The organism is Plantactinospora sonchi (assembly GCF_036422035.1).
Classification (GTDB): domain Bacteria; phylum Actinomycetota; class Actinomycetes; order Mycobacteriales; family Micromonosporaceae; genus Plantactinospora; species Plantactinospora sonchi.
This window is the reverse complement of record NZ_JAZGQK010000016.1, coordinates 115343-229720: the sequence shown is the minus strand read 5'-3', so window position 1 is coordinate 229720 and position 114378 is coordinate 115343. Positions and strand designations below refer to the sequence as shown.

Here is a 114378-nt window from a genome sequence, read left to right as displayed (position 1 = left end):
CCATCAGCCGGGGCTGGTCGTCGCGCCGGTCGACCCGGCCCTTGACCACCACGATCGCGTCCTCGGCGATGTACTGGCCGACCAGTTCGTAGGTGTTCGGGAAGAAGAGCACCTCGACCGCGCCGCCGAGGTCCTCCAGGGTGGCCGAGGCCCAGGCCCGGCCCTGCTTGGTGATCCGGCGCTGCACCCCGGAGAGGATGCCGGCCAGGTTGACCACCTGGCCGTCGGCGACGTTGCCCTCCTCGGCGAGCGCGGCGAGCGGCATGTCGGCGGCGTTGGCCAGCACGTGCTCGACCCCGAACAGCGGATGGTCGGAGACGTACAGGCCGAGCATCTCCCGTTCGAAGGTGAGCAGGTCGGTCTTGTCCCACTCGCCGTCCGGGATCGGCGGCGTCACCACCATGCCGCCGCCGGCCGTCTCTCCCCCACCGGCGCCGAAGGCGTCACCGAAGAGGTCGTACTGGCCGACCGCCTCGTTGCGCTTGAGCGCGATGAACGAGTCGATCGCGTCGGTGTGTACGGCCAGCAGCCCCTTGCGGGTGTGCCCGAGGGAGTCGAACGCCCCCGCCTTGATCAGCGATTCGATCGTCTTCTTGTTGCAGGCCACCGCGTCGACCTTGCGCAGGTAGTCGTAGAAGTCGGTGAACGCGCCCTTCTCCTTGCGGGACCGGCGGATCGACTCGACCACGTTGGCGCCGACGTTGCGGACCGCGGCCAGGCCGAACCGGATGTCCTTGCCGACGGCGGCGAACCGGGCGTTGGACTCGTTCACGTCCGGCGGCAGCACCTTGATGCCCATCCGCCGGCACTCGGCGAGGTAGACCGCCGACTTGTCCTTGTCGTCACCGACCGAGGTCAGCAGCGCGCTCATGTACTCGGCCGGATAGTTGGCCTTCAGGTACGCCGTCCAGTACGAGACCACCCCGTACGCGGCGCTGTGCGCCTTGTTGAACGCGTAGTCGGAGAACGGGACAAGGATGTCCCAGAGCGTCTTGATCGCCTCGTCGGAGAAGCCCTTCTCCCGCATGCCGGCGGAGAACGGCTTGAACTCCTTGTCGAGGATCTCCTTCTTCTTCTTGCCCATCGCCCGGCGGAGCAGGTCCGCGGCGCCGAGCGAGTAACCGGCCACCTTCTGCGCGATCGCCATGACCTGCTCCTGGTAGACGATCAGCCCGTAGGTGTCGCCCAGGATCTCCTTCAACGGGTCGGCGAGCTCCGGGTGGATCGGTACCACCGGCTTGCGGTTGTTCTTCCGGTCGGCGTACTCGTTGTGCGCGTTGGCGCCCATCGGACCGGGCCGGTAGAGCGCGCCGACCGCGGAGATGTCCTCGAAGTTGTCCGGCGCCATCGACCGCAGCAGCGCCCGCATCGGCCCGCCGTCGAACTGGAACACGCCGAGGGTGTCACCCCGCCCGAGCAGGGCGTACGTCGCCTTGTCGTCGAGTGGCAGGTCCTCCAGGACAAGTTCCTCGCCCCGGTTGTCCCGGATCGCCTCCAGCGCGTCGTCCATGATGGTCAGGTTGCGCAGGCCGAGGAAGTCCATCTTCAGCAGGCCGATGGTCTCGCAGGCACCCATGTCCCACTGGGTGATGATCGCGCCGTCCTGCTCCCGCTTGTGGATCGGCAGCACGTCGACCAGCGGATCCCGGGACAGGATGACGCCGGCCGCGTGCACGCCCCACTGCCGCTTGAGCCCCTCCAGCCCCTTGGCGGTGTCGACGACCTTGCGGACCTCGCCGTCGCTCTCGTAGAGCTGGCGGAACTCCGCCGCCTCCTGGTAGCGCGGGTGGGCCGGGTCGAAGATGCCGCCGAGCGGGATGTCCTTGCCCATCACCGCCGGCGGCATCGCCTTGGTGATCCGGTCACCCATCGCGAACGGGTAGCCGAGCACCCGGGCCGCGTCCTTGATCGCCGCCTTCGCCTTGATCGTGCCGTACGTGATGATCTGCGCGACCCGTTCCTCGCCGTACTTCTCGGTGGCGTAGCGGATCATCTCGCCGCGCCGACGCTCGTCGAAGTCCATGTCGATGTCGGGCATCGAGACGCGGTCGGGGTTGAGGAACCGTTCGAACAGCAGGCCGTGCTGCATCGGGTCGAGTTCGGTGATGCCGAGCGCGTACGCGATCAGCGCACCTGCCGCCGAGCCACGGCCCGGCCCGACCCGGATCCCCTCCCGCTTGGCGTAGGCGATGAGGTCGGCGGTGACCAGGAAGTAGCCGGGAAAGCCCATCTTGATGATGACGTCGAGCTCGTACTCGGCCTGCCGGCGGCGGTCGTCCGGCACCCCGTTCGGGAAACGCCGCTCCAGCCCGCGCATGACCTCCTTGCGCAGCCACGACTCCTCGGTCTCCCCCGCGGGGATCGGGAACTGCGGCATCAGCTTGCGGGAGGCGAACACCTCGGCGTAGTCGCCGATCCGCTCGGCGATCTCCAGCGTGCTGTCACAGGCCCCCGGGATCTCGGCGTCCCAGAGCGCGCGCATCTCGGCCGGCGACTTGAGGTAGTAGCCCCGGGAGTCGAACTTGAACCGCTTCGGGTCGGCCAGCGTCGACCCGGACTGGACGCAGAGCAGCACCTCGTGCGCGTCCGCGTCCTTGTCGTACGTGTAGTGCAGGTCGTTGGTGGCCACCGGCTTCAGGTTGAGCCGCTTGCCGAGCCGGATCAGGTCCTCACGGACCTGCTTCTCGATGTCCAGACCGTGGTCCATCACCTCGAGGTAGAAATTCTCCGCCCCGAAGATGTCCCGGAACTCGGCCGCCGACTCGCAGGCCTTGTCGAAGTTGCCAATCCGCAGCCAGGTCTGCACCTCGCCGGAGGGGCAGCCGGTGGTGGCGATGATCCCCCGGCCGTACTCGTGCAGCAACTCCCGGTCGGCCCTCGGCTTGTAGAAGTACCCCTCCAGGCCGGACCGGGACTGCATCGCGAAGAGGTTGCGCAGGCCGGGGGCGTCCGCCGCCCACATGGTCATGTGGGTGTACGCGCCACCACCGGAGACGTCGTTCCCACCGCCGTCCGCCCAGCGGACCCGGGTCCGGTCCCGCCGGTCCGTGCCCGGGGTGAGGTACGCCTCCACCCCGATGATCGGCTTCACCCCGGCCGCGGTGGCCTGCTTGTAGAAGTCGTACGCGCCGAACAGGTTGCCGTGGTCGGTCATCGCCAACGCCGGCATGCCCAACCGACCGGTCTCGGCGAACAGCTCCTTGAGCCGCGCCGCTCCGTCGAGCATCGAGTACTCGGTGTGGTTGTGCAGGTGCACGAACGAGTCAGACACCCCAGGGCCCCCCTTCCCCTCGCGCGGCCACCGGCCGGCCCGGCAGCGGCCGATCAGACGACCGACGCCGGTCACGCGACGGCCGTCGATCGCACGGCGGGCACCCGTCAGTCCGCGTCCCCCGGCTGCGGGCACGGTGCAGCACCCTGCGCATACGCAGCGTCAACGCCCCCCGAGCAGCCGGCGACGGCCCGGTGCCCACCAGCCCGGCGGGTCCCCCCGACGGCGCGACCGCCGGTCCCCGAGCCTAGTCCGTTGATCTCCCCGCCTCCAGACCGACTCGCCCGGACAACGGGTCAACGGGCGAACGGTTCGACCATCATCGACGCGGCCTGCAGCCAGGCGTCCCGGGTCTCCTGCTGCAACTGGGCGTACTCGATCGACGAGCCGGTCTCCAGCGCCGGGTCGTACGGCACCACCGCCACCGCCCTGGTCCGGGTGGCAAAGTGCCGCTTCAGGTCCTCCAGCAGCGGCGACTGCCCCGGCGTCGGGCAGGACAGCAGGGTGACGGCGTTCTCCACCAGCTCGCCCATCCCGATCTCGTGCAGCAGGTCGAGCATCCAGTCCGCGGTGAACGCCGCGTCCTCCCGGGGCACCGTGGTGACCACCAGTTGGTCGGCCGCGCGCAGCACGGTCTGCCAGTTCGAGCTCTCCACGTTGTTGCCGGTGTCCACGCAGATCACGTCGTGGCTGCGGCGCAGCAGTTCGAGCACCCGTTTCACGGTGTGCTGGTCGAGCCGCTGGGCGAACCGGGGACTCTCCTCCCCGGCCAGTACGTCGTACGAGCCGTCGGAGGCGTGCCGGAGGTAGTCGTCGAGCCGCTCGGTCAGCTGGTTGCCGGGCAGCACCTCGATCTCCATCAGCTCGGCGACCAGGTGCCGGATCGTCCGGGCGTGCCGGGCGCTGCCGGCGCGCAGGCCGAGGGTGCCGCGCAGCTCGTTGTCGTCCCAGGCCAGCACACCACGGCCGCGTACCCCGCCGATGGTGGCCGCCGCGAGCACGGTCGCGGTGGTCTTGTGCACCCCGCCCTTGGGGTTGGCGAAGGCGAGCACCCGGGGCGAGCCGAGGTCGCGCCGGAGCACGCTGATCGCCCGTTCCACCTCGGAGTCGGGCTGGCGGCGCAGCCACCCGGCCCGGGCCGGTGGTGCCGGATCGGCGGCGGGCCGCCCCGCCCCCACGGCGTAGCCGGTCTCCGGCGCCCCGTACCGGGCCGGACTGTCGACCGGGGCCGCGCCGAGCGCGGGCCGCGCCGGGGCCGGCCGGAACGCGGGCTCGGCCGGCGCGGGCCGGAACGCGGGCTCGGCCGGCGCGGGCCGGAACGTCGGCTCGGCCGGCGCCGCCGGTGGTGCCAGGGCGGCGCGGGGTGCCGGGACGACCCGTCCGGGCAGGGCCGGCACGTCGGGACCGGGTCGCCGGGGCGGGCCCGGCTCCTCGGGCAGCACACCCCGGTGCGGCGGTCCCGGCTCGTCCGGCACACCCCGGTGCGGCAGGGCGGGCGCGCCCGACGGCGGCGGACGTCGGGGCAGCGGTGGCGGAGCGGCCGGCGGGTTGGCCGGCGGTGGCGGGCGCCAACCGGTGCCGAGCGCCGCGTACCGGGACTCGGTGGGGTGACCACCGTCGGCGGAGCGGCCCGGCTCGGGCCGGTACCCGGGATCCGCGCGGTGCCCCGGGCCGGCCTGGTAGCCGGGATCCGGCCGGTATCCGGGGTCGGACCAACCGGCGTCGGCCGGCAGCCCCGGCTCCGGACCGAAGAACGAGTCGTGCCGGTAGCCGTTCTCCAACGCGGCGTACCGGGACTCGCCGGGCTGGTCCGGCCCGGGACCGTAGCCGGACCCGGGCGGGTAGCCGGGGTCACCCGGCGGCGGTGCTGTCCGCCCGGACCGGCCGGTGCCGCCGAACCGGCCGCCGCTGTCCGCCGCCGGCCCCGACCGCTCGTCGAGTACCTGGTGTTCGTCGGTGCGGCCGCCGTGCAGGGCCCGGTCGAGCAGCGCCCGCCAACGCGGTGCTGATTCCGCCGGCCGGCCCCAGCCGGTCTCGGTGCCGTCCACGGCTCGCCCTCCCAGCGCCATCGGTCCCCGCCCTGACAGGCTACGAAGCAAACCCTATTCGGGCCACTGGCGGCTCGCACCCATCGTCATCGGTATGGCCGTCGCCGCCGGAGCCCACGTGGCCGTCACCATCCTCACGGTTCACCGCTCGGTGTGCCGGGCAGTGGCGTGGTCGGCGGTTCCTCGGCCGACGCCGCACCGTCCGGCGACCCGTCCAGCGAGTTGTCCGGCGTCGTGTCGTCGCCGGGCACGGTGGCGGGCTCTTCCGGGCCGGTCGTGCCGGTTCCGCCGTCGGAGGTGGCCGGTGCGGTGGTCTGCGGGGCGTGCCCGCCGGTCGGCGGGGCGTGTCCAGGACCGGGGGGCGGCGTGCCGGTCGCCGACGGGGCCGGGCCTCCGGTCGCGTCGTCGGAGGCCGCCGAACCGGCCGGTGGTACGCCCACGACCGGGTCGGTCGGGTCACCCGGGGCGGTCGGCGCGGGCGGCATGCTGGCGTCGGCGGGCGGACGTACCACGTCCTCCTGCTCAGGCAGGGGTGGGGTGAAAACGGTCCGGTCCAGCCGGCGCACCTCCGGCGCCGGGTCCACCGCCCGTACCCCGGGCCGGGTGGCGACCTGACCGAGTGCGGCCGGCTCGCCCCGGACCACCGCCGCGTACACGCACGAGCAGCGGGACCGGTAGGCGGTCGCCTCGTCCGAGGCGACCCGGGCGCCGCTGTCGTACCACCGGCGCATCTCCTGCTCGTGGGGGCCGTCACCGACCACCGCCGCGCTGCGCTCCTGGTAGTCCCGGACCTCCTGGTCCTTGCGTTCGGCGACCTCCAGCATCCCGCCGATCACGTCGTCGGGCAGGCGGAGCGCCGGAATACGCACGATCTGCGTCTGGCTGCCCGGCCGCCACAGCCGGGCGTACACCTCGGAGACCTCCACGCCGGCCAGCACCGGGGGCAGCCGGTCCGGGGCCAGGTAGGCGGCGAGGGTGACCAGCGCGTACGTCCGCGGTGCCGGCCCGGCCGGCGGCGCCGCGATCAGCGCGGCCAACTCGCCCCGGCTGGCCTCGACGTATCCGGGGATGGACTCGCCCTGCACCACCCCGACCCGGGTGACGTCGCCGAGGGTCGGGTCGATCGCCGGCTGCCGCTCCACCGCCCAGACCGCGGTGACCAGTACGGCCACCGAGCAGAGCAGCGCGACACTGGTCAACAGTCGCAGCCGCAACCGCAGCGGCCCCTGTCCGAGCCGGGTCAGGCCGCGGGCCAGCGGCGGCAGCAACTGCCGGTCCAACTGTCGCAACAGGTCACCGGGGCGCACGGGCGGGACTCCCCCTCGTCGGCTGCTCGCTGGCGGTCAATCGCGCAAGATGCGAAGTGCATGTGCCAGGTCGTCAGGGTAGTCGCTGACGAACCGGACGGGCTCACCCGTCCCGGGGTGTGCGAACGCCAACTCGCGGGCGTGCAACCACTGTCGACTGAGGCCGAGCCGGGTGGCCAGGGTCGGATCCGCCCCGTACGTCAGATCACCGACACATGGATGCCGCAGGGTGGAGAGGTGCACCCGGATCTGGTGCGTCCGCCCGGTCTCCAGCCGTACGTCGAGCAGGCTCGCCGCCGGGAACGCCTCCAACGTGTCGTAGTGGGTGATGCTCGGCTTCCCGCTCGCCATCACCGCCCACCGGTAGTCGTGGGTCGGGTGCCGGTCGATCGGGGCGTCGACGGTGCCCCTCAGCGGGTCGAGATGTCCCTGCACCACCGCGTGGTACCGCTTCTCCACCTCGCGGAGTTTGAAGGCCCGCTTGAGGAGGCTGTACGCCCGCTCACTCTTGGCCACCGCCATCACCCCGGTGGTGCCGACGTCGAGCCGGTGCACGACGCCCTGCCGCTCGGCCGCGCCGCTGGTCGCGATGGTGTGGCCGAGGGCGGCGAGCCCGCCGATCACGGTCGGGCCGGTCCAGCCCGGACTCGGGTGCGCGGCCACCCCGACCGGTTTGTCGACCACCACGATGTCGTCGTCCGCGTAGATCACCCGCAGCCCGGGGACCGTCTCGGCGATGACCGTCGGCGGCGCGGCCGGCGCGGGCAGCACCACCTCCAGCCAGGAACCGGCGGTGACCCGGTCGGACTTGGGCCGGGCGGCCCCGTCGACGAGCACGTCCCCCGCCTCGACCAGCGCCGCCGCCGTGGTCCGGGAGAGCCCGAGGAGTCGGGAGACGGCCTGGTCCAGCCGCATCCCGTCGAGTCCCTCCGGGACCGGCAGCGTGCGACGTTCCCCGGCCGGACGTACCTGTCCGGCGTCGTGTGTAGAGGTCATGCCCGGTCGTCCCGTCCGTCGGCGTCGGTCCCCGCGTCCACGGCCGGCTCGGCGCGGCGGGACCGGATCCGGGTCCCGTCGCGCTGCCGGCCGGTCAGTTCCAGCAGGACCGCCAGGCAGACCCCGGTGACCAGGGCGCTGTCCGCGAGGTTGAAGATCGGCCACACCTGCCCGTACGGGTCGAAGAGGCTGACCATGTCGACCACGTGCCCGACGAACGTGCCGGGGGCCCGGAAGATCCGGTCGGTCAGGTTGCCGATCGCCCCGCCGAGCACCAGGCCCAGCGCGATCGCCCAGGGCAGCGAGCGCAGTCTGCCGGCCAGCCAGCCGATCCAGCCGATCACCACGGCGGTGACCAGTGGGAACACCCAGGTGTGGTCGGAGGCGAGGCTGAACGCCGCGCCGCTGTTGCGGGTGAGGGTGAGATAGACGGCGCCGTCGAGCAGGCGTAGCGGCTCGCGGTCGGAGAGGGTCGCCAGGGCCAGGTGCTTCGTGCCGAGGTCGGCGAGCCAGGCCAGTACGGCGGTGCCGACCAGCACCGAGACGGCGATCCGCCGTACGCGCGGTCGGTTCGGTCCCTCCGGGTCGGCCCCGGCCGGCCGCGCCTCGGTCGTCCGCTCGTCGTCGATGTTCAGCAGGTGTCCCTTTCTCCGATCACGACCCCGGACCGCTCACCGGCGCTCCTCCAGCTGCTTGCAGGCGACACACAGGGTGGCCGACGGGAACGCGGCGAGCCGCTCCACCGGGATCGGGTTGCCGCACCGCTCGCACCAGCCGTAACTGCCCTCGTCAAGCCGCTCCAGAGCGCGCTCCACCTGGGTGATGCGTTCCAGGATGCTGTTGGCGAGAGAGATCTCCTGCTCCCGCTCGAACGTCTTGGTGCCGGTGTCGGCCTGGTCGTCCCCGGCCGAGTCGGTCAACCGCTCGCGCTGCAGCTCGGTGATCTCGCTCAGCGTCTGATCGTACTCGCCGCGAAGTTCGTCGCGGCGGGCCGCCAGGGCCGCCCGGATCTTCTCGGTCTCGGCGGTGCTGCGCGCGGTCTTCGGTGCCGACTTGCGGCCGGCGGTCCTGGTGTCGGCTGGCTTAGCCATCGTCGCTCCCTCGGCCGCGGACCCCGCGGCGGTCGGCCGTGCCTGGACAGGTTCGTCGCGCCGCCGCTGCGGCGGAGCGGGCGGACCTGCTCGGTGCGGTCGCTCCGGCGGACGCGACCAGTGGCATGCTGTCGGCAGCACGGATCGCCAACGCCGGACTGCACAAACGCCGGGTGGCGAGGTCGCCGGCGCGTCCGGCGCCGGAACGCCGGGCGTGCGGTGGCGACCACCGGCTGGGCGTGCCTCGGGCCACCGACGACGAACCGGACGTACCGGTCGTATCGCCTGCGGCCTTCGCCCGCTCGGCCATGGCGTCCCCCAGTGCAAAAACGGGCGCACGGCGGGACCGCCGCGCACTCCGGAGGTTGGCAAGAATACGGAACGTACAGGCGTCCGACAACATGCCGCACCGATGTTACGCTTTTCGACCGGTAATAACCCCCGAAGCGGGCAAAAGGTACGCGCGCTTATCCGTCGCGGTCCTCGCCGTACTCGCCGAACCAGCGGGCCAGTCGACCGCGCCGACTGATCGCCCGCAGCCGCCGCTCGACCTCGTCCCGTACCCGGGCGGTGGCGACGATCAACAGGCTGTCCCCGACCTTCAACCGGGTGTCCGGGGCCGGCACGAACCCGACCCCGTCCCGGGCGACCAGCGTCACCGACGCCCCCACCGGCAGCCGCAGCTCGTCGAGGTGCACACCGACCAGCCGGGAACCCGCCGGAATCTCCAACTGCAGCAGGTCGGCCTGCATCCGCTCCAGCGGCGCCGTCTCGACCCGCAGTTCGGCGGGCTCCGCCGCGGCGGTGAGCCGCAACCACCGGGCCACCGGGGCGAGGGTTCCGGTCTGCAGCAAGGTGAAGATCACCACCAGGACAAAAACCGCGTCGAACAGCGGCACCGCACCCGGTACGCCCTCGGAGAGTGGGATGGTGGCCAGCACGATCGGCACCGCCCCGCGCAACCCCGCCCAGGACAGGAACGCCTGTTGCCGGGCGCCGATCCGGAACCACCCGGCGCAGAGCACCACCGCCAGCGGTCGGGCCAGCAGGACCAGGGCCAGGCCGGTGACCACCGCCGGCCACACCGCGTCCTCCAGCCGGGACGGCGCGCTCAGCAGGCCGAGCAGCACGAAGAGCCCGATCTGCGCGATCCAGGCCAGCCCGTCGGCGAAGCCGAGGATCGCCTGCCGGTGCGGCAACCGGGAGTTGCCGAGGATCACCCCGGCGACGTAGACGGCGATGAAACCCGACGCGTGCAGCACCGTGGCGACGCCGTAGGCGAGCACGGTCAGTCCCACCGCGGCGATCGGATAGAGCCCGGACGACGGCAGCGCGGCCCGCCGCAGGGTCCACCGGCCGAGCATCCCGACACCGAACCCGAGCCCGACACCGACCACCAGCTCGTAACAGAGCAGCAGACCGTCCTGCCACCAGGCGTGCCCGCTCAGCGTGGAGCTGGAAAGCAGCACGACGAGCAACACCGCCGGGGCGTCGTTCATCCCCGACTCGGCCTCCAACGTCGCCACCAGTCGGGGCGGCAGCCGCAGCCACCGCAGGGTGGCGAAGACCGCCGCCGCGTCGGTGGAGGAGAGCACCGCGCCGTAGAGCAGCGCGAGCCGCCAGTCCACCCCGAGCAGGAAGTGGACCACCACACCGACGACCACGATGCTGACCACCACGCCGAGCGTCGCCAGCATGCCGGCGACGCCGAGCACCGGTCGCAGGGCGCTCCAGCGGGAGGTCAGCCCGCCCTCGGCGATGATCACGATCAACGCGCAGAAGCCCAGTGCCCGGGTCAGTTCGGCGTCGTCGAAGCGGATCCCGAGCCCGTCCTCGCCGATCGCCACCCCGAGCGCGAGGTAGACCAGCAGGCTGGGTACCCCGAGCCGGGTGGAGAGCCGGACCGCGCCGACCGCGACGAGCAGCACCGCCGCACCGATCAGCAGGGCGATGTCGAGCCGGTCGGTCATGGCCGCCCCACACGGGGTCGGGCCGTCACAGAGCGGATCCGTCCCGGAGTTGGCGCAGTCGCGCGTCGACCACCGGGCCGGGCCCGTCAACCTCGAAGAGCTTGTCGCGACTGGCCGCGCCGGTCCGCAGCGTCACCGCGGCCGGGCGTAACCGCAGGGCCTCGGCCAACGCCCGCCGGGCCGCCTCGGTGGCCCGGCCGTCTACCGCGGGCTGATTCACCGCGATCACCAGCGCCGGCCCGTACGGCCCGTCGAAGCAGCCGCCGACCCGGGCCCGGGACGAACCGGGCTTGACCCGTACCGCGACGGTCAGCGTGCCGGCCGCCGTCACGGCGGCCCGGCCAGGGTCGTACCGGTGGTCACTGCTCCGGCCATCGACGCCCCGTCCGGCTCAGCGCGGGGGCGTGTCGGCGAGCAGCCTGCTGGCCGGTTCGCAGCGCCCGCACGGGGTGAAGCCCAGCTCCGCCGCCTCGCCCACCGGCAACGGTTCACTCTCCCGGCCGTCGAGGTGGTCACAGTCCGCCAGGTGGTAACGGGGCCGGCCGTCGACGACGCGCACCTCGGCGGTCAACGACGCCACCGCCGTCGCGTCGGCGGGCGAGACCGGCTGTGCCGCCGGTTCGTCCGCCGGAAGGGTGTCGTCCGCCGCCACCGCGCCCGGCCCGGCACCGGCCGGCTCCGACACACCGGCCGGTTGCCGCCAGCCGGAGTCGTCGGGCGCCGCGCCGGACCGGATCGTCTGGGCTGGCACCGAGACCTGGAGTGGTTCGGTCAGCACCGTCCCGGTCGGTACGGACGGGTCGGCGGGGTACCCCCCTGCCGCCCCGGCCACCCGGGTGTCGGTCGGTGCGACCCGGGTGTTGGTCGGGGGCCGGCGACGGCGTGACCCGCCAGGCCCCTCACCATCGCCACCCACGGCCATCCCGTCGTCACCGAACGGCTCGTCGCCGAGTCCGCCGCGACTCGCCGCGGCCTGCCGGGCCCCCACCACCAGCGCGACGGCGGCCAGCAGGCTCGCCGCGATCGAGCTGATCAGCAGCCCGCTCGACCCGATCGCCAGACCGAGCACGAGGAGCGTCACGGCGACGAGGATGAGCAACAGACTGCCGACTATCACGGCTCACCCCCGACACATCGTTTCCAGTTGTCATACGGGACGGCGCCCGTGGTGTCGACCCGGAGTCAACCGTGTTGTCGACCCGGAGTCAGCGACCGGCCTCGAGCGCGCCGGAACGGCCGCCCGCGCCGTAGGAATTCGCCAGGCCGGCGGTGGCCAGACCCGGGGTGGTGCCGCCGGACCGATTGCCGTCGGTCCGCGTCATCTCCACCTCGAGGCCCTGACCCCGACCGTCGAGATCCCGCAGCTGGCTCTCCAGGTACGCCTTGAGACGGGTGCGGTACTCCCGCTCGAACTGCTTCAGCTCCTCGATGTGCTTCTGCAGCGCGGTCCGCTTGGCGTCGAGGCCACCCATCGCCTCCTGGTGCCGCTGGCGGGCGTCCCGCTCCAGCGCGTCGGCCTTGGCCCGCGCCTCCCGGGTGACCTCCTCGGCCTTGGTCCGGGCGTCGGAGAGCAGCTGGTCGGCCTCCCGACGGGCGTCGGAGACGTGGTCGTCGGCGGTCCGCTGGGCCATCATCAGGACCCGGAGGGCCTGCTGCTCGCCGTCGCCGGTCACCGCCGGACCGCCTTGGGCCCGCACCTGCTCCAGCTCAGCCTGCATCGCCCGGGCCGCCTGCTCGGCCGCCGCCTTGTCGCGCTGCACCCGGTCGAGCTGGGCCTTGACGTCGTTGAGCTCGGCGGCCAGTCGCGGGTCGGCGCCCGGGCCGGCTGGCGCGCCGCCGCGGCCGCCGCGCTCCACCTGGGCGCGGAGCTCGTTGTTCTCCTCGATCAGACGGGCGAGCTCGCGCTCGACCTCGTCCAGAAACGCGTCGACTTCTTCCTCGTCATACCCCCGCTTGCCGATCGGCGGCTTCTTGAAGGCGACGTTGTGGACGTCGGCCGGGGTCAGCGGCATCGAAACTCCTCGGGTCAGTTGCGGCCGCGTAGCGCGCTCATGATCAGGATGTTCACCTGAGAATCAGCGGCTCTAGCACGAAGTTCATCAGCACGAACAGGATAACCAGGAGCACAAGGGAGGCCAGGTCGATGCTCACGGTACCAATTCGCAATGGTGGGATCACACGCCTCAACGCCTTGAGAGGCGGATCAGTGACGCTCCACACCGACTCCATTCCCGCCGCGGCGCCCCGGCCCGGTTGCCAGCGGCGACCGTACTGCAGGACGGCACTTAAGACAAAACGGGCCAAAAGCACCAGGAGGAAGACGTACAGAACCAGGTAGAGGACCTGAAACAGGATGGTCAGCAACGTGATCCCTTGGTCGGGCTAACTCAGGCTAAAAAACCCACCCTCAGCGATCTTGGCCTTGTCCTCCGCGGTGACCTGGACATTGGCCGGTGAGAGCAGGAACACCCGGTTGGTCACGCGCTCGATCGTACCGCGCAGCCCGAAGGCCAGACCGGCGGCGAAATCCACCAATCGGCGGGCATCCGCCTCATCCATCTCGGTGAGGTTGATGATCACTGGGACACCGTCCCGGAAGTGCTCACCGATGGTGCGCCCCTCCCGGTAGGTGGTGACGTGCAGGGTGGTGATCTGGTAGCGCTGCTCCGGCTCCGGCGGCACCACCCGTTCCCGCATCTGCGCCTGCGGCGCCAGGGCGAGGTTGTCCCGGGTGGGGTACGTCAACGCGCTCGACGCCTCCGCCGAACCGGACCGGCTGATCGACCGTACGCTGGCCCGCTCGGCGCGCTCGGCCCGCTCCGCGCGTTCCGCCCGCTCGGTCCGTTCCGGACGGTCGGACTCCGACCGGTCGTGGTCGGTGCCGCGGCCCGTGCTGCGCTCGGAGAGCCGGCCGCGCTCGCCGGCCCGCGACCGGGGCGGCGGCGGGCTGTCCTGCTCGTCCTCGTCGTCGGCGAACTCGTCGGCGTACCGGCTCTGCCGGTAGCGCGACTCGCGGTAGCCACCCTTGTCGTAGCCACCGTCGTCGTAGGCCCGCTCGTCGTCCTCCTCCACGAGTCCGAGCCAGACCCCCGCCTTGCGCAGTGCACCCATCGCCGCGCCCCTCCGTCCGCCGCCTGCGGCACACCCCCCGTGCCGTGCCACTGTCACGCGCGTGAACACTGCAGTGCCCACCGGCCTGAGACTTCAACCCCGGCACGACCGATGATCCCGATCCCACCCAGCCCCCCGACAGTGGGGATGCCGTCTCAAACAACACTGATGTAGTTTGGTGTCCGGTTGTCAGGCTACCGCAGCGTGCTACGCATTCCGAGCAACGCGCTACCGATCCGCACATGTGTCGCGCCGTGGCTGATCGCCGCTTCCAGGTCGCCGCTCATCCCGGCCGAGACCACCACCGCGTCCGGATGGTCGGCCCGCAGCCCGGCGGCCACCTCGGCGAGTCGGGCGAACGCCCGCTCCGGCGCCCAGTCCAGCGGCGCGACCGCCATCACCCCGGCCAGCCGCAACCTCGGATGCCCGGCGAGCGCGGCGGCCACCGCCGCGACCTCCCGGTCCGGGTCGCCGCCGTCGACCAGCGCCCCGCCCCGGTCGGCGGCACCGTCCAGGTTGACCTGGACCAGCGCCGCCAACGGCCGGTCCCGGTGCCGGTCCGCCGCCTCGCCGAGGGCGGCCGCCAGCCGCACGCTGTCGACCGAGTGGACCAGGTCGGCGTAGCGCACCACCGAACGGGCCTTGTTGCGTTGCAGCTGACCGACGAAGTGCCACCGGACGTCAGCCCCGGCCGCCGCCACCTCGGCCGCCTTCGGGGCCGCCTCCTGGTCGCGGTTCTCTCCCACGTCGGTGACCCCGAGCCCGGCCAGCGACACGACGTCGCCGGCCGGGTATGTCTTGGTCACCGCGACCATGGTGACCTCGGCCGGATCCCGGCCGGCGTCGACACAGGCCCGGTCGATCCGGGCCCGTACCGACGCCAGGTTCTCCGCGAGCTGAGCCCGACGCCGGTCCGGCGCCGGAAGGGGTGGTCCGGTCATCAAATCGTCTTCGTCCGTGACTGCGGGCTGGTTGGTCTTCTCGCGTTCCGGCTCGGCCGCGTCCGATGTGGGCCGCCCCGGAACGCTCGCTCCTCGCGCTCACCGAGCCGTCTTCGTTCGTGACTGCGGGGCTCGCAAGCTCACTCCTCGCACTCACCGACGAGGGTCAGGAACCGTTCTTCAGGAAGTCGGGGACGTCCACGTCGTCGAAGAGGACCCGGCGCGGCTGCGGGCTCGGTGCCGGGGCGGGCGACGGCGAGACCGGAGCCGGTACGTGCGGCACGGCCGGCTGCCCCGGCTTGCGGGCCGTGTCGACCGGCTTGTACGCCGGTGTGCCGCCGTCGAAACCGGCCGCGATCACGGTCACCCGTACCTCGTCGCCGAGCGCGTCGTCGATGACCGCGCCGAAGATGATGTTCGCGTCCGGGTGGGCCGCGTCGGTGACCAGTTGGGCCGCGTCGTTGATCTCGAAGAGACCGAGGTCGGAGCCGCCCGCGATGGAGAGCAGCACGCCCCGGGCCCCGTCCATGCTCTGCTCCAGCAGCGGGCTGGAGATCGCCGCCTCGGCCGCCTCCACCGCCCGGTTGTCCCCCCGGGCGCTGCCGATCCCCATCAGTGCGCTGCCGGCGCCGCTCATCACGCTCTTCACGTCGGCGAAGTCCAGGTTGATCAGACCGGGGGTGGTGATCAGGTCGGTGATGCCCTGCACACCGGAGAGCAGCACCTGGTCCGCCTGCCGGAACGCGTCCATCATGCTGATCCCCCGGTCACCGAGGGCGAGCAGCCGGTCGTTGGGGATCACGATCAACGTGTCGCACTGGTTGCGCAACTCGTCGATGCCCGCCTCGGCCTGGACCTGGCGCCGCTTGCCCTCGAAGGAGAACGGCCGGGTGACCACACCGATGGTCAGCGCGCCGAGCTTGCGGGCGATGTTCGCCACCACCGGCGCGCCGCCGGTGCCGGTACCGCCACCCTCGCCACAGGTCACGAAGACCATGTCGGCGCCCTTGAGCACCTCCTCGATCTCGTCGCGGTGGTCCTCGGCGGCGTTCTTGCCCACGTCGGGGTTGGCGCCGGCGCCCAGCCCCCGGGTCAGCTCCCGACCCACGTCGAGTTTGACGTCGGCGTCACTCATCAGCAGTGCCTGGGCGTCGGTGTTGATCGCGATGAACTCGACGCCCTTGAGCCCGACCTCGATCATCCGGTTGACGGCGTTGACTCCGCCGCCACCAATGCCGACGACCTTGATGACCGCCAGGTAGTTGTGCGGAGGTGTCATCGGGGTCCTTTCCTTCGATCTCGGCGGGGGGCGCCCACTCCGCCCGGCGATCCGGCCGGGGCGAGGCCGACAACCATGTACGAGGAGGCGAAGGGTAACCCTCACCCTCTACTAGAGGTCTACAGTTATGTCAACTATTGATCCTCTCCGGGCAACGTATGCGTACGCGCGGCGGGAGCCAAGGACCTGCGCGGCGTGTCGGCACGCCCACCGACAAACCTTGGCCGACACTCCGACCGGCGGCGCCTCGCCGGGGTCAGCGGATGGTCACCACGTCCGGGGTACGGACGTCGATGGTGTCGCCCTTCCGACTCAGCAACGACGTCGCCACCTGGGCCTTGGTGTCGCTACGCGAGGAGTCGCCCCAGAGCACCGTACGACCCTGGCGCAGCCGTACCGTGATCCTGGCCGGTGCCTCCACCACCACCTCGGCCAGCCGCTCCCGCAGCTCGGGAGTCAACGCGGCCAGCACCTCCAGCGCCGCCCGGGTCGAGACGTCCTCCGGGCCGGGCGTGGCGACCCGGGCCACCGGCAGCCCCGACGGGCGGTCGGCCCGGGTCTGGAACACCACCCCGGAACCGTCGACCACGAGGAAGCGCCGGTCCTGCGGCACCACCGCGACCGGCGTCCGCTCGACCACCTCGACCACCAGGGTGCTCGGCCATCCTCGGGAGACCGTCACCCGGGCCACCGGCGGCAGTTGCGCGACCCGGGCGCGGGCCGCCGCGAGGTCGACCCGGGCCAGCGGGGTGTCGTCCGCCACCCCGACCGCCTGACGGACCTGCTCCGGGGTCACCAGCGCCACCCCGACCACCCGGACGTTCCGGACCCCGAACACCGCCGTCCCGTACACCAGCCAGGCGCCGACCAGGACGAGCACCAGCACCCCGGCGAGCACCGTCCAGGGCAGCGCGGCGCGCAGCCGCCGCTGCCGGGCCCGCTGGGTGAACCGGCGCACCGACGGCGGTACGGCGTCGCTACCGGCCCGGACCAGCCGCCAGCCCCGCTCGGCACCCCGGGTGCCGGACCGGGCCGACCCGGTCGGACCGCCCCGGGCGCCGGTGGCCCGGGGCCGGGGCGCCCGGCCGGCCGGGGCCGGACCGCCTCGACGGGCCGCCGGCGAGCCGGACCGGCCCCCCGAGCCGGAACCGCCGGACCGGTCCCGGGACGAGCCGGAACCGCCGGACCGGCCGCCCGAGCCGGGGCTCATTCGGCGTCGGGGGTCGCCACGTCCGGGCCGGTGCCGTCGGCCGACCGGCCGGCGAGCGCGGCGAGCAGCTCGTCACCCATCAGCGAGATCGGTGGCGCGCCCATCGTCACCACCACGTCACCCTGCGCGGCCCGGCGAACCACCTCGGCCGGTACGTCCTCCCAGGACGGCACGAACATCTTGTGCTCGGGAGGCAGGGCGATCGCGTCGGTGAGCGCGACCCCGCCCTCTCCCGGCGCCCGCACCTCGCCCGGGCCGAACACCTCCAGCACCAGCACCTCGTCGGCGATGGCCAGCGCGGTGGCCAGCTCCGCCTGCAGGTCCCGGGTCCGGTAGACGCGGTACGGCTGGAAGACGACGATCAGCCGCCCGCCGCCGGCCACCTCCCGCAGCGTCTTCAACGACGCGGTCATCGAGGTCGGGTGGTACGCGTACTCGTCGTAGACCTGGACTCCGGCGACGACGCCCTTGCGCTCGAAGCGGCGGCGTACCCCGGGGAAGGCGGCGAGGCTGGAGACCACGCAGTCCAGCCCGATCCCGAGCTTGCGGGCGGTCAGCACCGCGGCGGCGCTGTTCAGCCCGAGATGGCTGCCGGGGACCGGGAGCCGGATCTCGCCCAGCGACTCGCCCTCCAGCGTCGCCCGGTAGCGCAGCCCGGCGGCCGAGGAGACCAGGTCCGTCAGGCGCAGGTCGGCGTCGGACGCGGTGCCGTAGGTGTAGACGGTGCGGCCCTCGGCGCGCAGCGCCTCGGCCATCCGCCGGGTGCCGGGGTCGTCGGCGCAGGTCACCACGAACCCCTCCGGGTCGGTCAGCCGGGCGAAGTCGGCGAAGGCCGTCTCCAGGCCGGCGTAGTCCCCGTAGGTGTTGAGGTGGTCCTCGTCGATGTTGGTGATGATCGAGACGAAGGGCCGGTAGAGCAGGAACGAGCGGTCGCTCTCGTCGGCCTCGGCGACGAAGTACTCGCCGCTGCCGTGGTGGGCGTTGGAGCCCACCTCGGAGATCTCCCCGCCGATCACGAACGACGGGTCCAGGCCGGCCCGCTGCAGGATCAGCGTGGCCATCGACGTGGTGGTGGTCTTGCCGTGGGTGCCGGCGACCGCGATGGTCCGCCGGCCGGTCATCGCGGCGGCCAGCGCCTCCGACCGGTGCAGCACCCGCAGCCCGCGTTCCCGGGCCGTGACCAGCTCCAGGTGGTCCTGCGGGATCGCGGTGGAGTAGACCACGGTGTCGACGCCGTCCAGGTTGGTCGCGGCGTGGCTCATGTGGATCGTGCCGCCGAGCGCCCGCAGCCCGGCCAGCGCGGGCCACTCCCGCAGCTCGCTGCCGGAGACCCGGATCCCCCGGGTGAGCAGCAGGCGGGCCAGCCCGCTCATGCCGACCCCGCCGACCCCGATCAGGTGTACGGTGCCCAGGTCCTCGGCAGCCAGGGTGCCGACCGGACTGAACTGCGCGGTGTTCATGACCCCAGCCTTCCACTCGCCGGCCGGTCGGACCCGGGCATCAGGTCAGCGCACCGTGGCCGGATCCGTTTCGTCGGAACGTCGTCGCCCCGCCGTACCCGCCTCACCGGGCCACCGCCTCGTAGACGAAGTCGAGCAGCGCCTCGTCCCCGTCCCGCCGGCCGTACGCCGCCGCGGCGTTGCCCATCGCGTAGAGCCGACGGGGGTCCCGGATCAGCGGGATGATGTTCTGCTCCACCCAGCCGGCGGTCATCTCGGAGTCGTCCACCAGCAGGCCACCGCCGGCCTCGACGACCGGCAGCGCGTTGCGCTTCTGCTCCTGGTTGCTGTGCGGGTACGGCACGTAGACCGTGGGCAGTCCGACCGCCGCCACCTCGGCACAGGTCATCGCGCCGCCCCGGGCCAGCATCAGGTCGGCGGCGGCGTAGCCGAGTTCGATCTGGGAGAGGTACGGCAGCGTCACGTACGGCACCGGAAGGTCGGCGGGCACGCTCACCGGCTCGTTGCGGGCGCCGATCACGTGCAGCACCTGGATTCCGGCGTAGGCGAGCGACTTGGCCGCCCCGGCGACCGCCAGGTTGATCGAGCGGGCCCCCGACGAGCCACCGGCCACGAAGAGGGTCGGCAGGTCCGGATGGAGTCCGAAGTGCTGCCGGGCGGCGGCCCGCTGGGCGTGGCGGTCCAGTCCGGTGATGCCGCGCCGCAGTGGCACCCCGACCACCCTGCCGTCCCGCAGCGACTCGGCCTGCTGCGGCTGGTGCGGGAAGCCGAGCGCGAGGTTCTTGGTGAACCGCATGCCGAGCCGGTTGGCGACCCCCGGCGGCACGTTCACCTCGTGGATCACGATCGGCAGCTCACGGCGCCAGGCGGCGAGGTAGGCGGGCACCGAGACGTAGCCGCCGAACCCGATGACGACGTCGGCGCGTACCTCGTCGATCACCTTCCCGGCGGCCCGGGCGGCTTTCCACATCCGGTCCGGAGTACGCATCAGGTTCATGTTGACCGAACGGGGCAGCTGATACGCCGGAATCTGCCGCAGATCGTAGCCGTGCGGGGGAATCAGCTCGTTCTCCATCCCCTTCGGCGTACCGAGGCAGGTGACGCGTACCCCCGGGTCGTGTCGGCGCAGGCAGTCGGCAAACGCCAGCAACGGGTAGATGTGCCCACCCGTGCCGCCTCCCGCGAGCACCACCGACCGCAGCGAACCCATCAGCGTCTCCTCTCGCCCGCCGTACCGGCGCGCCCTCTCCTCGCCCGGCCACCCGTTGACCCGGCCCCGCTCTCCCGCCGTCTCCCGGACCCGGACACGGGTTCCCGGCGGGCCTGGGCGGGCAGCGGCCCGCGTCGGCGCGCCGAGGGAAGCGGCGGCAACGGGGCCCACACTAGTCGGACCCATCGGGGCGCCGGACGGGCGTGCAGGGCTCGCGCCGCTTCCGGTTCGGCGCGGGCGAAGGAGGCCAGCATGCCGACCGCGGCCATGGTCACGACCAGGGCACTTCCACCGTCGGAGATGAACGGCAGCGGCAGGCCGGTGATCGGCAGCAGCCCGACCACCCCGCCGATGTTGATCACGGCCTGGCCGATCAGCCAGGCGGTGGTGGCGGTGGCCGCCAGCCGACGGAACGGGTCGGCGACCCGGCGGGCGATCCGCAGCCCGGTGTACGCCAGCACGGCGAAGAGGCTGAGCACCACCGCGCAGCCCACCACGCCGAGTTCCTCGGCGAGGATGGCGAAGATGAAGTCGTTGTGCGCGGCGGGCAGCCAGTCCCACTTGAGCACGCTCTTGCCGAGGCCGACGCCGAACCAGCCGCCGTTGTCGATCGCGTACCGGGCCTGCAGGTACTGGTAACAGCCGTCCAGCCCGCACTCCTCCGGCGGCGGCGGGTTGAGGAACATGGTCAGCCGGGCCAGCCGGTAGTTCTGTTCGCCCTGCTCACCCGAGCCGGCCCCGAGGGAGGCGGCGGCGACCAGCAGGCCGACGCCGACCAGCCCGAGCACCGACAGCAGGGCGAAGACCCGCTTGCGGACCCCGGCCGCCCAGAGCAGTCCGACGACGATGGCGAGCAGACAGAGCATGGTGCCGAGGTCGTTGTAGCCGACCAGGACGAACAGCAGGCCGACGGCGGGAAAGAGCGGGGTGGCCAGTTCCCGCCACCAGCCCAGCGCCGCACCCTTCCGGGCGATCATGTCGGCGCCCCAGAGGACCAGGCCGAACTTCGCCAGCTCGGAGGGTTGTACCTGGATCGGGCCGATGACCAGCCAGAGCAGCTGGGCCTTGAGCGGACCGAGGGTGGCGTCTCCGGTGAGTCTGCCGAGGGCGTGCAACGCGTCGAGCAGGACCAGCAGCACCACCGCGACGCCGAGGGTCGGCAGCGCGATGGACCGGAAGGTGCTGGCCGGCAACCGCTGGCAGGCCCAGAAGGCACCGAGCCCGATCAGCGCGAAGAGCGCCTGCTTGGCGAACATCGCGAAGGGGTTGCCGTCGGTGGCCAGCGCCCGGACGCTGGTCGCCGAGAAGACCATGGTCAGCCCGATCAGCAGCAGCAGTCCCGAGCTGGAGATGAGCAGGTAGTAGGAGGCGAGCGGCCGGGCCAGCAGCCCGCGCAGCGCGGCCAGGCCGCCGGCCAGGTCGACGCCGGAGCCGGCCGACGGGTACGCCGGGTCGCCGCCCTTGGTGCGGCCCGGTTCCGGGGCGCCACCCGCGGTACGCGCGCCAGGGCCCGTTCGTCCGCCGTCGGGGCCGCCGCCGGCCACCGGGGCGGCGTCGGTGCCTCCCGGCGCCGCACGTGCGTCGTCAGGGCCGCCAGTACCCGCACGCCCACCGTCGGGGCCGCCGTCCCCCGTCGGTCGCCGTGGCGCCTCGTCCGTCACCGCGCCACTCCTTCGTCCTCCCGGTTCCGCCCATCATCGACGCTGCCCGGGGTCGCCGCCGGGTAATCGCCCGACCGGCGTGTCGGCACCGCCCCGCCGGCCCCTGTCGATCATGGAGCGTGTCGCCGGATCCGGTGCGGATCCGGCGACAGGTCCATGACCGACCGAGCCTGCCGGGCGGGTAGGAGATCAGCTGACCGCGGTGAGGAACTCGCTGTAGAACAGCGCCAGGGCGATCGCCACCCCGATCCCGGCGATGATCCAGAACCGGACGACGATGTTGACCTCGCTCCATCCGGCGAGCTCGAAGTGGTGCTGGAGCGGGGACATCCGGAAGACCCGCTTACCGGTGGTACGGAAGGAGATGATCTGGATCACCACGGACATCGTGATGATCACGAAGAGTCCGCCGAGGATGATCAGGAGGAACAGCGTCCGGGTGGCCATCGCCATGCCGGCGATCAGGCCGCCGAGGCCGAGCGCCCCGGTGTCACCCATGAAGATCCGGGCCGGTGAGGTGTTCCACCAGAGGAAGCCGACGCAGGCGCCGGCCGCCGCCCCGGCTATCAGGGCGATCTCCAACGGGTCCCGGACCACGTAGCAGTACGCCCCACCGGCGGCGTACGCCTCGTCCGCGCACCAGTGCCGGTACTGCCAGAACGCGATCAGGGCGTACGCGGCCAGCACCATCACCGAGGCGCCGGTGGCCAGACCGTCCAGACCGTCGGTGAGGTTCACGCCGTTGGTCGTCGCCATCACCACGAAGATGAAGATGACCACCGAGGCGATCTTGCCGACCTCCAGCGCGTTGATGTCGCGGATGAAGGAGAGCGCCGTACTGCCGACCGTCACCCCGGCGGTGCTCGGGAAGTAGAGCGCGACCACCCCGAAGACCGCACCGACCAGCATCTGGCCGAGCAGCTTGCCCCGCTTGTTCAGCCCGGCGCTGTTGCGCTTGCGGACCTTCAGGAAGTCGTCGAGGAAGCCCACCGCGCCAGAGAAGACCATCAGGCCGAGCAGCACCAGTGCGGTGATCGTCGGGGTGACCTGGGCGATCTGCTGGTCGGGCAGGGTGGTCAGGGCGAGGTGACCGGCGACGTACGCGATCACCGTGGCCACGATGAAGACCACCCCGCCCATCGTCGGGGTGCCCTTCTTGCCCTGGTGCATGATCGGGCCCTCGGCCCGGATCGGTTGACCGGCCTTCAACCGGGTGAAGACCTTGATCGCGATCGGTGTGGTGAAGAGCGAGATCAGGAACGCCACGAAGATGGCGACGACAACCGCCCTCACGCCGCGACGCCTTCCGCCGTAACCGACCCGTCCGTCACGTGGCTCATCGGGCGTCCCCCTGGGGGCCGGCGGCCGCCTCACGCAGCGCGTCGACCACGTCCCAGGTGCGGTAACGCGAACCCTTCACCAGGACGACGTCGCCCGACCGCAGCTCACGCCGCAGCAGCCCGATCGCCGCCTGCTGATCGGTAACCAGCACCGACTCTCCTCCCCAATCCGCCACCGCCACCGCTCCGTCCCGGATCGGCGCGGCCGTTTCACCGACCACCAACAACCGGTCGACGCCCAGCTCGGCCGCGAGCCGGCCGACCTCCTCGTGACCGGCGCGCTCGAAATCGCCCAGCTCGGCCATGTAGCCGAGCACCGCGACGGTACGCCGGTCCCGGCCCATCGCGGCCAACGCGTGCAGCGCGGCGCCCATCGAGCCGGGATTCGCGTTGTACGAGTCGTCGATCACCGTCACCCCGTCGGCCCGGTCGAAGACGTCCATCCGCCGGGTCGAGGGCAGCACCAGCGCGCCGAGCGCCTCCGGCAGCTCGGCCAGCGGCATGCCGAGATCCAGCGCCACCGCCGCCGCGGCCAGGGTGTTGCCGACCTGGTGCCGGCCGCTGACCCCGAGCCGTACCGGCACCCGCCCGTTCGGGGTGACCAGGGTGTACGACGCCCGGCCGCGCTCGTCGAGGAGCACGTCCTCGGCCCGCACCTCGGCGTCGGCGGCCTCACCCACCAGCACCACCCGGCCGGCGGTCCGCTCCGCCATGGCCCGGACCCGGGGGTCGTCGGCGTTGAGCACCGCCAACCCGGCGGCCGGCAGCGCCTCGACCAGTTCCCCCTTGGCCAGGGCGATCGCCTCGACGGAGCCGAACTCGCCGATGTGCGACGTGCCGACGTTGGTCACCACCGCGATCCGGGGCGGCGCGATCTCGCACAGGTAGCGGACGTGCCCGATCCCCCGGGCGCCCTTCTCCAGCACCAGGTACCGGGTGTCGGCGTCCGCCCGCAGCGCGGTGTACGGGTGCCCCAGCTCGTTGTTGAACGACCCGGCCGGGGCGACCGTCGGGCCGAGTCGGGCGGTGAGCTGGCCGACCAGATCCTTGGTGGTGGTCTTCCCGGACGAACCGGTCAGCCCGATCACGGTCAGCTCGGGCAGCCGGTCCAGTACCGCCCGGGCCAGCCGGCCCATCGCCACCCGGGCGTCGTCGACCAGCACCATCGGCACACCGTCGACCGCCCGGGAGCCGAGTACGCCGACCGCGCCCCGCTCGGCGACCGCCGCCGCCGCGTAGTCGTGCCCGTCGACCTTCTCCCCGGGGAAGGCCACGAACAGCCCGCCGGGGCGTACCTCGCGGGAGTCGAACTCGACCGGCCCGGTGACGGTCAGTTCCGGGTCGTCGGCGGCCAGCCGCCCGTCGACGGCGGCGGCCACCTCGGCCAGGGTCATTGGGATCATCGTCGCTCCAGCAGGGTGTTGAACCGGGCGGCGAGCGCGGTGGCGAGCTCGACGCGGTCGTCGAAGGGCTCGGTCCGGCCGCCGATCTCCTGACCCCGCTCGTGCCCCTTGCCGAGCACCGCGACCACGTCGCCGGGCTCGGCCAGCCGGACCGCCTCCGCGATCGCGGCGCGGCGTCCGCCCACCTCGACGACCCGGGCCGGGGTGGCGGCCTCCTCGGCGCCCCGGCGCACCGCGGCCCGGATCACCGCCGGGTCCTCGCTGCGCGGGTTGTCGTCGGTCACCACCACCAGGTCGGCGCCCCTGGCCGCGGCGGCGCCCATCAGCGCCCGCTTGCCCTGGTCCCGGTCGCCGCCGGAGCCGAGCACGCAGATCAGCCGGTGGTCGGCACCGGTCAGCTCGCGCAGCGCGGTGAGCGCGGCGACGGTCGCGTCCGGGGTGTGCGCGAAGTCGACGACGCCACGGACCGGGCCGGGCGCGTCGACCAGTTCCAGCCGGCCGGGAACGCCGGGGCAGGCGGCCACCCCGGCCGCCGCGACCGCCGGGTCCACCCCGGCGGCGACCAGCGTGGCGATCGCCAGCAGCGCGTTGGCGACGTTGTGCCGGCCGGGCAGCGCCACCGCCGCCTCGACGGCCACCCCGTCCGGCCCGTGGGCGATGAAGGTCTGGGTGTAGCCGACGTCACGGATCCGCTCCGCCCGCCAGGTCGCGGCCGGGTCACCGTTCGCGGAGAAGGTGACCGTCGCCGGTCGGACCAGGGGTCGCAGCGCCGGGTCGTCGTGGTTGAGCACCTCGGCGGCGCACCGGCCGTCGAACAGCCGGGCCTTGGCGGCGAAGTAGTCCGCGACGTCGGCGTGGAAGTCCAGGTGGTCGTGGCCGAAGTTGGTGTAGCCGCCGACGGCGAACCGCACCCCGCCGACCCGGCCCATCACCAGCGCGTGGCTGGAGACCTCCATCGCCACCGCGGTGACCCCGCGCTCCCGGGCGGCGGCCAGCATGGCGTGCAGGTCGGTGGCCTCCGGAGTGGTCCGGACGCTCTCCACCACCAGGTCCCCGAGGCGGCACTCGACGGTGCCGATCAGCCCGGTGACGTGGCCGGCGGCCCGCAGTCCCGACTCGATCAGGTAACTGGTGCTGGTCTTGCCGGCGGTACCGGTGATCCCGATCACGGTCAGTCCGGCCGTCGGATCGCCGTAGACCGCGCTCGCCAGCTCGCCGAGCACCGCCCGCGGGTCCGGTACGACCAGGGCCGGCAGCCCCGCCTCGGCGGCCGCCGCCGCCCCGGCCGGATCGGTGAGTACGGCGACCGCGCCGGCCGCCACGACCGCCGGGAGGAACTCGGCGCCGTGCCGGCGGGCGCCGGGCAGGGCGGCGTACAGGTCGCCGGGGCGGACCTCGCCGCTGGCGTGGGTGACCCCGGTGACCGTCACCTCGGCCCAGCCGGGTGGCAGCTCGACGCCGGGCAGCTCGACCCGCGCAACAGGGTCGGCGGCGACCCGCGCGGCAAGATCGGCGAGCCGGATCGGCGTCACGGCCTGGGGACGGGGATTGCCGGGCACGGCGTCAGACCCTACCCCGTCGGGGGGTCCACCCCGCACAGCCGCCCCGGTGGTTTGCCCGCACCTACCGATGATGTCCTGTTCGGCCTGGTCAACGCGGATAGACCACGAACTTCGGCGGAGCGGCGCCGGTCGACGGCACCCGGTAGTGCCGCAGGGTGTACTCCATCATCTCCTTGAACGCCGGCGCGGAGATGTCCCCGCCGCCGCCCTGCGGCGTGTGCGCGAAGACCGCGATCACGTACCGGGGCTGGTCCGCCTGGTCCATTCCGATGAACGAGGCGACCTCACCGGGGGCGTAGCGCCCGTCGACGACCCGGGAGCCGGTGCCGGTCTTGCCGGCGACCCGGTAGCCGGGGATGGCCGCCTTGCTGGCGGTGCCGCCCTCGATGGTCACCGGCGCCTCCATCAGCTGCCGCAGCGCGGCGGCGGTCTGCGGGCTGAGCACCTGGCGGGTCTTCGGTGCCGGCCCGGCCCGACGGGAGCCGTCCGAGGGGATGATTCCCCGGACCAGGTGCGGCTGCACCCACTTGCCGTCGTTGGCGATCGCCGCGTAGACGGCGGCCATCTGCAGGGGTGTGACGTCGACGCTGTGCCCGATCGGCACCGACCCGTACGTCGACCCGCTCCACTCCTTCGGCGGCTTCAGCACCCGTCCGGACGCCTCGCCGAGCACTCCCTCGCCGGTGGCCTGGCCCAACCCGAACTTGAGCTGGTACTGGTAGACCTTCTCGGCACCGAGCGCGTCGGCGATCTTGATGGTGCCGACGTTGGAGGAGAAACCGAGCATTCCCGCCACGCTGAGCTTCCGGCCGCCCACCGGATGGGTGTCGGGGAAGTACTGGTCGCCCTTCCAGATGCCGTTGGCGATCGGCCAGGCGGTCTGCGGGGTGATCACCCCCTCCTCCAGCCCGGCGCCGAAGACGATCGCCTTGTGCACCGAACCGGGGTCGACGACAAAACTGGTGGCCGCGTCGTTGCGGTCCTCCGAGTCGTACTTCTTCCAGTCCGCCGCGTTGTACGTCGGATAGCTGGCCTGGGCGAGCACCTCGCCGGTCCGTACGTCGAGGACCACGGCCGCGCCGGTGCTGCCGTCGACCTCCTGCATCCGCTGGCCGAGGATCCGCTGCACCACGTACTGGAGGTCACGGTCGATGGTGAGCTCGATCGAACTGCCCGGCCGGGCTTTGGTGACCCGGTTGTAGCCACCGGGGATCTCGGCGGCGAGTTCGCCCTTGCCGACCTCGTACACCCGTTTGCCGTTGACGCCCTGCAGCAGGTCGTCGTAGCGCGCCTCCAGCCCTTCCAGGCCGTGCAGGTCCTCGCTGGTGAAGCCGAGCAGGTTGGCGGCCAGGTCGCCGCCGGGCACCTCCCGGCGCTCGTCCCGGCCGGTGCCGATGCCCGCCAGGTCGAGCGCCAGGACCTTCTCGGCGGTGGCGGTCTCGACCCCCCGGGCCAGGTACTCGAACTGGGACGCCCGCCCGTCCGGCCGCTTGCGCGGCTTCATCCCCTCGACCAGGTCGGAGGCGGCGATACCGAGCAGTGGCGAGAGCATCGCGGCGGTGCGCGCCGGGTCCTCGATCAGGGTGGGGTCGGCGAAGACGTACCGTGCCTCGACGCTGCGGACCAGCGGCGCGCCGTAGCGGTCGTAGATGCCGCCGCGCGGCGCCGGCAGCACCACCTCACGGAGCCGGTCGGCCAGGCCGTTGCCCTGGTATTCCGGGGCTTCGACGACCTGCAGCGCGACCAGGCGGATGCCGATGGTGGTGAACATGGCCAGGGCGAGCAGGGTGCCCAGCCGCAGCCGCCGGTGCGAGTCGGCCAGTCGGGGCGGCTTGCGGGGGCGCCGGGGCCGTCGCCCGCCGCCACCGCCGCCGCGGGGCGGACCGTCGGCCGTCGGCCGCCGGGCCGGTGCCGCCGGTTCCGCGTCGCCGCCGAGCGGCCGGGCGGTGACCGTCCGGCCGGTGCCGGACGCGGCCCGCCGGACGGTCCGGGTGCCGGCCCGGCCGCCGTCGAGCACCTGCAGCGCGGGCCGGAACGGATCGCCGGAACGGCTGCTCCGTGGGGTACGCCGGCCCTGGCCGGGATCGGCGGTGCCGGCCCGCCGCCCGGTGACCTCGACCGGGTCACCGGGGTTGCTCCGGTACCGCCGGGACAGTTCCGGGGTGTCCCGCACGGTACGTCCGCGCGGGGTGTAGGCCCGGGCGTCGGAGATGCCGGCGAAGCCGGCCCCGTCACGTCCGGACGTGCCGCCGGAGTCCCGGCCGTCAGTGCCGGATCGTCGACCGTCGCCGGAGTCCCGGCCACCGCCGGCTCCCCGGCCGTCGGCACCGGACCGCCGGCCGTCACCGGCGCGTGACGCGCCGCGCCGGGACACCGACGTGTCCCGGCGCGGTTCGTCGGACCGCGAGGCCACCGACTATCCCCCGGCACCCTGCGGACTGGTGATCGCCGGTTCGCCGCCGGCCGGCTGCGGCACACCGATCACCTGGCCGTCGGGCAGCTGGATGAAGGCGGGCGGACCCGAGTCGACCAGGCCCAGCTTGCGGGCCCGGGCGGCCAGGTTGCCCGGCACCTCCGCCTCGTCGATCTTTTGCTGCAGCTCCTGCTGTTGGATGTCCAGGGTGGACTGCTGCTGCTGCAGCCGCTCCAGGCGGAACGCGTTCTCGTTCACCTTGCTGTTGACCACCAGGATGCCGAGCATCCCGCCGACCACCAGCACCAGGATCAGCGCCACGAAGGAAACCCGGGGCCGGGCCACCGGCAGCGGCGGGGCGACCCGGAGCCGGGTCCGCCGGCCGGCCGGGGTGGCCCTACCGGACTCCGCCGGCCGCTCCGGCCGTTCCGCCGAACTGTCCCAGACCCGTACCGTCCGGTCCGGCTCGGCCGACGTCTCCCAGTCCTGTGCCCGCAGGGCGGCACTGCCCTGCGTCGGGTACTCCCGTGCCCCCCGTACCCGGCTCGCCGGTGCCGCATTGGACCGGCCGCCATCCGTACGCCCGGCCCGCTGCACCGTGGTCCGGCCCCCCGACCGCGGTGTGCGCTGTCCAGCGCCGCGCGTCACGTCGGGCTCGACCCGACGCTCGCGCTTGTTGACGTTCATGTTCCCTCCCCCTGTACCGTCGTGCCGCCGCCGTGGACCGGCGATCGCGGCAAGTCCCGTTCAGTTCCTCCCGACCCGTTCGACGCCCCGGGCGCGACACCTCGGCCGGACCGTTCGCGGGCGGTCCTCCTCGTTGTCGTCGCCGGGGTCCGGTCGTCGGACGGGTCGATCCGCTCGGCCGCCCGCAGCCGCACCGAGGCGGCGCGCGGATTGACCGCGACCTCCGCCTCGCCCGGCAGCTCAGCCCCCCGGCTGAGCAACCGCAGCATCGGCCCGGTACCGGGCAGCTCGACCGGAAGGTCGACCGGGCCCGTACTGCGGGCCCGGCCGGCGAACACCTGTTTGGTGATCCGGTCCTCCAACGAGTGGTAGGACAGCACCACCGCACGACCGCCCGGGGACAGTGCGTCCAGGGCGGCCGGCAGCGCCGTTTCCAGCGCGGCCAGCTCCCGGTTTACCTCGATCCGCAGAGCCTGAAACGTTCTTTTCGCCGGATGTCCACCCGTTCGTCGGGCTGGCGCCGGGATCGACTCCCGGACCAGCTCGGCCAGCCGGGCCGAGGAGGTCAACCGGGACCGTTCCCGTTCCCGGATGATCGCCGAGGCGATCCGGCCGGCGAACCGCTCCTCGCCGTACACCCGCAGCACCCGGGCGAGTTCCCCGTGCGAGTAGGTGTTGAGCACCTCCTCGGCGGTGGTCCCGGACGTCTGGTCCATCCGCATGTCCAGCGGCGCGTCCTGCGCGTAGGCGAACCCGCGGTCGGGTGCGTCGAGTTGGAGCGAGGAGACGCCGAGGTCGAACAGCACGCCGTCCACGCCGCCGTACCCGAGCCGCTCCAGCACCTCGGCGAACTCGTCGTAGACCGCGTGCACCAGGTGGATCCGGTCGGCGTACCGGGCGAGTCGGGCCCGCGCGTGGGCGAGCGCCTCGGTGTCCCGGTCGAGTCCGATCAGGACGGTACGCGGATGGGCGGCCAGCACCGCCTCGGCGTGCCCGGCCAGCCCGAGCGTCGCGTCGACGTACACGGTCGGCCGGTCGTCGCGGCCCAGGGCGGGGGCGAGCAGCTCGAGACACCGCTCAAGCAGCACCGGTACGTGCGTACCGCGTAGCTCCCCCATTTCGACCCCCACTGACCCTGTCTCGTCCGGACGTGCCCGCTGTCTGTCACTGCTCGTCGTACCGCCAGATCCCCATCCGCTCTGGCCCACCGGGTCCGACCTTCGGACCTACCGGCGGATCGCGCCTGGCACCGGGGAAGAGGCGCCAGGAACCTCGAGCGGGTGGAGATCTCGCAGTACGTCGGGCGTCGGCACGCTCCGCCCTACAGTCCGCCCGGCAGCACCCCCTCCTCGATGTCGGCGAACTCCTCTTCGTTCTCCGCGAGGTAGGTCTCCCAGGCCCGCTTGTCCCAGATCTCGACCCGGGTGCTCGCCCCGATCACCACCAGATCCCGGTCCAGTGCGGCGTACTCCCGCAGATGGATCGGTATGGTGACCCGGCCCTGCTTGTCCGGGATCTCGTCGTGGGCGCTGGCGAAGAAGACCCGGCTGTAGGCCCGGGCGGCCTTGTGCGTCATCGGCTGCTCGCGCAGCTGGCCGGCGATGCGCTGGAACTCGGGCATCGGGAAGACGTACAGGCAGCGCTCCTGCCCCTTGGTGATCACGACACCTCCCGCCAGCTCATCCCGGAACTTGGCCGGAAGGATCAGCCGGCCCTTGTCGTCCAGGCGCGGGGTGTGCGTGCCGAGAAACACCGGCCCAACCCCCTCGCCCTTTTCAGCGGCGTTCGCGGCGCCGCTGCCCCCCGGGCCGGCGGGCCCTCCTGGCCCCCCATCGCGCCCCACTCTACTCCACTTCCCTCCACCCGCAACCGGAATCGCCCGGGAATCGCGCCCGATGTCCGGATGAAACCGCACGTCAAACGGGGTGGGGCTCGGTGGAGGGAAACGGAGCCCCCGGCCCGGGGGTCCGTTATCCGACACCGTCAACCCCTGCACCAATCGCGAGGCTTCACCCCTTTTTCCCGAGGGCTCCGGTCGGTGGAACCGGCCCGGTGGGGACCGGCCGGGAGGGAAGTGGAGGAAAAAATCACGGCGGACCGCGCCAGGTGGAGGAATCGGCCCGTCCGGTCCCACTCCACCACCGTCGCCGGCACCGGCGACCCGCCCGGGAGCGTCCCGCCGCCCGTACCGGACTTCCCGCCTGCTCCGGACGGGTACTTCGTGCGACGGTCGGCCGCCCCGCCCCGTCCGGTAACCTCGCTCGCGTGACGGACGCGAAGATGCCCCTTCGGGCAAAGGTGGCCAGCTCCGTATCTCGCACCGCCGCGGCCCTGTCCCGGGCCGCCGGCCGGGGTGACGGCTCGGTGATCGGCGGCTGGATCGGCCTCAAGATCGACCCGGATCTCCTGGCGCACCTGGCCGCCGGCCGGGCGATCGCGCTGATCTCGGGCACCAACGGCAAGACCACCACCACCCGGCTGACCGCCGCCGCGGTCGGCGTGCTCGGCCCGGTCGCCACGAACTCGTTCGGCGCCAACATGCCGACCGGGCACACCTCCGCGCTGGCCAAGGCGGGCAGCACCCCGTACGCGGTGCTGGAGGTCGACGAGCACTACCTGGCCCAGGTCCTGGAGGCGACCGAGCCACGGGTGGTAGCCCTGCTCAACCTCTCCCGGGACCAGCTCGACCGGGCCAAGGAGGTGGCGATGATGGCGCAGCTGTGGCGGGCCGCGCTGGTCCGCCACCCCTCGGTGCGGGTGGTGGCGAACGCCGACGACCCGATGGTGGTCTGGGCGGCGACCCCGCCGGCGACCCGCAGCGAGGCGGTCCGCCCCGCGCCGGTCACCTGGTTCAGCGCCGGCCAGCGCTGGCACGACGACTCCTGGGTCTGCCCCGAGTGCGGCTCCCCCATCGAGCGGATGTCCGACCAGTGGTGGTGCACCGGCTGCTGGTTGCGCCGGCCCGAGCCGCAGTGGGTGGTCGAGGACGACGGCGTGCTCGACCCCGCCGGCGCCTGGCACAAGGTGGTGCTGCAACTGCCGGGCCGGGTCAACCTCGGCAACGCCGCCACCGCGCTCGCCGTCGCCGCCGAGTTCGGGGTACGCCCCAACGACGCGGTCTCCCGGCTGGCCGGGGTCGCCTCGGTCGCCGGCCGGTACGCCCAGGTGGTCAAGGACGGTCGGACCATCCGGCTGCTGCTGGCGAAGAACCCGGCGAGCTGGCTCGAGGCGTTCGACATGGCCGAGGAGGCACCCACCCTGCTGTCGATCAACGCCCGGGACCCTGACGGGCTGGACACCTCCTGGCTCTTCGACGTCGACTTCTCGCCACTGCGCGGACGCCAGGTGCTGATCACCGGGGACCGCGCCTACGACCTGGCCGTCCGGCTCGACGTCAACGGCGTACCGTTCCAGCACGTGCGGGCCTTCGCGGACGCCGTCGCCAGCGTGCCGCCGGGCCGACTAGAGGTGATCGCCAACTACACGGCGTTCCAGGACATCCGAGCGGAGTTGGACCGTGTCAACTGACAGGGGATACCCGGTGCACAGCGGATCCGAGAGCGTGCTGCGCATCGTCTGGATCTACCCGGACCTGCTCTCCACCTACGGTGACCGGGGCAACATGCTGATCCTCGCCCGGCGCGCCCAGCTGCGCGGGATGCCGGTCGAGACCATCGAGATCCGCTCCGACCAGCGGCTCCCCACCACCGCCGACATCTATCTGCTCGGTGGCGGCGAGGACGGCCCGCAGGCGCTCGGCGCGCAGCGGCTGCTCGCCGACGGGGGCCTGCACCGTGCCGTCGCGCAGGGTTCGGTGGTGTTCGCGGTCTGCGCCGGCTACCAGCTGCTGGGCGGCTCGTTCTTCGCCAAGGGCGCCAAGTGCGCCGGGCTGGACCTGCTCGATTTGCACTCCGACCGGGGACCGAGTCGGGCGGTCGGCGAACTCGCCGGCGACATCGACCCCCGACTCGGGCTGCCGCCGCTGAGCGGTTTCGAGAACCACGGTGGTCGTACCCACCTGGGCTCCGGGGTCGCCCCGCTGGCCCGGGTCACCACCGGCATCGGCAACGACGGCGGCACCGAGGGCGCCTGGCGGGGCAAGTTGCTCGGCACGTACTCGCACGGTCCGGCGCTGGCCCGCAACCCGGCCCTGGCCGACCTGCTGCTGCGCTGGGCGACCGGCGCGCACCAGCTGCCGCCGCTGGACGACACCTGGTCGGAGCGGCTGCGCGCCGAGCGCGCCGCCGCGCTGGCCGCCGTCCGGGCGTGATCGGGCGCGTCCGACGGCTGCTGCGCCAGCGGTCGGTCGCGCGGTTCGCCCTGCTGCTCCTGCTGCTCGGGTCGCTCGGGCTGGCCCTGCTGGTGGCACCCCGGCCGGACCTGGCCGCGCTGCCCGGGCTGGCGGACCGGCTCGGCCCGCTGGCCCCGGTCGTCGCCGTGGGGGTGGGCGCGGTGCTGATGCTCGCCCTGGTCCCCCGGACCGCGATCACCGTGGTCTGGGGCGCGATCTTCGGCCCGCTGGGCGGTGCCGGCTACACGCTGGCCGCGGCGCTGCTGGCCGCCGCTGCCGGGTTCGCGGTCGGTCGGCTGCTCGGTCGCGACTTCGTCGCCGAACGGGTACGCGGCCGGCTGGCCCGGCTCGACCACTGGTTCGCCCGGCAGAGCGTGCTCGGGGTGGTCTCCGTACGGCTGGTGCCGATCGGCGGTTTCGGGCTGGTCAGCTACGGCTACGGCACCACCGGCGCCCGGCTGCTGCCGTTCCTGGTCGGCAGCGTGCTGGCCTCGGCTCCCTCGGCGTTCGGGTACGCCGCGGTGGGCGCGGCGGTGGTCTCGCCGGACGAGGTGAACTGGTTCGCGGTCGCCCCGGCCGGGCTGGGGCTGGTCGCCGCCGCCGTGCTCGGCGCCCGCTGGTGGCGGGCCGAGCGGACCCGCGTGCCGCACGGCGCGGAGTCGGCACCGGGTACGGCGGGACAGGCCGTCCGGACCACGACGGGTCCCGGTCGGGGGGCGCCCGGCACGGCGGCGGGCGACATGGCGGCCGGCGGTACGGAGACCCCGGGCGGTACCGACAGCCGTCACAGGTGACCAGAGCTCCTTCTGAGTTGTTTGCCCGATAAGCGGCAATCGGCGGTACGGTGAGGGCAGCACCCGGCGGTCGAGGGGCGCCCCCGACGGTGACGTTTTCCACCCCGGGTCGGTGGCCCGGACCGGGCCGTCCGGTCCACGCGGAGCGCTCGACGCCCGGTGGCATTCCGCAGCGGGGGGATCAGTGAAGTCCATTTCGGAGACGGCCGGCGTGGTGCAGACCGCCGACAACGCCGTCGTCCGCGGCCCGAACTCGGTGGTGGTCCGACTGCACGTCAACGGCACCCCCCGGAACGTCCTGATCGAACCCCGGGTCAGCCTGCTGGACGCGCTGCGCGACCGGCTCGACCTGACCGGCACGAAGAAGGGGTGCAACCAGGGCGCCTGCGGGGCGTGCACGGTCTGGGTGGACAAGCGCCGGGTGCTGGCCTGCCTGACCCTGGCGATCACCTGCGAGTCCCGCGAGGTGACCACAATCGAGGGCCTCTCCGACGGGGTCGACCTGCACCCGATGCAGCGGGCCTTCGTCAGCAACGACGCGTTCCAGTGCGGGTACTGCACCCCGGGACAGATCATGTCGGCGGTGGCGTTCCTCGCCGAGGGGCACGCCGCCGACGACGACCAGATCCGGGAGTGGATGAGCGGCAACCTGTGCCGGTGCGCGGCGTACCCGAACATCCGGGCCGCGATCCGGCAGATCCGCGACGAGGCGTCGAACCAGCTCCCGGAGACCGCGGCGGAGGGCGGCTCCGGCCGACCCGCCCCGGCGAGCGGCTCCGGCCGGGTCAGCGCGGAGGGCGTCGGATGAGGCCGGTCAGCTACTCCCGGGTGACCGACGTCGCCACCGCGATCGGCACCGTCGCCGCCGACCCGGCGAGCACCTACCTGGCCGGCGGCACCACCGAGGTCGACCTGCAACGCGTCTACGTCTCCCCGGCCCGCCGGCTGGTCGACATCAACGACCTCCCGCTGCACCAGGTCGACGAACTTCCCGGCGGCGGGGTACGGATCGGCGCGCTGGCCCGGATGAGCGAGGTCGCCCAGGCCCTGCCGATCCGCCGCCGGTTCCCGGTGATCTCGCAGGCCCTGCTGCTCGGCGCCTCCCCGCAACTGCGGAACATGGCCTCGATCGGCGGCAACCTCATGCAGCGGGTCCGGTGCGGCTACTTCCGGGACGTGGCGGCGGCCTGCAACCGACGCGAACCGGGCACCGGCTGCAGCGCGATCCACGGCATCAACCGGGGCCACGCCATCCTCGGCACCAGCGGACAGTGCATCGCCACCCACCCCTCCGACCTGGCGGTCGCCCTGGTCGCACTGGACGCCGTGGTGCGGACCCAGGGTCCTGGCGGGCCCAATCAGATCGCGATCGACGACTTCTTCCCGCTGCCCGGCGACACCCCGGACCGGGAACACCCGACGGCGCACGGCGAACTGGTGGTCGCCGTCGAGGTGCCGCCGAACCCGATGGCCGCCCGGTCGCTCTACCTGAAGGTCCGGGACCGGGAGTCGTACGAGTTCGCGCTCGCCTCGGCCGCCGTCGCGGTCAGCCTGGACGGGCAGACGATCAGCGACGTACGGCTGGCGCTCGGCGGGGTGGCGACGAAACCGTGGCGGGCCCGGCGGGCCGAGGCGGTGCTGCGGGGTGCTCCGGCCACCGTGCAGACCTTCGCCTCGGCGGCCCGGGAGGAACTCGCCGACGCGGTCGGGTACGGCATGAACGACTTCAAGATCGAGCTTGCCCAACGGACCATCGTCCGAGCGCTGCGGATGGTGCTCGGCGACCCGCAGATCCACGACGGGAAGGCGCTGAGACTGCTCAGCGGGGACGGGGACGGATCATGAGTCCGGCGATCGGCGCCATGCTCGACCGGGTGGACGGCCGGGCCAAGGTGACCGGTGGGGCACGGTACTCCGCCGAGGTCAACCTTCCCGGTCTCGCCCACGCCGTACTGCTCGGCGCGAAGGTGCCGAGTGGACGGATCATCGGGATCGACTGTCGCGAGGCGATGGTGGCGGACGGCGTGATCGCCGTACTGACCCATCTGGACCTGCCCCGGATCGCGGCGCAACCGAAGCTCTTCCCGTCGCTGGCCGGGCTGATCGCGCACGGCGAGAGCTTCTTCCCCATGCAGGACGACGTGGTGCACCACGCCGGGCAGCCGGTCGCGATCGTCGTCGCGGACACCCTGGAACGCGCCGAGCACGGCGCCACCCTGGTCCGGGTCAACTACGCGGAAACGCCGGCGCTGACCCTGCTCGACGCCGGGCGCGACCAGGCGTACGAGCCGGAAAAGATCTTCGGCGGGCTGGTCCCCGGGCGGAACCCGACCCGGGGCGACCCGGAGGCGGCGCTGCGGGACGCCGAGGTGGCGCTCGACCTGACGTACCGGTTCGAGGTCAACCACCAGAACCCGCTGGAGCCGTCGACCACCACGGCGGTCTGGGACGACGTCGACCGGCTGACCCTCTACGACTCGACCCAGGGGCCGACCGCGACCCAGCTCAGCGCCGCCGAACTGCTCGGCCTGCCGCCGACCAACGTCCGGGCGGTCAGCCACTACGTGGGCGGCAGCTTCGGCTCCAAGGCGCTGATCTGGCCGCACGTCACGTTGACCGCGTTCGCCGCCCGGGTGGTCGGCCGGCCGGTCCGGCTCGCGCTCAGCCGGGAGCAGATGTTCCACTCGTGCGGGCACCGGGAGGAGCAGGAGCAGCGGATCCGGATCGGCGCCGGCCGGGACGGGCGGCTGACCGCGCTCACCCACGACAAGATCGGGTTGACCTCGCACTTCGACGACTGGGCCGAGACGTCCCTGGAGTCGGCCGCGATCACGTACGCCTGCCCGAACTACGCCGGCGGCTACCGGCTCGTCCGGGGCAACATCATCACCCCGACCTTCACCCGGGGCCCGGGTGAGGCGACCGGGATGTTCGCCCTGGAGTCCGCGATGGACGAGCTGGCGTACGCGGTCGGCGCGGACCCGCTCGAGCTGCGGCTGCGCAACCATGCGGACACCGACCCGGAGACCGGCAAGCCGTGGTCGAGCAAGGGCCTCAAGGAGTGCTACCAGCGCGGCGCCGAGCTGTTCGGCTGGGCCGACCGCGACCTGCGGCCCGGCATCCGACGGGACGGGCAGTGGCTGGTCGGCACCGGCATGGCGACCGCCGCCTACCCGGTCGCGGCCCCGATCAGCCCGCAGCGGGCCCGGGCCCGGATGTACGGCGACGGCAGCGCGGTGGTCGAGGCCGGAATCTCCGAGTTCGGCACCGGGGCGCTGACCGCGATGACGCAGGTCGCCGCGGATGCGCTCGGCCTGCCGGTGGACCGGGTACGGTTCGTCGGCGGCACCACCGATCTACCGAACATCGCCGCGGCGGTCGGTTCGGCCGGCGCGGGAGCGACCAGTTCCGCCGTGCACCTGGCCTGCACCCAGCTGCGGGACCAGCTGATCCGGCACGCCGTGTCCGACCAGCGGTCGCCGCTGCACGGCGCCGACCCGGCGGACGTGGTGGTCCGGGACGGCCGGATGTGCCGGCGGGACCGGCCGGAGACCGGCGAGACGTACCACGAGCTGCTGGACCGCAACCACATGCCGGATGTCGAGGCGCTCGGCACCTGGATGCCGGTGTCGCCGATGACCAGCGACCACGCCATGCACACCTTCGGCGCGCAGTTCGCGGAGGTCGCCGTCGACGCCGACCTGGGCCGGATCGAGGTACGCCGACTCGTCGGCGTCTTTGCCCCCGGGCGGGTACTGAACCGCAGGACCGCGCACAGCCAGCTGATGGGCGGCATGCTCTGGGGGCTCGGCCAGGCGCTGCTGGAGGCGACCCGGATGGACCCGCACACCGGCCGGTACGCCAACGAGAACCTGGCCGACTACCTCATCGCCACCAACGCCGACGTACCGGACGTGGTCATCGACATGATCGAGGTGCCGGATGCGGTGGTGAACCCGCTCGGGGTGAAGGGCGTCGGCGAGATTGGCATCGTCGGCACGTCGGCCGCGATCGCCAACGCGATCCACCACGCCACCGGCCGGCGCGTCCGCAAGCTCCCGATCCTCCTCGAAGACCTGCTCTGAGCGACCGGTCGCGTCGGGTACCGGAGTCCTGGACGACTCCGCCCGGGTGGGCTCGGGGAAGGTCGACGGCGCCCGGATCACGCGCGGACCACGGGTCAGGGCGCCCAGCCACCGGAATACCGGTCTGACTTGTCGGCTTTGGCGACGAGCACCACCGACCCGACCGCACACCAGCCGAGCAGGAAGATGAGCAGGCCGGTCGGGGCGACGTCCGGGCTGCCGGGCCAGAGCCAGGCGTACAACGCCCACACGATGCCCACCAGAAGGGCGATCATCGGGGCGAGCGCGAGCGCAATGAGCAGGTTCTCGGCGATCGCCCGGACGGACCGGACCCCGACGACGTCGGGATCGACCAGCGCGGCGGCGAGACCCAGCGGCACTGGCCAGAGAACTCCGGCGACGACCAGGGCGGTGATGCCGGCGCCGGTCGGCCTGCTGGCGTGGAACCCCCAGACGAGACAGACCGTGAGGACCAGCCAGACGACGAGGACGACGCCGGCCCAGCCGCGTCGGCTCGACAACCCGCCGCCACCGGTTCCCATGACTCTCCCACCCGTCCTCGTCACAGCTCGTCGGCGCAGGCCACCTGCTGGTGCAACGGATTCGGAGCCACCAGCTGCGCGCGACCGATGGTGAACGTCGCGGCACTGCCCGGCGGGCAGATCGCGGTCGTCACCAGGGTCACCCGGTGGGTCGGCACGAGATCCCCGCTGCCGTCGCAGGGGGTCTCCTCGACCTTGGCCAGGTGGGCCTCGGAGTAGACGCAGTCGCCGACGACGATGTCGGGCCCGCCGCCCTGGCCGGGGTCGCCGGGGTGTGGCGGCTTGAGGTTGCGGACACACGCGAAGAGGTGACTGCCGGCCCGCCCAGCCAACCGGCCGGAGATGACCCGGATGGCGTGGTCCGTGCCGGTGGGACAGTCCGGGTCGGCGAAGGCGCCGGCCAGACCCGCACCGCCGTTCTCTACCTGGGTCACCGAGGCGACCGCCGCCGGATCGTCGCAGGCGACCTCCCGCCAGGTGCCGTCGGACGCGTCCGGGACTGTCGGAGCCACGCAGTCGGACAGGCCCAGGTAGTTGTCCACCGGGTCCGACGCGCTGGCGGACCGGCGGCTCTGGTCGGTGCACCCGGCCAGGACCGCGAGCAGCACACCGGCCGCCACCACCCTCGATGCCCTCCGCATACCGGCCTCCAATCCCCGTCACTGTGGGGACGGTAGCGAGGCCGGTTCGACGGGTGGCAGGGCATTTTTGCCGACGCCACGGATCGATCATGGTTGTGGTGCGGCCGGTACGGTGCGAGTATCAGTAAACATTCGTTACAGTTAGTCCAGGGATTGCCACAACCTTCGCAACTTGCACACTTCGGTTAAGTCCGATATTGACGCAAGATCCTTTCCGACATAGCGTGTCATCGATCGTCGCGCCCACCCCCACACCCCCACCGGCGTGACGACAACCGAGAGGACGCGCCATGATCGCCCGTACCCGCACCACCGTGACCCGGAAGGCGGCCCAGTTCCTCGCGCTCTGCCTGGCGCTGGTGGCCGCCTTCGCCATGCCCGGCCACGGCACGGCCCGGGCCGCCGCCCCGGCGTTCAACGTGATCGCCTTCTACAACGGCACCTGGGACCCGGCCCACATCAGCTTCGTCCGGGAGGCCAACCAGTGGTTCCCGCAGATCGCCGCACAGCACAACTTCAGCTACACGGCCACCAACGACTGGAGCCGGCTGAACACCGCCAACCTGGCCCAGTACCAGGTGGTGATCTTCCTGGACGACCTGCCGCCGGCCGCCCAGCGCCCGGCGTTCGAGCAGTACATGCGGGGCGGCGGTGGCTTCCTCGGCTTCCACGTCTCGGCGTGGACCGACAACCCGGGCGGCTGGGACTGGTACCACAACCAGTTCCTCGGCACCGGCGCCTTCCAGTCGAACACCTGGGGACCGACCAGCGCCGTACTCCGGGTCGAGGACCGCGACCACCCGTCCACCGGACGGCTGCCCGCCACCTTCACCTCGGCGGTGAGTGAGTGGTACAGCTGGAGCCGCGACCTGCGCACCAACCCGAACATCAACATCCTGGCCTCGGTCGACCCGAGCAGCTTCCCGCTCGGCACCGACCCCAACCAGACCTGGCACGGCGGCTACTACCCGATCATCTGGACGAACACCAACTACCGGATGCTCTACACGAACTTCGGCCACAACGCGATGGACTACGCCAACAACGTGCCGCTGTCGTCCACCTTCGCCAACGAGACGCAGAACCGGTTCGTCATCGACGGACTGCTCTGGCTCGGCGGCGGTGGCACCACCGAACCGCCCGCCGACCCGCCGATCTCCCCGACCGCCTGGTACAGCCTGGTCAACCAGGGCAACGGCAAGTGCGTGGACGCCCGGGCCGCCGGCACCGCCAACGGCACCGCGATCCAGCAGTACGCCTGCAACAGCAGCCTCGCCCAGCAGTACCAGCTCCAGCCGACCAGCGGCGGCTTCGTCCGGGTGAACAACCGCAACAACAGCGCCCGGGTCCTCGACGTCACGAACGTCTCCACCGCCGACAACGCGCCGATCCAGCTCTGGACCTACAGTGGCGGCAACAACCAGCAGTGGCAGGCGGTCGCCGAGGGTGGCGGCAACTACCGGCTGGTCAACCGGCTCAGCGGCAAGTGTCTGGACGTACCGGGCGGCTCGACCGCCGACAGCGTCCAACTCGTCCAGTACGCCTGCAACGGCACCCCCGCCCAGTCCTTCCGGCTCGTGCCGCAGTAGGGCCCGACGCGGGGAAAGCAGAGGTCGGGTCAGACGACGACGCTGACCATCCGACCCGGGATCACGATCACCTTCCGCGGCTCCCGGCCGGCCAACTGGTCGGCGACCGCCGCCAGCGCCTCGGCCCGTACGTCGTCCTCGGCGGCGTCCGCCGCGACCTCGACCCGACCACGGACCTTGCCGTTCACCTGCACCGGGTACGTCACGGACTCGGCCACCAGCAGGCTCGGGTCGGCGACCGGGAACGGCTCGTACGCCAGCGACCCGGCGTGACCCAGCCGCTGCCACAGCTCCTCCGCGACGTGCGGGGCGAACGGCGACAGCATCAGCACCAGCGGCTCCGCCACCTCACGCGGCGTCGCCTCCAAGCGGGTGATCCCGTTGGTCAGCTCGATCAGCTTGGCGATCGCGGTGTTCATCCGGATGCCGTCCAGATCGGCCCGGATCCCGTCGATGGACCGGTGCAGCAGCCGTCGGGTCGGCTCGTCCGCCGGACTGTCGACCACCCGCAGCTCGCCGGTCTGCTCGTCGACCAGCGCCCGCCAGACCCGCTGCAGGAACCGGTACGCCCCGACGACCGCCCTGGTCTCCCAGGGACGGGAGACCTCCAGCGGACCCATCGACATCTCGTAGACCCGGAACGTGTCCGCACCGTACGCCGCGCACATCTCGTCCGGGGTCACCACGTTCTTCAGCGACTTGCCCATCTTGCCGTACACCCGGTTGACCGGCTGCTCGCCCAGGTAGTAGCCGCCGTCCACCTCGGCCACCTCGGCCGCCTCGACGTAGGCGCCCCGGTCGTCCTGGTAGGCGTACGCCTGGATCATGCCCTGGTTGAACAGCTTCCGGAACGGCTCGAAGGACGAGACGTGCCCCAGGTCGAACAGGACCTTGTGCCAGAACCGGGCGTACAGCAGGTGCAGCACGGCGTGCTCCTGGCCGCCGACGTACAGGTCGGTGCCGCCGCAGTCGCCGGGCGTGCGCGGGCCCATCCAGTACCGCTCGTTCTCCGGGTCGACGAACGCCTCGGAGTTGGTCGGGTCCAGGTAGCGCAGCTCGTACCAGCAGGAGCCGGCCCACTGCGGCATCACGTTGGTCTCCCGGGTGTACCGCTTCGGCCCGTCACCCAGGTCCAGTTCGACCTCGACCCAGTCCTTGCGCCGGGACAGCGGGGTCTCCGGGTCGGAGTCGGCGTCCTCCGGGTCGAAGGTGCGCGGCGAGAAGTCGTCCACCTCGGGCAGCTCGACCGGCAGCATCGACTCGGGCAGCGCGATCGGGTTACCGGTCTCGTCGTAGACGATCGGGAACGGCTCGCCCCAGTACCGCTGCCGGCTGAACAGCCAGTCCCGCAGCCGGTAGGTGACCGCACCCGAGCCGTTGCCGGTCGACTCCAGCCACTCGATGATCCTCGCCTTGGCGTCGGCGATGCCCAGGCCGTTCAGGTCCAGGCCGCCGTCCGGCCGGGCGCTGTTGACCGCCGGCCCCTCCCCGGTGTACGCCTTGCCGGTGAAGGTCTCCGGCGGCTGCACGGTACGCACGATCGGCAGCTCGAAGACCTCGGCGAACTCCCAGTCCCGCTCGTCCTGCGCCGGCACCGCCATGATCGCGCCGGTGCCGTAGCCGGCCAGCACGTAGTCGGCGATGAAGATCGGGATCTGCGCGCCGTTGACCGGGTTGGTGGCGTACGCGCCGATGAAGACACCGGTCTTCTCCCGGTTCTCCACCTGCCGTTCGGCGTCGGTCTTGACCCCGGCCGCCTTCCGGTAGGTGTCCACCGCGGCCCGGGGGGTCGCCTGCCCGCCGGTCCAGGCCGGCTTCGTCCCCTCCGGCCAGGTCGGCGCGACCAGCGTGTCGACCAGCGGATGTTCCGGGGCCAGCACCATGTAGGTGGCGCCGAAGACGGTGTCCGGCCGGGTGGTGAAAACCTGGATGCGGGCTTCGCCGGCAGAACCGGAGTCACCGGTCGATGTCGCGAAGAAGATGTGCGCGCCGGTGGAACGACCGATCCAGTTCCGCTGCATCAGCTTGATCGGCTCCGGCCAGTCCAGCGTCTCCAGGTCGTCCAGCAGCCGGTCACCGTAGGCGGTGATCCGCATCATCCACTGCTTCAGGCTGCGCTTGAAGACCGGGAAGTTGCCCCGCTCCGACCGGCCGTCGGCGGTGACCTCCTCGTTGGCCAGCACGGTACCCAGCCCCGGGCACCAGTTGACCGGCGCCTCGGAGACGTACGCCAGCCGGTGGTCGTCGACGGCCCGCCGCCGCTCGGCGTCGGACAGTTCGGCCCAGGGGCGGCCGTCCGGGGTCGCCCGGGTGCCCGCCTCGAACTCGGCGACCAGGTCAGCGATGGGTCGGGCCTTGTTGGCGGCGGTGTCGTACCAGGAGTTGAAGACCTGCAGGAAGATCCACTGGGTCCACCGGTAGTAGTCGGTGTCGATGGTCGCCACCGAGCGGCGGTCGTCGTGCCCCAGTCCCAGCCGACGCAGCTGGGAACGGTAGTAGGAGATGTTCGCCTCGGTGGTGGTCCGCGGGTGGGTGCCGGTCTGCACCGCGTACTGCTCGGCCGGCAGGCCGAAGGCGTCGAAGCCCATCGTGTGCAGCACGTTCCGCCCGGCCATCCGCTGGTAGCGGGCGAAGCAGTCGGTGCCGATGTAGCCCAGCGGGTGGCCGACGTGCAGCCCCGCCCCGGACGGGTACGGGAACATGTCCAGCACGTACAGCTTCTCCGCGTCGGCCCGGGGGTGGTCCGGGTCGGCCAGTGGGCCGACCGGGTTGGGGGCCCGGAAGGTGCCGCGCTCGGCCCACCGGTCCTGCCAGCGGAGCTCGATCTCCCCGGCCAGTTCGGCGGTGTAGCGGAACGGCGGAATGTCCGCCGCCGGCTCGGTCACCTCGGTCATGACGTCTCCTCGGTACGTTCGTCGCTTCCGTACGGGTCTCTGGCCACCCATGTCGGGCGGGCCACGTCGCCTCCGTGGCCCGGGGTCACATTCTCCGGGCACAAAAAAACCCCTCGCGCAGGAGGGGTGGCCGTGCTGGTCGCGGTCGGTCGCGTCAGCACGGCTCGCTAAGGAGCAGGTGGGCCCGGGACATGGAGTCACTGTACCGCCTCGCCCGGCCGGCTGTCGCATCCGATTCCCCGAGGTCGGCACGGACGGCCGCCCCGATCCGCGCGGCCCCGCCACCGCCGTTCCGGCCCCGGGGTACACCTTCGACCGGTTGGTGCCCGGTCCTGCCGGTCCGGGTCCTCATCGCCGGTGTGTTCGGCTCCACAGCCGAATGCGGCTAGCCTGAGGCATGCGGGTGATCCGGATTTCCGGACGGACGTGTTCTCCCGCGAACCATACGGCCGTCCCACTGACTCTTTATCTACACGGCCGTGAACGACGAGGAGGAGGCCCGTGACACAACAGACCTGGGACGAGCTGGGCGGCGCGCTGCCGAACGACCAGTTTCGTGCCGCCAGCGACGCGATCGTGGCCAACATCGAAGAGGTCATCGAGGGCAAGACCGCCACGGTCCGACTCGCGCTCGCCGTTCTCCTCGCCGAGGGCCACCTGCTGATCGAGGACGTACCCGGGGTCGGCAAGACCAAGCTCGCCAAGGCGCTGGCGCGCTCGATCGACTGCTCGGTCCGCCGCATCCAGTTCACCCCCGACCTGCTGCCGAGCGACGTCACCGGGGTCAGCGTCTACAACCAGGAGACCCACGACTTCGAGTTCCGCCCGGGTGCGGTCTTCGCGAACCTGGTGGTCGGCGACGAGATCAACCGGGCCTCGCCGAAGACCCAGTCCGCCCTGCTGGAGTGCATGGAGGAGCGGCAGGTCACCGTCGACGGCGTCACCTACGAGCTGCAGACGCCGTTCATGGTGATCGCCACCCAGAACCCGATCGAGATGGAGGGGACCTATCCGCTGCCGGAGGCGCAGCGGGACCGGTTCACCGCCCGGATCGCGATGGGCTACCCGGACGCCGGTGCCGAGCTGGCGATGCTGGACGTGCACGCCGGGGTGGACCCGCTGCACGAGCTGCGGCCGGTCGCGGACGCGGCCACCGTCCGCAAGCTCATCGCGACCGTACGCGACGTGCACGTCGCCGACGCCGTGAAGCAGTACGCCGTCGACCTTGTCACCGCCACCCGGGAATCCCCCGACCTGCGGCTCGGTGCCTCCCCCCGGGCCACCCTGCAGCTGCTCCGCACCGCCCGGGCGGTCGCCGCCCTGGAGGGCCGGGACTACGTGCTCCCCGACGACCTGCAGGCGCTCGCCGTGCCGGTGCTCGCCCACCGGGTGATCTCCACCGCCGACGCGCAGCTGTCCCGGCGTACCACCGACGCGATCATCTCGGACCTGGTGCACCGGCTGCCGCTGCCGCACGAACGGCAGCGTCAGCAGCGTTCGGAGTACGACACCCGACCGCCGTCCGGCGAGGGCACCGGTCGATCCCAGTACGAGCCGCGGAGGCGATGACCGTGCGCGAGGCGCTGCGCGGCCTCACCACCCGGGGCCGGTCCTTCCTCGCCGCCGCCGTCGCGGCCGCGCTCTCCGCGTTGATCCTCGGAGAGAAGGACCTGCTCCGGGTGGCGATCCTGCTCGGTGTGCTGCCGCTGCTGGCCGCGCTCTACGTCGGGCGCAGCCGCTACAAGCTGGCCTGCAGCCGGTCCCTGCAACCGCAGCGGGTGCCGGTCGGCGCCAGCTCCCGGGTGGTGTTGCGGCTACAGAACATGTCCCGGCTGCCGACCGGGACACTGCTGCTCGAGGACCGGCTGCCGTACGCACTCGGCAGCCGGCCCCGGGTGGTACTGGAGCGGCTCGGCGCGCACCAGGCCAGCTCGGTCGCGTACACCGTCCGGGCCGACGTCCGGGGCCGGTACGAGGTCGGGCCGCTGGTCATCCGGCTCACCGACCCGTTCGGGCTCTGCGAGCTGACCCGGGCCTTCCCCAGCGTCGACCCGCTCACCGTCATCCCGCAGGTCACCCCGCTGCCCAACGTCCGACTGACCGGCGAGTACGCCGGCACCGGCGAGAGCCGGGCCCGCTCCGTCGCGGTGCACGGCGAGGACGACGCGGCGACCCGGGAGTACCGGCGCGGCGACGACCTGCGCCGGGTGCACTGGAAGTCCACCGCCCGGACCGGTGAACTGATGGTCCGCCGCGAGGAACAGCCCTGGGAGAGCCGGGCCACCGTGGTGCTGGACACCCGCGCCTTCGCGCACCGGGGTGAGGGTCCGACCGCGAGCTTCGAGTGGGCCGTCTCGGCGGCCGCCAGCATCGCGGTGCACCTGCGCGGCGCCGGCTACAAGCTGCGGCTGGTCAGCGACTCCGGAATCGACGTCAACGCCAACGAGGTCGGCGGCGAGGGACTGCTCCTCGACTACCTCGCCGAGGTGCGGCTCAGCCAGCGGGGTGACGTGGCGACGCTGGTCGAGCGGGTCCGGCAGCGTTCCGACGGCGGGCTGGTGATCGCCCTGCTCGGCACGCTGACCAGCACCGAGGCGGAACTCCTGGCCGGGCTGCGCGGCAACGGCGCGACCTGCGTCGCCTTCCTGGTCGACAGCTCCACCTGGCTCAACCTCACCCCACAGGCCCGGGAGGAGGCGAACCACGCGCACGGCGCCGCCGCGCTCGGCCTGATGCAGAGCGGCTGGCGGGTGGTCGGCGTCGAGCACGGCAGCAAACTGCCGGCGCTCTGGCCGCAGGCGGCCCGGGGTTCGCAGGGTTTCGCCTGGCGGGCGGTGATGGCCGAGACGGTCACCGGAGGTGTGCGGTGACCGTTGCGGCCCGCGACAACGGCACGACAGGAACCGGCCAGCACGGGGGTACGTCATGAGGGGACGCCGTCACCTGGGATTCGTCGCCGCGGCGGCGACTCTGCTCGCCGCCGCCCCGCTCTCGGCGATCTACGAGCGGTGGACCTGGCTGGTGCAGTGCGCCGTACTGGTGGCCCTGGTCGCCGGCGCGGCGACGCTGGCCCGGTGGTGGCGGGCACCGGTCTGGGCGCAGGCGGTCAGCATGGTCGGCGCGCTGCTGTTCGGTCTCACCTGGATCTTCCCCAGCGGCGACGAACTGCTCGGCCTGGTGCCCACCCCGGGCACGCTGCGGCACTTCGGTGCGCTGGTCAGCACCTCCGCCGAGGACATGCGCTCGTACGGCGTGCCGGTGCAGGACGTCGACTCGCTGCTGTTCATCACGGCGTTCGGGGTCGGCGCGGTGGCGGTCGTGGTCGACCTGCTCACCGTCGGCCTGCGTCGTCCGGCCCTGGCCGGGTTGCCGATGCTGGCGATCTACTCGGTGCCGGTGGCGGTGCACGTCGAGAGCGTCTCGGCGATCCCGTTCGTGATCGGCGCCGTTGGTTTCCTGTGGCTGCTCGCCGCCGACAACGTCGACCGGGTACGCCACTTCGGCCGCCGGTTCACCGGGGACGGCCGGGACGTCGACGTGTGGGAACCGTCGCCGCTGGCCGCCGCCGGCCGCCGGCTGGCGGTGATCGGCGTGGTCGTCGCGGTGGCGCTGCCGCTCGCCGTACCGGGGATGACCTCGGGACTGCTCAGTCAGTTGAACTCCGGTGGCGGCGGCCAGGGCTCCGGGGTCGGTGGCCAGGGCGGCTCCCCCGGCCGGGTCAACCTCTTCGCGGCGCTCAGCGGCGAGTTGAACCGCGCCGAGGTCCGCGACATGATCAAGGTGACCACCGACGACCCGAACCCGTTCTACCTGCGGTTCGCCGTCGCCGACGACGTACGCCGCAACGGCTTCGCCCCGCGTACGCCGAGCGGCACCCCGGTCACCCGGGGCATGGTCGACCCCCGCAACACCGGTCGGGTCAGCAGCGGCATCACCCGTACCCCGCACCAGGCCAACGTGGAGATCCTCGACTTCACCATGCCCTTCCTCCCGGTGTACGCCGAGCCGGTGACCATGCGGGAAGTCGACGGCAACTGGCTCTACGACGAGGGCATGCAGGTCGTCTTCTCCAACCGGACGTCCTCCAAGGGACGGAAGTACTCGTTCGACTACGTCCGCTCGGACTACACCCCGCAGGTGCTGGCCACCGCGCCGTCGCTGCCGCCGGAGCACTCGCTGCGCCAGCTCTACACGCGGGTCGACGACGTCCGGGAGGTCGACGAGCTGGTCGAGCGGCTGACCAGGAACAAGCGGAACGACTACGAGCGGGTCCGGGCGATCTTCGACTACTTCTCCCGGGACAACGGGTTCAGCTACAGCCTCAGCACCCAGGGCGGCGTCAGCGGGCAGGACATCGTCAACTTCCTCACCAACAAGGTCGGCTTCTGCCAGCAGTACGCGGCCGCGATGGCCTGGCTGGTCCGGGCCGCCGACATTCCTTCCCGGGTGGCGTTCGGGTTCACCAACGGCACCAACCGGCAGGAGAACACGTACACGCTGACGAACCTGAACCTGCACGCCTGGACCGAGGTCTACTTCGCGGACATCGGCTGGGTGCCGTTCGACCCGACGCCGGCGTCGAGCATCCCCGGCTCGGCCCGCTCCCGGACCAGCTGGGCGCCGGACGTCGACGCTCCTGACCCGGTGACCACGGCACCGACCACCGCCGAGGGTCCGGACACCGAGGCGTCGGCCGGCCCGACCGAGGACAACACCCCGACCCGGGACGTCGACGAGAACCTCGGCGACACCACCGGGGTGACGCCGGACAGCGGGCCGACCTGGCCGCTCTGGGTCGCGGCGGGGGCGCTGCTGCTGGTGCTGCTGCTCAGCCTGCCGGCCCTGCGGCGGGCCCTGCTGCGGCGCCGGCGACACGTCCGGGCCGCCGCGGCGGCCGGGACGCTGGCCACGGTGGCCGACGGCGACGGGCCGCCCGGGGTGCCCCGGGTGCTGCTCAGCGACAACGAACTGGCCCGGGCCCGAGCCGACGCGCACGCCGCCTGGGACGAGTTCGTCGACACGCTGGTCGACTTCCGGATCCGGGTGGATCCCACCGAGACGCCCCGGGCGACCGCCGACCGGCTGGTCGCGGAGGGACTCACGGCGGGACCGGCCGGGGACGCGGCACGGCTGCTCGGGCAGGTCGAGGAACGCGCCCGGTACGCCCGGGAGCCACTTCGGCACCACGGTTCACTCGGCGAGGCCCTCCGGGCGGTACGCCGGGCGTTGAGTAGCCGGGCGGATCGGCGTACCCGGATCGTGGCGGCGACCCTGCCGCCGTCGGTGCTGGGTCGCTGGCGTTCGGCGATCATGGACGTCTCGGCGGCTCTTGTCGGCCGGAGCGGGCGGATCCGGGAGCGGGTGACCCGGTGGAATCCCCGCCGGGTGCTGGCCAGCCGGCCGTCCCGCTGACCCTCCGCGCCCTGTCCCACGGCACCGCCCGGCGTTTCGGATCACCGGAACCTCGGGTGGTGCGGTGGGGTGAGCCGGGGTGCCCGGTTGAGGCCCGGGGCGGAGTTGCAGGCCCGGGGCGGAGTTGGAGGTCCGGGGCGGGGTTGCAGGCCCGGGCCGGGGTTGCAGGCCCGGGGCGGAGTCGGCGTCGGGTCGGGGTGGGACGGATCACCCGGTCCGGGTGGTCAGGCTTGATCCCGACGCGGGCGACCCGTCCCGACCCACCGCCGGGCTCGATCTCCGTGCGGAGCCCGTCCGGGCTCTGGAGCGTTTCGGGACTGAACGCACAGTGTCCGACAAACGGGGTGGAATGCGGGCACCGGCCGACGAGACGGTTGATCCCGGGGCGGTTTACTCGTACCCGGGGCGTGGGGCATCGCCACTGGTCGCCGGACAGGTCCGGCGAGACGACCGTCGGCGGCCTACCGGCCGCCGTACGGCGAACTGGTCAGCGGTGGCCTTCCGGCCGCTGACGCCACCTCTCCTCAAGCCGGTCGACGAGGGACAGGCGCCGTCCACGGAGCCGACGGCTGGTGGTACCACCCACGACGTGCAGATCCGGCGACTGCGCCCGTCGTTGCGAGAGCATCGCGAACGCGGCCGAACCGAGCATCACCACGAAGCCCGCTACCCCGAGCAGCGGGGTTTTGCTCACCGTGCCGTAGACGACCAGTGCAAGGCCAGCGATGATCCCGCTGACCGCGACGAGCAGGCGACGCCGCGCGTGGAAGCGCGGATCGCTGGCGCGCACAGCCGAGGCGAACTTTGGGTCCTCGGCAAGCGACTGTTCGATCTGCTCGAACAGCCGCTGCTCGTGCTCAGAGAGCGGCACGGCACTCCTCCCCGGTCACGTTGGTCGGTCCGGTCGAACCGACAGACCGTGGCAGCCAACCGGCTGCTTACCCGCCAGTCTACGAGGGGGGTCGCGGGTCGGAAAGCGGGACGACCCACGGCCTCGCCGGTTTTTCCGGCTACCCCTGGTCGTCGCGGCGCAGCAGGCTCGCCGGACGGACCACGGAACGCCCGAATCGGGCCGCGGCGGCGTCCGCGGCGGCCTCCGCCTCCCGCCAACCGTGCTCGGGCGCGCCGAGTGCGAGCTGCCGGGGCGTCTGGTCCGCCGCGCTGAGCCCCTCGACCCGTACGCCGACGAGCCGGATCCGGTCACCGGGGTGGAGAGCGGCGAACAGGGACCAGGCGGTGTCGAAGACCTCCCGGGCCACGTCGGTCGGACCGCCCAGGGTCCGGGACCGGCTGATCGTACGGAAGTCGGCGTACCGGACCTTGATCGAGACGGTCCGGCCGACCTGCCCCGCCCGGCGCAGCCGTACGCCCACCTTCTCGGCGAGCGCGAGCAGCGCCCGCCGGAGCGTCTCCGGATCGGCCAGGTCGGTGTCGAAGGTGACCTCGGCGCCTATCGACTTCTCCACGTGCTCCGGGCTGACCTGCCGGGGATCCCGCCCCCAGGAGAGTTCGTGCAGATGGGCCGCGGCCGCCTCGCCCAGGCTGCCCCGCAGCATCCCGATCGGCGCCTCGGCGATCGCGCCGACCGTGGCCAGGCCGAGCCGGCGCAGCGTCTCCGCGGCCCGCTCCCCCACCCCCCACAGCGCCTCGACCGGCAGCGGATGCAGGAACTCCAGCACCCGGTCGGCCGGCACCACCACCAGGCCGTCCGGCTTGGCCCGGGTGGAGCCGAGCTTGGCCACGAACTTGGTCGGCGCCACCCCGACCGAGCAGGTCAGCCGCTCCTGCTCGGCGACCCGGGACCGGATCAGCCGGGCGATCGCGGCCGGACGGCCGAGCAGCCGCCGCGCCCCGGCCACGTCGAGGAACGCCTCGTCGACCGAGAGCGGCTCGACCAGGGGCGTGACGTCACGGAAGATCTCCATCACCGCACGGGACGCGGCCGAGACGGCGGTGAAGTCGGGGGGCAGGAAGACCGCCTTCGGGCAGAGCGCCCGGGCCCGCGCCGTCGGCATCGCGCTCCGGACGCCGTACGCCCGGGCCTCGTAGCTGGCGGAGCTGACCACGCCACGTGGGCCGATGCCGCCGACCACCACGGGCCGGCCCCGCAGTTCGGGCCGACGCCGCACCTCGACCGCGACGAAGAACGCGTCCATGTCGACGTGCAGGATCGGAGAGCCGGAGTCGTCGGCGTCCGGCCCGAAACGCGGATCGTTTCCGCGCGGCACGGACTGGCTGCGACCCATACCGGCAGGTTAGACCCCCGGTGTGACAGGGCCGCGCGGGTGCCGGTCACCGGTCGACCACCCCAGCCGGCTACCTCGCCCGGCGGGCCGTTTCCGCGGTCGCGCGACGCAGTTGGGCCAGGTCGAGCCCGACGAGGCGCCCGTCGCGTTTGACGACGCGTCCGTCCACGACGACCGTGTGGACGTCGGCTGGGCCGAGTGAGGTGACGATGGCTCCGGCGAGTTCTCCGGTACCGAGCAGGTGCGTCAGGCCGTCGAGCAGGACGAGATCGGCGCGTTTGCCTGCGGCGACCGTCCCGACGACATCGCCGAGGCCGACGGCACACGCGCTGTCGGCGGTGGCAGCGGCGAGGATGTCGCCGGCCGGGTGCATGGTGCCGGTGTGGGCGCGGTGTGATCGGAGCGTGTCGCGCATCGGCTCGAACAGGTCGGCCGGGGCGTTGACAACGACGTCGGTGCCGAGGCCGGCCCGGCCGCCCGCGTCGGCGAACCGGCTGAAGCAGGAGGCCCCGTGGCCCATCGTGGCCTCGACGACCGGGGTCACGATGACGCCGACGCCGTTGTCGGCCAGCAGCTTGGCGTCGTCGTCGGTCATGTTGTTGACGTGGACGAGTTGAAGGTGCGGGCCGAGCAGGCCGGCCTCGTCCATCCGGCGCAGCGGCGAGTTGTGGCCGCCGCTGGCGTGCATGGAGACGACGAGGCCGAGCCGGCGGCCGAGTTCCATCTGCCGTACGGCCTCGTCCCAGGGGCCGTAGTCGGTGCCGAGGATCGCCAGCCCGCCGGTGACCCGGCCGCGCAGGGCCGCCACCCGTCGTACGTCCCGCTCGTCGTCGGGGTTGCCGTGCGCCACGACGGCCCGGATGCCGGCCCTGGTGTAGGCGTCCAGCACCGCGTCGGTGTGCTCCGGGGTACGGGTCGCGTTGCTCCAGTCGAAGACGGTGGTGATGCCGGCGTTGAGGGCCTCGGCGGCACCGAGCAGTGTGGCCTGGTGCGCCTCGCTGGGCCCGTATCCGCCCAGCGCCCGGCCGAGCACGGCGGTCAGGTACTCGGGCAGGGTCATGTCCGGGCCGATCCCGCGCAGCGGCGCCTGCCACACGTGGCGGTGCCCGTCGACGAAGCCGGGCACGACCACGAGCCCGTCGGCGTCGATCACCTCGGCCGGCTCCGCGACCGGGACGGAGCCGACGGCGATGATCTCGCCGTTGTCGATGAGGATGTCGGCGCGGTCTCCCGACGCCAGATGAGCACCCCTGATCAGCAGGTTCATTCGTCCTCCCGAAAGCTTTTGCAAAAGCTATCTGAAAAGCTTTCTCGACGCAAGTAGGATGTGCTGGTGGCCAGGGACACCGTTGACGAGATCGCCGACGCGTGGGGCAGGGAACTGCCCGGCGTGGTCGGCGTTGAACTGGAGCTGAGCAAACGGGCCGCACGGCTGGCCGCCCTGCTCAACGCCCCCGTCGAGGCGACGTTGGCACGACTGGGCCTGACCAAGGCGGAGTACGACATCCTCGCCGTACTCCGGGCGTCCGGACAGCCGTACCGGCTGCGCCCGTCGGTGCTGACGCAGCGGCTCGTACTCACCTCCGGCGGCACCAGCAACGTGCTGCGCCGGCTCGCCGCCGCAGACCTGGTCGAACGCGACCCCGACCCGTCCGACGCGCGGAGTTCCTGGGTACGGCTCTCGGCGAGCGGGGTGCGGATGGCCGAGGAGGCGGTACGCGCCGCCACCGTCGCGCAGGCCGCCGCCCTACGCGACGTGGCACCGCAGACCACCCGCGCCGCCGTCGACGCCCTCCGGGACGTGCTTGTCGCGCTCGGCGACACGGCCACCTAGACCGGGTCGGCGGCCGCCGGCCGGGACACGCCAACAGCCGACCCATGCCAACCCACTGCCGACAGCTACCGACCGCCACGTGCCGGTGAGATCAAGGCGGGCACCCCCGTTATCTCGACCCGTTCCTCAGCACCCCGGCCCGTCCGGTCCACGACGAGCACGCCGAGCGGCACACGGTCGCGGTGCCCCTGCACGAGATGGCTTCCGGCGAGCTGCCGGTCTGGGAGACGGTGCTCGCCGCCGACGTGGCCGACCCCAATCCCCGGAACGCGTTGAAGCTCGCCGAGTTCACCGGCCGGACATGGCGGCAGCTGCGGCCGGAGCTGCTCGCCCTGCCGGACCGCCGGCTGCCGCTGCTGCTCTTCGACGCCGCGCCGCTGGCGAGGTACCGAGCCATGGAGCCAACTCAGTAGTAAGCAGCGGCCAAGGCGTCTACCTGTACCCGGAAGCTGGGACCGACGAGCCCGGCGACGAACAGGATGGTCAGGGTCGGTTCATGCTTGCCGAGCCAGCTGGCGAGCTCGACACGCAGCCGATCCATGTCGACATCACCGACAAGGTAGATGGTCAGCTTTACTACATCCTTGACCTGCAGGTCAGCGGAGAACAGGTTCTGGCGGACGTTTTCGAGCGCGATCGCCAGTTGTTCGATCTGGTCTTCCGGCACGTGTCCGTCAGGTCGGATCCCGAACTGGCCCGAGAGCACCAACCAACGCATCGCGCCAACTTCGGCCTGGTGATGGAAACCGGCGATCGGCGGGTGAACCAGCTCCGGCGGAGGGTTGCGGAATTTTCTCATCAGGGATCAGTCCGGCCCCGTCCGGGAGAGGTGGGACACCGCCTCCTTGGTGATGGCTTCGGCGAAGTCACGAAGGAAGGCGAGGACCTGGTCGATCTGCGGGGTTGGCGCCCGGGCTGCCAGGTCCGTGGTGACGAGCAGGTTCCCGTGGCGCAGCTCGTAGACCACCTCTACCGCAGTGGCGTCGAGGTCTTTGATGCGCGGGTACTCTTTCGGGTCCAGTGGAACCAGCAACTGGACATAAACCCCTTCGTCCCACCAACCACTGACCACCCGCGACGACGCGCCCGGCTGGCCGGCCCTTTCCCTGGTTCTCAGCGAGAAGACCTTCGACTCATGGCCGCGCTCGGCATCCCCGTGGGTCGGGTACGTCTGCAGACTGACGGTGCCCGCCGGGTCGAATTCGCCCAGCCCGGTACGGAAGCGATCGTTGTCGTCGTAGGATCTGACGCCGCAGCTCAGGTAGACGTCTTCACGGCGCGTGTCGAATTGCACGGTCGGGTCGTACGAGCCTCTGAGTTTCAGGCCGGACCGTGCGGCGACTTCCGCGATCGCCATCCGTTCACACATGTCCGAACTCGCCTCCCCGTATGTCACGCGTGGCTCGGGAGTCTCGATCGGCTCCGGCCGGGAGTCACAACCTCCAGCCACCAGGGCGGCAGCGGCGACGACCACAGCCCAGGGTCGACCGACCGGCCAGCGACTTCGGCAGTGCACGTTCATACCGACAACTCCGTTCATCGGGCCATCGGCAGATAGAAATTGTTGCTTTCCGTGCCGTCGAGCAGCCGGGGCTGCGGGGGCACCAAACGTCCGTCCCTGCCGTCCGAGGCGTCATGGATCAGGTCCATCCGAGCGAGGACGGCCTTCACCTCGCCGTCAAGGCTGTCGTACTGCCTGCTCGAGTTCCGCTCGATGAGCGCGATGGCATCGGTCAGGGCGTGCAGTAGCTTTTCGGCGGTGTCTCCGGTCAGGGCATGTTCATCCATGGCCTCCGAGGATGCGGCGACCACCGCAGCGGTGCCGGCGCTGACCAGGTCAAGGCCCTTGTCCCAAAGCTCCTGCACCTTGAGCATGGGGATGAGCATGCTACTGATGATCAGAGTGTGCTTGTTGCCGTGCTCCTGCTGCTGCGCGGCGGCCTGCTGGGCGCGGCGACCCAACTGTGCCAGGAGCGCGTCACGGGTGGCCTTCAGCACGTTCATCAGGCTCTGCTGGGTGAGGCCGACGATCGCGTATGCGCCCTCCAGGCCGGTGACGAGCGCGGCGAGCATCCGGTGGTGGCTGGCCAGGGTGTGCTCGAACGGATTGTAGAAGTTGGTGGCGAGGTCCTCGGCTGCGTCACCGGACCAGTTGCCGAGACTGTGCCGCAGGTCGCCGAAGTCGTCGTCCACAGAGTCTTCCAACCGGGCCAGGGCGTCCCGCACCGGTTGGATCAGATCGTTGAGGTAGACGGACTGGACGGGATGAGCCATCGGCTTGATCGCCGACCGGATCGAGGCCATGTTGTCCGAGGCCCACCCCGAGGCGTTCGCCTGATACTCCTCCATCTGCTTCCGGAGTTCCTCCTCCACCGAATCCTGCCAGATCAGCCGTGGAGGGAACGGCGGCGGCACCCGCCAGGTACGGCTGAACGAAACCGTCCCGGCGAAGTCCACGGTGAACCAGCTACCGGAAGCAAAACCGGCACTGGCGATTTCGGCGGCTACCTCCCACGAACTGGACTCGACACCGTCCATGTACGCGAACACCTGATCGATGTAGTGCAGCTCCGCCAGGTAGGTTTCGATCTCGTTGAGGTACTGGTGCATCTCGCGGTAGTCGAAGGAGTTCGAAGCGTCGACCATGGCGTCTCCCGTCCGGCCAGGTCAGTCAACAACGTTGCGGGGGATGCGATTCACCAGCGGCGGATCCCCCGGTGCCGGAGGATCGGGCGGGGCGAGGGCGGGCTGCTGGTAGTCCGACGCGTTGTCGCCCAGGAGACGGCTGAACTCCTTGGCCGCCGCTTCGTCGGTTGCTGCGTACCGGTCGGCAATGGTAACCAGCGCGGCACCGACTTCCGACATCCGCAGCGAGGTCATCCGCAGCACGTTCTGCACCTCGGCACGCAACTCGAGCAGACGCTGCTGGGCCGGGCCGATCCCCTGCTCGGGCAGATCGAACTGCCCCTCCATCGCCGCGGCCGTCCGGTGCACCAGTCTGGTCGCGTCGGCGTAGGTTCTGGCGATCCGGGGCAGCTCGTTGCGACCGGCCCTGTAGAGGTAGTAGAGGTGCGCGCCAAGTTCTCTGCCCGACCCGACATCGCCGACGCGGGCATCGTCGCCGTGATACTCGGGCCGCCAGCCCGGTTCGGTCGCGTCCACCATCCCGCTACCTCCGCGTACAGGTGAAATTGACTCGCAGGTTATACCACGCAGCGCGAGTGCTCCGTGACCCCAGAGTCAACATCGCGTCCTCCCGGTACCCGTCCTCCGATCAGGACCGCTGGTCCTACCGGTGGGACGGCAGCGTGTCCCGGCCCACTTGCCCGGATGCCTTCTGGTTCAGGTGACGGTCCTAATCACCTCAGGAGTCGGGTCGCTGCTAATTCCGTAACGGTCGGTGACCACCGCATAAAAGCGGTGGGGCCCTGGGGACAGGCCGTAGAACTGTTTCGAAGAGCGAGTTCCGCACTGTACGGGATCGACATCTCGGCCGTCGATGTAGACGTGGCAGGTCACAGGATCACGCCCCTCTTGCCATCCGACGTCAAAGGCGACGCCTACGTGCCCGCCGCCGTGCAGGACGACTACCAGATTAGTTGCCGTTGGCCTCGGTGGAGGAGGAGCCTCTACCGGGGGTTCCTTCGTATCGGGTGTCGCCACCTTAGTTGGAGGGTCTCCCGCCGGCGGGGTCCGGGGCGTTGCCTGCCTCGTAGGTGGATACCACGTAACGATGTTCGACTTCATCCCCGAAACGGTGACCCAATGTTCGGGCCCATCGCCAGATCGACAGACCGCGTCCGCCGAGCCCTGTCCTTTGCTGTCCGTCCGGATCGTGAACCGCCGAAACCCGTCCGGGCTCACCGTGTCGTGGCAGTCCCCGTCAACCTCGCTGGCCGGAGGAAAGCCTTTGATGGCGATCGCGTAGTAGTAGCCTGCTTCGGCCGGGCGGCCCCGGGTCAACGTCACCGAGCGGACCTGCTGGGGTAACGCCGAAAGTAGCTGGTAGCTCGACCGTACCTCTGCGGCCTGTACCATCACCTGCCGTTCAGCCGGAGCGGTGCACTGGTCACGGGAGAATGCCTGGCCGTCGGCGTCGGTGTGCAGCACTAGCGTACCGATCACCTGATCGTCCAAGAAACAGGTCACGGGCACCTCACCGTTGGACGTGAAGTTGAGCAGGCGAATTTCGAACCCGTTCTGGCCGTCGCCCACAGGTCCGCCATCCTGAAGGTCGACATAGGAGTTGACCATCGCTGGGGGCGCAGTCACACCGGGAAGAGTGGCGGGAGCGGGGCCTCGCGGATCCTCGGGCTCGCCGGCACACTCCGGCACGTCCCGCAGCAGATGAACCAGGGAGGAGTGGACGTAGCCGCTTGCATTTGTTACGTCATTGGTGACGAAGAACCATACGGTTGATGGGTAATTTCCGACATCGGTCTTCTCCATGTTGATGTTTATCCAGCACCAGACGGTCAACTTTTCGCGATTGTTGAGTCGTTGCATGGAGAAACATGCACCCTCGCCCTCCGTCCGACTGTCAACCGCCGGACACTTCCGTAAGTGCGCCCAGCCGTCGTCCGACAGGACGTACCCCTCGCTGGACAGCACGACAGAGGTCGCCGCTGGACGATACTGCTCGACCAGCTTAGGCGTGAGGCTCCCCACCAGGACAACGAGCGTGCGGTGTCGAAAGATCCACTCAAAGGGCTTGTCAAGGCGTGCGGGTTCGCCCATGAAGACACTCCTGGAATGCAGAGTCGTCAGCAGTCCGGCAAATCTCTCGCCGGGGTGTGTCCGTCGTCGGTCAGCATCACGTACATATCCGGCACGTACCGTGCTTCAAGTCCGCTCAGTCGATACCAGGTCGTCGTCGAGAGAGGGCGGTCTCGCCACGGATGGTCGTCGATTCTCCGCCCACCCTTGTGTCGGCAGGCGATCGAAAGGGTTTCGCCTTCCGGATACTGAGCCACCTGCGTGCCGCTGCCTCCCGGCCCGGGATCCCTGTAGGCGCGGACTCCGACGGGCTTCTGTAGGGGCACCTCGAAGGTGTTCGCAACTTTCCCGATCACCGACACGTCCAGCGGCGCGGCACGCACGGTTGTCGGGCTCTGGGACGGCGGAGGGTTTCCGTCTGTTGGACCATCCGCCCCTGTGAGGTTGTAAGAGACTCCCACGACTGTTGCTACCGCCGCCACGACGGTGGCCACAAGAAGGATCTTCTGGTGACCGCTCAGTTTGTCGGGAGTGGACGACGTAGCGGGCGGGAGAGTTTTGTTCCCGGCGCTGTTGCGATCCCCGACCGTCACAGTGCTGTTCTTGATGGAAATTCCACGCCCACCCTTGTCCTTGGTCGGCTTCTTCTTCGGCATGGGTTCGTCGGGCTGCTTGGCCTGCGGCATCCGAGTCTCCTTCAGTCGGAAGCAGAAGGCTACTTCACCAATTTGGATCTCCAACACGAGGGTCCACTACGGCGACACGATGTCTGCCAATTGATCAATGGTGCCAGGACGCCAGGTTTATGAATATTTTTCAGACGTACGTACCGTTCCGACGGACAGTCGGGCCACCGTGGTCAACTGATCGGTTCCGTCCAGTTTGTCTAGGCCGAACACGATGGATCGGGCGAAGTAGCCGTCATCTTCTGTCTCGATCAGGATCGGTTCTCCCGCCACGATTTCCAGGCCAGAGCTCCGCGCCAGTTTCCTGGATCAACTCCCGCTCCAGTCCTAGAAAGACGAACTCGGCCGGTGGTCCGTCCGGGATCTGGATGTCGGCGATGAGCTGTTTGAGGTCCTCGGGGTTTGGGGGCGGGACACGGTGCCGAGCGCGCCGATCTCGGCGGCGAGACGTCGGGCCCGCGCTGGCGCGTCGGTCCCTATCAGCGTGATGATGCCGCAGTCCCGGCCGGGAACGCCGACCCGGGCGTCACCACGAACTGGCCGCCGGGAAGGGACCGCAGTGCATGGCATGAATCTCCGCCGAACGGACGCGCGCGAACACGCCGTCGTCGAGCATCGCGGCGGCACCAGTGAGCGTCTCCTCGGTGGGTTGGAAGACGAGCACCACCGTGCCGGCAAGGCGGTTACGCAGGCGTGCCAGCACCTCGGCGACGCCCCCACCGTCGTATGCAGGGCGTGCCCACACAGGTGGGCTGGTTGCGGGCCACACCCCATCTGGTCGCCCAGCGGTACCGCATCCATGTCCGACCGGCAGGCGACCGTCCGGCCGCGCTGCGCGCCGGTAGGACACTCACGATCCCGTGACCGCCGACCCTGTGGTAACCGGTAAGGCCGGCCGCGTGGAATCGCTTGGCGACCACCTCGGCGGTTCGCCGCTCCTGGCCTGGAGCCTCCGGATGCCAGTAGAGGTCACCGCGCAACTCGATCAGGTCACGGTCCAGCCCGGGCGCCACCGCGTCCACCGCTTCCTCACCGATCGACTCGGTGTTGCCAGCGTACGCCGCGCGGGACGACACCAGCCCGGCTCCCAGCACGCCGACCGGCTCAACCGTGGTGCGGCGAGCGGACCGTCAGCAGCGGGATCGTCATCTCGGTGGCGGTGCACGAGCCGTGGTACGCCACCAGCCCCGCCTCGATCGGGTTCTCCGTCGAGGCGACCACCACGTTCGTACCCAGGCAGGCGGCGACCAGGTCACCGATCCGGGGCAGGTGTGTCTCCGGCACCGGCCCGAACCAGCCGGCCTCGACCGCCTCGTCCCGGGTCACCACCCAGGCGTCCGGCCCGAGCAGTTCCGACCAGGTGGCCCGTACGTCGTCGCGCGCACCGGGCTCGGTGTGCAGGTAACGTACCCGGGCCTCGCCGGCCAGCACCCGGACCCCGGCCCGCAGTCGCGGATCGGTGTCCAGGTCGAGCCGCCCCTCCGCCGGCACGTTGAGCTGTCCGTGGTCGGCGGTGACCAGCAGGGCGGCGTCCGACGGCAGCCCGTCCACCAGGCGGTCGAGCAGCCGGTCCACCAACGCGACCGCGTTCCGCCATTCGGGCGAGCCGATCCCGTCACGGTGCCCGTACCGGTCCACGTCCGGGTGGTAGCCGTAGACCAGGGTTGGCCCGGAGCCGGCGGTCAACGCGGCGAGCATCTCGGTGGCCAGCGTGTCGACGTCGGCCGCGCCCCGGTGCGCCCCGGCCCGGTACGCCGACAGGCTGAGCCCGGTCCGGGCCAGCTCGGGACGGCTGACCACGGTCACCGCCACGCCGGCCGCCTCGGCCCGTTCGAACTGGGTCGGCAGCGGCTGCCAGCGGCGCGGATCGGGCTCGTCGTCCCCGGTCGACCCGCCACCGGCACCAGCACCGGCTCCAGCGCCGACGACACCACCATCATCAGCACCAGCGGAGTCACCGACGCCGTCCGGTCGGTCACCGTTCGACGGCGTACCGGATCCCGCCTCCGGCGACGACCTGACGGCGGACGGCGTACCGGCCGGCGCTCCGGGTCGCTCTCCGGCGGTCGACCTCGGCTGCTCCTCGGTACCCGTCGGCGGCCAGGATCCGCCGGGCCGATGCCCGCCGACCGGCGAGGCCGGACCACCGCCGGGAAAGCCCGGGCTGGCGACCGGCGACCTCGGCCAGTCGATGTGGGTGAGCACCCGGTCGGTCCCCGGCACGTTAACCCGGAAACCCAGCACTCCGTGTGCTCCGGGTGCCGCCCCGGTGCCCAGAGTCACCAGGCTGGTCGGAGTGGTGGAGGGGAAGCCCGAGGTCAGCGGCCGGCCGAACCGGTACGCCAGGTCGGCCAGGGTCGGCGCGTACGGCGCGGCGACCGGGAGCTGGTACCAGCCGAGCCCGTCGAGCAGCAGGACGGCGATCCGGCGTACCCCGGCCAGCGGACCGGTCAGTCCCAGCGGGTCGACGGGGCCGACGGGCCCACCGCGCCCCGGGCGGGCAGCGGACGGCACCCCGAGCACCGCCAGTCCACTCGGCAGCACGTCGGCCAGGCTACCGCCGTGGTAGTGCGGATGGATCACAGCGGACGGGTCGGCGCCGCCGAGCGGCTCGGTCATGCCGGCCGGCGGGCGAAGAGGTGCAGCTGGGCGGCGACGTCCCGGTACGGCGGTCGCGCGGCGGCGGCCAGTTCCAGATCGAGCAGGGTCTGTGGATCGGTCTCGGCGGCCACCGGCGGGACGAGGTCGGCGAAGACCCGTACCCCGTGGGTCTGCTCCACGGTGAGCCCGGCGTCCCGGAGCAGCGCGCCGGCGCTCTCCGCGTCGTAGCGTCGACGCAGGGTGTCCCGCGCTCCGGAGCGGCCGTCCGGGTCGGCGAGCAGCGCGGCAGCGACGTCGAGGTGTCCGTTGGTGACCCGGCTGAGCACGGCGGCGGCCCGGCTGGCGACCAGCAGGCTGGCCGCGCCGCCCGGACGCAGCGCGGTGACGATCGCGGCGACCACCCGGGCCGGGTCGTCGACCACCTCCAGTACGGCGTGGCACAGCACCAGGTCGACGCTGGCCGGCTCGACCAGGTCGGCGAGCGCGTCCCCGTCGCCCTGCACGGCCGAGATCCGGTCGCCCACCCCGGCCTCGGCGGCCCGTCGGGTCAACGCGGCGAGCGCGTCCGGGCTGGCGTCGACCACCGTCACCCGGTGGCCGGCCTCGGCCAACGGCACCGCGAACCCGCCGGTGCCCCCGCCGACGTCGAGCACCCTGAGCTGGCGGTCGGCCTGCTGGTCGAGTTCGCGGCGCAGCACCGCCCAGACCAGAGCGGTACGAGGGGTGGCCTGCGGTCCGCCGCCCGAGGGCGGTCGACCGGTCGTCAGGTCGCCCGACCGGTTCTGAGTTCGCTCCACCCGACGAGCCTAAGCCACCCGGCGGCACCGGCATCGCCTACCGTCACCGGAACGCGCGCGGGCCGGAGAACCGTTCCGGCGGCGGCTGCGTCCTACCTTCACGTGATGGAACTTGGCGACGAGGAGCTGCTACGCCGCGTCGGTTCAGGTGACCGGCGGGCGTTCGAGGTCTTCTACGCCCGGCACGCGCCCTGGCTGACCCTGCGGCTGCACCGCCGGTGTCGGGACCCGGAACTCGTCGCCGACCTGCTCCAGGAGACCTTCCTCGCGGTCTGGCGGGCGGCGGACGGCTACCGGGGACACGGCGAGGTCGTGGGCTGGGTGTGGACCATCGCCGCCCGGCGCCTGATCGACGCCAGCCGTCGGGCACTGGCCCGGCCGCGGACCGCGGCGGGCACCGACGAGTTCGGCTCGGCCCGGTCACCGTGGGCGGAACTCGTCCGGTCACCGTCGGCGGAGGAGGAGGCCATGCGGAGGGCGTACGACGGGGAGTTGGAGCAGGCGCTGCGCCGGCTCTCGCCGGAACTGCGGGCGGTGCTGCAGGCGACCGTGTTGGACGGCCTGACCGTCCGGGAGGCCGCGATACTGCTCGGGGTGCCGGAGGGCACCGTCAAGACCCGGGCCATGCGGGCCCGGCGTGAGCTGCGGGCGGCCCTGTCGTGAAGGGCATGCATCTGGACGACGTGGTCCTCCGCGCGTACGCCGAGGACCGACTCGCCGACGTCGACGCGTGGTCGGTCGAGGCCCATCTGGACCGCTGTCCGTCCTGCCGGGAGCGGCTGCCGCTGGACGAGGCGACCGGGCGGCTCGTCGCCGAGGTCGGTGCCGCGCTGCGGGACCGGCTGGAGACCGCACCGCCGCTCCCCCGGCCGTCGGTGCGGGGACGGATCCGCCCCGGGAGCCGGTGGCGGCGGAACACGGTGCTGCTCGGCGCCGGCCCGGCCGCCCGGGCCGGCTGGCTCGGCTCGGTCGCGGTCACCCTGGGCCTGGTCGCGGCGGTCGAGTTCGGCGCGCTGTCGATCCGGCCGTGGGTACTGCTGCTGATCGCGCCGGTGCTACCGGTGCTCGGCGTCGCGTCGTCGTACGGGCCGCGCACCGATCCGCTGCACGAACTGGTCGCCAGTACGCCGTACGCCGGACTGCGGATCGTGCTGTGGCGAACCCTGTCGGTGCTGGCGGTCGCCGTACCGGTGAGCCTGGTCGCCGGGGCGGTCGCCGGGATCGGCGTACCCGGTCTGTGGCTGCTGCCCTGCCTGACGTTGACCGCGTTGACCCTCGGGCTCGGTGCGGTGGTCGAGCCGTACCGGGCCGCGGTGGCGGTGGCGGTCGGCTGGGCGGTGCTCGTGCTGGCGCCGGTCGGCCCCTGGCTGGTCGCCCCGGCGGCCGTACCGGGGTGGCTGGCCGGCACGGCGGCGGCCGTGCTGCTGATGGTGGTCGGGGCCCGGCCGCCCCGGAATCGGATGAGTGGAGAGGTGACCGGATGACGGTCGGAACAGACATCGGACTCGCGGTCAGCGTGGCCGGGCTGCGCGTCGGGTACGGCCGCCGGGTCGTCCTCGACGGCCTGGACCTGGAGCTGGCCCCCGGCGTGCACGGACTGCTCGGGCCGAACGGCGCCGGCAAGACCACCCTGATGCGGGTGCTGGCCACCGTCGCCCGCCCCGAGCAGGGCCAGGTACGACTGCTCAACGAGGACGTCACCGACCGGGCCGCGTTGCGGCGGATCCGGCGCCGGTTGGGCTACCTGCCGCAGGACTTCGGTTTCTACCCCCGGTTCACGGTGCGGGAGTTCGTCGAGTACTTCGCCTGGCTGCGGGAGCTGCCCCGGGCCGAGGTGCCGTTGGCGGTCGACCGGGCGCTGGAGCGGGTCGGCCTGCTGGACCGGGCCGACGACCGGATGAAACACCTCTCCGGCGGCATGCTGCGCCGGGCCGGGATCGCCCAGGCGATCGTCAACGACCCGCGGTTGCTGCTGCTCGACGAGCCGACGGCCGGCCTCGACCCGGAGCAGCGGGTCGAGTTCCGGGCCCTGCTGCGGGAGCTGGGTGTCGACGCGTGCGTACTGGTCAGCACCCACCTGGTCGAGGACGTGGGCACCGCCTGCACCCGGGTGAGCCTGCTCGACGGCGGCCGGCTCGCCTTCACCGGTACGACGGAGGAGCTGGTCGCGGCTGGCACCGACGGCGGCAGCGGCGACTCGCCGATCGAGCGCGGCTACACGTCGGTGCTGCGCGGCGCCCGGGCGGTGCCCCGATGAGCCGTCCGGTGAGGCGGGCGACCCGTGCGGCGGTGACCGGGCCGCTCCGGGTCGAGCTGCGCCGGGGTACGGCGCCGGCGGCCGCCCTGACGATGTTCGGCGTCGGTGTCTGGGTTCTGGCCGCGCATCCGGAGGACTGGGGCGGCCGGTGGAGCGGCCTCGCCAGTTACCTGCGGGTGTCGACGCTGGTTTTCTGCGCCCTGATGGTGGCCGCCGGGGCCTGGCAGGCCGGTCGGGACCGGCGCCGTCGGATGGGCGAGGTGCTCGCCTCGACCCCCCGGCCCGCGTGGCAACCGCTGGTGGCGGCCTGGCTGGCGGTTTCACTCGCCGGCACCGCCGGGTTGCTCCTCGCCTTCGCCTGCGCGGCGGTGCTGGTCGGCCGGGTCGCCACGTACGTCGGCGCCGACTGGTGGTGGACGATCGTCGTGGGTGTTCTCGCGCTCTGGGCCGCCACCGCGCTCGGCGTGCTGACCGGGCGGACGGTGACGCTGCGGGTGGCCGCCCCGATCGCCGGGCTCCTCACCTATGTCGGACTCGCCATTCCCGGCTATCTGGAAGGCTCCGGGTGGGGCTGGCTCTCCCCGCTGCACGACAACCTTCTCGCCGGGTTGCGTCTGCCGGAGGGCCTGCACCTGCTCCAGGCGGCCTGGTTCGTGGCGCTGACCGGGACACTGCTCGCCCTCGCCGCCCGGATGCGCACGGCGGCGCTGGTCTGCGGCGTACTCGCGGTCGCGGTGGCGGTGCCGCTCGGCACCGGTCCGGGGCGCCATCGGCTTCCGGTCGAGCCGGGTGCGGCCGAGCCGGTCTGCACCACCACCGGACCGGAGGTCTGCGTGGCCCGGATGAACGCGTTCCTCCTCGACGAGGTGGCGCTGATCGCCCAGCCGGTGCTGCTCCGGCTGACCGGGATCCCCGGCGCGCCGGCCCGGGCCGCCGACGAGTTCACCCAGCCGGCCGACGCCGTGCCCGGCCGGGTGGTCGACCCGGCCGACGAGCCGCGCTGGCTACGCGACGGGACGCTCTGGCTGAGCCTGGACGGCCAGCCGACCGCGTTCGGGACCGGTCTGGCGAAACCCGAGTGGCTCCGCAGCCAGTTCTCCCAGCTCGTCTACCCGCACTGCGACTACCGACAGGGCGATCCCGACCAGCGGATCTATCGCGCGTTGGGCGTGGCGGACGACTGGCTGTTCGGCGCGGAAGCGCCGCCCGAGGGCGCCGCTCCGCTTCCCGACGACATTCAGGCCGGGTCGCTGGCCCGACTCCGCGCGCTTCCGATGGACCGACAGCGGGCCTGGTTCGGGGCGTACCTGGCGGCTGCCGGCCACTGCGACCAGCCCCGCCTGATCGCGCTCGGGGAGGAGCTGTCGTGAGCGGTCGGCTGCTCCGACTGCACCTCTGGTCCCGGGGTGGTACGACGTTCCTGGTCGGGGTCGTGGTCGTCGCGGTGCTGGGTTGGCTCGCCGCGACCTGGATCACCAGCCGGCCGTACTTCTCCGGCCCGGCCGCCCGGATCCCGGTCGTCGCGCTCGCCCCGCTGCTCGGCGCGATGCTGCTCGGCCCGACCCTGGGCGGCGCCGACGAGGAACTGGAACGTGGCACGCCGCTGCCCTGGCCCCGGTGGCGGCTCGGACACGTGCTGTTCGGCACCACGCTGCTCGGCGGCACGCTGGCGCTGACCGGGCTGCGCGCGCCCGAGATCTTCGGCGCGTACGCCCTGCTGCGCAACACCCTCGGCTGTGTCGGCCTGATCGCCGGGACTGCGGTGCTGCTCGGCGCCCGGTTGGCCTGGGTCGCCGCGTTCGGGTACGTCTGTGCCGTCTACGCCGCCGCACCCCGGCAGATCGGCGGCGCCGCCGGAGTGTGGGCCTGGCCGACGCAACCCTCCACGGTGGAGGCGTCGTGGCTGGTCGCGGTCGGGCTCTTCCTCCTCGGCACCACCGCCTACCTGTGCCGGGGCGCCCGCGCCACCTCGGGGCCCGCCCGATGACAGTGGTTAGGAAGGGCCCCTTCCTCTACCAAAAACGATAAGAAGGGGCCTTCCTTACCGGAAGTCGCGGGAGGTGGGGGTGACCGGTGGGGTGATCGGGTCGAGCCGGTCGGCGGTCAGGTTGGTCACTCCGTCGTGGCGTTCCAACCGGCCGCGGACGACCAACGCGGCGCTGTTGCGGGCGACCTTGCGGTAGCGCTGCCACAGCCCGGGTGAGCAGGCAACGTTGAGCATGCCGGTCTCGTCCTCCAGGTTGAGGAAGGTGACCCCGCCGGCGGTCGCCGGACGTTGCCGGTGGGTGACGATGCCGCCGACCCGGATCCGGCGGCCCGGCTCCACCTGGGTCAGCTTCGCGATCGGCACCGCGTCGAGGGCGTCGAGCTGCTTCCGGAGGAACTGGGCCGGATGGCTCTCCGGGGAGAGCCCGGTCGCCCAGACGTCGGCGACCAGTCGGTCGACCGCCTCCATCCCGGGCAGGGTCGGCGCCTGCGCCCCGGTGACGGTGCCGGGCAGCCGGTCCGGTCGGGCCTGCGCCGCCGCGCCGGCCGCCCAGAGCGCCGCCCGCCGGGACAGCCCGAAACAGGCGAACGCGTCCGCGGTGGCCAACGCCTCCAGGTGGGCGGCGGTCAGCCCGACCCGGCGGGCCAGGTCCGGCATGTCCTGGTACGGCCCGTGCGCCGTCCGCTCGGCCTCGATCTTCTCCGCGAGGTCGTCGCCGAGGGTACGCACCCCGGACAGCCCGAGCCGGACCGCCGGACCGCCCAGCCCCCACCGGTGCGGCGGTTCACCCGGCGCGCTTCCCCACCGGGTCTGCGGGGTGGACTCCAGCTTCGCCCTGGCGTCGCTGGCGTTGATGTCCGGACGGCGTACCTCGACGCCGTGCCGTCGGGCGTCGTCGACCAGGGTCTGCGGCGAGTAGAAGCCCATCGGCTGGGCGTTGAGCAGCGCGGCGAGGAACGCCGCCGGGTGGTAGCGCTTCAGCCAGGAGCTGGCGTAGACCAGGTAGGCGAAACTCATCGCGTGGCTCTCCGGGAAGCCGTAGCTGGCGAAGGCGGAGAGCTTGAGGTACACGTCGTCGGCGACCTCGCCGGTGATGCCCCGCTGCGCCATCCCGGCGTAGAGCCGGTCCCGGATGCCGGCCATCCGCTCGGCCGAGCGTTTCGCGCCCATCGCCCGGCGCAGCTCGTCGGCGCCACCGGCGTCGAAGCCGGCCAGGTCGATCGCGAGCTGCATCAGCTGTTCCTGGAACAGCGGCACCCCGAGGGTCTTCTCCAACGCGTTGCGCATCAGCGGATGCGGGTAGGTGACCTCCTCCAGCCCGTTCTTGCGCCGGATGTACGGGTGCACCGAGCCGCCCTGGATCGGGCCGGGCCGGATCAGCGCCACCTCGACCACCAGGTCGTAGAACTCGCGCGGCTTCAGCCGGGGCAGGGTCGCCATCTGGGCCCGGCTCTCCACCTGGAACACCCCGACCGAGTCGGCCCGGCAGAGCATCTCGTAGACCTCGGGATCGTCCAGCGACATCGCGCTCAGGTCGAGGCTGGACCCGATCATGTCGTACGCGTAGTGCAGCGCCGACAGCATGCCGAGGCCGAGCAGGTCGAACTTGACCAGGCCGACACTGGCACAGTCGTCCTTGTCCCACTGGAGCACGCTGCGGCCCGGCATCCGCCCCCACTCCACCGGGCACACCTCGATCACCGGTCGGTCGCAGATCACCATCCCACCGGAGTGGATGCCCAGGTGCCGGGGAAACGTCTGGAGTTCGTTGGCGTACGCGACGACGTGCTCGGGGATGTCCTCCACCTCGACCGCCGCCACCGAACCCCAGCGGTCGATCTGTTTGCTCCAGGCGTCCTGCTGTCCGGGTGAGAAACCGAACGCCTTGGCAATGTCCCGCACCGCCGACCGGGGCCGGTACGAGATGACGTTGGCGACCTGGGCGGTGTGCTCGCGGCCGTACTTGGCGTAGACGTGCTGGATCACCTCCTCCCGGCGGTCGGACTCGATGTCGACGTCGATGTCGGGCGGCCCGTCCCGTTCCGGGGCGAGGAAACGCTCGAAGAGCAGTTGGTGCCGGACCGCGTCCACGTTGGTGATCCGCAGCGCGTAGCAGACCGCCGAGTTCGCCGCCGAGCCCCGGCCCTGGCAGTAGATGTCGCTTCTGCGGCAGAACGTGACGATGTCGTAGACCACCAGGAAGTAGCCGGGAAAACCCAGCTCCTCGATCATCCTCAGCTCGTGTTCGAGCTGCCGGTACGCCTCCGGGTGCGCCTCGGGCGGGCCGTACCGCTCCAATGCGCCGTCCATGGTCAGCTTGCGCAGCCAGCTCATCTCGGTGTGTCCGGGCGGCACCGGGTAGTCCGGCAGGCGTGGGGCGACCAGGTTGAGGTCGAAGGCCAGCTCGGCGCCGAACTCGGCGGCCCGGGCCACCGCACCGGGGTAGGCGGCGAACCGGGCCGCCATCTCGGCCCCGCCGCGCAGGTGCGCGGTACCGGCGGCGGGCAGCCAGCCGTCGATCTCGTCCAGGCTGCGCCGGGCGCGTACCGCCGCGAGCGCGGTGGCCAGCCGGCGGCGGGACGGGGTGGCGTAGTGCACGTTGTTGGCGGCCACGGTCGGCAGTCCGGCGGCGGCGGCCAGTTCGGCGAGCGCGTCGTTGCGGTCGCCGTCGGTCGGGTCGCCGTGGTCGGTCAGCTCGACCGCCACCGTCTCCGCGCCGAACAGCGCGGTCAGCCGGTCCAGCTCCCGGGCGGCCGCTCCGACCCCGTCGGTGAGCAGCGCCGCCGGCACGTGACCCTTGCGGCAGCCGGTGAGCACGAGTACGTGGTCGCGCAACTCCTCGGCGACCTCCTCCAGCTCGCCGTAGACCGGGCGGCCCTTCTCCCCGCCCCGCAGCTGGGCCCGGGCGATGGTCCGGCCCAGTCGGGCGTACCCCTCGGGGCCGTGGGCGAGGACCAGCAGGTGTCGGCCGAGCGGATCCGGTTCCCCGTTCTGTGGTCCGGGCAACCCGAGGGAGAGTTCCGCGCCGAAGATGGTGGGCAGCCGCAGTGCCCGGGCCGCCTCGGCGAACCTGACCACCCCGTAGAAGCCGTCGTGGTCGGTCACCGCCAGCGCGGTCAGCCCGAGCCGGGTCGCCTCCTCGGCCAGTTCCTCCGGATGGCTGGCCCCGTCGAGGAAGCTGAAGTTGGTGTGCGCGTGCAGTTCGGCGTACGGCACCGCGCCCTCGACCGGCTCCGCGGGAGCCGACGGGACGTACCCGGGTCGGTGCCGGGTCCAGGCCGGCGAGTCGCCGCCGTCGGCCTCGTCGACCGCGAGCGGATCCACCACCCGCAGGTGGCCGCCGCGTCCGGCGGGTCGGCCGGAGAGCACCCGCTCCAGCTCCGACCAGGGCATGTCCGGGTTGTGGAAGCTCATCGGCCCCCCTCGCTGCGCTCGGTGACCCGACGAGGCTCCACCGCCCTGAACCACCACATCGCTCGCTGACGCTCGCTCATCGAATTTCCGCACAGGGTCGACTAGTCATAGACGGCCTCCACCCACCAGCGGCCACCGGCGAGGGAGAGCAGCAGCGCCGTACCGTCGGCGAGGCCGACCTGGAACCGGGCCCGCCGGCTGGCTTCGGCCGGCGCCCACCACCGTTCGTCGACCGGCCAGGGGCCGGCCCAGCCGACGATCTCGCCGGCTCCGCCGACGGTGGACCCGCCGGAGTCCTGCGCGCCGCTGGCGGGGTTGCGGATCTCCAGCCGGGTCGGCGGGGCACTGACCTCGAGTCGGGCGGTCACCCGGACCGGTTCGCCGGTGGCGTCGAGGAGCACCGCCGGCAGCGGCTCGGGCAGTACGACGGCGGGGGCCGGGGCCGGCAGCCGGCCCGGCCAGGGCGGGGTCGCCGGCCGGGCGGGAACCCGTTCGTCGCCCCACGGCACCAACCTGGTCTGTTCGGCCGGGGAGCGACCGCCGCCGAGCACCGCGGTCACCACCGATTCGGGGCCGAGGATGCCCTGCACCCGGTTCAGTGCCCGGTGCGCCCGCTCGTGTTCCTCTCCGGTCTCGCCCCACAGGCCCGGTTGCAGGCCGAGGTGGGCCAGCACCCCCTCGGGGACCAGCCGCAACCGGATGATCCCGGCGGTCGGTCGGGCCGGGCCGGGCCGACCGGCACCGGGCCGCCGGCTGGTCCCGGAGAGCCAGCCGTCGAGTTGCCAGCGCACCCGGTCGGCGATCGCCGCCGCGGTCAGCAGCCCGTCGTGCCGCCAGACCCGGTGCAGTTCCTGGCCGTGTGCGGTGACCGCCTCGATGCCGAGCCGGGTGCAGGCGAGCCCGTGCCCGGCGAGTCTGTCGTGCAGCCGCTCGGCGAGGGCGCGGGCGGCGAACGCGGCGGCGTCGACCCGGTCGAGCGGGTCGTCGTCGTACGTCTCGGTCACCGCCAGGTCGGGTGGTGGGCGGCGGACCGCGAGCGCCCGGTGGTCCCGGCCGCCGGCCAGCCGGTGGGCCAGCGCCCCGTCGAACCCGAACCGGGCCAGTACGTCCCCGGCCGGCAGCGCCGCGAAGTCGCCGAGGGTACGCAGTCCGAGTCGGCGCAGCAGGTCGACCAGGGTCGGCCGGCCCAGTGCCTGGACCGGCAGCCCGGCGAGGAACCCGGGGGTGTCGCCGGGTGGGACGATCCGCCCGGAGCGGGCCGCCAGCCCGGCGGCGAAGACCCCGTCGGCGATGCCGAGCTGGCTCTCCACCGCACAGGTCTGGGCGACGTGTTCGACGATCCGCTCGGCGGCCTGCTCCTCACCGCCGAAGTAGCGGGTCGGGCCACGGGCGGCGACCGCGCACATGCCCGGCCGGATCAGTTCGACCCCGGCGACGACCTCCTCGATGGCGGCGACCACCGGCTCGAAGGCACGCGCGTCCCGGCCGGGGTCGTGGTCCAGGACGGTCAGCCGGGGGCAGCGGCTCTGTGCCTCGCGCTTGCGCAGTCCCCGGCGTACGCCGTCGACGCGGGCCGCTTCGGAGCAGGCGACCACCCGGTTGGCGTGCAGCACCGCGACCGGGGCGGCGGCGGAGATCCCGTCGACGATTTCGGCCGCGACCACCGGCCAGTCGGGGCACCAGAGCAGCATGGTCCGCACCGGCTCCATCGCCCCACACACCTCCCTCGACCAGCGGTTAAGCGGATCTTAGAACGTGTGTTCGATTCCTGTTCGCCCGGCCTGGCGGCAGCCCGGTAAGTGCCCGACCGCGTCGTTCGTCCGGGCCCGGGTTGTCCGGTTGCGATAGCGTGTCATCCGTCTATGGGGAGGAAGTCCCCGAACATCTCTTCCGGGGGAAGGCTTTCAGTTGTCACGTTGGAAGAACGCCGCGGTCCTGACTGTCTCCGCATGCACGGTCCTCGCGATGGCCGCCTGCGGCTCGAACACCGGCCCGTCCGGCGAGCCGAAGCAGGAGAACATCCTGGGGCAACTCGCCAGCGACCTCAAGGGTTCGCTGCAGAAGATCGTCGACACCACCGACAAGGCCGACTCTGTCACCATGACCATGGAGGGCACGACAGCCGGCGAAAAGATGAAGATGCAGGGCATGCTGGACCTGCGTGAACCGGTCAAGGCCGAGATGACGATGGAGGGCCCCGACGGCGCGCCGACGACCGTGCGGATGATCGGCCCCGTCTTCTACGTCGAGGTGCCCGAGGCGGACCGCGCGGACATGGGCGGTAAGCGCTGGTTCAAGATGGACCTGAGCGCCGCCGGCGCCCAGGGGGGCATGGACTTCGCCAAGCAGCTCGAGGAGATCGACCCGACCAAGCAGGTCAAGACGCTGCTCGCCACCGAGGGGACGACCGTCGTCGGCGAGGAGACGGTGAACGGGGTGCGGACGGTCCACTACACCGTCACCACTCCGGTGGCGACCTATCTCGGCCAGCTGGACGCCGACGCGCGCAAGTTGGTCGAGGAGCAGCTGACCAAGAACGGCGTCAAGGAGGTCAAGATCGACCTCTGGGTCGACGAGCAGTACCTGCCGCGCCGGGCGCACGTGGTCATGGGCACGATGAGCGACACGAAGATCGACTACACCGACTACGGCAAGCCGGTCAACATCGAGACCCCGGCCGCGTCGGAGACCGCCGACTTCGCCGAGATGCTGAAGGGTCTGGAGGGCCTGGAGGGCCTGCCCACCGGCTGAGCCGATCGCACCGTGTTCCGCCCGCTCGGATCACCGACGGGCGGAACACGGCGGGATCCGCCCGCACATCCGGCGGAACCCGTCGATCGATCTCGCGGTGAGCCCCGGGGAGCCCGCGTCGTGACGCGTTGTGGACTTCCGGGGGTCACCGCCCGGAATGTCATCACGTCCGGACGACGCTGAGCGGAGGTTGCCGCACCGCGGACGCCGCGGTGGGGACCAACTCCCCCACTCGGGTCTTCCGGTCACCGGGCATCCAGACCCGGATCTCCTTGGGGCGTACGGCCGCACCACGACCGCGCGCCGAGATGGTCATCTCCCGGCGGCGGAGCCTGCCCCGTCCCTGGTCCAGCCCTTCCCAGCGCCCCCGCAGCACCTGGAGCGTGAGGTCGGCCCCCACCCAGCGGCCGTACGGCACCAGCACGCTGCCGCGCTGGCGGGCCCGGGCGGCCAGCCGGCTGGTGACCGAGGCGGAGACGGTGCCGGGAACGGCGGCGACCACCACGTCGACCCCGTCGATCAGGGCGGCGACCACGGTGGCCCACTCCGGCCCCGGGTGGGGGACGAGGGCGAGCCGGTCCAGCGCGATGCCGAGCTCGGCGGCGGCGACGGCACCGAGTGCGGGCACTCCCACCACGGCGCACCACGATCCGGCCCGGGACGCCTCGGCGAGCAGGGCCAGCATCAACGAGGTGCTGCCCTGGTGCCCGGGATGGCCGCCCCCGACCGCGACGGTGCTGCCACGGCGCAGCCCACGCTGGGGCAGCAGCCCGGCCAGTTCCGGTGGCACCGGCAACATCCGATGCGGGTCCGTCGACTCCGGGCCGCTCGCCGGTCGGACCAGCCCGGAGAGGGCGGCGGAACCAAGCACCATCCGCCCCGCCATCGCGACCGCGCTCCCCCGTGTTTCCGTTGTGCCGAATGGCCGCTGACCGGCCGAACCGTCCCCAGTGCCCGACGGTCAGGCCGCGATGCCGTCGAGTACGGGCTGGTGGGCCAGGCCGAGCGCCACCTCGATCACCGCGACGAACTGCTCGGCGGCGCGGAGCAGGTCGTCGGCCTCCCGGGCGCTCACCACCCGGGGAATGCCGGCCTCGGCGGCCGCCCGCTTGGTCGCGCCGGTGGCGAAGTAGTTGGCCCACTCCCCCAGCTCGGGGGCGACCACCACCAACAGGGCCCAGACACTGGTGACCCGGTTGCGGCGGGTCGGCGCGGGGCGGGCCCGGGCGGCGAGCAGCGCGGCGGCCGCGCGCAGGGCGGCCAGGTGCGCCGCCGCGTACCGCAGGCCGTCGGGTCGGGTCTCGGCGGCTTCCGCCAGCCCCATCCGGGCGATCTTCAATAGTTGTGCCGGGGTGCGGTGCGGCAGCACGTGCGACGGCACCGTCGGCGCCTGAGCCTGGCTGGTCGGCATGGGACTGTCTCCTCCGCGTCTCACCCATTCACCGCGTCACCACCGGACATCGACGGTGACGCTTCCGAGCCGAGATGACCCGTCGCGAGGGAGGGCGCGACGGGTGTCGCCGGCCGGATGTGGACGCTTCCCCACACCACACCCGGCCGGCCGACCCGGCGGTTCCACCACACGCCGCCCGGGGGTCGTGGGCGACGGACGGCGATCCGCCTGACGGCTCCGGAATCGCGGCTCCGGAGCCCGTGCGGTCCGCGAAAACCGCACTCCCGGGGGTTACGCCGCGAACGCCGCCCCCGGCGTCTGCCCGAGCGTCCGACCGGGGAGGTGGACCTGGCACCGAGCCCTCGGCATCGATCCCCGCCGCCGAGCCTCGCCGCCGATCCCCTGGCGTCGAGCCCCGATGTCAATCTCTCGGCATCGGGGCTCGACGCCGAAGTCGACATCGACCCTCACCCAATCGAACACTCGTTCTAACTACTGGAGAGAGTACACCCCGACACCGACAAGAACGCAAGTAACCGCGGTCGGTCGGCGAGGTCGAGGGGGTGTTCCATCGACCTCGCCCGACCCGGGACGCCGGGTCACGGCCGTGCCGTGGCCCGGCGTCGTCAGGTCACGGTCAGCACCACCTCAGGGTGGAGTTGACCCGGGTGACATTGCGGATCACGTTGTTGGCACCACCGCAGGGGTTCTGGGTGACGTTGGTGTTGGTCACCGTCAGGTTCTGCAGGGTGATGCCGGAGGAGATCGGAAACTCCGACCGCGCCGCGATCCGAACCTCGCCGCCACCGGTCACCGTTCCCGACTGCCCGGCGATGGTGACGTTGTAGCAGTTCTCGATCAGGATCGAGTTGTTGCCGGTGTTCGAGATGGTCACCCGGTCGATCACCGCGCCGCCGCTCTCCGAGACGCAGAAGATCCCGCGCCCGCCGCCCCGGGCGATCACCGTGCCGACCCGGATGTTCGTCGGGTAGCCGCTGCCCACCCGGCCGTTGCGGTTGGCCATCCGGAACGCCGCGTACCCGGTGCCGGCACCGGCGTTGTCGGCGTCGACCGTACCGATGGTGGCGTTGATGGTGTCGTTGAGCAGCAGCCCGGACTCGCCGACGTTACGGGCCGTCACGGTGCCGACGGTCAACCCGTCCACCCCGTACGTCTCCACGGCCTGGCTGCGACTGCCCTGGACGTACACGTTGTCGATCCGGATGTTGCGGACCTTCACCGCCCGGTCGCCGCCGTGGTTGTCGATCCGCACCCCGAGACCGGCGGAGAGCCGCATGTCGATCTGGCCGAGCGTCAGGTTGTTCACGTTGCGCATGAAGATGCCGTACAGCGGCGAGCCGGTGAGGTTCAGGTGCTGCACCTCGATGTCGGTGGCACCGCGGGCGTACACCGGGGCCTGGTCCCCGGAGCCGGAACCGGTCACGTTGATCGTGCCGCACACGTCGAGGATCGTGTAACTGGGCAGTGACAACCGGGAGTTGGCGCTCACCGAGCCGGAGCCCCGGACGACCACCCGCTGCTTCGAGGTACGCCCCGACGACAGGCTGTTCACCGCCGCCTGCATCGCGGAACGCATGTCGCTGCCGGTGTAGACCGTGCTGCCGCCGTTACGGGCGGTCCAGGTGCCGCCGTTCAGCACCGCCTCGGCGTGGAACGAGCCGGTGCCGCAGTCGGCGAGGACGCCGACGTCGCCGGCGGTGGAGTTGCGGAGGTCGGTCGTCTCGCCGCCGTCCGGTGAGACGAGCACGTGGTGGGCCCCGGCGTCGACGGTGGCGGCCGCGTCGGCGGGCGGTACGCCGATCGCCGTACCGAAGCCGGCCAGCATTGCCGCGACGGCCACGACGAGGGCGGTACGCCAGCCGCGCCGTCGGGTTCCGGCGTCGGGCGGGATCCTGGTGGTGATGAGTGTCATCGGTCCTCCTGAGCTGGGAACGGTGGCCGGGAAAACCGCCCGACGAGTTGACCGATCGCAGGGGAAAAGGCTTTCCCAGCGTTCCGGCAACGTATCGAATCGTTTCAATAGAGTCAATGCCATCCATCGATGGATCCGCCCCCGGGCCAACAGCCCTTCGTAATGGCCAATACTTACTTCGCCCCTGACAGGGCGGCGGGTAGCCTCATCCGGTGGCGACAACACGCAAGCCGGCGCTCGGCGTACTGATGGTGCTCTCGTCAGGGGTCCTCTTCGCGGTCAACGGCACCGTCTCGAAACTGGTCCTGCAGGCCGGCGTCGAGGCGCCGCAGCTCACCCTGCTCCGCGCCGCGGGCGCGTTCGTCGGCCTGCTCGCGCTGAGCGTGGTCCTGCGCCCCGGCATCCGCCGCCTCCGGGTCACCGCCGGACAGCTCCCCCTGCTGATCGGGTACGGCCTGGCCGGGTTCTTCCTCGTCCCGATGCTCTACTTCGTGGCGATCTCCCGGATGCCGGTCGGGATCGCGCTGCTGTTCGAGTACACCGCCCCGCTGCTGGTCGCCCTCTGGGCCCGGTTCGGCCAGCGCCAGCAGGTCCGCTCCCGACTCTGGGGCGGGCTGGCGCTCAGCCTCGTCGGACTGGCCTGCGTGGCCGAGGTCTGGGGAGAACTCAAGCTGGACACGCTCGGGGTGCTCGCCGGGCTGGGTGCCGCCGTCCTGCTGGCCGGCTACTACGTGCTCGGCGCCCGGGGCGTACAGGAACGGGACACCCTGTCGCTGACCACCTGGGCGTTCGGCACCTCCGCCGTGGCCGGGCTGCTGGTCCGGGCGGTCACCGACGGAACCGGCGGCTGGGAGCCGCTGGGCGCGACGACCGAGGCCGGCGTGCCGGTCGCACTGCTCTGCGGGTACGTCGTCGTACTCGGCTCGATCGTGCCGTACCTGCTGGTCGCCGGCGCGCTGCGGCACCTCCCCGCGACCAGTGTCGGAATCCTCGGCATGGTCGAGCCGGTGATCGCCGCCGCGGTCGCCTGGACCGTCCTCGGCGTCGGCGAGGCGCTCAACGCCGCCCAGCTCGCCGGCGGCCTACTGGTACTGGCCGGTGTCGCACTCGCCGAGACGGCCCGGATCAGCGCGCCGCCGGCCGCGCCGGGCACTCCCGCACCGGCTCCCGACGTGATCGCCGCGCCCCGCTGACCGACGACGCCGCCGGAGACGCCGCCTACCGAGCAGCGCCGATACCCTCCACTGGCCCGCGCCACCGAGGCTGCGTGCCGGAGACGCCGCCTACCGACGCGCCACCGAACCTGTCCACCGGCCACGGCGCTGGCCGGCGCCGCGCCGGCCGGTCACCGCCGGAGACGTGCCGACCGGGGTCGACCGGCGTAGCGCGCCATCAGCCGTTCGGCGACCGGGGTCAGCGTCACCAGCAGCGCGAGGGTGGTCGTCGCACCGAGCAGGAGCCCGGCCAGCACGTCGTGCGGATAGTGCACGCCAGCCACCACCCGCATCGCCGCCACGACCCCGGCCACCGGTACGGCGACAAAGCCGAGTCGGGGCGCCAGGACGACAATCCCGGCGGCCAGCGCCCCGACGACCGTCGAGTGGTTGCTCGGAAAGGACCAGTCACCGGGCGGCGGGCACGGCACCCAGGTGGCCACGTCCCCGAACGCCCGGCAGGGCCGTTCCTGGTCGACCACCAGCTTCACCGCCTCGCTGGTCAGATACGCCAGCAGCGCGCCCGCCATGACCAGTACGGCACCGGTCGCCGCCGAGGTCCGACGCCGCCACCCGGTCCACCCCGTCCAGGCCAGCAGGCCGGCGAGGGCCAGCACTCCGGCGAGCGCGACGTGCTCGCCGGGGGCGTGCAACCAGTCGGGCAGCCGACCGGCCCCACCGACCACCGCCCGGTACGCCTCGGCGGACGGCCCGTCGGTCACCACCTGCAATCGCGGGTCCCCCAACCCGCCGGGGGCGAGCAGGGTCACCACCACCGCGCCCGCCGCGAGCGCCAGTACCGCCACCAGGATCCGTCGCATGGTCGTCATGGCGCCCCAAGCTAGCCACGACGACGTTCCCTGACTCCGCCCGAAGGTCATCTCGGTCGTACGACCTTCGTCAGCGGTACCGACATCAACAGTTGCGGCGGTGATGCCGCCCAGCGGGAGGGCCCGAAACCGATCATCCCTTCACAGTGGACCACTCGCCCCATTTATCGCGATGTGCCACGCCGTACCGCGACCGTGGACGCTGTCCACACCACCCGTGGAAGCCGGTGGCGAAAAAACTCTATACGCTGTACGGTGTACACTCCACGGAGTTCCGTCCCCCCTTCCCGAGGGAGCACCGAGTGAAGATCACCTCATCCGCCGTGTCACTGAACGTCGACGACGTCGCCGCCTCCAGCGACTTCCTCACCACCCACTTCGGCTTCCGGGAGGAGATGGCCGCCGACGGCTTCGCCTCGCTGGCCCGCGACGACGCCGGGATGAACGTCGTCTTCCTGCGGCGGGGCCTGGCAACGTTGCCGGCGGACCAGCGCGACGACCACGCCCGGGGACTCATCCTCGCCTTCGTGGTCGACGACCTGGAGGGCGAGCTGGCCCGGCTGCAGGCCGAAGGGGTGACCATCACCATGCCGCTCACCACCGAGGAGTGGGGCGAGCGTGCCTTCCAGGTCCGCGACCCCAACGGCGTCATCGTCCAGCTCGTCGACTGGAACGGTCCCCGCTGAGGGTGTTCCCACCAGGGGCGACCCGGTCCGCCGCCACCTGACCCCGGCCCAGCCCCCACCCCGCCGCCACCTGACCCCGGGCCAGTGGGCGTCCGGGCCGGCACCGGGCCGGGTCGGGTCGGGTGACGGCAATTCGACTGGACGTGGGCCGCCGGGTTCCGGGCAAGATGATGCCCATGCAGTCACATCCCAACGTGCAGGCGGTACAGGACGCGCTCGACAACGCGGGCGGCCGGGACGGCTCCGGCGCGGCCAGCCGGGTCCGCGTCCTGCCCGAGGCGGTACACACCGCGGCCGCGGCAGCCGCCGCGCTCGGGATCGAGGTGGGCCAGATCGCCAACTCGCTGATCTTCAACGCGGACGGGGAGCCCCTGCTGGTGCTGACCTCGGGAGCACACCGGGTGGACACCGCCCGGGTCGCCGCGACACTCGGGGTGAGCACGGTCAAGCGGGCCACCCCGGAGTTCGTCCGGGAGCACACCGGCCAGCCGATCGGCGGGGTCGCCCCACTCGGGCACCCGAAACCGGTCCGTACCCTGGTCGACACGGCACTCGCCGGCTACCCCGAGATCTGGGCGGCGGGTGGCGTGCCGCAGGCCGTCTTCCCCACCACCTACGCCGAACTGCTCCGGATCACCGCCGGCAGCCCCGCCGAGGTGGCTTAACGCTTCCCAGGGCGAAGCCGGGGGATTTCCGGCTCAGACCGCACAGGACCGCCCTCCCGGGAGGAGGTGATCGCATGTCTCACGTCGCCGGCACCAGCACGGTCGCGTTCCACCGTGGCGAGGATCGTCCTCGCGGCGTTCCGGTCGCGGCAGGCGGTGTACCCGCAGTCGTCGCACCGGAAAGTCCGCACACCCAGCCCGAGGCGTTCCTTCGTTCTCGTACCGCACTGCGAGCAGGTCATCGTGGTGTAGGCGGGCGTCACCTGCTTGCACAACGTCGGCCCGCGTCCAGATCTCTGCTGGTGGACGGCCTCGTTCCACAACCAGCGGCCCGGATACGGCATTTTCGCAGCTCGGGCCGCCCTTACCTCCCCATGGCCAAAGCCAGGGGCTTCTCAGGCGGCTTCTGATGACCCGGCCCGACCCGGGAGCCGGTCCGCCGTACGACGGAACCGGGTCCGCCCGGTTGGTCACCCTGCACGTCTGGCGCGTTCCCAGGCGGTCGCTGCCCCGGGCCCTGGCCCGGATGGCGGTCGACCGGCACCGGCTGCGCGGCACGCCCGGCGTACGGTTCGGCAAGCTGCTCGGCACCGGCGACGGCTTCGGGCCGACCGACGCCGACCCGACCCGGTGGGCCGCCCTGGTCGTCTGGGCGGACCCGGCCCGGGCCGCCGGATTCGACGACACACCGGTGGGCCGGGCCTGGCGGCGGATCGCCCACGCCGGGGTCCGGCTCGACCTGCGTCCGCTCGCCAGTCGGGGGCGCTGGGCCGGCACCGAACCGTTCGGCACCCTTCCCACGGGTAGCGCCCGTCCCACCGCGCCCGGCCGGCCACTGCTCGCCCTCACCCGGGCCCGGTTGCGCCCGCACCGGGCCGTCGCCTTCTGGCGGGCCGTACCCCCGGTCGCCGCCGCGGTACGGGAGACACCCGGCCTGCTGGCGCGCTTCGGCATCGGCGAGGCACCGCTCGGCTGGCAGGGCACGGTCAGCATCTGGCGTGACGCCACGCACCTGACCGACTTCGCGTACCGTCACCCCGAGCACCGGGCGGCGATCATGCGTACCCCCACCCAACGGTGGTACGCCGAGGAACTGTTCGCCCGGTTCGAGGTGTGCGATCTCGTCGGTGACCCGGCGGTGCTCGGCTGGGTCGGAACCGACGACGACCAGGGGTTCCGACACTGGCCGAGAGTGAGGAGCGGACGAGCATGAGGTTGGTGCCGTGGCAGCCGGACGATCTCGCCCGACGTCTCGACGACGTGGTGGCGGTCTACGGCGAGGCGATGGGTTACCGGTCCGAACTCCTGGAGTCCCGGCGCGGCTACATCGCGACCCACGTACGCCGACCCGGCTTCCGGGCGGTCGCCACCGTCAGTACCAACGGTCACCTGGTCGGCTTCGGCTACGGATACCTCTCCGCACCCGGACAGTGGTGGCACGACCAGGTGCACCACGCGCTGACCGACGACGCCCGGAAGACCTGGTTCACCGACTGCTTCGAAGTGGTCGAACTGCACGTCCGCCCGGCGGCCCAGGGACACGGGCTCGGCGCCCGCCAGTTGCGCGCCCTGCTCGGCATGGCCACCGGCGGCACCACCCTGCTCTCCACCCCCGAGGCGGACGAGCGGACCTCCCGGGCCTGGCGGCTGTACCGGCGGTTCGGCTTCGTGGACGTGCTGCGGGACTTCCACTTCCCCGGTGACGAGCGCGCCTTCGCCGTGCTCGGCCGGACGCTGCCGCTGGCGCCTCCGGAATCATGAGCCGCCGGCCGGGACGGGTGTTCCCGCCGACGGACCGGAAACCCGCACCGGCCGCCCGGCCGGCCGGGACACTGGCCCGTCGACTGCCCTGGCTCCTGCTCGGCGTACTGGTGCTGGCCCAGATCGGTTATCCGTTGACCGGGGACACCGTACGGGCCCGGCTGACCGTGGCCACGGTCGGACTCGGCTACCTGCTGTCGGTGAGCCACGCCCTGCTCAGCCGCGGCCCCCGTACGGCGGCGGCGCTGGTGCTGGTGACCACCGGTGGCGGCCTCGGGGTCGAACTGCTCGGCGTGGCGACCGGGGTGCCGTTCGGCGGCTACCACTACTCCGGCGAACTGGGCCCGAAACTGGCCGGGGTGCCACTGGTCATCCCGCTCGCCTGGACCTGGATGGCCTGGCCCGCCTGGCTCGCCGCGGTCCGACTGAGCCGTCCCGGACCGGGCCGGGTCGTGCTGGCCGCCGTCGGACTGGCCGGCTGGGACGTCTTCCTCGATCCACAGATGGTGGCCGAGGGCTACTGGAGCTGGCAGGATCCGGACCCGGCCCTGCCGGGGGTACCGGAGGTGCCGGTCAGCAACTATCTGGGCTGGCTGCTCTTCGCGACACTGCTGATGTCGCTGCTCGGCCCGGTCGCCGGCCGGGCCGCCCGGCTGCCGAACGGCGCCGACCCCCCGATGTACGCCCTCTACCTCTGGACGTATCTCGGTAGTCTTCTCGCGCACGCGGTCTTCCTGGGTCTGCCCGCGTCGGCCGGCTGGGGCGCGCTGGCCATGGCGGTCGTCGCCGGTCCGCTCGCGGTGACCCTCGCCCGGCGCCGCCACACCCGGCCCCACACCGCCAGCGCCAGCGCCGGGGCCACCGACAGCGCCCGGGCCGCCACCAGTGCTCCGCGCACCGGTGCCCCGAGCACCGGCAGCGTCCCGAGCACCACCGGCGGCGACACCGCCGCGAGCGGGCGGACCGGATGACCGCCCTGGTCACCGCGCTGGCCTGGACGGTCGCCGGCATTGTCGGCGGCCTGACCGCACACGCCGGGCTGAATGCCGCCCGCTGGCTCCGCCGGCCCCCGAACCGGGCGACGGTCCGGGAACCCGTCGCCGTGCTGCTGCCGCTGCGCGACGAGGCGGACCGGGTCACCCCGTGCCTGCGCGCCCTGCTGGCCCAGCGGGGCGTACCCGAGCTGGAGATCGTCGTACTCGACGACGGGTCGACCGACGGCACCGCCCAGGTGGTCCGGGCCGTGGCCGGCGACGACCCCCGGGTACGCCTGCTGTCCGGCGCACCGCCGCCGGCGGGTTGGCTCGGCAAGCCGTACGCCTGCCAGCAGCTCGCCGACCGGGCCGGGCCGGCGGCGACGGCGCTGGTCTTCGTCGACGCCGACGTGGTCCTCGCTCCGCACGCGGTGGCGGCGGCGGTGGCGACGCTGCGGACGGCCTCGGCGACGCTGCTCTCGCCGTACCCCCGGATCGTCACCGGATCGGCGGCGGAACGCCTGGTCCAACCGCTGCTGCAGTGGCTCTGGCTGACCTTCCTGCCGCTGCGCGCCATGGAACGTTCGGCACGGCCGAGCCTGGCGGCGGCGGGCGGCCAGTTCCTGGTCCTGGACCGGGCCGGCTACCGGCGGGCCGGCGGACACGCGGCGGTCCGGGACCGGGTCCTGGAGGACATCGAGCTGGCCCGGGCGGTCAAACGCGCCGGCGGCCGGATCGCCCTCGCCGACGGGTCGACGTTGGCCGACTGCCGGATGTACCGGTCCTGGTCGGAGCTGCGGGACGGCTACGGCAAGTCGCTCTGGGCCGCGTTCGGCCCAGCCGCCGGCGCCACCGCCGTCATACTGCTGCTCCTCCTGCTGTACGCGGTACCGCCGGTGCTCGCCGTCGTCGCGGCGTTCGGCGGCGCCCGCACGGCCGCCCTGGGCGGGCTGACCGGCTATCTGCTCGGGGTCGCCGGTCGACTGGTCAGCGCCCGGGCGACCGGCGGACGCGGCTGGCCGGACGTATTGGCACACCCGGTGTCGGTCGTGCTCCTCGGCTGGCTGACCGTCCGGTCGTACCATCTGCGGAGGCGGGGACGGCTGTCGTGGCGGGGGCGACCGGTGCGCTGAGCCGCCGATCGGGACAACAGCCCCCGGCGTACCGGTGAGGAGGCGGGCGGTTCGTGGCTCGGGTGGTCGTGATCGGCGCCGGGGTGGGCGGTCTGGCGGCCGCGGCCCGGTTGGCGGCCCTCGGCCACGAGGTCACCGTCTACGAACGCGCCGACGAGGTCGGCGGCAAACTCGGCCGGTACCGGCGGGAGACCCCGGTCGGGACGTTCCACTTCGACACCGGCCCGAGTCTGCTCACCCTGCCGCAGGTCTTCGCCGACCTGTTCGAGGCGACCGGCGCGAAGCTGGACGAGTACGTCGACCTGACCCCGCTCGACCCGATCGTGCGGCACCACTTCCCGGCGTCCGGGCCGGACACCCCGGCGACCGTCCTCGACTCCTGCGCCGACCCGGACGTCTTCGCGGCCCGGATCGGGGCGGTGTTCGGCGCACCGGCGGCCCGGGACTGGCAGCGGCTGTGGCGTCGGGCCGGACGGGTCTGGGCGGCCTCCTGGCGGGACGTCCTGCGCAGCGCCGTCGACTCGCCGCTGGCACTGACCCGGCTGGCCTGGCGGCTGCCGGAACTCGCCGCCATCGCCCCCGGCCGGACCCTGCGCGGGCTGGGCCGCCGGCACCTGCGGGATCCCCGGCTGCGGATGCTGCTGGACCGGTACGCCACGTACACCGGTGCCGACCCTCGCCGGGCAGCCGCCGCACTGGTCGCGATCCCGTACGCCGAGATGCACTTCGGCGCCTGGTACCCGCGCGGCGGGCTCGGCACGCTGGCCGACGCGCTGCTCTCCCGCTGCCTCGACCTGGGAGTGGTGGTGGCGACCGGTACCACCGTCACCGGCATCGACGCGGCCGGCGGCCGGGTGCAGGCGGTACGTCTCGGCGGCACCCGGGTACCGGCCGACGTGGTGGTGGCCAACGTGGACGCGCTGACCCTCTACCGGGACCTGCTGCCCACCCCGGACCGGCTGGCCCGGCTCGCCGACCGGAGCCTGGCCGGTTTCGTCCTGCTGCTCGGGGTACGCGGCGAGTCGGGGCTGGCCCACCACAACGTCTTCTTCCCCACCGACTACGACGCCGAGTTCGACGCGGTCTTCGGCGATCCGGGGCGGGGGGTGCCGGCCCGGCCGGTCCCCGACCCGACGGTGTTCGTCAGCGTCCCCGCCGACCCGCTGGTCCGGCCCGCCGGGCACGAGGCGTGGTTCGTGCTGGTCAACGCGCCCCGGCACGGCCGCACCCTGGGTGGTGTCGACTGGCGTCGCCCGGGGCTGGCGGACGCCTACGCCGACCACGTCCTCGACGTGCTCGCCGCGCGTGGTGTCGACGTACGGGACCGGCTGGTGTTCCGGGAGGTGCGTACCCCGGCCGACCTCGCCACGACGGCCGGCGCACCGGGCGGGGCGATCCACGGCAGCGCCGGCGGTCTGCTCCGGCCGCCGAACCGGGGGCCCGTCCACGGGTTGTTCCTGGTCGGCGGCTCCACACATCCGGGCGGCGGGCTGCCGATGGTCACCCTCTCCGCCCAGATCGTCGCCGAGCGGATCGGTCGGTGAGGAAGGGACCCTTCCTATCGCATTCGGTAGACGAAGGGCCCCTTCCTCACCACCGGTCGGCGGGTCAGCGCTCGGTGCCGGGCGGCTCGGTCCCGCTCGGCTCCCGGCGGGTCAGCTCCACCTCGGTGGGCTCCAGACGGACCAGTTCCCGGCCGGCCGGGGCCCGGCCGATCGACTCGCGTCGAGCCCCCTCCGCCGCCGTCGAGGTGCCCGGCCCCTGCCCGCCCGGCCCCTCCAGGGGCGTCCCCGGCCCGGCCGGTCCGGCCGCCGGCTGCCGGGCCGCCGGCTGGTTCCCGGTCGGTTCCGTCCGGTCCAGGGAGCGGCGGACCACGGAGAGCAGCTGAACCATCCCGAAGAAGCCGAGCAGCACCCAGATCGCCGTGGCCAGCGTGATCGTGCCGGCCGCCAGCTCCGGCATGACCAGCCGGGCCAGCCCGGCCACCAGCAGGCCGACCACGGCGACGCTGACCCGGCTCGGCCGCTCCCCCACGGTCACCGTGCCGATCTCCTTCATCCCCGCCGAGACGGAGCGGGCCCGGGTGTACTCGTGCAGCCAGGACAGCGCCCCGGCGGCGACCACCAGCCCGCCCGGGGCCCCCAGCAGCCAGAACCCGACCAGCCAGCAGACCTCACCGACCCGGTCCGCCAGCGAGTCGTAGACGTACCCGAGCCGGGTCGTCCGGCCGGTGACCACCGCGACCGCACCGTCGATGCTGTCCGCGACCGAGGCGAGCAGCACAAGAACGGCGGCGAGCACCGGGCCGAGCACACCGGTCGGACTCCGCACGATGGTGACCGGGACACCGACACAGAGCAGTACGCCGACAACCGTCACCGCGGTCGGCGGCACCCGCAGCCGGGCCAGGGCACAGCCCAGCACGTACGACATCCGCAGCCAGCGCCGTACCGAGGTGGTCGCCATCCGGGGATCGAAGCCGCCGTGCAGCCGCGCCCACTTGACGGCGTACTCGTCCCAGGTCAACCGGTTGCCCACCTCTGGCTCAACCGCCGGACGGCGCCCGAGGTCGCGCCCGGCGGGTTGTCGTCCCGCCCGGCGGATCGGCCGGGCCGGCGGCGACCGCCCCGGCGCGCGGCCTCCCGGACCCGGCGGCCGACCTCACGTCCGGGCCCCCACCTGGAGGTTCTGCCAGACCTCCCGGGTCGCCGTCGACCGGTTGAGGGTGATGAAGTGGATGCCCGGCACCCCCTCGTCGAGCAGCCGCCGGCACATCTCGCTGGCCTGCTGGATGCCGAGCCGGTGGACCGCCTCCGGATCGTCCGCGATCCGCTCGAACTGGGCGGCGAGCGCGGGCGGGAACGGCGCCCCGGAGAGCTGCTCGGAGCGTTCGATGGTGCCGATCTGGGTCACCGGCATGACGCCGGGCAGGATCGGGGTGTCACAGCCGGCCGCCGCCACCCGGTCACGCAGCCGGAGATACTCGTCGGCGTCGAAGAACATCTGGGTGATCGCGAAGTCGGCTCCGGCCCGGCACTTGCGGACGAAGTGCTCGGTGTCGGTGTCGATGTCCGGCGAACGGGGGTGCTTGTACGGGAAGGCGGCGACGCCGACGCTGAAGTCGCCGGCCTCGCGGACCAGCCGGACCAGATCCTCGGCGTAGTGCACACCCTCCGGATGCGGGACCCACTCCCCGGTCGGGTCGCCCGGCGGGTCCCCCCGCACCGCGAGGACGTTGCGCACGCCGGCGCCGGCCAGCCGCCCGATCACGTGCCGCAGCTCGGCGACCGAGTGGTTGACCGCGGTCAGGTGCGCCATCGGCAACAGGGTCGTCTCGGTGGCGACCCGTTCCGTCACCGACACGGTGGTGTCCCGGGTCGAACCGCCGGCCCCGTAGGTGATCGAGACGAACGACGGGCGCAGCGACTCCAGCTCACGGATCGCCTGCCAGAGCAGGCGTTCACCCTTCTCGGTCTTCGGCGGGAAGAACTCGAACGAGAAGGTCGGCCCGCAGCCGCGGACCAGATCCCCGATCGACGGTCGCGAGTCGGGGAGTACGGAGGGGAGACCGAGCGCCACGAGGTGACTCTACCGGTTCAGAAGGTCACTCCCGCCCCTTCCCGCACCGTACGGGGCAGGTGTCCGTTTCCGCCCGACGCACCCGGCCACGCCGGAGGCCCGGGGCCCTGCCGCGACCGCAGCCGATCGGGCGATCCACTAGCGTCAGGGCGTGACCGAACCCGCCCACGTCCCACCGGTGGACCGCGCTGGACTACGCCAACGGGTCGACGCCTCCCTGGCCAGGTTCCTCGCCAGGCAGCGCGCCTGGATGGCCGGCGTCGACGACGGACTCGCCGCGGTCGCCGACGCGCTGGAGGCGTTCGTGCTCGGCGGCGGCAAACGGCTCAGGCCGGCGTTCGCCTACTGGGGCTACCGGGGCGCCGGCGGACCGGACTCCGACAACATCGTCAGTGGGCTGTCCGCGCTGGAGTTCGTACAGGCGAGCGCGTTGATCCACGACGACCTGATGGACCGCTCCGACACCCGGCGCGGTGAACCCTCGATCCACCGCCGGTTCGCCGCCCGGCACCAGGCGGCGGGCTGGGCCGGCGACCCGGCCGGTTTCGGCGACTCCAGCGCCATCCTCCTCGGCGACCTCTGCCTGGTCTGGTCCGACGAACTGCTGCACGGCAGCGGCCTCGACCCGGTGGTGGTCGCTCGGGCCCGGCCGGTCTTCGACGAGATGCGCACCGAGGTGACCATCGGGCAGTACCTGGACGTGCTCGCCCAGGCCAGCCGGGACACCTCGGTCGAACGGGCCAGCAAGGTCGCCCGGTACAAGGCCGCGAAGTACACCGTCGAGCGTCCGCTGCTGCTCGGCGCCGCGCTGGCCGACGCACCCGCCGCCGTCCGGGCCGCCTACTCCGGGTACGGGCTGCCGCTCGGCGAGGCGTTCCAGCTCCGCGACGACGTACTGGGGGTGTTCGGCGATCCCGGGCAGACCGGCAAGCCGGCCGGGGACGACCTTCGTGAGGGCAAGCGCACCTATCTCATCGCCGCCGCCTTCGAGGCGACCGACCAGGCCGGACGGGACCTGCTCGGCAGCCGGCTCGGCGACCCCGACCTCGACCCGTCCGGGGTCGACGCCCTCCGCGAGGTGATCACCGGCAGCGGCGCCCTCGACCGGACCGAGCGCCGGATCGCGATGTTGACCGACACCGCGCTCGCCGCGCTGGTCGGCGTCGAACTCGACCCCGAGGCCCGCGAGGTCCTGGTCGACCTGGCCGTGGTGGCCACCCGCCGCAAGGACTGAGGTGTAAGGAAGGGCCCCTTGTTATCGCTTTTTGTTTAGGAAGGGCCCCTTCCTAACACCCCGGTCGGGGCGACCGGTCCCGTGCGACGATCGGAGGCGTGCCTGCCCGGGATCGCCTCACCCGGCTCCGGACGGTCGGGTTCGCCGCCACCAGCGTGATGGCGGCGAGCGCGTACGGGGCGGGAGCGCTGCCGGCGGGCGACGCGGACGCCGCCGTACTGCCGGGTGGCGCGGTTGCCGCACCGGCCAGTTACTGGTGGGGTCTGGCCGGCTGGCTGGTCGGGTTGACCGCCCTCGCCGCCGTCTGGTGGCGCCTCGGCGCCCGGATCACCGCACCGGCACCGGCACCGGCACCGTCCCCGGCACCGGCACCGGGGACGGTACGGCTGCGTGCGCTGCTCGGCACCGGCCTGCTGTGGGCGGTGCCGCTGCTGTTCGCGCCACCGACCGGAAGCCGGGACGCGTACGCGTACGCCTGCCAGGGCGCGCTGTGGCTCGACGGCGTCGACCCGTACACGGTGGGGGTGCTGCCGGGCGGGTGCGTCTGGTCGGACGCGGTGCCCGCGTTGTGGCGGCACACCCCGACCCCGTACGGGCCGCTGGCGGTGGCGGTCTCCGGCGGGGTGGTCGCCCTCGCCCGCCTGGTGACCACGTCCACCGACGCCCAACTGTTGATCGCGGTCGCGCTGCTCCGGGCCGTGGCGCTCGCCGGTGTGCTGCTGGTCGCCGGCTGCCTGCCCCGGCTGGCCCGGGCCTGCGGCGTCGACCCGGTACGGGCGTCGTGGCTCGGGCTGCTCTCGCCGCTGGTCATGATCCATGCGGTGTCCGGGGTGCACAACGACGCGCTGATGGTGGGACTGGTGGTGGCCGCGCTCTGGCTGAGCCTGTCCGGAAGGGGCCCTTCGGCTACCGGCGGCGGGAACAGCAACCGCTTCCTCGTGCTGTGCGGGGCTGGGGCGCTGCTGGGTCTGGCGGTCGCGGTCAAGGTCACGGCGGTGCTGGCGGTGCCGTTCGTGGTTCTGCTCGGCACGGTGCGGACGTCGCCCGCCGACATGCCGCCGGCCAGGACCACGCGGGACAGGGCAACGCCGGGCAGGGCGGCGCCGGCCGGCCCGGTCGTCTCCGCTGGTGGGGCGGTGGCGGCGGGTGGCGCGTGCGCCTTCGCCGGGCTGAGCCTGGTCACCGGACTCGACCTGGGCTGGCTCGGCGCGCTCACCGACACCGGCCGTCTGGTGCAGTGGACGTCGCTGCCGACCGGCCTGGGCATGGCGGCCGGATACCTGCTGCGGCTGGTCGGTCATCCCGAGGCGTTCGACCTCGCGGTACGGGTGGCCCGACTGCTCGGCCTGGTCACGCTGGCCGCGACGGTCGTCGTGCTCCTCGTCCGCGCCTGGTCGGCGACCTCGGCACCGGGTCCGACGGCCCGCCGCCGGGTGGTGGTCGCGACCGGCCTCGCCTTCGCGGCACTCGCGGTGCTGTCGCCGGTGTTCTATCCCTGGTACGCCCTGACCGCCGTCGCCGTGCTCGCGGCGGGTCTGTCGGACCGGTGGCGCGGTCGGGCCGCCGGCCTGGTGCTGCTGGCCAGCTTCCTGGTCCTGCCGGACGGGCTGGGGCTGGCGGTGCTCAGCAAGCTGCCGGGTGCCCTGTTCGACGTGGCGCTCGTCGTGGTCCTCGCCGTCGGGGTGTACAAGGCACGCTCACGGCGGGGCCGGGCCACCTGACGCCGGTGGTCCCGGACCCGCCGGGGACGACGAACCCGCCCCGCGGACCGTCGTCCGGGCCCGGGGGGTCCCCGGTCGGACGCCGGAGCAGGCGGGTCGTGGTGCCACCCGTCAGTCCACGTCGGTGCAGACGTCGTGGGTACTGCCGTGCAGCATGGTGATCGTCTTGTCGTACGTGGGACTGAACTCGACCTTGAACTGTCCGTCCACCAGCCACAGACCGCGCGGCAGGGAGCCGGCGTTCTCCCGGAAGCCGAGCAGCACCGGTCCGGTGACGTACCACGTCATCGAGCCGTCGGTGGCGTACTCGACCAGTGAAGTACCGCTCGCGTCCGCCGTCGACCTGGCCCCGGTCTCCAGGTTCGTCACCTCGTTGATCAACGCGCCGGTGTAGATCTCCCGCCGGGGGGAGCCGTCCGGGTACACCGCCAGCACCAGTTTGCGTACCTCGTCCACGACGGGCTGGACGCGGACCGCGAAGTCACACCGTGCCCCTGCGGGCATCTCGAACGCCTCCTGCGGCGCCGGCACCCAGCCACCCTGCCGGCGTTCCTGGTCGGCCGCGACGGCCGGGGCGGCCGGGAGGACCGGGGCAACCGATCCGGTCGTGACGAGTCCGGCGGCGGCCAGGGAAAGGGCGGCTCGCTTCGTCCAACGCATGTTCACTCCAGAACCTCTCGGTGATCGGGCCGGACCAGGATCACCGTCTCCACTCACCACGTCGTCACCACCACGACGGCGAATCCGCGCCGACCCGGGCCCGCCGGTCCGCCGCAGCGGCCGACGATCACCACCGGCGCACCGTCCGACAACCGGGTACCGGGGCCAGCCAGTCCCAACAGACATGGAATTCCGACTACTCGGGCCCTTCGAGGCGCGCCACGACGGTCAGCCGGTCGAGCTCGGCAGCCGACGCCAGGAACGGTGCGTCCTCGCCCTCCTCCTGCTCGACCTGGGCCACGTGGTGAGCACCGACCGGCTCATCGACCTGCTCTGGGCCGGTCGGCCGCCGGGGTCGGCCCGCAGCGCCGTGCAGACGTACATCGGTCGGCTCCGCGCCTCGCTGACCCCGTACGGCGTCCGGATCACCACCCACGGCGACGGCTACCTGGTGGCGGCGGAAGGGCACCAGGTCGACGTCGAGGAGTTCAACCGGTTGACGTACCGGGCGAGTGACGTCACCGACCCGGCCGAGCGGATCCGCCTGCTCGACCGGGCGCTGGCCCTCTGGCGCGGCCCGCTGCTCGCCGACACCGCCGACGACGCGCTGCGCGAGCGACTGCACGGCCCGCTCGGCGCGCTTCGGCTCACCGCTGTCGAACTGCGCGCCAAGGCCCAGCTGGCGCTGGGGCAGCACGCCCATGTGATCACCGACCTGACCCCGCTGGTCGACCGGGACCCGACCCAGGAGCAGCTCGTCGCCGCCCTGATGACCGCCCTGTACCGGGGCTCCCGGCAGGCCGACGCGTTACGGCTCTACCAGGTGACCCGGCAGGTGCTGGTGGACCAGCTCGGCATCGAGCCGGGCGCGCGACTGCGCGAGGTGCACCGGCGGATCCTCCGCGACGACCACCGACTCGACCGGCCCGGACTGCCCTGCTACGAGGTACGGATCCGGGACGAGAGCCTGCCGTGGAGCGTCGGCGGGCATCCGGCGCTGGAGTTCTGCAACACGTTCGCGGGATGGGGCCACGAGCCACCGCTGCCGGGCTCGGAGTGGTTACGCGGCTATCGCACGCTGGCGGTGTGGACCGGCTACGTGGGGCTGGTCGACGACGTCGCGGTGAACCGGCTGGTCGAACTCGACCGCCGCGATCCGGGGTCCGCCACCGCCGTACTCGACGAGGCCCGCGCGCTGCGTACCCGGTTGTACACCTGCCTGACCGATCCGGAGAACCGGTCCGCGTTCGACGCCGTCGCCCGGGCCGCGGAAGCCGCCGCGAAGGCGCTGGTGTTCCGAGCCGAGGCGAGCGGCCGTGGCCGGTGGTGGCCGGACCTCGCGGCCGGACTGCGAGTGCCGGTCCACGCCGCCGCGTGGAGTGCCGCCGAACTCCTGGCGGACCCGCGACGGCTCACCATCCGGGTCTGCCCCGACAAGCGGTGTGGGTGGCTGTTCCTCGACGAGAGCGGACTACGCCGGTGGTGCAGCACAGCCACCTGCGGCCGGCCGGCCACGGCGGCTCCGTGCCCGAGTTCCTGACCCCTGGCGGCCCGGGCGCCCCGGCATCTCACGGCACTTCCCGACCTGCGGAGCCGGGCCGTGGCGGGTCCGGCGGCGACCCTCCGCCTCCGGTGCCCCGCCGGCGCAGGAAGGGCAGCCACGGCGGGGGCGCGCCCTCGCCCGCCACCGGGCCACGTTGTACGCCGGCCCGGCCCAGCCGGACCCAGACGGTCAGGGTGAGCAGGACCAGGGCGAAGCCGAACAGCAGGTCCTCCACCGGCGCGTACACCAGCCGCCAGCCGATGATCGCGTCCGGGTCGTACCGCACGATGCGCCGGCCGGTCAGGATGCCGTTGGAGACCAACTGGAAGAAGACGATGATCGGGTACGTCGCCCAGAAGACCGGCCGCAGCACCAACCTCGTACGCAGTACGACGAGGTCGACCAGCAGTACGCCGGCCACCCCGAGCAGCACCGCCGCCGTGTAGCTCACCGCGCCCCGCCCCGCGACGGTCCGTCCCGGGACGCCTCGTGGCGCAGGGGCCCGCTCCAGGGAGGCCCGCCCCGCAGCGGCTCGTCCGGAAGCGGCTCAGGCTGGGGAGGCTCGTCCCCGGCCGGCCAGCGTCGTACGGCCCGGACCGCCTCGAACCCAAGGATGGCGCAGACCGGTACGACGACAAAAAAGAGCACCTCGTCCAGCGGCAGGCCGCCGGGCAGCAGAACGCCGGTGATCTGCTCCGGGTCGAACGTCCAGTGTCCGGCGGCGATCGCCGCCAGGTCCCAGAGCACGAAGACCACGACCACCGGCAGCAGGGTGAGCAGCAGACGCCGCCAGCGGCGCAGCACGTTCACCCGCAGCACCGGCTCCAGCCACAGCGCGCAGCCGAGGCAGCCGGCGAGCACCGCCAGATAGCCGAGGTGTCCCATCGGCGCGAGGCCGTCTCAGAACCCCGTCGCCTGGGCCCGCCGTTTGACCTCCCGGGCCCGGTGGTCGCCGAGGGCGTCGGCCGGGGTCCCCGGCAGGGTCTCGTCAGGCAGGTAGAGCCAGCGCAGCGCGGCCTCGTCGCTGTACCCGGCGTCGTGCAGCAGGGTGAGGATGCCGGGCAGGTGCTTGCGTACGGTCTGGTTGGCCACCAGTTCGGCCGGGACGACCCGGACGCCGTCCCGACGGACCGCGAGCAGCTCCCGGTCGCGGATCATCTGGTGCACCTTGCTGATCGACACCTCAAGACGCTCGGCCACGTCCGGGAGGGCCAGCCAACCGGTCGGTTCGGTCGGCTGCGCGTCGGCGGGTACGGATTCGGTCACCCGATCACCTTGCCACGTGGCTGCCGACCGATCCCAGACGGCTCCCGGACCGCCGGCCCGGAGTGTCGGGGCCGGCCGCCCCGGAGGGCCGGAACCAGCTGTCTCGGAGGGCCCGACCGCCTCGCGGGCGGGTCGGGGCCGGCCCTTCGCGGAGTAGCGGACCGGGCTGGCGCGGAGTAGCGGACCGGGCCGTGCCGGAGGGTGGGGCCGGTCGCTGCGGAGGGTCGGAACCAGGTTGTCCGGAGTGTCCCGGAAAGCCAGCCCGAACTGTCCGTAATCGCACCTCCGGATTTCCGTTCGGTGTCGGCTGTGGCATCCTGTTCTGCCGCCACCCTCTGGAGACATAGACTGCCTGCCGATGGACATACAGGTCGCCGACACACTGCTGAACTCGCTCATCGACGGGCGTTACCGCATCCGCGCGCGTGTGGCCCGGGGCGGGATGGCGACCGTGTACACGGCGATCGACGAGCGCCTCGACCGCATCGTGGCAATAAAGATCATTCACCCGAACCAGGCCAACGCGCCGCAGGTGCAGCTCGCCGGCTTCCTCGAACGGTTCACCGACGAGGCCAAGACGATCGCCCGGCTGACCCACCCCAACGTGGTCGCCGTCTACGACCAGGGCACGCACGCCCGCCTGCCGTACCTCGTCATGGAGTACGTGCGCGGGCGGACGCTGCGAGAGATCCTCGCCGAACGCGGCCGGCTCAACCCGAGCGAGGCGCTGGCGATCATGGAGCAGATGCTCGCCGCGATCGCCGCCGCCCACCGCGCCGGCCTGGTCCACCGGGACGTCAAGCCCGAGAACGTACTGGTCGCCGAGGCACCGAGCGGCGGTATGGCGAACCTGGTCGACAGCGTCGTCAAGGTGGCCGACTTCGGGCTGGCCCGGGCGGTCGAGGCGAGTTCCGAGACCGACGGCGCCAACCAGCTGATGGCCACCGTCGCGTACGTGGCACCGGAACTGGTCACCGACGGACGGGCCGATCCGCGCACGGACGTCTACGCCGCCGGGATCGTGCTCTTCGAGATGCTCACCGGCCGGGTCCCGTACGACGGTGACCGTGCCGTCGACGTCGCCTGGCAACACGTCGACCGCGACGTGCCGCGCCCCTCCACGCTGGTTCCCGGCCTGCCGCCGGTCCTCGACGAGCTGGTGGTCCGGGCGACCCGGCGCGACCCGGGCGCCCGGCCGACCGACGCGGGCGCGCTGCAGGCGGAGGTGCAGGTGGTCCGGGACGATCTCGGCACCATGGCCAACGCCAACACGACGATTCTGCGCCAGATCCAGCCGGCGGAGCAGCCGACCATGGCGGTGCAGCAGCCCACCATGGTGGTCGCGGCGGTCCAGCCCACCGAACGGCCGTCCTGGGCCCGGCTGCCGGACCAGCAGCGGGAGCGGCCCGCGCCGCACCGTCGACGGGCCGCGCCGCCGCCCACCGGGCTCGCCGGGCGGTTCGCGGACCTGCGCGACCGGCTGCTGGCCGACCGCGGCGGCCGGATCGCGGTCGGTGCCGCCGCGCTGGCGGTCATCCTGGTCATCGCCGGGGTCGGCTGGTGGTTCGGGGCGGGCCGCTACACCGCCACGCCGAACCTGGTGAACCTGGCCGGCACGGACGCGCAGTCCCGCGCCGACCGGGCCGGTTTCACGGTCGAGTTCACCGAGCCCCGCTACAGCGAGCAGGTCCCCAAGGACGCGGTGCTGGCCCAGGACCCGGGCTCGGACGAACGGATCGTCCGGGGCGGCACCATCACCCTGACCCTCTCGCTCGGCCCGGAACGCTTCCCGGTTCCCGACGTGGTCGGCAAGTCGCTGGAACTGGCCCAGCTCGATCTTGAGGATGCCGGGCTCCGGATGAAACGCGGCCCCGACCGGTACGACGACAACCTGGAGGAAGGCGTCGTGATCTCGGTCAAGCCCGAGGTCGGTGCCGAGGTCAAGGCGGGCGATGAGATCACCGTCACGGTGAGCAAGGGCCGGGCGCCGATCACGGTGCCGGTCCTGATCGGCAAGAACGTCAACGAGGCGCGGACGATCCTGCAGCAACTCGGCCTGCAGATCGTCGTCGAGCCGCAGGACTCCGACAAGCCGAAGGACGAGGTGCTCTCGCAGAGTCCGCAGGACGGGGCCGGTGTCGAGGCGGGTGCCAAGGTCACGGTCAAGGTCAGCAATGGCCCGCCGCTGGTCGCCGTGCCCTCGGTGATGAACTTGCCATGTCCGCAGGCGAGGCAGATCCTGGAGGGGCTGGGGCTCACCGTCGGTGGGCTGCAGATCAACCCGAACGGACCGGTCCGGTCGCAGAACCCCGGTCCGAACACTCCGGTACCACCAGGATCCCAAGTTGCCATCACCTGTTTCTGACCCGACCCCGAACTCTTCTCCCCCGGCTGCCGCCCGGCCGAGCCGGCCCATCGGATCGCACACTCCGACCTCCGGCGGGCTGGCCCGGGCCGCGCTGCCGTACGTCGACGCCGCCGGCTCGGAAGCGGTCCAGGTCTACGTCGGCAACTCGCGTGGCTGGGCGCTGCCGCCCGGCGACCCGGCCCAGGACGCCGCGTTCCTGGCCGGTTGCGCCGAACGGGGCGTTCCGGTCTACATCCACGCGTCGCTCCTGACGAACCTCGGCTCCCCCACCCCGGCCACCGTGGAACGCTCGGTGGCGACGCTGGCACACGCGCTGGCCCGAGGCACCGCGATCGGCGCGACCGGAGTGGTCTTCCACGCCGGCAGCTCGGTCGACGCCGGTCACGCCGACGCGGCCATGCGCCAGGTCCGGGAGGCGTTGCTGCCGCTGCTCGACTCCACCTCCGCCGCAGGTGGCCCGAAACTGCTGGTGGAGCCGAGTGCCGGCGGGGGGCGGTCGCTGGCTTCCCGGGTGGAGCACCTCGGGCCCTACCTCGACGCGGTCGACCGGCATCCGTGGCTCGGCGTCTGTTTCGACACCTGCCACGCCTGGGCCGCCGGCCATGACCTGGCCCGCGAGGGCGGCATGACCGAAGCCCTGGACGCCCTGGTCACCGCGGTCGGCGCGGAGCGGCTGTGGCTGCTGCACGCCAACGACTCGCGGGATCCGTGCGGCTCGACCCGGGACCGGCACGAGACGATCGGCAAGGGCGCGATCGGGGAGGCCCCGTTCGCCGAACTGCTGGCTCATCCGGCGACCGCGGGTGTGCCGGTGATCGTCGAAACGCCGACCGAGCAGCATTTCGGGCACGCCGACGACATCAGCACGCTCAAACGACTCCGCCCCTGACCCGGCCCCTGAGCTCGGGCAGGTAGGCCAGGGGCGCCGGGACCGCGCGGCAGACTTCGGCCCGCTGCGGGCGTCGGACACCCGGCACCGGACGCCGGGCGGGATGACCCGGGCCACGTCCGACCGGCGCCCAGGGTGAACGGAGCGTGGTCGGGGCGTACCGTGGCCGCGATGCGACGCCTCCGACCACTGCCCGCCATCCGGCGCCGATGGTCGTACTGTGCCCTGCTCACGCTGCTCTTGCCCGGACTGGCGCTGGCGGGTTGCGGGGCCGGGTCGGGCACCGGGCGGGACGGAACGGTCTCCGCCGGGTCACCGGCCTCCCCCGGCCCCGGGCGCAACGGCACGACCGCCACCACGCTCGAACCCGCCTTCGTGTCCGAGATCACCCCCGTCACCGCCGCCGACCTCGGTCAGAGCTGGCGGCCCGGCTGCCCGGTCGGGCCGGACCAGCTTCGACGCGTACGGCTCAGCTACCGGGATTTCGACGACCAGCCGCAGGTCGGCACGATCGTCGTACACGAGTCGGTCGTCGCCGACGTGATCACGATCTTCCGTACCCTGTACCGGGCGCACTTCCCGATCCGCCGGATCCAGCCCGTCGACACGTACGGCGGTAGTGACGACAGGTCGATGGCCGACGACAACACCTCCGGCTTCAACTGCCGTCAGGCGGTCTCGACCGGCCCGGCCAAGTGGTCGGTGCACGCGTACGGGGCGGCGATCGACGTCAACCCGGTGGAGAACCCGTACCTGATCGACGGCCGGGTGCTGCCACCGGCCGGTACGGCGTACACCGATCGCGCCGACGACCGGCCCGGGATGGCGGTCCCGGGCGGCACGCTGGTCGAGGCGTTCGCGGCGGTCGGATGGCACTGGGGCGGCGAGTTCCGCTCACCCGACCACCAGCACTTCAGTCAGCACGGCGGCTGACCGGCCACCGCCCCGGCACGCCTCGACCGGTCAGCCCCGGAAGATCTCGGTGAGCACCTCGACCGCCCGCTCCACCCCGGCGTCGTCCAGGTCGTGATGGGTGACCAGCCGTCCGGTACGCGGACCGAGGACCGAGACGAGAACACCCCGGGCCCGGGCGGCCGCGCCCAGCGCGGGGGCGTCGAATCCGCACTTGGTGAGGTCGAGCGGCACGATGTTGGTCGTCACCGGACCGGCCAGCACCCCGAACGGGGCGAGCGCCTCGGCGAGCCGGGCCGCCCGGACGTGGTCCTCGGCGAGCCGGTCGATGTGGTGCCGGAGGGCGTACCGGCCGGCGGCGGCGAGCACACCGACCTGGCGCATGCCGCCGCCCATCCGCTTGCGGACCACCCGGGCCCGCGCGATCTTCTCCGCGCTGCCCAGCACCAGCGAGCCGACCGGGGCGCCGAGCCCCTTGGACAGGCAGACCGACATGGTGTCGAAAAGTTCGCCGTAGCTGGCCAGCGGCACCCCGTCGGCGACGTGCGCGTGCCAGATCCGGGCGCCGTCGCAGTGCAGGCCGAGGCCGGCCTCGTCGGCGACCCGGCGCAGTTCGCGGAGGGTGGCGAGCGGGATCACACCGCCGCCGCCCCGGTTGTGGGTCTGTTCGACCGCGATCGCCCGGGTCGGCACCGCGTGGTAACCGTCCGGCCGGATCATCGACGCGACCAGGTCCGGGTCGATGTCGGCGCCGACGGCGGGCCAGGTCCGCGAGGAGATACCGCCGTACGCGGCGGCGGCCCCGACCTCGTACGTCACCACGTGCGCGTCGGCGTCGACGAGCAGTTCACTGCCGGGTGGCACGAGCAGTTGCAGGGCGATCTGGTTGGCCATCGAACCGGTCGGGGCGAAGAGTGCCGCCTCGTGTCCGAAGAGCGCCGCGACCTCGGCCTCGAGCGCGTTGACGGTCGGGTCCTCGCCGTACACGTCGTCGCCGACCTCGGCCTCGGCCATCGCCGCCCGCATCCCGGCGGTGGGCCGGGTGACGGTGTCGGACCGCAGGTCGACCGGAGGGACAGCGTCTTGGTCAGCCACGAAGCATCTCCGCTACCAGGAAGGCCAGTTCAAGTGATTGCTGGGTGTTGAGTCGGGGGTCGCAGGCGGTCTCGTAGCGGTCCGGCAGGTGGATGTCCTCGATCGCCTGGGCACCGCCGAGGCACTCGGTGACATCCTCGCCGGTCAACTCGACGTGCAGGCCGCCGGGGTGGGTGTCCAGGCCCCGGTGCACCTCGAAGTAGCCGAGCACCTCGTCGACGATCCGGTCGAAATGCCGGGTCTTGTAGCCGTTCGACGACTCGTGGGTGTTGCCGTGCATCGGGTCGCACTGCCAGACGACCTTGGCGCCGGAGGCGGTGACCTTCGACACGATCGGCGGCAGTACGTCGCGGACCAGCTTGTTGCCCATCCGACTGATCAGGGTGAGCCGGCCGGGGACGTTGTCCGGGTTGAGCTTCTCGCAGAGCTCGATCGCCTCGTCCGGGGTGGTGGTGGGCCCGAGCTTGACCCCGATGGGGTTGGCGATCCGGGAGATGAAGTCGATGTGCGCGCCGTCGAGCTGCCGGGTCCGCTCGCCGATCCAGAGGAAGTGCCCGGAGAGTCCGTACGCCCGGCTGTCGGAGACCCGGGTCAGCGCGCGGTCGTACTCCAGGGCGAGCGCCTCGTGCGAGCAGTAGAGGGTGACGGTGCGCAGTGCCTCCTCGTCGGTCATCCCGCAGGCCCTGATGAACGCGAGAGCCCGGTCGATCTCCCGGGCGATCGCCTCGTAGCGCTCACCCGCCGGGGAGTTGCGGACGAAGTCCTTGTTCCAGTCGTGCACCGCGTGCAGGTCGGCCAGGCCACCGGCGAGGTACGCCCGGAGCATGTTCATCGCGGCGGCCGAGTTGGCGTACGCCCGGATCATCCGCTGCGGGTCGGCGACCCGGGCCTCGGCCACCGGATCGAGCGAATTGATCATGTCGCCCCGGTACGCCGGCAGCCCGCGCGCGTCGGTCGGCAGGGAGCGCGGCTTGGTGTACTGCCCGGCGACCCGGGCCACCTTGACCACCGGCAACGACGCCCCGTACGTCAGCACCACCGCCATCTGCAGCAGCGTGCGGGCGTTGGCCAGCAGGTGGCTCTCGGTGTTGTCGACGAAGGTCTCGGCGCAGTCGCCACCCTGCAGCAGGAACGCCCGACCCTCGCATACCAGGGCCAGCCGCCGCCGGAGCTGGTCGACCTCGTAGGGTGCGACGACCGACGGAACGTTCTGCAGGACCTTGCTGACCTCGTCGACCACGGCCGGGTCGGGCCAGGGTGGCGTCTGAGCTCGCGGGAGGTCACGCCACCGGTCCAACCCGAGGGCCGCGTCCTCGGCCGAGTCGACGGTGGGACGACTGGTCTGCAGCGCGGTACTTCCCACCGCGGGGTAGCTCAGTTGATGCCACTCTTGGCGCATGCGGCAAGCGTACGGCGAGCCGACGTCGGCAACCGCCCGAGGTCGGCCCGGTCCGCTTCGTGGGAGTTCCACCGTCCGTGACGAACCCGACAGCCCGCCCGTACGAACTCAATGGGCCGTCCGTGACGAATCCGACAGCTCAGCCCGTCGGCGTGGCAGCGCCGGTCGGGGTCGGACTGTGCCCGCCGGGCACCTCCCGTGCGATGCACCACTGACCGTCGGCCCGGGCCACCGTAAAGAGGATCTTTATCGAGCTGGTCCGGTCGCCCACCTTCACCGTGACGGAGGTGCTGACCTCCTGGTCGGCGCCGACGGCCCGGACGTCGACGATCTCCGTCCCGGAGACGGTGAAGTGCGCGGCGAAGTCTCCGTTCGGGGTGGTCGCGGCCGCGTCGAAGGCGTCGTGCAGCGGGGCGCAGAGCTGCGCGCGCCCGGCGTCGACACTCTTCGCCTTCATCGCGTCGAGGTACGCCTGCACCCGCGCCCGGGCCCGTTCCGCCCCGTTCTCGACGGCCGGGGTTGTTGTCGTCACCGCCTTCTCCGGGGCCCGTCGGGGCGAGTCGACCAGGCCGCAGCCGGTCAGACCCAGTGGCACGACCGCCAGGACGGCGGCCAGGACGGCCACCCGCTGTCGCTCGACGCGCATCGCTCTCCCTCCCGGACAGGCTCCCCGGACCGGACAGGCTCCACAGACTAGTGAAACGGGGAGTCTGGCACATCGCCCCGGAGCGGGTCCGGCCGTCCCGGCAGGAGCCGGAGCCGGTGTCGCCGTCCCGGCAGGAGCCGGTGTCGCCGTCCCGGCAGGTCCGACGTGGGCGCCAGCGGGTCGGCCGGCCGCCGGGTCGACGTCACACGACCACCGGGTCGACCGGCCGGGCGGCGACCGACGGGCGGGGTCGGAGCTTCGGCCGGAGCAGCAGCGTGACCAGCAGGGACAACGCGGCCATCGTCACCATCGCGCCGGATGCCGACATCCACTGGGCGAGAGCGCCCGCCACCGTCGCCGCGACCGCCTGCATGGTCAACATGCCCGAGGAGTGCAGGCCGAGTACCTGCCCCCGGACGTCGACCGGGGTCAGATCGACCAGCCGCTGCTGGAGCAGCACCCCACCGCCGAAGCCGGCCGAGGCGGCGGCGACCGCGAGCGCCGCGACCGGCAGCGGAAGCGGCAGGGCGAACAGCAGGTACGGCACACCGAGCAGCAGTTGCAGCGGGGTGACCAGACGCGACCGCCAGTGCGGGGGCAGGAACCTGCCCCTCACGGTGTCGCCGGCCAGCATCCCGAGCGCCCCGGACATGAACAGCACCCCGGCGGTCCCGGGGGCGTACGGGATGAAGAGCGCCTCGCAGCCGACGACCAGCCCGTTCGGCAGCCACAGCGCGAGGTAGACGTACCGGCGGGCGGGCTCCGACCAGAGCGTGACGTTCACCCGCCAGGTCTGCCGGACCGACGGCCGACCGAGGGCGCGCGGCGCGCGGCGGGTGAGCCCGAACCGGGCGACGATCGCGGCGGTGAGATGCAGCGTGGCGCCGATCAGCAGCACCCGTCGAGGGCTGGCGACGGTCAGCAGCGCACCGCCCAGGGCGAAACCGCTGATCTGCATGGCACCGACGGACATGTTCAACACCGAGCGACCGAGCAGGTAGCCGCCCTCGGGCAGGATCTCGCCGAGCAGACCCCACCGGACACCGCCGCCCATCGAACTGACCAGTCCCATGAAGCCGATCACCACGAACATCCCCCAGATCGGCATCCCGGGTGTGGCCAGGACGAGGACGCTCGTCCCGAGGAGGAGCGCGATCGTGACCAGCGCGGCGCGCGGCGGCACCCGGTCGGCCGTCGACAGCAGGGTCGTGGCGCCGACGACCTGCGCGAACGAGGGTCCGAACAGGCTCAGCGCGGCCAGCAGCGGCGACCCTGTGCCGGCGTAGACCAGCGTGCCGAGGGCGAGCCCGTTGACGGTGCTCCCGGCGATCTGGGCGGACACCACCAGGAAGAGCGGCCGGAACTCCGGAACCTGGAACAGTTCACGATAGGTACGCATGCCGGCAGTGTCGGAGGACGATCTTCCGCGCCGGTAGGTTTTCGGCTGGACGTGAAAACGCGCGGGTCGACCGGGAGGCGGGCGTGGGGGTCTGGCGGATCGGCGCGGACGTACTGGCGAGAAGCAGTTTCGCCGTCTCACCACTGATCGAGACCGTCGCGGCGCTCAAGCAGCTCGGCGGGCATCCGACCCTGCCCGGCCAGCGGGCCTGGGTCACCGCCCAGCTGCCCGCCTACCGGGCCCGGCTGGCCGCCGACCCGTTCACCGCGGCGTTCGTCAAGGCGGCGTTTCCGCCACGGTGGCTGCCGGACTTCCTGAGCACGCCGCCGACCGACGTCGACGGCACGTTCCGGGGCGAACTCGAACGGGTCCGCGCCACGCCGCCGGAGGTCGCCCGGGCTGATCTGGCGACCGGGCTGCGCGGCGCGGCGCTGCCGCCCGAACTGTGCGGGCCGGACCTGTCGGACCGGGCCGCCGAACTGCTCGCCTGGGTGTGGACGCGGACCATCGAACCGGACTGGCCGCGCCGTCAACGGCTGTTCCAGGCCGACATCGTGTCGCGGACCCAGCGATTGAGCTCCGGCGGCTGGGCGGCCACCCTGGACGGGATGCGACCGGGGATGCGGTGGCTGGGCGGCGGGCAGCTTCAGATCAACACGTACGACCATCCGCCGCAGGACGTCAGCGGCGCGCCACTGTTCTTCATCCCCAGTACGTCACCCCGGGGCTGGGTCGGCTCCGACGCGCCCTTCCGGCACACGGTGGTGTACCCGTGCTCCGGCATCCTGGCCGAACCGGTCCGGCGTACCCCGCCCCGGGCCCTGACCCGGCTGCTCGGTCCGGTCCGGGCGGACATCCTCACCCGGTTGGAATCACCGCGGAGCCCCACCCAGCTCGTCGCGTTGACCGGGTACGGCCTGGGATCGGTGGGTGGTCACCTCAGGGTGCTGCTGGACGCCCGCCTCGTCCAGCGCAGACGGTCGGGCCGGTACGTCCTCTACTACCGCACCGAGGACGGTGACCGGCTGGTCGCGTTGCAGCGCCCCGGCCGGCACACCGGTCAGGAGGGGGCCCTTCCTGTACAAGAAACGATAGGAAGGGCCCCCTCCTTGCACCTCAGTCGAGGAGTTCGGTGACGGTGCCGGCCGCCACCGTACGGCCGCCCTCGCGGACCGCGAAGCCGAGCCCGACGTCCATCGCGATCGGCTTGCCGAGCTCGACGGTGAGCGTCACCGTGTCACCGGGGTTGACCTGCGGGAGGTCGCCGAGGTCGACGGTGCCGACCACGTCGGTGGTACGGAAGTAGAACTGCGGCCGGTAGTTGGCGTGGAACGGGGTGCGCCGGCCACCTTCGGCGGCGGTCAGCGCGTGGAGCTGGGCGGTGAACCGCCGGTGCGGCGTGACACTGCCCGGCGCGGCCACCACCTGACCCCGCTGCACCTGGTCACGCTTCACCCCACGGAGCAGTACGGCCGCGTTGTCGCCGGCCTGGGCGGTCTCCAACGAGCGGCCGAACGTCTCCAGCCCGATGGCGACGGTGCCCAGTGTCGGCGCCAGACCCACCACCTCGACCGGTTCTCCGGCCCGGAGGCAGCCCTGCTCGATCGCACCGGTCACCACGGTTCCCCGACCCGAGATGGTCAGCACGTTCTCGATCGGCATCAGGAACGGCCGGTCCAGGATCCGGGGCGGCACCGGGACGTACCGGTCGACGGCGTCGAGCAGGTCGGCGACGGACTGCACCCAGTGCGGGTCGCCCTCCAGGGCCCGCAGCGCGGAGACCCGCACCACCGGCACCTCGTCGCCGGGGAAGCCGTACTCGCTGACCAGCTCCCGTACCTCCAGTTCGACCAGGTCGAGCAGTTCGGGGTCGTCCACGGCGTCGGCCTTGTTCAGCGCCACCACCAGGTACGGCACCCCGACCCGCTGGGCGAGCAGCACGTGCTCCCGGGTCTGCGGCATCGCACCGTCGAGCGCCGAGACGACCAGGATCGCCCCGTCGACCTGCGCCGCGCCCGTGATCATGTTCTTCACGTAGTCGGCGTGTCCGGGCATGTCGACGTGCGCGTAGTGCCGGGTCGCGGTCTCGTACTCGACGTGCGCGATGGTGATGGTGATGCCCCGGGCGACCTCCTCCGGCGCCCGGTCGATGCCGTCGAAGGCGACGAACCGGTTGACCGACGGGTCCCGGTCGGCGAGCACCTTGGTGATCGCGGCGGTGAGGGTGGTCTTGCCGTGGTCGACGTGCCCCATCGTGCCGATGTTGAGATGCGGCTTGGTCCTGATGAACTGGCTCTTGGCCATGATCCGACTGTCCTTTGTGGATAGTGTGTCGGCGGACGACGAGCGCGGGCGGCTGCCACACCGCTGGGGAAGAGAAACCGCGCCAGAACCGCGCATCCGGTGCTGGAAGACGTACGAACGGGCGGCACCGGAATCCGGGCCACCCTCCTCCGTGGGTTCTGCTGGTGCGGGAGGAGGGTCAGCCTCGCGCGCCGGTATCCAGTCGTCCGGGCTGGATCAGCAGCGCAGCCAGACGTCCGGGCTGGATCAGCAGCGCGGCCAGGGAACCCGCCGCCAGGGACACGGCGGTGGGGCCCTGCAGGAGGAATCCTGCGGGCCGCGCGAACCCAACCGTGCCGTACATGGCGATCACGTTAGGCGAGAACGCCGATGAGCGACACCGATATTCCCCGTGCCCGGGTCGGCACGGCACCCCGGCACGGCTTGGACGGTGCCCGGGGCAACGCGGCTCCTTGGGTGCATCCAGCTACACCTCAGGGAGACGGGTACGCACCATCGATCCGCACCGGGGTCGTTCCATAACGTTCGATGCATGACCGATCAGCAGAAGAGATCCCGCATCCACCGCTGGCTCGGCGTGGTGGCCACGCTCGCCGTACTGGGCACCGTCGCGGTCGCGACCGGACCGGCGACGACGACGGCGCAGGCCGGTCCGGGCCGCGAGGACACCGCACCGCGACACCGGGACGCCGTACAGCGGAGCCTGGACGAGTTGGTCCGGGCCGACGACTTCCCGGCCGCCCTCGCCTCGGTACGGGAACGGGACGGACGGGTCCGCCACTACACGGCCGGCGTCGCCGACCTGCGGACCCGGGCGAAGGTGCCGACCGACGGGTACGTCCGGATCGGCAGCAACACCAAGACGTACCTGGCGGTCGTGGTGCTGCAACTCGTCGGCGAGGGGCGGATCGGGCTGGACGAGCCGGTCGAGACGTACCTGCCGGGACTGGTCCGGGGTGACGGCGTCGACGGTCGGCGGATCACCGTACGGCAGCTGTTGCAGCACACCAGCGGCCTGCCGAACTACACCGCTCTGCTGCCGGAGACGTACGAGCTGATCCGGCACCGCTACGTCCAGCCCCGGGAGCTGCTGGACATGGGGCTGTCCCAGCAGGCGACCGACGAGCCGGGCGGGACGTTCGCGTACAGCAACACCAACTACGTGGTCGCGGGCCTGCTGGTGGAGAGGGTCACCGGCCGTCCGGTACGGGAGGAGATCACCAACCGGATCATCACGCCGCTCGGGCTGCGGCACACCTACTTCCCGAACGTCGGCGACCAGGAGGTACGTCGACCGCATCCGAACGGCTACCACCGGGACCGCCCGGAGCAGCCGCTGACCGACGTGACCGTGATGGACCCGTCGATGGGCTGGGCCGCCGGGCAGGTGGTCGCCACCCCGAGTGACCTGAACCGGTTCTTCACCGCACTGCTCGGCGGCGAACTCCTCGGACCCGGACAGCTCCGGCAGATGCGCGACACCGTCGACGCCCCCGGCCCGCTGCCCGGCTCCCGGTACGGGCTCGGCCTGCAGAGCACCCCGATGAGCTGCGGCGGCCTCGCCTGGGGACACGGCGGCAACATCTTCGGGTACTCCACGGTCAACGCGGTGACCGACGACGGCCGGGCGGCCACCATCGCGGCCACCCGGCTGCCGACCGACCTGGCCGAGGTGGAACACCTGCTCGCCGCGCTCGACACCGCGCTCTGCGGCTGATTTCCGGAGCACCCGACCAGGGGCGACCCCGGCCGGCCCACCAGCGGCCGTCCGGGGTCGCCCCGTGGTCGGGACGGGGCGCCCGGGCGGGTGGGCCACAGACCACGGGCTGGGCGGGGACGGAAGACGGTCGGCCGGGTGTGCTCAGCCGAGGGTCAGCCGCAGCGAGGCGAGCCGCCAGGTGCCCGGGTCCGGCATCCGTTCCGGCGGCGCCGCGACACCGACGCCGGGGAACCGGCGCAGCAGCGCGGCGAGCGCCACCTCGACCTGCACCCGGGCCAGGGGCGCGCCGAGGCAGAAGTGCGGACCGTGGCCGTACCCGAGATGTCCGGGCGGGCCGGGTGGGCGGGTCAGGTCGAGCCGCTCCGGGTCGGTGAAGACCCGTGGATCCCGGTTCACCGCGACCAGCGCGGCGGTAACCGGCTCCCCCCTGCCGATCCGTACGCCCGCGACCTCGACGTCCTCGCTCGGGAAGCGGGGCACCGTGAGCAACTGCGGCCCGCACCAGCGGGTCAGTTCCTCCACCGCCCCGGGCATCAGGTCGGGGTCGGCCCGCAGCACGGCGAGCTGGTCGGGGTGCCGCAGCAGGGTCTCCACCGCGTTGGCGAGCAGGTTGGTCGGGGTCTGCCCGGCGAGCACCAGGTGCCAGACCAGGGTGACCAGTTCGGTTTCGGTGAGCCGGTCGCCGTCCTCGGCCCGGATCTGGATGAGCCGGGAGACCAGGTCCTCGTCGGGTACGAGGGTCCGGCTCGCCACGGTCGCCCGGGCGCCGTCGATGATGCCCGGGATCGCCTCGGCGAACCGCTCCCCGTGGCCGGCCGTGACGGCGGCCCCGTACTCCCGCCAGCGGGCCCGGTCGGACTCCGGTACGCCGACCAGTTCGCAGATCACGTCCATCGGCAGCGGCCCGGCGAAGTGCCGCAGCAGGTCGACCGCGCCGTCCTCGGCGTACGCGGCCAACTCGTCGAGGAGTCTGTCGACGATCCGTTCGATCCGGGGCCGGAACTCGGCGGCGCGGCGTGCGCTGAACGCGGGTGACACCAGTCGACGCAACCGGACGTGCTCCGGTCCGTCCATCTCCCCCATGGTCCGCAGGTACGGCTGGCAGTGTTCCGGCACCTCGGGCCGCAGGTAGCTGTGGGCGGCGAGGGCGAAGCGCGGGTCGGTGAGCATGACCCGGGCGTCGGCGTACCTGGTCAGGGCCAGTAGTGCCCCGAATCCGGGGGTGACCAGCCGGGCCACCGGTGCCGTCTCCCGGATCCGCCCGTACGCGCCGAACGGGTCGCGCAGCACCTCCGGGTCGGCGAGGTCGAGTTCGGGTACCGCGTGTGGTCCGGGGCTGACGTCGGTCATGGACTCCTCATTTCAGATGCCACGATCAGATGGTCCTATCATCTGAGTGCCGAAGGTATCTTGTGCAGGCGACACCGGGCAACCGGCCGACGGGCGACACCACCCGGCGGGGCGATCGCGGACAGTCGACGTCACCGGTGCGAGGAGGAACGATGGCTCGGCTCACCCGCGCGGAGACGCAGGAACGCAACCGGGCCCGGGTGCTGGCCGCCGCCCGGGAGGAGTTCACCGAACGGGGTTTCCGGGAGGCCCGCATCGACGACATCGCCGAACGGGCCGAACTGACCCGGGGCGCCGTCTACTCCAACTTCCCCGGCAAACGGGCCCTCTACTTCGCGGTGCTCGCCGAGGACGCCGAACGCGTCGTACCGCCGTCGGCCCCGACGCCCGGCAGCACCCCACGGGAGGCGCTGGAGGCGTTCGCCCGGGCCTGGGTCGCCCGGCTCCCCCTCGCCACCGAGGAACCGCGCAGCGCCGCCCGACTCGGCCGGGACCTGGTGCCGGAGATCCTCGCCGACGAGCGGGTCCGCCAGCCGTTCGCACAGCTGGTGAAGCTGAACGCGGTGCTGCTCGGGCTCGCCCTGGAACAGCTGCCCGACCCGCGACAGCGCGACACGCCGACCGCAGGCGGCGATCGTCGCCGGGTCCGGGTCGCCGAGACCGCACTGACCACCCTGTACGGCGCGAGCCAGCTGGCCGCCGCCGCGCCCGGCTTCGTCGAGCCGTTCACCGTCACCGCCGCCTGCGCCCAGCTCGCCGACCTCGATCTCGATGACCGGTGGGAGCCGGTACACCTGCCGTACGTCACGCCGGCACGGCCGGTCGACGAGCCCTGGTCCCCACCGGCGGCGGTCGACACGGTCCGGGGCACCCCGGCCCGGCTCGACGGCGACGGTGTGCTGGCGATCCTGGGGCTGCACCGCGTCGCGGCCGTCGAGGAGGCGGTCCGGGCCGCACCGCCCGACGACGACGTCACCGTCGTCCTGGTCACCCAGGCCCCGGCCGAGCTGACCCCACTGGCCCGGCTGACCGTCGCCGAACTCCGCGACTGCCTGCGCCAGGCCTTCCCCACCGCGGCGTGGCCACGGTTGCAGGTCGTCCAGGATCCCACCGGCGCCGTGGCGGCGGCTGCCGGCGTACCCGTGGTCAGCGACGCCACCGAATCCGCCCTCCGGATCCGGGCGGGTCGGATCGTCGCCCGGGCCGAGGGCTACGGCGCCTGCCACGCCGCCGCCTCCGCCGAGCCGCCCGGCCCCGCCGACGGACCGGCATCCGACACCGCCCATGGACGGCGGAGACCATGACGCCCACGTACCCCGGAGACTCCAGATGATCATCCCGGCCCGTTTCAACGGCCCACCGGACTCGGGCAACGGCGGCTACTCCGCCGGCCTCTTCGCCGGCCCGGCCGGCGACACACACCGCGAGGTCACCCTGCGGCGGCCACCCCCGCTGGACACTGCGCTGTCGCTGCTCGACGGGCAGGTCCGGGGGCCGGACGGCGCCGTCGTGGCCGAGGTCGGCCCGGCCGACGAGATCACCACCCTGGTCCCGCCGACCGGGTACGCCGAAGCCGTCGAGGCCGCCGCCCGCTATCCCGGCTTCACCGACCACCCCTTTCCCACCTGCTACGTCTGCGGCCCGGAACGCGCCGACGGGCTGCGGATCTTTCCCGGTCGGTTGGCGGACGGCAGCACCGCCGCGCCCTGGACCGTGCCGGACGACGTCTCGGCCGCGACCGTCTGGGCCGCGCTGGACTGCCCGGGCGGTTGGGCGATCATCGAGGCAGGCCGGCCGTACGTGCTGGGACGGATCGCCGTACAGCTGGATCTGGTGCCGGCCGCCGGTGAACGGTGCGTGGTACGCGGTGCCCTGGCCGCCGCCCAGGGCCGCAAGGCGCTCGTGCACAGCACGTTGTACGGCCCGGACGGCACCGCGCTGGCCCGGGCGCGGGCCACCTGGATCGCTGTCGCCGGCTGACGGGTGTGACACGAGCGGGTCGCCCGACCGCCCCGACGACCGTCGGCGGGCCGGCCGACGGTCGGAAACAGAATCCGGCTCGGAAAGGGCTCTTTGCGGGACGGGGCTAGTCTGACGCCATGTTGCAGGCCCGCAAACCCAGCATCTGGCGAAACCGGTACGAGGTCAGCGCCGACGGCGTGGCGGTCGCGACCTGGGAGCCGAGCATGTGGCGCAGCGGCGGGAACTTCACCCTCGGCGGGGAGAGCTACCAGGTGCGCAGCAACACCTGGGGCAGCCGCTACACCCTGCTGGACGCGAACGACACGACCGTGGCGACCGCCGACCGGGTGGGCCGCAAGCAGTGGACGGTCGAGGCGGACGGCCGGACGTACCACTTCCGGCGCACCTCGTTCTGGGGCAACGAGCAGGAGTTGCAGGCCGACGGCCAGCGGGTCGGGTCGGTGAAGCGGAGCAACTCCTGGCGCGGGGACGTCACCGCCGATCTGCCGGGTCTGCCGCTGCCGGTGCAGCTCTTCGTCCTCGGCGTGGTGATCACCATGTGGGACTCGACGGCCGCCGCCACCACCACCACGGCGGTCAGCTGACCCCCGGGCACCCCATGACCCGGCGTGTCGGGCGTACGACGCCGGGGATGCCGGCCCCGGCGCGACAGCCGGCCGGACCGGTCAGGAATCAAGAAGCGCCGACCCCCGGATCGCGTCTAGCGTGACCGGCGTGGCCGGGTCCCAGGGGCGGCACGGGGCGCAGCGGCGTGTATACCTTGGTTCCTGCCCGGAACGTGGCGACGGCGGCCATCGGCCCGGACGGACGTCGCACCATTCCGGGCCGGGCCGCCGATCAGGTGGACGGCGGACCGTTGCCGCGACCGCACCACCACCGAAGAACCGAACATGTTGCTCGAAGCTGGCCAGATCGAGCCAGGTGACGCCGGCAGGGACCGGACGGCGTTCCCGCGTAACAGATGGAGACACGATGAGCACGTCCACGAGGACGGACCCGCAGTCGCCCGCGCTGCACGTTGCCGACAACCACGATCTGATCCGCGTGCAGGGCGCGCGTGAGAACAACCTCAAGGACGTCAGCGTCGAGATCCCGAAGCGCCGGTTGACGGTGTTCACCGGCGTCTCCGGCTCGGGCAAGAGTTCACTGGTGTTCGGCACGATCGCCGCCGAGTCGCAGCGGATGATCAACGAGACGTACAGCGCCTTCCTGCAGGGTTTCATGCCGACGCTGGCGCGGCCCGAGGTGGACGTACTCGAGGGGCTGACCACCGCGATCATCGTCGACCAGGAGCGGATGGGCGCCAACGTCCGCTCCACCGTCGGCACCGTGACCGACACCAACGCGATGCTGCGCATCCTCTTCAGCCGGCTCGGTCAGCCGCACATCGGCTCGGCCCAGGCGTTTTCCTTCAACGTCGCCTCGATCAGTGGCGCGGGTGCGGTCACCATGGAGCGCTCCGGGCAGACCGTGAAGGAGCGTCGCAGCTTCAGCATCACCGGCGGCATGTGTCCGCGCTGTGAGGGCCTCGGCTCGGTGACCGACTTCGACCTGTCCGCGCTCTACGACGACAGCAAGTCGCTCAACGAGGGTGCGATCACCATCCCCGGCTACAGCGTCGACGGCTGGTACGGCCGCATCTTCAGCGGCTGCGGCTTCTTCGACCCGGACAAGCCGATCCGCAGGTTCACGAAGAAGGAACTCAACGACCTGCTCCACAAGGAGCCAACCAAGATCAAGGTTGACGGCATCAACCTGACGTACGAGGGTCTGATCCCGAAGATCCAGAAGTCGTTCCTGTCCAAGGACGTCGACGCGATGCAGCCGCATATCCGGGCGTTCGTGGAGCGGGCGGTCACGTTCACCACCTGCCCCGAGTGCGACGGCAGCCGGCTCAGCGAGGCCGCCCGGTCCTCGAAGATCAAGGGCATCAACATCGCCGACGCCTGCGCGATGCAGATCAGCGACCTGGCGGACTGGGTGCGCGGCCTCGACGAGCCGTCGGTGGCACCGCTGCTCACCGCGCTGCAGCGGACCCTCGACTCGTTCGTGGAGATCGGGCTCGGCTACCTCTCGCTCGAGCGGCCATCGGGCACGCTGTCGGGTGGCGAGGCGCAGCGCACCAAGCTGATTCGGCACCTCGGCTCCTCGCTCACCGACGTCACCTACGTCTTCGACGAGCCCACCATCGGTCTGCACCCCCACGACATCCAGCGGATGAACGACCTGCTGCTGCGGCTGCGGGACAAGGGCAACACGGTGCTCGTGGTCGAGCACAAGCCGGAGGCGATCGCGATCGCCGACCACGTCGTCGACCTCGGCCCCGGTGCCGGCGTCGCGGGCGGCGAGGTCGTTTTCGAGGGCAGCGTCGAGGGGCTGCGGGCCAGCGGCACCCTCACCGGGCGTCATCTCGACGACCGGGCCGTCCTCAAGGAGAGCGTCCGGAAGCCGACCGGCCAACTGCCGATCCGTGGTGCGACAGCGCACAACCTGCGGAATGTCGACGTCGACATTCCGCTGGGGGTGCTTGTGGTGGTGACCGGGGTGGCGGGCTCGGGCAAGAGTTCACTGATCCACGGCTCGGTCTCGACCCGGGACGGGGTGGTGGCGATCGACCAGGGCGCGATCCGTGGCTCGCGGCGGAGCAACCCGGCGACGTACACCGGGTTGCTCGACCCGATCCGCAAGGCGTTCGCGAAGGCCAACGGCGTGAAGCCGGCGTTGTTCAGCGCCAACTCCGAGGGCGCCTGCCCCACCTGCAACGGTGCCGGCGTCATCTACCTTGACCTGGCGATGATGGCCGGCGTCGCCACCACCTGCGAGGAGTGCGAGGGCAAGCGGTTCCAGGCGTCGGTGCTGGAGTACCACCTCGGCGGCCGTGACATCAGCGAGGTGCTCGGGATGTCGGTGACCGAGGCCAAGGAGTTCTTCGGTGCCGGCGAGGCGCGTACGCCGGCCGCGCACGCCATCCTCGACCGGCTCGCCGACGTCGGGCTCGGCTACCTCAGCCTCGGCCAGCCGCTCACCACCCTCTCCGGCGGCGAGCGGCAGCGGCTCAAACTGGCCACCCGGATGGCCGAGAAGGGCGGCGTCTACGTCCTCGACGAGCCGACCACCGGCCTGCACCTCGCCGACGTCGAGCAACTGCTCGGCCTGCTCGACCGACTCGTCGACTCCGGCAAGTCGGTCATCGTCATCGAGCACCACCAGGCGGTCATGGCACACGCCGACTGGATCATCGACCTCGGCCCCGGCGCCGGCCACGACGGCGGCCGCATCGTCTTCGAGGGCACCCCCGCCGACCTTGTCGCCGCCCGCTCGACCCTCACCGGCGAGCACCTCGCGGACTACGTCGGCAGCTGACCGGACGCCGTGGGGCGGAGCCGCCCCGAGTTTGACTTGCCTAGCGGGAAAGTGAAGTGTTAACTTTCCTGCTAGGCAAGTCAAACCTACGGAGGATCCAGATGACCCAGATCGAAGACGCCCAGGCCAGCCTCGCGGAGATCGCCAAACGTCGTAACCAGGTCATCGACGGCGCGTCCCGGGGCCGGCACCGGGGCTGGGACGCCACCGGCATGGCCGCGATGCTCGCCGGCTTCGCGGCGATGGACCTGCCCGCCTCGCCGGCACTGCGGATGACCCTGTTCGGCGTGGCCATGGTGGGCGCGCTGACCTGCTTCACCCGCGCCGGCCAGCGCAGCCGGGCGACCCTGCACCGGTCCCAGCTGACCGGCCGGTTCTGGGCGGTCATCGGCAGCCTCGCGGCGATCACCGGCGGCCTCGCCTACGGCGGCATGTGGCTGTTCGATCAGATCGACCTGCCACTGGGTAACACCCTGATCGGCGCGCTGCTCGTCGCCTACATGGCGGCCGTCGAGCCGCTGTACCGGGCACTGCTGCGCCGGAAGACGGCATGAGCACACCCGCCGGCTTCGACGAACTGATCCACCCGCCGACCCGGCTGGGCCTGATGGCCCTCCTGGCGGCGACCGACTGGGCCGAGTTCAGTTTCCTCAAGGAGAGCCTCGACCTCTCCGACTCCGCACTCTCCAAACAGGTCTCGACCCTCACCGAGGCCGGATACGCCAAGATCCGCAAGGAAGGCGCCGGGCGCCGACGTCGAACCCTGGTCACCCTGACCCCGCACGGCCGTACCGCCTTCGACGGCCACGTCGAGGCACTGCGTCAACTGGTCAGCGGCGTGCCGTCGGCCCCCACCGCCGAGGTCGACCGGCAGAAACGACCCTAGGCCGATGGTCGTGCCCGGTCACCGAACGGCGGCCGGCCTGACGACGCGGCGAGCCCGTGCAGCAGAGCCAGATCCGCCCGGTCGACGTCGCGCGGCTCGTAGCCGCTGTGGAAACGCAACTGCTGGGCGACGGAGAGGCAGTTCACCTGCCGGCCGGCGACAACTCCGGTGACAAGGCAGTCCCTCGGGTAGTCGAAGTAGCCGCCGTCAAGGCCGGCCTGCCGACCGTCACCCGACTCGTCGAAGACCACCGGATGCAGGTCCACCCAGCCCCGGCCGGGCGCGACGACCTCGACCCGGACCGGACGCCAGTCGGTCTCGAGGAGGTAGCCGAGTTGGCCGAGCGCGTCCAGCGCGGCGGCCTCCCGGTCGGCGGAGATCGCCAGGTCCAGGTCACGGTGCGGCCGGGTCTGTTCGCCGACCAGGGCGTCGACGCCCCAGCCACCGGCGATCCAGGCCGGGCAACCAGCCTCGTCAAGGGCGTCCAGCACCCGGTGCACCTCCACGGCATGCATGCCGGGGCCGCCACTCACTCCGTCCGGTCCCGTCGTGCCGGGCCGATGAGACCGAGATGGGTGTGCGGGAAACCCTCGGTCGTCTTGAGGCCGTAGCCGAGAGCCCGGTCCACGGCGATGTGGAACGCCCATGCGGTGGCGAGCACCCCGAGCCAGTCGACCGGATCGCCGAGCACGGCCGCCAGCACCGCCACCGCGCCGAGCAGCGCCGGCAGCAGATAGGAGTGCCCGAGGTTGTAGCAGAGGGCGCCGAGGCGGGGGCCCCGCAGGTAGCCGAGCATGGAGAGATCGAAGAGCAGGAACAGGGCGAGCAGCCACCACCACGCGTACCCGACGGCGACGGTCACCACGACAACCAGCGCCGCCACCGCGGCTGACTCGACCCGTTGCACCCGGACGGGATCCATCGCCGGCCCCTCCCCACGTCTGCGGACGTGCCCGGTACGAGGATCAGAGTTTA

At 72.3% G+C, this 114378-nt stretch carries 100 protein-coding genes and 2 pseudogenes (1 of these 102 running past the window's edge); 40 read left to right on the top strand and 62 right to left on the bottom strand.

The window, feature by feature from the left end; genetic code table 11:
- The 25 genes from dnaE to mraZ form a co-directional block, all read right to left on the bottom strand.
- Positions 1-3271, bottom strand: partial view of a DNA polymerase III subunit alpha gene (gene dnaE / locus V1633_RS19490; protein ID WP_331215778.1) — the 5' portion only. It extends 269 nt beyond the left edge of the window; 3271 of the gene's 3540 nt are visible here — the first part of the coding sequence; its start codon is at positions 3269-3271; its stop codon lies beyond the left edge, outside the window.
- A 296-nt stretch (positions 3272-3567) separates the two neighbouring features.
- A complete protein-coding gene (locus V1633_RS19485; RefSeq protein ID WP_331215777.1) occupies positions 3568-5319 on the bottom strand; it encodes an AAA family ATPase in 1752 nt (583 codons plus the stop codon).
- A gap of 134 nt (positions 5320-5453) precedes the next feature.
- Entirely contained in the window at positions 5454-6626 is a 1173-nt protein-coding gene (locus V1633_RS19480; protein WP_331215776.1) for a hypothetical protein, read from the bottom strand.
- Positions 6627-6662: 36 nt separating this feature from the next.
- Positions 6663-7622: an RluA family pseudouridine synthase gene (locus V1633_RS19475; protein WP_331215775.1), complete on the bottom strand. Its 960-nt coding sequence runs from the start codon at positions 7620-7622 to the stop codon at positions 6663-6665.
- Complete coding sequence (gene lspA / locus V1633_RS19470) at positions 7619-8260, bottom strand: signal peptidase II (protein WP_407952063.1); 642 nt, start codon at positions 8258-8260, stop codon at positions 7619-7621. The genes V1633_RS19475 and lspA overlap by 4 nt, the downstream gene beginning before the upstream one ends.
- 33 nt (positions 8261-8293) lie before the next feature.
- Positions 8294-8713 (bottom strand): TraR/DksA family transcriptional regulator, encoded by a 420-nt coding sequence (locus tag V1633_RS19465; RefSeq protein WP_331215774.1) that lies wholly within the window; start codon positions 8711-8713, stop codon positions 8294-8296.
- 467 nt (positions 8714-9180) lie between these two features.
- Complete coding sequence (locus V1633_RS19460) at positions 9181-10683, bottom strand: potassium/proton antiporter (RefSeq protein WP_331215773.1); 1503 nt, start codon at positions 10681-10683, stop codon at positions 9181-9183.
- Between the two features lie 25 nt (positions 10684-10708).
- Positions 10709-11014, bottom strand: a complete 306-nt coding sequence (locus V1633_RS19455) for a DUF167 domain-containing protein (protein ID WP_331215772.1) — start codon at positions 11012-11014, stop codon at positions 10709-10711.
- Between the two features lie 60 nt (positions 11015-11074).
- The gene (locus tag V1633_RS19450; RefSeq protein ID WP_407952058.1) at positions 11075-11800 is read right to left on the bottom strand and encodes a hypothetical protein; all 726 of its coding nucleotides are present in this window, start codon (positions 11798-11800) and stop codon (positions 11075-11077) included.
- Positions 11801-11888: 88 nt separating this feature from the next.
- Positions 11889-12695 (bottom strand): DivIVA domain-containing protein, encoded by an 807-nt coding sequence (locus V1633_RS19445; RefSeq protein WP_331215770.1) that lies wholly within the window; start codon positions 12693-12695, stop codon positions 11889-11891.
- A 52-nt stretch (positions 12696-12747) separates the two neighbouring features.
- The gene (locus V1633_RS19440; RefSeq protein ID WP_331215769.1) at positions 12748-13047 is read right to left on the bottom strand and encodes a YggT family protein; all 300 of its coding nucleotides are present in this window, start codon (positions 13045-13047) and stop codon (positions 12748-12750) included.
- Positions 13048-13065: 18 nt separating this feature from the next.
- Positions 13066-13794, bottom strand: coding sequence for a cell division protein SepF (locus tag V1633_RS19435; protein ID WP_331215768.1), 729 nt, complete (start codon positions 13792-13794; stop codon positions 13066-13068).
- A 194-nt stretch (positions 13795-13988) separates the two neighbouring features.
- Positions 13989-14735, bottom strand: coding sequence for a YggS family pyridoxal phosphate-dependent enzyme (locus V1633_RS19430; RefSeq protein ID WP_331215767.1), 747 nt, complete (start codon positions 14733-14735; stop codon positions 13989-13991).
- A gap of 166 nt (positions 14736-14901) precedes the next feature.
- Positions 14902-16014: a cell division protein FtsZ gene (ftsZ, locus tag V1633_RS19425; protein ID WP_331215766.1), complete on the bottom strand. Its 1113-nt coding sequence runs from the start codon at positions 16012-16014 to the stop codon at positions 14902-14904.
- A 256-nt stretch (positions 16015-16270) separates the two neighbouring features.
- Positions 16271-17224 (bottom strand): cell division protein FtsQ/DivIB, encoded by a 954-nt coding sequence (locus V1633_RS19420; protein ID WP_331215765.1) that lies wholly within the window; start codon positions 17222-17224, stop codon positions 16271-16273.
- On the bottom strand, positions 17221-18684 hold the full coding sequence (gene murC, locus V1633_RS19415; protein ID WP_331215764.1) for a UDP-N-acetylmuramate--L-alanine ligase: 1464 nt from the start codon (positions 18682-18684) through the stop codon (positions 17221-17223). Before murC ends, V1633_RS19420 begins: the two co-directional genes overlap by 4 nt.
- Positions 18685-18787: 103 nt before the next feature.
- A complete protein-coding gene (gene murG, locus V1633_RS19410) occupies positions 18788-19894 on the bottom strand; it encodes an undecaprenyldiphospho-muramoylpentapeptide beta-N-acetylglucosaminyltransferase (protein WP_331215763.1) in 1107 nt (368 codons plus the stop codon).
- Positions 19894-21300, bottom strand: a complete 1407-nt coding sequence (locus V1633_RS19405) for an FtsW/RodA/SpoVE family cell cycle protein (protein ID WP_331215915.1) — start codon at positions 21298-21300, stop codon at positions 19894-19896. The genes murG and V1633_RS19405 overlap by 1 nt, the downstream gene beginning before the upstream one ends.
- Positions 21301-21744: 444 nt before the next feature.
- Positions 21745-22848 (bottom strand): phospho-N-acetylmuramoyl-pentapeptide-transferase, encoded by a 1104-nt coding sequence (gene mraY, locus V1633_RS19400; RefSeq protein WP_331215762.1) that lies wholly within the window; start codon positions 22846-22848, stop codon positions 21745-21747.
- A gap of 43 nt (positions 22849-22891) precedes the next feature.
- Entirely contained in the window at positions 22892-24298 is a 1407-nt protein-coding gene (locus tag V1633_RS19395; protein WP_331215761.1) for a UDP-N-acetylmuramoyl-tripeptide--D-alanyl-D-alanine ligase, read from the bottom strand.
- Positions 24295-25896 (bottom strand): UDP-N-acetylmuramoyl-L-alanyl-D-glutamate--2,6-diaminopimelate ligase, encoded by a 1602-nt coding sequence (locus V1633_RS19390; RefSeq protein WP_331215760.1) that lies wholly within the window; start codon positions 25894-25896, stop codon positions 24295-24297. The genes V1633_RS19395 and V1633_RS19390 overlap by 4 nt, the downstream gene beginning before the upstream one ends.
- Before the next feature lie 52 nt (positions 25897-25948).
- Positions 25949-28273 (bottom strand): peptidoglycan D,D-transpeptidase FtsI family protein, encoded by a 2325-nt coding sequence (locus tag V1633_RS19385; RefSeq protein WP_331215759.1) that lies wholly within the window; start codon positions 28271-28273, stop codon positions 25949-25951.
- Positions 28274-28276: 3 nt separating this feature from the next.
- Complete coding sequence (locus V1633_RS19380; protein ID WP_331215758.1) at positions 28277-28960, bottom strand: hypothetical protein; 684 nt, start codon at positions 28958-28960, stop codon at positions 28277-28279.
- Entirely contained in the window at positions 28957-30078 is a 1122-nt protein-coding gene (gene rsmH / locus V1633_RS19375; RefSeq protein ID WP_407952057.1) for a 16S rRNA (cytosine(1402)-N(4))-methyltransferase RsmH, read from the bottom strand. The genes V1633_RS19380 and rsmH overlap by 4 nt, the downstream gene beginning before the upstream one ends.
- Positions 30079-30281: 203 nt before the next feature.
- Positions 30282-30713 (bottom strand): division/cell wall cluster transcriptional repressor MraZ, encoded by a 432-nt coding sequence (gene mraZ, locus V1633_RS19370; RefSeq protein ID WP_331215757.1) that lies wholly within the window; start codon positions 30711-30713, stop codon positions 30282-30284.
- A gap of 527 nt (positions 30714-31240) precedes the next feature.
- On the opposite strand from mraZ, the gene V1633_RS19365 reads away from it, so the two are divergent.
- From V1633_RS19365 to V1633_RS19340, 6 genes and pseudogenes are all read left to right on the top strand, one after another.
- Positions 31241-32488, top strand: a complete 1248-nt coding sequence (locus V1633_RS19365) for a MurT ligase domain-containing protein (protein ID WP_331215914.1) — start codon at positions 31241-31243, stop codon at positions 32486-32488.
- 13 nt (positions 32489-32501) lie between these two features.
- Complete coding sequence (locus tag V1633_RS19360; RefSeq protein ID WP_331215756.1) at positions 32502-33230, top strand: type 1 glutamine amidotransferase; 729 nt, start codon at positions 32502-32504, stop codon at positions 33228-33230.
- Positions 33227-34045 (top strand): TVP38/TMEM64 family protein, encoded by an 819-nt coding sequence (locus V1633_RS19355; RefSeq protein WP_331215755.1) that lies wholly within the window; start codon positions 33227-33229, stop codon positions 34043-34045. Before V1633_RS19360 ends, V1633_RS19355 begins: the two co-directional genes overlap by 4 nt.
- Before the next feature lie 214 nt (positions 34046-34259).
- Positions 34260-34745 (top strand): annotated as a pseudogene (locus V1633_RS19350) ((2Fe-2S)-binding protein); the annotation flags it as partial.
- Positions 34746-34849: 104 nt separating this feature from the next.
- On the top strand, positions 34850-35890 hold the full coding sequence (locus V1633_RS19345; RefSeq protein WP_331215754.1) for an FAD binding domain-containing protein: 1041 nt from the start codon (positions 34850-34852) through the stop codon (positions 35888-35890).
- The gene (locus tag V1633_RS19340; RefSeq protein WP_331215753.1) at positions 35887-38130 is read left to right on the top strand and encodes a xanthine dehydrogenase family protein molybdopterin-binding subunit; all 2244 of its coding nucleotides are present in this window, start codon (positions 35887-35889) and stop codon (positions 38128-38130) included. Before V1633_RS19345 ends, V1633_RS19340 begins: the two co-directional genes overlap by 4 nt.
- Positions 38131-38225: 95 nt before the next feature.
- On the opposite strand, the gene V1633_RS19335 is transcribed toward V1633_RS19340, so the two are convergent.
- Both V1633_RS19335 and V1633_RS19330 read right to left on the bottom strand, forming a co-directional pair.
- Positions 38226-38672: a hypothetical protein gene (locus tag V1633_RS19335; RefSeq protein WP_331215752.1), complete on the bottom strand. Its 447-nt coding sequence runs from the start codon at positions 38670-38672 to the stop codon at positions 38226-38228.
- Positions 38673-38692: 20 nt separating this feature from the next.
- Positions 38693-39313: a hypothetical protein gene (locus V1633_RS19330; protein WP_331215751.1), complete on the bottom strand. Its 621-nt coding sequence runs from the start codon at positions 39311-39313 to the stop codon at positions 38693-38695.
- 290 nt (positions 39314-39603) lie between these two features.
- Between V1633_RS19330 and V1633_RS19325 the strand changes: the two genes are divergently transcribed.
- Entirely contained in the window at positions 39604-40902 is a 1299-nt protein-coding gene (locus tag V1633_RS19325; RefSeq protein ID WP_331215750.1) for a ThuA domain-containing protein, read from the top strand.
- A 29-nt stretch (positions 40903-40931) separates the two neighbouring features.
- Here V1633_RS19325 and leuS read toward each other — a convergent pair whose 3' ends face one another.
- Entirely contained in the window at positions 40932-43796 is a 2865-nt protein-coding gene (gene leuS / locus V1633_RS19320) for a leucine--tRNA ligase (RefSeq protein ID WP_331215749.1), read from the bottom strand.
- Between the two features lie 501 nt (positions 43797-44297).
- Between leuS and V1633_RS19315 the strand changes: the two genes are divergently transcribed.
- Genes V1633_RS19315 through V1633_RS19305 form a run of 3 tightly spaced genes read left to right on the top strand, consistent with a single transcriptional unit; the run spans position 44298 to position 49208 of the window.
- On the top strand, positions 44298-45365 hold the full coding sequence (locus V1633_RS19315) for an AAA family ATPase (RefSeq protein WP_331215748.1): 1068 nt from the start codon (positions 44298-44300) through the stop codon (positions 45363-45365).
- A gap of 2 nt (positions 45366-45367) precedes the next feature.
- Positions 45368-46666, top strand: a complete 1299-nt coding sequence (locus V1633_RS19310; protein WP_331215913.1) for a DUF58 domain-containing protein — start codon at positions 45368-45370, stop codon at positions 46664-46666.
- Positions 46667-46721: 55 nt separating this feature from the next.
- Complete coding sequence (locus V1633_RS19305) at positions 46722-49208, top strand: transglutaminase TgpA family protein (protein WP_331215747.1); 2487 nt, start codon at positions 46722-46724, stop codon at positions 49206-49208.
- Positions 49209-49695: 487 nt separating this feature from the next.
- Here the strand turns inward: V1633_RS19305 and V1633_RS19300 are convergent, their stop codons facing one another.
- The 3 genes from V1633_RS19300 to V1633_RS19290 form a co-directional block, all read right to left on the bottom strand.
- Positions 49696-50079: a DUF3040 domain-containing protein gene (locus V1633_RS19300; RefSeq protein ID WP_331215746.1), complete on the bottom strand. Its 384-nt coding sequence runs from the start codon at positions 50077-50079 to the stop codon at positions 49696-49698.
- A 139-nt stretch (positions 50080-50218) separates the two neighbouring features.
- A complete protein-coding gene (locus V1633_RS19295) occupies positions 50219-51454 on the bottom strand; it encodes a DNA polymerase IV (RefSeq protein ID WP_331215745.1) in 1236 nt (411 codons plus the stop codon).
- 70 nt (positions 51455-51524) lie between these two features.
- Positions 51525-52721 carry an amidohydrolase family protein gene (locus V1633_RS19290; protein WP_331215744.1) on the bottom strand — a complete coding sequence of 399 codons (1197 nt, stop codon included), beginning with the start codon at positions 52719-52721 and terminating at the stop codon, positions 51525-51527.
- Positions 52722-52787: 66 nt separating this feature from the next.
- Here V1633_RS19290 and V1633_RS19285 point away from each other — a divergent pair, with 66 nt between their 5' ends.
- Positions 52788-53288 (top strand): MarR family winged helix-turn-helix transcriptional regulator, encoded by a 501-nt coding sequence (locus V1633_RS19285; RefSeq protein WP_331215743.1) that lies wholly within the window; start codon positions 52788-52790, stop codon positions 53286-53288.
- Positions 53289-53470: 182 nt separating this feature from the next.
- Complete coding sequence (locus V1633_RS19280; protein ID WP_331215742.1) at positions 53471-53701, top strand: hypothetical protein; 231 nt, start codon at positions 53471-53473, stop codon at positions 53699-53701.
- Here V1633_RS19280 and V1633_RS19275 read toward each other — a convergent pair.
- The 9 genes from V1633_RS19275 to V1633_RS19235 all read right to left on the bottom strand — a co-directional run bounded on the left by V1633_RS19275 (position 53695) and on the right by V1633_RS19235 (position 62058).
- On the bottom strand, positions 53695-54087 hold the full coding sequence (locus V1633_RS19275; RefSeq protein WP_331215741.1) for a RidA family protein: 393 nt from the start codon (positions 54085-54087) through the stop codon (positions 53695-53697). The two genes, V1633_RS19280 and V1633_RS19275, sit on opposite strands and share 7 nt — an antisense overlap.
- A gap of 6 nt (positions 54088-54093) precedes the next feature.
- Positions 54094-54645, bottom strand: a complete 552-nt coding sequence (locus V1633_RS19270) for a hypothetical protein (RefSeq protein ID WP_331215740.1) — start codon at positions 54643-54645, stop codon at positions 54094-54096.
- 179 nt (positions 54646-54824) lie between these two features.
- Positions 54825-55934, bottom strand: coding sequence for a hypothetical protein (locus tag V1633_RS19265; RefSeq protein ID WP_331215739.1), 1110 nt, complete (start codon positions 55932-55934; stop codon positions 54825-54827).
- A gap of 21 nt (positions 55935-55955) precedes the next feature.
- On the bottom strand, positions 55956-56453 hold the full coding sequence (locus V1633_RS19260) for a hypothetical protein (RefSeq protein ID WP_331215738.1): 498 nt from the start codon (positions 56451-56453) through the stop codon (positions 55956-55958).
- 177 nt (positions 56454-56630) lie between these two features.
- Positions 56631-58025 carry a hypothetical protein gene (locus V1633_RS19255; RefSeq protein WP_331215737.1) on the bottom strand — a complete coding sequence of 465 codons (1395 nt, stop codon included), beginning with the start codon at positions 58023-58025 and terminating at the stop codon, positions 56631-56633.
- A gap of 26 nt (positions 58026-58051) precedes the next feature.
- Entirely contained in the window at positions 58052-58690 is a 639-nt protein-coding gene (locus tag V1633_RS19250) for a hypothetical protein (protein WP_331215736.1), read from the bottom strand.
- Between the two features lie 526 nt (positions 58691-59216).
- Positions 59217-59393, bottom strand: a complete 177-nt coding sequence (locus V1633_RS19245; RefSeq protein ID WP_331215735.1) for a M20/M25/M40 family metallo-hydrolase — start codon at positions 59391-59393, stop codon at positions 59217-59219.
- A 401-nt stretch (positions 59394-59794) separates the two neighbouring features.
- Positions 59795-61309, bottom strand: a complete 1515-nt coding sequence (locus tag V1633_RS19240; protein ID WP_331215734.1) for an alkaline phosphatase family protein — start codon at positions 61307-61309, stop codon at positions 59795-59797.
- Positions 61306-62058: a methyltransferase domain-containing protein gene (locus V1633_RS19235; protein WP_331215912.1), complete on the bottom strand. Its 753-nt coding sequence runs from the start codon at positions 62056-62058 to the stop codon at positions 61306-61308. The genes V1633_RS19240 and V1633_RS19235 overlap by 4 nt, the downstream gene beginning before the upstream one ends.
- A gap of 135 nt (positions 62059-62193) precedes the next feature.
- Between V1633_RS19235 and V1633_RS19230 the strand changes: the two genes are divergently transcribed.
- Genes V1633_RS19230 through V1633_RS19210 form a run of 5 tightly spaced genes read left to right on the top strand, consistent with a single transcriptional unit; the run spans position 62194 to position 66332 of the window.
- Positions 62194-62751, top strand: a complete 558-nt coding sequence (locus V1633_RS19230; RefSeq protein ID WP_407952056.1) for an RNA polymerase sigma factor — start codon at positions 62194-62196, stop codon at positions 62749-62751.
- A 5-nt stretch (positions 62752-62756) separates the two neighbouring features.
- Entirely contained in the window at positions 62757-63572 is an 816-nt protein-coding gene (locus V1633_RS19225; protein ID WP_331215732.1) for an anti-sigma factor family protein, read from the top strand.
- Positions 63569-64345 carry an ATP-binding cassette domain-containing protein gene (locus V1633_RS19220; protein WP_331215731.1) on the top strand — a complete coding sequence of 259 codons (777 nt, stop codon included), beginning with the start codon at positions 63569-63571 and terminating at the stop codon, positions 64343-64345. The genes V1633_RS19225 and V1633_RS19220 overlap by 4 nt, the downstream gene beginning before the upstream one ends.
- 32 nt (positions 64346-64377) lie before the next feature.
- Entirely contained in the window at positions 64378-65715 is a 1338-nt protein-coding gene (locus V1633_RS19215; protein ID WP_331215911.1) for a hypothetical protein, read from the top strand.
- Entirely contained in the window at positions 65712-66332 is a 621-nt protein-coding gene (locus V1633_RS19210; protein WP_331215730.1) for a hypothetical protein, read from the top strand. The genes V1633_RS19215 and V1633_RS19210 overlap by 4 nt, the downstream gene beginning before the upstream one ends.
- A gap of 54 nt (positions 66333-66386) precedes the next feature.
- On the opposite strand, the gene V1633_RS19205 is transcribed toward V1633_RS19210, so the two are convergent.
- Both V1633_RS19205 and V1633_RS19200 read right to left on the bottom strand, forming a co-directional pair.
- On the bottom strand, positions 66387-69746 hold the full coding sequence (locus V1633_RS19205; protein WP_331215729.1) for an error-prone DNA polymerase: 3360 nt from the start codon (positions 69744-69746) through the stop codon (positions 66387-66389).
- Positions 69747-69847: 101 nt separating this feature from the next.
- Entirely contained in the window at positions 69848-71455 is a 1608-nt protein-coding gene (locus V1633_RS19200; protein WP_331215728.1) for a DNA polymerase Y family protein, read from the bottom strand.
- Between the two features lie 256 nt (positions 71456-71711).
- On the opposite strand from V1633_RS19200, the gene V1633_RS19195 reads away from it, so the two are divergent.
- On the top strand, positions 71712-72497 hold the full coding sequence (locus V1633_RS19195) for an LppX_LprAFG lipoprotein (protein ID WP_331215727.1): 786 nt from the start codon (positions 71712-71714) through the stop codon (positions 72495-72497).
- 163 nt (positions 72498-72660) lie between these two features.
- Here V1633_RS19195 and V1633_RS19190 read toward each other — a convergent pair whose 3' ends face one another.
- The 3 genes from V1633_RS19190 to V1633_RS19180 all read right to left on the bottom strand — a co-directional run bounded on the left by V1633_RS19190 (position 72661) and on the right by V1633_RS19180 (position 75823).
- The gene (locus V1633_RS19190; protein WP_407952055.1) at positions 72661-73371 is read right to left on the bottom strand and encodes a hypothetical protein; all 711 of its coding nucleotides are present in this window, start codon (positions 73369-73371) and stop codon (positions 72661-72663) included.
- An 87-nt stretch (positions 73372-73458) separates the two neighbouring features.
- Entirely contained in the window at positions 73459-73908 is a 450-nt protein-coding gene (locus tag V1633_RS19185; protein ID WP_331215725.1) for an SAV_6107 family HEPN domain-containing protein, read from the bottom strand.
- Between the two features lie 619 nt (positions 73909-74527).
- Positions 74528-75823, bottom strand: coding sequence for a hypothetical protein (locus tag V1633_RS19180; protein WP_331215724.1), 1296 nt, complete (start codon positions 75821-75823; stop codon positions 74528-74530).
- A gap of 212 nt (positions 75824-76035) precedes the next feature.
- Here V1633_RS19180 and V1633_RS19175 point away from each other — a divergent pair, with 212 nt between their 5' ends.
- Positions 76036-77016 (top strand): EamA family transporter, encoded by a 981-nt coding sequence (locus V1633_RS19175; protein WP_331215723.1) that lies wholly within the window; start codon positions 76036-76038, stop codon positions 77014-77016.
- A 152-nt stretch (positions 77017-77168) separates the two neighbouring features.
- On the opposite strand, the gene V1633_RS19170 is transcribed toward V1633_RS19175, so the two are convergent.
- A complete protein-coding gene (locus V1633_RS19170) occupies positions 77169-77867 on the bottom strand; it encodes a phosphatase PAP2 family protein (RefSeq protein ID WP_331215722.1) in 699 nt (232 codons plus the stop codon).
- A gap of 302 nt (positions 77868-78169) precedes the next feature.
- Here V1633_RS19170 and V1633_RS19165 point away from each other — a divergent pair, with 302 nt between their 5' ends.
- Together V1633_RS19165 and V1633_RS19160 are read left to right on the top strand one after the other, a co-directional pair.
- Positions 78170-78553: a VOC family protein gene (locus tag V1633_RS19165; RefSeq protein ID WP_331215721.1), complete on the top strand. Its 384-nt coding sequence runs from the start codon at positions 78170-78172 to the stop codon at positions 78551-78553.
- 176 nt (positions 78554-78729) lie between these two features.
- Positions 78730-79218, top strand: a complete 489-nt coding sequence (locus V1633_RS19160) for a YbaK/EbsC family protein (protein WP_331215720.1) — start codon at positions 78730-78732, stop codon at positions 79216-79218.
- Here the strand turns inward: V1633_RS19160 and V1633_RS37015 are convergent.
- Entirely contained in the window at positions 79215-79562 is a 348-nt protein-coding gene (locus V1633_RS37015; protein ID WP_407952054.1) for a zinc ribbon domain-containing protein, read from the bottom strand. The genes V1633_RS19160 and V1633_RS37015 overlap by 4 nt on opposite strands.
- Positions 79563-79627: 65 nt before the next feature.
- Between V1633_RS37015 and V1633_RS19155 the strand changes: the two genes are divergently transcribed.
- From V1633_RS19155 to V1633_RS19135, 5 genes are read left to right on the top strand one after another with little or no spacing between them, the layout of a single operon-like run.
- On the top strand, positions 79628-80431 hold the full coding sequence (locus tag V1633_RS19155) for a monooxygenase (protein WP_331215719.1): 804 nt from the start codon (positions 79628-79630) through the stop codon (positions 80429-80431).
- Positions 80428-80979 (top strand): GNAT family N-acetyltransferase, encoded by a 552-nt coding sequence (locus tag V1633_RS19150; protein ID WP_331215718.1) that lies wholly within the window; start codon positions 80428-80430, stop codon positions 80977-80979. Before V1633_RS19155 ends, V1633_RS19150 begins: the two co-directional genes overlap by 4 nt.
- A complete protein-coding gene (locus V1633_RS19145) occupies positions 80976-81950 on the top strand; it encodes a carotenoid biosynthesis protein (protein WP_331215717.1) in 975 nt (324 codons plus the stop codon). The genes V1633_RS19150 and V1633_RS19145 overlap by 4 nt, the downstream gene beginning before the upstream one ends.
- On the top strand, positions 81947-83086 hold the full coding sequence (locus V1633_RS19140; protein WP_331215716.1) for a glycosyltransferase: 1140 nt from the start codon (positions 81947-81949) through the stop codon (positions 83084-83086). The genes V1633_RS19145 and V1633_RS19140 overlap by 4 nt, the downstream gene beginning before the upstream one ends.
- Positions 83087-83139: 53 nt before the next feature.
- The gene (locus tag V1633_RS19135; protein ID WP_331215715.1) at positions 83140-84630 is read left to right on the top strand and encodes a phytoene desaturase family protein; all 1491 of its coding nucleotides are present in this window, start codon (positions 83140-83142) and stop codon (positions 84628-84630) included.
- 313 nt (positions 84631-84943) lie between these two features.
- Here the strand turns inward: V1633_RS19135 and V1633_RS19130 are convergent.
- Together V1633_RS19130 and metF are read right to left on the bottom strand one after the other, a co-directional pair.
- Positions 84944-85624, bottom strand: a pseudogene (locus tag V1633_RS19130) (CDP-alcohol phosphatidyltransferase family protein); the annotation flags it as partial.
- Between the two features lie 123 nt (positions 85625-85747).
- Positions 85748-86665 carry a methylenetetrahydrofolate reductase [NAD(P)H] gene (gene metF, locus V1633_RS19125; protein WP_331215714.1) on the bottom strand — a complete coding sequence of 306 codons (918 nt, stop codon included), beginning with the start codon at positions 86663-86665 and terminating at the stop codon, positions 85748-85750.
- Positions 86666-86816: 151 nt separating this feature from the next.
- Between metF and V1633_RS19120 the strand changes: the two genes are divergently transcribed.
- Both V1633_RS19120 and mptB read left to right on the top strand, forming a co-directional pair.
- Entirely contained in the window at positions 86817-87899 is a 1083-nt protein-coding gene (locus tag V1633_RS19120; RefSeq protein ID WP_331215713.1) for a polyprenyl synthetase family protein, read from the top strand.
- Positions 87900-87997: 98 nt separating this feature from the next.
- Entirely contained in the window at positions 87998-89620 is a 1623-nt protein-coding gene (gene mptB, locus V1633_RS19115; RefSeq protein ID WP_331215712.1) for a polyprenol phosphomannose-dependent alpha 1,6 mannosyltransferase MptB, read from the top strand.
- Positions 89621-89731: 111 nt separating this feature from the next.
- On the opposite strand, the gene V1633_RS19110 is transcribed toward mptB, so the two are convergent.
- Positions 89732-90280, bottom strand: a complete 549-nt coding sequence (locus V1633_RS19110) for a hypothetical protein (protein ID WP_331215711.1) — start codon at positions 90278-90280, stop codon at positions 89732-89734.
- 184 nt (positions 90281-90464) lie between these two features.
- On the opposite strand from V1633_RS19110, the gene V1633_RS19105 reads away from it, so the two are divergent.
- Complete coding sequence (locus tag V1633_RS19105; protein ID WP_331215710.1) at positions 90465-91820, top strand: BTAD domain-containing putative transcriptional regulator; 1356 nt, start codon at positions 90465-90467, stop codon at positions 91818-91820.
- Between the two features lie 28 nt (positions 91821-91848).
- Here V1633_RS19105 and V1633_RS19100 read toward each other — a convergent pair whose 3' ends face one another.
- Genes V1633_RS19100 through V1633_RS19090 form a run of 3 tightly spaced genes read right to left on the bottom strand, consistent with a single transcriptional unit; the run spans position 91849 to position 93089 of the window.
- The gene (locus tag V1633_RS19100) at positions 91849-92274 is read right to left on the bottom strand and encodes a lycopene cyclase domain-containing protein (protein WP_331215709.1); all 426 of its coding nucleotides are present in this window, start codon (positions 92272-92274) and stop codon (positions 91849-91851) included.
- The gene (locus V1633_RS19095; RefSeq protein WP_331215708.1) at positions 92271-92708 is read right to left on the bottom strand and encodes a lycopene cyclase domain-containing protein; all 438 of its coding nucleotides are present in this window, start codon (positions 92706-92708) and stop codon (positions 92271-92273) included. Before V1633_RS19095 ends, V1633_RS19100 begins: the two co-directional genes overlap by 4 nt.
- Before the next feature lie 15 nt (positions 92709-92723).
- On the bottom strand, positions 92724-93089 hold the full coding sequence (locus tag V1633_RS19090) for an Rv2175c family DNA-binding protein (RefSeq protein ID WP_331215707.1): 366 nt from the start codon (positions 93087-93089) through the stop codon (positions 92724-92726).
- Positions 93090-93447: 358 nt separating this feature from the next.
- On the opposite strand from V1633_RS19090, the gene pknB reads away from it, so the two are divergent.
- The 3 genes from pknB (at position 93448) to V1633_RS19075 (ending at position 97279) form a co-directional block, all read left to right on the top strand.
- A complete protein-coding gene (pknB, locus tag V1633_RS19085; RefSeq protein ID WP_331215706.1) occupies positions 93448-95454 on the top strand; it encodes a Stk1 family PASTA domain-containing Ser/Thr kinase in 2007 nt (668 codons plus the stop codon).
- Positions 95455-95503: 49 nt separating this feature from the next.
- The gene (locus V1633_RS19080) at positions 95504-96346 is read left to right on the top strand and encodes a deoxyribonuclease IV (RefSeq protein ID WP_331215910.1); all 843 of its coding nucleotides are present in this window, start codon (positions 95504-95506) and stop codon (positions 96344-96346) included.
- Positions 96347-96517: 171 nt separating this feature from the next.
- A complete protein-coding gene (locus tag V1633_RS19075) occupies positions 96518-97279 on the top strand; it encodes a M15 family metallopeptidase (protein ID WP_331215705.1) in 762 nt (253 codons plus the stop codon).
- A gap of 30 nt (positions 97280-97309) precedes the next feature.
- Here V1633_RS19075 and V1633_RS19070 read toward each other — a convergent pair whose 3' ends face one another.
- The 4 genes from V1633_RS19070 to V1633_RS19055 all read right to left on the bottom strand — a co-directional run bounded on the left by V1633_RS19070 (position 97310) and on the right by V1633_RS19055 (position 101797).
- Positions 97310-98353 carry a threonine aldolase family protein gene (locus tag V1633_RS19070; RefSeq protein WP_331215704.1) on the bottom strand — a complete coding sequence of 348 codons (1044 nt, stop codon included), beginning with the start codon at positions 98351-98353 and terminating at the stop codon, positions 97310-97312.
- Positions 98346-99752 carry a class II 3-deoxy-7-phosphoheptulonate synthase gene (locus V1633_RS19065; RefSeq protein WP_331215703.1) on the bottom strand — a complete coding sequence of 469 codons (1407 nt, stop codon included), beginning with the start codon at positions 99750-99752 and terminating at the stop codon, positions 98346-98348. Before V1633_RS19065 ends, V1633_RS19070 begins: the two co-directional genes overlap by 8 nt.
- A gap of 139 nt (positions 99753-99891) precedes the next feature.
- Positions 99892-100398: a hypothetical protein gene (locus V1633_RS19060; protein ID WP_331215702.1), complete on the bottom strand. Its 507-nt coding sequence runs from the start codon at positions 100396-100398 to the stop codon at positions 99892-99894.
- A gap of 202 nt (positions 100399-100600) precedes the next feature.
- Complete coding sequence (locus V1633_RS19055; RefSeq protein ID WP_331215701.1) at positions 100601-101797, bottom strand: MFS transporter; 1197 nt, start codon at positions 101795-101797, stop codon at positions 100601-100603.
- 83 nt (positions 101798-101880) lie between these two features.
- Here V1633_RS19055 and V1633_RS19050 point away from each other — a divergent pair, with 83 nt between their 5' ends.
- Positions 101881-102933: an ArsR/SmtB family transcription factor gene (locus V1633_RS19050; RefSeq protein ID WP_331215700.1), complete on the top strand. Its 1053-nt coding sequence runs from the start codon at positions 101881-101883 to the stop codon at positions 102931-102933.
- Here the strand turns inward: V1633_RS19050 and tuf are convergent.
- Both tuf and V1633_RS19040 read right to left on the bottom strand, forming a co-directional pair.
- Positions 102914-104101 carry an elongation factor Tu gene (gene tuf / locus V1633_RS19045; RefSeq protein WP_331215699.1) on the bottom strand — a complete coding sequence of 396 codons (1188 nt, stop codon included), beginning with the start codon at positions 104099-104101 and terminating at the stop codon, positions 102914-102916. The genes V1633_RS19050 and tuf overlap by 20 nt on opposite strands.
- Positions 104102-104279: 178 nt before the next feature.
- Positions 104280-104444 (bottom strand): hypothetical protein, encoded by a 165-nt coding sequence (locus tag V1633_RS19040; RefSeq protein ID WP_331215698.1) that lies wholly within the window; start codon positions 104442-104444, stop codon positions 104280-104282.
- Positions 104445-104633: 189 nt separating this feature from the next.
- Between V1633_RS19040 and V1633_RS19035 the strand changes: the two genes are divergently transcribed.
- Positions 104634-105818: a serine hydrolase domain-containing protein gene (locus tag V1633_RS19035; RefSeq protein ID WP_331215697.1), complete on the top strand. Its 1185-nt coding sequence runs from the start codon at positions 104634-104636 to the stop codon at positions 105816-105818.
- Between the two features lie 144 nt (positions 105819-105962).
- On the opposite strand, the gene V1633_RS19030 is transcribed toward V1633_RS19035, so the two are convergent.
- Entirely contained in the window at positions 105963-107171 is a 1209-nt protein-coding gene (locus tag V1633_RS19030; RefSeq protein WP_331215696.1) for a cytochrome P450 family protein, read from the bottom strand.
- 152 nt (positions 107172-107323) lie between these two features.
- On the opposite strand from V1633_RS19030, the gene V1633_RS19025 reads away from it, so the two are divergent.
- The 6 genes from V1633_RS19025 to V1633_RS19000 all read left to right on the top strand — a co-directional run bounded on the left by V1633_RS19025 (position 107324) and on the right by V1633_RS19000 (position 113403).
- Positions 107324-108475 (top strand): TetR/AcrR family transcriptional regulator, encoded by a 1152-nt coding sequence (locus V1633_RS19025; RefSeq protein WP_331215695.1) that lies wholly within the window; start codon positions 107324-107326, stop codon positions 108473-108475.
- 25 nt (positions 108476-108500) lie between these two features.
- Positions 108501-109151: a hypothetical protein gene (locus V1633_RS19020; protein WP_331215694.1), complete on the top strand. Its 651-nt coding sequence runs from the start codon at positions 108501-108503 to the stop codon at positions 109149-109151.
- A 119-nt stretch (positions 109152-109270) separates the two neighbouring features.
- Entirely contained in the window at positions 109271-109738 is a 468-nt protein-coding gene (locus V1633_RS19015; RefSeq protein ID WP_331215693.1) for a hypothetical protein, read from the top strand.
- Positions 109739-110126: 388 nt separating this feature from the next.
- On the top strand, positions 110127-112517 hold the full coding sequence (locus V1633_RS19010; protein ID WP_331215692.1) for an excinuclease ABC subunit UvrA: 2391 nt from the start codon (positions 110127-110129) through the stop codon (positions 112515-112517).
- Between the two features lie 101 nt (positions 112518-112618).
- Positions 112619-113071, top strand: coding sequence for a hypothetical protein (locus tag V1633_RS19005; protein WP_331215691.1), 453 nt, complete (start codon positions 112619-112621; stop codon positions 113069-113071).
- The gene (locus tag V1633_RS19000; RefSeq protein ID WP_331215690.1) at positions 113068-113403 is read left to right on the top strand and encodes a winged helix-turn-helix domain-containing protein; all 336 of its coding nucleotides are present in this window, start codon (positions 113068-113070) and stop codon (positions 113401-113403) included. The genes V1633_RS19005 and V1633_RS19000 overlap by 4 nt, the downstream gene beginning before the upstream one ends.
- Here the strand turns inward: V1633_RS19000 and V1633_RS18995 are convergent.
- Both V1633_RS18995 and V1633_RS18990 read right to left on the bottom strand, forming a co-directional pair.
- The gene (locus tag V1633_RS18995) at positions 113400-113918 is read right to left on the bottom strand and encodes a nucleotidyltransferase domain-containing protein (RefSeq protein ID WP_331215689.1); all 519 of its coding nucleotides are present in this window, start codon (positions 113916-113918) and stop codon (positions 113400-113402) included. The two genes, V1633_RS19000 and V1633_RS18995, sit on opposite strands and share 4 nt — an antisense overlap.
- 14 nt (positions 113919-113932) lie before the next feature.
- Complete coding sequence (locus V1633_RS18990; protein WP_331215688.1) at positions 113933-114325, bottom strand: DUF4260 family protein; 393 nt, start codon at positions 114323-114325, stop codon at positions 113933-113935.
- Positions 114326-114378: the final 53 nt, after the last annotated feature.

What these genes read in the sequence shown, in the direction of transcription:
- V1633_RS19200 (WP_331215728.1), bottom strand. Translation starts at nt 71,455, where the DNA reads ATGGAGCCGGTGCGGACCATGCTGCTCTGGTGCCCCGACTGGCCGGTG.
- V1633_RS19225 (WP_331215732.1), top strand. Translation starts at nt 62,757, where the DNA reads ATGCATCTGGACGACGTGGTCCTCCGCGCGTACGCCGAGGACCGACTC.
- V1633_RS19025 (WP_331215695.1), top strand. Translation starts at nt 107,324, where the DNA reads ATGGCTCGGCTCACCCGCGCGGAGACGCAGGAACGCAACCGGGCCCGG.
- V1633_RS18990 (WP_331215688.1), bottom strand. Translation starts at nt 114,325, where the DNA reads ATGGATCCCGTCCGGGTGCAACGGGTCGAGTCAGCCGCGGTGGCGGCG.
- V1633_RS18995 (WP_331215689.1), bottom strand. Translation starts at nt 113,918, where the DNA reads ATGCATGCCGTGGAGGTGCACCGGGTGCTGGACGCCCTTGACGAGGCT.
- V1633_RS19170 (WP_331215722.1), bottom strand. Translation starts at nt 77,867, where the DNA reads ATGACGACCATGCGACGGATCCTGGTGGCGGTACTGGCGCTCGCGGCG.
- V1633_RS19260 (WP_331215738.1), bottom strand. Translation starts at nt 56,453, where the DNA reads ATGGTGGACGCGACCGAACCGGGCTGGCGGCCCGAGTATCACGGCGAC.
- V1633_RS19335 (WP_331215752.1), bottom strand. Translation starts at nt 38,672, where the DNA reads ATGGGAACCGGTGGCGGCGGGTTGTCGAGCCGACGCGGCTGGGCCGGC.
- V1633_RS19250 (WP_331215736.1), bottom strand. Translation starts at nt 58,690, where the DNA reads ATGCCGCAGGCCAAGCAGCCCGACGAACCCATGCCGAAGAAGAAGCCG.
- V1633_RS19445 (WP_331215770.1), bottom strand. Translation starts at nt 12,695, where the DNA reads ATGCCGCTGACCCCGGCCGACGTCCACAACGTCGCCTTCAAGAAGCCG.
- V1633_RS19420 (WP_331215765.1), bottom strand. Translation starts at nt 17,224, where the DNA reads ATGAGCCCCGGCTCGGGCGGCCGGTCCGGCGGTTCCGGCTCGTCCCGG.
- V1633_RS19030 (WP_331215696.1), bottom strand. Translation starts at nt 107,171, where the DNA reads ATGACCGACGTCAGCCCCGGACCACACGCGGTACCCGAACTCGACCTC.
- V1633_RS19055 (WP_331215701.1), bottom strand. Translation starts at nt 101,797, where the DNA reads ATGCGTACCTATCGTGAACTGTTCCAGGTTCCGGAGTTCCGGCCGCTC.
- V1633_RS19465 (WP_331215774.1), bottom strand. Translation starts at nt 8,713, where the DNA reads ATGGCTAAGCCAGCCGACACCAGGACCGCCGGCCGCAAGTCGGCACCG.
- V1633_RS19365 (WP_331215914.1), top strand. Translation starts at nt 31,241, where the DNA reads ATGCCCCTTCGGGCAAAGGTGGCCAGCTCCGTATCTCGCACCGCCGCG.
- ftsZ (WP_331215766.1), bottom strand. Translation starts at nt 16,014, where the DNA reads ATGACACCTCCGCACAACTACCTGGCGGTCATCAAGGTCGTCGGCATT.
- V1633_RS19345 (WP_331215754.1), top strand. Translation starts at nt 34,850, where the DNA reads ATGAGGCCGGTCAGCTACTCCCGGGTGACCGACGTCGCCACCGCGATC.
- V1633_RS19325 (WP_331215750.1), top strand. Translation starts at nt 39,604, where the DNA reads ATGATCGCCCGTACCCGCACCACCGTGACCCGGAAGGCGGCCCAGTTC.
- V1633_RS19095 (WP_331215708.1), bottom strand. Translation starts at nt 92,708, where the DNA reads ATGGGACACCTCGGCTATCTGGCGGTGCTCGCCGGCTGCCTCGGCTGC.
- V1633_RS19205 (WP_331215729.1), bottom strand. Translation starts at nt 69,746, where the DNA reads ATGAGCTTCCACAACCCGGACATGCCCTGGTCGGAGCTGGAGCGGGTG.
- V1633_RS19180 (WP_331215724.1), bottom strand. Translation starts at nt 75,823, where the DNA reads ATGACACTCATCACCACCAGGATCCCGCCCGACGCCGGAACCCGACGG.
- V1633_RS19075 (WP_331215705.1), top strand. Translation starts at nt 96,518, where the DNA reads ATGCGACGCCTCCGACCACTGCCCGCCATCCGGCGCCGATGGTCGTAC.
- tuf (WP_331215699.1), bottom strand. Translation starts at nt 104,101, where the DNA reads ATGGCCAAGAGCCAGTTCATCAGGACCAAGCCGCATCTCAACATCGGC.
- V1633_RS19000 (WP_331215690.1), top strand. Translation starts at nt 113,068, where the DNA reads ATGAGCACACCCGCCGGCTTCGACGAACTGATCCACCCGCCGACCCGG.
- V1633_RS19230 (WP_407952056.1), top strand. Translation starts at nt 62,194, where the DNA reads ATGGAACTTGGCGACGAGGAGCTGCTACGCCGCGTCGGTTCAGGTGAC.
- V1633_RS19435 (WP_331215768.1), bottom strand. Translation starts at nt 13,794, where the DNA reads ATGGGTGCACTGCGCAAGGCGGGGGTCTGGCTCGGACTCGTGGAGGAG.
- V1633_RS19380 (WP_331215758.1), bottom strand. Translation starts at nt 28,960, where the DNA reads ATGAACGTCAACAAGCGCGAGCGTCGGGTCGAGCCCGACGTGACGCGC.
- V1633_RS19065 (WP_331215703.1), bottom strand. Translation starts at nt 99,752, where the DNA reads ATGCGCCAAGAGTGGCATCAACTGAGCTACCCCGCGGTGGGAAGTACC.
- V1633_RS19140 (WP_331215716.1), top strand. Translation starts at nt 81,947, where the DNA reads ATGACCGCCCTGGTCACCGCGCTGGCCTGGACGGTCGCCGGCATTGTC.
- V1633_RS19060 (WP_331215702.1), bottom strand. Translation starts at nt 100,398, where the DNA reads ATGCGCGTCGAGCGACAGCGGGTGGCCGTCCTGGCCGCCGTCCTGGCG.
- V1633_RS19340 (WP_331215753.1), top strand. Translation starts at nt 35,887, where the DNA reads ATGAGTCCGGCGATCGGCGCCATGCTCGACCGGGTGGACGGCCGGGCC.
- leuS (WP_331215749.1), bottom strand. Translation starts at nt 43,796, where the DNA reads ATGACCGAGGTGACCGAGCCGGCGGCGGACATTCCGCCGTTCCGCTAC.
- V1633_RS19475 (WP_331215775.1), bottom strand. Translation starts at nt 7,622, where the DNA reads ATGACCTCTACACACGACGCCGGACAGGTACGTCCGGCCGGGGAACGT.
- V1633_RS19015 (WP_331215693.1), top strand. Translation starts at nt 109,271, where the DNA reads ATGTTGCAGGCCCGCAAACCCAGCATCTGGCGAAACCGGTACGAGGTC.
- V1633_RS19330 (WP_331215751.1), bottom strand. Translation starts at nt 39,313, where the DNA reads ATGCGGAGGGCATCGAGGGTGGTGGCGGCCGGTGTGCTGCTCGCGGTC.
- V1633_RS19155 (WP_331215719.1), top strand. Translation starts at nt 79,628, where the DNA reads ATGACCCGGCCCGACCCGGGAGCCGGTCCGCCGTACGACGGAACCGGG.
- V1633_RS19020 (WP_331215694.1), top strand. Translation starts at nt 108,501, where the DNA reads ATGATCATCCCGGCCCGTTTCAACGGCCCACCGGACTCGGGCAACGGC.
- V1633_RS19035 (WP_331215697.1), top strand. Translation starts at nt 104,634, where the DNA reads ATGACCGATCAGCAGAAGAGATCCCGCATCCACCGCTGGCTCGGCGTG.
- V1633_RS19265 (WP_331215739.1), bottom strand. Translation starts at nt 55,934, where the DNA reads ATGGTCGACGCTTCGAACTCCTTCGACTACCGCGAGATGCACCAGTAC.
- murC (WP_331215764.1), bottom strand. Translation starts at nt 18,684, where the DNA reads ATGAACACCGCGCAGTTCAGTCCGGTCGGCACCCTGGCTGCCGAGGAC.
- V1633_RS19255 (WP_331215737.1), bottom strand. Translation starts at nt 58,025, where the DNA reads ATGGGCGAACCCGCACGCCTTGACAAGCCCTTTGAGTGGATCTTTCGA.
- V1633_RS19150 (WP_331215718.1), top strand. Translation starts at nt 80,428, where the DNA reads ATGAGGTTGGTGCCGTGGCAGCCGGACGATCTCGCCCGACGTCTCGAC.
- V1633_RS19040 (WP_331215698.1), bottom strand. Translation starts at nt 104,444, where the DNA reads ATGTACGGCACGGTTGGGTTCGCGCGGCCCGCAGGATTCCTCCTGCAG.
- rsmH (WP_407952057.1), bottom strand. Translation starts at nt 30,078, where the DNA reads ATGGGGGAGCTACGCGGTACGCACGTACCGGTGCTGCTTGAGCGGTGT.
- V1633_RS19295 (WP_331215745.1), bottom strand. Translation starts at nt 51,454, where the DNA reads ATGGGTCGCAGCCAGTCCGTGCCGCGCGGAAACGATCCGCGTTTCGGG.
- V1633_RS19160 (WP_331215720.1), top strand. Translation starts at nt 78,730, where the DNA reads ATGCAGTCACATCCCAACGTGCAGGCGGTACAGGACGCGCTCGACAAC.
- V1633_RS19240 (WP_331215734.1), bottom strand. Translation starts at nt 61,309, where the DNA reads ATGACCGAGCCGCTCGGCGGCGCCGACCCGTCCGCTGTGATCCATCCG.
- pknB (WP_331215706.1), top strand. Translation starts at nt 93,448, where the DNA reads ATGGACATACAGGTCGCCGACACACTGCTGAACTCGCTCATCGACGGG.
- V1633_RS19105 (WP_331215710.1), top strand. Translation starts at nt 90,465, where the DNA reads ATGGAATTCCGACTACTCGGGCCCTTCGAGGCGCGCCACGACGGTCAG.
- V1633_RS19270 (WP_331215740.1), bottom strand. Translation starts at nt 54,645, where the DNA reads ATGGCGATCGCGGAAGTCGCCGCACGGTCCGGCCTGAAACTCAGAGGC.
- V1633_RS19305 (WP_331215747.1), top strand. Translation starts at nt 46,722, where the DNA reads ATGAGGGGACGCCGTCACCTGGGATTCGTCGCCGCGGCGGCGACTCTG.
- V1633_RS19195 (WP_331215727.1), top strand. Translation starts at nt 71,712, where the DNA reads ATGGCCGCCTGCGGCTCGAACACCGGCCCGTCCGGCGAGCCGAAGCAG.
- V1633_RS19145 (WP_331215717.1), top strand. Translation starts at nt 80,976, where the DNA reads ATGAGCCGCCGGCCGGGACGGGTGTTCCCGCCGACGGACCGGAAACCC.
- murG (WP_331215763.1), bottom strand. Translation starts at nt 19,894, where the DNA reads ATGGGTTCGCTGCGGTCGGTGGTGCTCGCGGGAGGCGGCACGGGTGGG.
- V1633_RS19110 (WP_331215711.1), bottom strand. Translation starts at nt 90,280, where the DNA reads ATGCGTTGGACGAAGCGAGCCGCCCTTTCCCTGGCCGCCGCCGGACTC.
- V1633_RS19185 (WP_331215725.1), bottom strand. Translation starts at nt 73,908, where the DNA reads ATGCCGACCAGCCAGGCTCAGGCGCCGACGGTGCCGTCGCACGTGCTG.
- V1633_RS19290 (WP_331215744.1), bottom strand. Translation starts at nt 52,721, where the DNA reads ATGAACCTGCTGATCAGGGGTGCTCATCTGGCGTCGGGAGACCGCGCC.
- V1633_RS19275 (WP_331215741.1), bottom strand. Translation starts at nt 54,087, where the DNA reads ATGAGAAAATTCCGCAACCCTCCGCCGGAGCTGGTTCACCCGCCGATC.
- V1633_RS19005 (WP_331215691.1), top strand. Translation starts at nt 112,619, where the DNA reads ATGACCCAGATCGAAGACGCCCAGGCCAGCCTCGCGGAGATCGCCAAA.
- V1633_RS19395 (WP_331215761.1), bottom strand. Translation starts at nt 24,298, where the DNA reads ATGATCCCAATGACCCTGGCCGAGGTGGCCGCCGCCGTCGACGGGCGG.
- V1633_RS19430 (WP_331215767.1), bottom strand. Translation starts at nt 14,735, where the DNA reads ATGACCGGACCACCCCTTCCGGCGCCGGACCGGCGTCGGGCTCAGCTC.
- V1633_RS37015 (WP_407952054.1), bottom strand. Translation starts at nt 79,562, where the DNA reads ATGCCGTATCCGGGCCGCTGGTTGTGGAACGAGGCCGTCCACCAGCAG.
- V1633_RS19190 (WP_407952055.1), bottom strand. Translation starts at nt 73,371, where the DNA reads ATGGTGCTTGGTTCCGCCGCCCTCTCCGGGCTGGTCCGACCGGCGAGC.
- V1633_RS19220 (WP_331215731.1), top strand. Translation starts at nt 63,569, where the DNA reads ATGACGGTCGGAACAGACATCGGACTCGCGGTCAGCGTGGCCGGGCTG.
- V1633_RS19010 (WP_331215692.1), top strand. Translation starts at nt 110,127, where the DNA reads ATGAGCACGTCCACGAGGACGGACCCGCAGTCGCCCGCGCTGCACGTT.
- V1633_RS19460 (WP_331215773.1), bottom strand. Translation starts at nt 10,683, where the DNA reads ATGACCGACCGGCTCGACATCGCCCTGCTGATCGGTGCGGCGGTGCTG.